Raw genomic sequence first — 114,194 nt, 5'->3', positions numbered from 1 at the left:
ACGTTCATGAAACCTTGCGACTGCACCAACGCAAACGGGCTGAACACCTGCCAGGTCTGCCCGCGTTGAAAGCGGCCGGTGACGAACGCCGAAATCGGCCCGTGCCCATTGTCTGCCGGCTCCAGACTGTCCTGGGCAAAGTGCTGGAGACCGAAGACTTCATCAACCATCAACCCGGCGAACACATCGCCATGCTCGACCACCAACACCCGCCGCTGCTTGCGCAGAGGCGACAGCTCATGACCGAAGAAGCCACACACATCCATGATCGGCAGCAATCGTCCGCGCAAGTTGGCGACGCCCTTGACCCAGGGTTTGACGCCCGGCAGCTGAGTGAACCGCGGCTCATGCAACACTTCGCTGACTTCGCCCATGGGTGCGACGTACCAGCGCTCGCCCAGGCGAAAACCGATACCGCTCCAGCGGTCCTGTCGGAACGGCTGGGACGGTAGATCCGCCGCCAGCAGACGACAACGCCGATCGATCTGCAGCAGCAGTTCGAAGGCGGTCAGCGACTCGGTCATGGCTGGATTATCAACCGGCCAGCACGTTGTTCAGGATCTTGATCAGGGTGTCTTCGTCGACCGGTTTGGTCAGGTAGTCCCTGGCCCCCTGGCGCGTGCCCCAGACCTTGTCGGTTTCCTGATCCTTGGTGGTGATGATGATCACCGGAATGTGTCCGGTTTCCGGGTCTTTGGTCAGCTGACGGGTCGCCTGAAAACCGTTGAGGCCGGGCATGACGATGTCCATCAGCACCGCGTCGGGTTTTTCCTGGCGGGCCAGGGCCACGCCGTCGGCGCCATTTTCGGCCTTCAACACTTCATGACCGTGCTTTTCCAGCATGCCGGTCAGTTTGTACATTTCGGTCGGCGAATCATCGACGATCAGAATACGTGCCATGGTCTTCCCCATTCTTGTCGACACCGGGCCCGCTGGCCGAGCGTCACTGTGGTGTCTTACTGCGGCAAAACGGCGGCGAAGCCCGGTACATGGGCCTGGATCGCGTTCAGCAGTTCTTCCTTGCTGAAAGGTTTGGTCAAAAACTGGTCGGAGCCGACGATGCGCCCCTTGGCCTTGTCGAACAGCCCGTCCTTGGACGACAGCATGATCACGGGTGTGGACTTGAACGCGCTGTTGTTCTTGATCAAGGCGCAGGTCTGATAACCATCCAGGCGCGGCATCATGATGTCGACAAAGATAATGCCGGGGTGATTATCGGCAATCTTGGCCAGGGCATCAAAACCATCGATGGCCGTGATGACCTCACAACCCACGTTCTTCAACAGCGTTTCGGCGGTGCGGCGAATCGTCTTCGAATCGTCGATCACCATGACCTTCAAGGCGCTGGAATGCTGTTCCATAAATGCTCTACCGTCGCCTTTGCGAATCAAATTGTCCATTTGCGCTAACCGCAGGCTTGAAACCCTTGATGTTCAAGGCCCAGCACGATATGGCAGCCTTTTTAGCACAGTCTCCAGATCCAATCTATCGGGGGACTGGCGTGGTGGTTTTTCCTTGACCCGGAACACACTCGGCGCCACTCTGACGCCACTTTTATACGGTCCTGTGGATTGATCTTTTGTGTAGGAGCGAGGCTTGCCCGCGAAGAACGATGACGCGGTGTGCCTGCAAAACCGTGCCGCCTGCTTCGCGGGCAAGCCTCGCTCCTACAAGAGGATCGGCATAGCCCCCCAAATCTTCGAGGAAACACCCATGAGCGTTCGCGTCGGGATTGTCATGGATCCCATTGCCAGCATCTCCTACAAGAAGGATAGCTCGCTGGCCATGCTGCTGGCCGCGCAGAAGCGCGGCTGGGAACTGTTCTATATGGAACAGCGGGATTTGTACCAGGCCGAAGGCGAAGCGCGGGCGCGGATGCGTCCGTTGAAAGTCTTCGCCAATCCGGAAAAATGGTTCGAACTGGACGCCGAGCAGGATGCGCTGCTGAGCGACCTGGACGTGATTCTGATGCGCAAGGACCCGCCGTTCGACATGGAGTTCGTCTACTCCACGTACCTGCTGGAGCAGGCCGAGCGCGCTGGCGTACTGGTGGTCAACAAGCCGCAAAGCCTGCGCGACTGCAACGAGAAACTATTCGCCACGCTGTTCCCGCAGTGCACACCGCCGACCATCGTCAGCCGTCGCCCGGACGTATTGCGTGAGTTCGCCGATCACCACGGTGATGTGATCCTCAAGCCGTTGGATGGCATGGGCGGTTCGTCGATCTTCCGTCACACCGTCGGCCACCCGAACCTGTCGGTGATCCTCGAAACCCTGACCCTGCATGGCAATCAGCAGATCATGATCCAGGGTTACCTGCCGGCCATCGTCGATGGCGACAAACGCATCCTGATGATCGATGGCGAACCGGTGGATTACTGCCTGGCGCGAATCCCGGCGGCGGGCGAAACCCGGGGCAACCTGGCCGCCGGTGGGCGTGGCGAAGCGCGTCCGCTGACCGAGAAAGATCGCTGGATCGCGGCACAAGTCGGCCCGACCCTGCGCGAGAAAGGCCTGCTGTTCGTCGGTCTGGATGTGATTGGCGAGCACCTGACGGAAATCAACGTCACCAGCCCGACCTGCATTCGCGAGATCGACAATGCGTTCGGCACCGACATCGGTGGCCTGTTGATGGATGCCATCGAGAAGAAGCTGCAAGCTGCAAGCCTCAAGCCGCAAGTTTGAAGCACGCGGCGGACAGCTTATCGCTTGCCGCTTGAAGCCTGAAGCTAAAAACCAACATTGCGTTATCATGCCCGGCCTGTGAAAAACGCTATGTTGGTTTTTATGACGCTTCCGTCCGATCTGCCCGCTGAACTCGCCCATCGTGGTGTGCGCCCGGTCGATCGCCTCGGTTTTACCCTGTTCCTCGCGGCGCTGATTCACCTGGCCTTGCTCTTGGGTGTCGGCTTTACGATGGTCGAACCCACGCAGATCAGCAAAACCCTGGAAATCACCCTCGCCACGTTCAAAAGCGAAAAAAAGCCCGAAAAAGCTGACTTCCTTGCCCAGGAAAACCAGCAAGGCAGCGGCACCCTGGATAAGAAGGCGATTCCCAAGACCACCGAGGTCGCGCCGTTCCAGGACAACAAGGTGCGCAAAGTCACCCCACCGCCGGCGGCCAAACCTGAAGTACAGCAAGCCCCGCCCAAGGCAGCCGTGACGACCGTCGCGCCCAAACCGAAAAAAGCCCCGGCCAAAACCGCAGAACCCAAGACCGACACCAAACCCAAGGTGGCGGCGCCGACGTTCGACAGTGAACAGCTGTCCAGCGACATCGCCAGCCTTGAAGCGGAACTGGCCAACGAACAACAGCTATACGCCAAGCGCCCGCGTATCCACCGCCTGAGCGCCGCCTCGACCATGCGCGACAAGGGCGCCTGGTACAAGGACGAATGGCGCAAGAAGGTCGAGCGCATCGGCAACCTCAATTACCCGGACGAGGCCCGACGCAAACAGATTTACGGCAATTTGCGCCTGATGGTCTCGATCAACCGCGACGGCTCACTGTATGAAGTGCTGGTGCTGGAGTCTTCCGGGCAACCGCTGCTGGATCAGGCGGCGCAGCGGATTGTGCGGCTGGCGGCGCCGTTCTCGCCGTTTACCGGGGATTTGTCGGACATCGACCGGCTGGAAATCATCCGCACCTGGAAATTCGCCCGCGGCGACCGACTCTCCAGCAACTGAACACCGCAGAACCCCTGTGGGAGCGGGCTTGCTCGCGAAGGCGGTGTGTCATTCAGCATTCATGTCGACTGACACGCAGCCTTCGCGAGCAAGCCCGCTCCCACAGTTGATCTTCGTCGGCTGGGAAATTGCGCCATCCCCGGCTTGTCAGTTCGCCCCTCCAACGCCACACTAGCGCTCATGAAGAACGTCAGCCCCAGCTACCTCAAGCATCACTTCCTGATCGCCATGCCACACATGGCCGACCCGAACTTTGCGCACACCTTGACCTACATCGTCGAGCACACGGCCAATGGTGCCATGGGGCTGGTGGTCAACCGTCCGCAAGACCTGAACCTGGCCGATATCCTCGAACAATTGCGCCCCGACATCGAACCGCCGGCCCTCTGCCAGCATGTGCCGATCTTTATCGGCGGGCCGGTGCAGACCGATCGCGGCTTTGTCCTGCATCCGTCGGGAAAAACCTTTCAGGCGACCGTTGATCTGGAAGGCGAGCTGTCTTTGTCGACCTCCCAGGACGTGCTGTTCGCCATCGCCGACGGCGTCGGCCCCGCGAAAAGCGTGATCATCCTGGGCTACGCCGGTTGGGAAGCCGGGCAACTGGAGGCCGAACTGGCCGACAATGCCTGGCTGACCTGCCCGTTCGACGCCGACATCCTGTTCAATACCAGCAGTGAATTGCGCCTGGAAGCGGCGGCCAAACACTTGGGCATCAATCTCAACCTGCTGACCAGCCAGGCGGGGCACGCCTGATGGCCCTGCGGTTGATTCTGGGTTTCGACTATGGCACCAAACAGATCGGCGTCGCGGTCGGCCAGGTGATTACCGGCCAGGCTCGCGAGCTGTGCACCTTGAAGGCACAGAACGGCATTCCCGACTGGAATCAGGTCGAAGCGCTGATCAAGGAGTGGAAACCCGATGCCGTGGTGGTCGGCCTGCCATTGAACATGGACGGCACACCGAGCGACATGTGCCTGCGGGCGGAAAAATTCGCCCGGCGCCTGAATGGCCGTTACAACCTGCCCTTCTATACCCACGACGAACGCCTGACCACCTTCGAAGCCAAGGGCGAGCGGCGTGATCGCGGCGGGCAAAAGGGCAGTTACCGCGACAATCCGGTCGACGCCATTGCCGCCGCCCTGCTGCTGCAAGGCTGGCTCGACGAAAACACCGCGCTGTTCGAATCCTGACCCCCACAGATCCTGATGAGCCGCTGCGCGTCTCTATTAGCTACAACCCGAGCCCCGCCCAAGCGCTATACCCCAAATGCTGGGCTCGGGCCGAAGAAGGAGCAAACCATGAGCCTGCCTAATCCCGGCGAACTGATCAGCCAGATGGCGATCCGCCTCAAGGACCATCTGGAACACCGTGGCATCAACGAACCGCGTTACATCGGCATTCGAACCGGCGGCATCTGGGTCGCCCAGGCGTTGCTCGACGAACTGGGCAGCGACTCGCCCTTGGGCACGCTGGACGTTTCCTTCTACCGTGACGACTTCAGCCAGAACGGCCTGCACCCGCAAGTGCGTCCGTCTGCCCTGCCCTTCGAGATCGAAGGCCAGCATTTGGTGCTGATCGACGACGTGCTGATGAGTGGCCGAACCATCCGCGCCGCCCTGAATGAACTCTTCGACTACGGCCGCCCGGCCAGCGTGACGTTGGTCTGCCTGCTGGATCTGGACGCCGGCGAGTTGCCGATTCGCCCGGATGTAGTGGGCGCGACCCTGTCTCTGGCAGCCCACGAGCGCGTGAAGCTGTCCGGTCCGGAGCTCAAGCTCGAACTGCAAGACCTCGCCTTTTAATTCGCCCTATTGAGAGTCCCCCTCGCGATGACGCCTCTAGAAACCAAGCGCCCGCTGCAGCTCAATGATCAGGGCCAGCTGCGCCACTTCCTCTCGCTCGACGGTCTGCGCCGCGAGTTGCTGACGGAAATCCTCGACACCGCGGATTCGTTCCTCGAAGTCGGCGCACGGGCGGTGAAGAAAGTCCCGTTGCTGCGTGGCAAGACCGTGTGCAACGTGTTCTTCGAGAACTCCACCCGCACCCGCACCACCTTCGAACTGGCGGCCCAGCGGCTGTCGGCCGACGTGATCACCCTCAACGTGTCCACATCGTCGGCGAGCAAGGGTGAAACCCTGCTCGATACCCTGCGCAACCTGGAAGCCATGGCCGCCGACATGTTCGTCGTGCGTCACGGTGATTCCGGCGCGGCCCACTTCATTGCCGAGCACGTCTGCCCGCAAGTGGCGATCATCAATGGTGGCGACGGCCGGCATGCCCACCCGACCCAGGGCATGCTCGACATGCTCACGATCCGTCGGCACAAGGGCGGCTTCGAAAACCTCTCGGTGGCCATCGTCGGCGACATCCTGCATTCGCGGGTAGCGCGCTCGAACATGCTGGCCCTGAAAACCCTCGGCTGCCCGGACATCCGCGTGATTGCGCCGAAAACCCTGCTGCCGATCGGCATCGAGCAATACGGGGTGAAGGTCTACACCGACATGACCGAAGGCCTGAAAGACGTCGACGTGGTGATCATGCTGCGCCTGCAGCGCGAACGCATGACCGGTGGCCTGCTGCCGAGCGAAGGCGAGTTCTACCGCCTGTTCGGCCTGACCACCGCCCGCCTGGCCGGCGCCAAACCGGATGCCATCGTCATGCATCCTGGACCGATCAACCGTGGGGTGGAGATTGAGTCCGCCGTGGCGGACGGCCCGCACTCGGTGATCCTCAACCAGGTGACCTACGGCATCGCGATTCGTATGGCCGTGCTGTCCATGGCCATGAGCGGGCAGACTGCCCAGCGCCAATTCGAGCAGGAGAACGCCCAGTGAAGCTCAGCATTCTCGGCGCCCGCGTTATCGATCCAAGCAGCGGCCTGGATCAAGTGACTGATATCCACGTTGAAGCCTGCAAGATCGTCGCCATTGGCGCCGCACCGGCCGGTTTTGTCGCCGTCGACACCATCGATGCCCAAGGCCTGGTGGCCGCGCCGGGCCTGGTTGACCTGAACGTCGCCCTGCGCGAACCGGGCTACAGCCGCAAAGGTTCGATCATCAGCGAAACCCGCGCCGCAGCGGCCGGTGGCGTGACCAGCCTGTGCTGCCCACCGAAGACCAAACCGGTGCTGGACACCTCGGCCGTGGCCGAACTGATCCTCGATCGCGCCCGCGAGGCCGGCAACGCCAAGGTTTATCCGATTGGCGCCTTGAGCAAAGGCCTGGACGGCGAACAGCTTGCAGAACTCGTGGCTTTGCGCGATGCCGGCTGCGTGGCTTTCGGCAATGGCCTGGAGAGTTTCCGCAGCACCCGTACTCTGTGCCGGGCGCTGGAATACGCGGCAACGTTCGACCTGACGGTGATGTTCAACTCCCAGGACCATGACCTGGCCGAAGGTGGCCTGGCCCATGAAGGCCCGACCGCCAGTTTCCTCGGTTTGCCGGGCATTCCGGAAACCGCCGAGACCGTGGCCCTGGCCCGGGATCTGTTGCTGGTCGAGCAAAGCGGCGTGCGCGCGCATTTCAGCCAGCTCACCAGCGCTCGCGGCGTGGCCCTGATCGCCCAGGCCCAGGCACGCGGGCTACCAGTGACCGCCGATGTCGCCCTGTACCAGTTGATTTTGACGGATGAAGCGCTGATCGGCTTCAGCAGCCTCTATCACGTCCAGCCGCCGCTGCGCACCCGCGCCGACCGCGATGGCCTGCGTGAGGCGGTGAAGTCTGGCGTGATCTCGGCCATCTCCAGCCATCACCAGCCACACGAGCGGGATGCGAAACTGGCGCCGTTCGGTGCCACCGAGCCGGGCATCAGCAGCGTTGAGTTGTTGCTGCCACTGGCGATGACGTTGGTGGAAGACGGCTTGCTCGACCTGCCGACCCTGCTTGCACGCTTGAGCGCCGGACCTGCCGAGGCATTACGCCTGCCGGCGGGCAAGTTGGCGGTGGGCGGTGCAGCGGATATTGTGCTGTTCGACCCTGCAGCCTCGACCGTGGCCGGCGAAACCTGGCTGTCCAAGGGTGAAAATTGCCCGTTCATGGGTCACAGCCTGCCGGGTGTGGTGCGTTACACCTTGGTAGACGGGCGTATCAGCCACCAGGCTTAAGACCGAGTCGCCTGCATTCGCGAGCAAGCCCGCTCCCACATTAAATTTGCGGTGAACACAGATGTTGTGAACACCCGAGTTCCAATGTGGGAGCGGGCTTGCCCGCGATGGCTTACTGGAAGGCGCCTCTGTCCTGCGCATTGCGAATCGACACCTGATCATTCAGCGTCCAGAAGTCATACAACACCCCCAGAAAGAACAACCCGCCCGTCACCAGGTACAGCAAGCCGCTGATCCATTTGCCCTGGTACATCCGGTGTACGCCGAATACCCCAAGAAACGTCAGCAGAATCCAGGCGACGTTGTACTCGATAGGCCCGGCGGTAAATCGCAAGTCCGCCTCACGGTCCATGGCCGGGATCAGAAACAAATCGATCAGCCAACCGATACCCAGCAAACCGAAGGTGAAAAACCAGATCGTACCGGTCACCGGCTTGCCGTAATAGAAGCGGTGGGCCCCGGTAAAACCGAAAATCCACAACAGGTATCCGATCACTTTGCTGTGGGTGTCCTGATGCGGAACGGGGTGTTGATAGGTGTTCATGGAGGACCTCGATTCACACGATAGATAAATATTCTTTAAAACTTTGTGACTTTTTTAAAGCTGGCCGACGCATGGCAACTGCCGACCTTACTTTTCGCCAAGGCCTTGTTCGCAAAAGAATTATTTCCGGCAGCCGCGTCCGTTTTTTGCGAATTTGGTTCCGTTGCGCCTCTTCCGAATCGACCAACGGACTCTAAAAAGACAAAAAAGCTGTTATAAAGTTGCGCGTTCACCCATACGAGCCCTGCCTAATGCGTCCATTTTTCAAGACATGGCTAACCATTTGCCTATTATTGCCCCTGGCCGCCCACGCCACCAACCGTGAGCAACGTCTTCCAAACGTTAATGGTTACACCCCGAAAACCCATTCATCCGTTCCATCGAGCAAGTACAAAAAAGCCGGACCACGCTCCCCTTACCTGAGCACCAGCAAGAACAAGAGCAGCCTGGTTCCGCCAATGGCGACCAAGGAAAGCAGCAATGTGCTGAGCCGTGCGGTAAACGTGCTCGGTACTCCGTACCGTTGGGGCGGCAGCAGCCCAAGCAAAGGTTTCGATTGCAGCGGCCTGGTGAAATACGCGTTCAATGACGCTACTTTTGACCTGCCGCGCACGTCGAACGCCATGGCCAGTGGTCATGGCGAGAAAGTCGATCGCAAGGATCTGAAGCCTGGCGACCTGATTTTCTTCAACATCAAGAGTCGCAGGGTCAATCATGTTGCCATCTACCTGGGCAACGACCGCTTTATCCACGCACCACGCCGTGGCAAGTCGGTAAGCATCGACACCCTGAAGAAACCGTATTGGGAAAAACACTACGTGGTTGCCAAGCGGGTCCTGCCGAAAGAGCAGAACGCCATACAGGTTGTTCAGCGCTGATCCGAGCTCCCGGGCATAACCCAAAAGTCGTGTCGAACATAACGCCCTCTTCGCGGGCAAGCCCGCTCCCACATTGGAATGCGTACCCCTGTGGGAGCGGCGGTGCGACGATTCGACTTGCTCGCGAAGGCGTCTTTGAAAGCGCTACAAATCCCCCTCAAAAACTATCCGGTGACCGCGCCTTCTCCCGCGCATGCTCACGGCTGATCAAGCCCTTGTTCACCAGATCCTTCAGGCACATGTCCAGCGTCTGCATCCCGATCGACCCCCCGGTCTGAATCGACGAGTACATTTGCGCCACCTTGTCTTCACGGATCAGGTTACGAATCGCCGATGTTCCCAGCATGATTTCGTGGGCGGCTATTCGCCCGCCACCGATCTTTTTCACCAAGGCCTGGGAAACCACCGCCAATAGTGACTCGGACAGCATCGAACGCACCATCGATTTCTCATCTCCCGGAAACACGTCCACTATCCGGTCGATGGTTTTCGCCGCCGAGGTGGTGTGCAACGTGCCGAACACCAGATGACCGGTCTCGGCAGCCGTCAGCGCGAGACGGATGGTCTCCAGATCGCGCATCTCCCCCACCAGAATCACGTCTGGATCTTCCCGTAGCGCCGAGCGCAGGGCTGTGGCGAAGCTGCGGGTATCGCGATGGACTTCACGCTGGTTGATCAGGCATTTGCGCGATTCGTGAACGAACTCGATCGGGTCTTCGACGGTAAGAATGTGATGATGGCGATGGTTGTTCAGGTAGTCGATCATTGCTGCCAGGGTGGTGGACTTGCCGGAACCGGTCGGACCGGTCACCAGAACCAGGCCACGGGAAGATTCTGTAATCTTGCGAAACACTTCCCCCATCCCCAGGTCCTCCATGCTCAGCACCTTGGACGGGATGGTCCGAAACACCGCGCCGGCGCCGCGGTTCTGATTGAACACATTGACGCGGAAACGTGCCACACCGGGCACTTCAAAGGAAAAGTCGGTTTCCAGGTGTTTTTCGAAATCCACCCGCTGGACATCGTTCATGACGTCGTAGATCAACTCATGGACCTGCTTAGGGTCCAGCGCCGGCAGATTGATGCGCCGCACATCGCCATCGACGCGAATCATCGGTGGCAGGCCCGCAGACAGGTGCAGGTCGGACGCACCTTGTTTGGCGCTGAAGGCCAGCAGCTCAGTGATATCCATAGCGCTCCTCAATTCCAGTAGAATGCCGCGACCCTCAGACCCGCTGGCGCCTTTTGAATGTCCACGATAGCAGACAACATCGCTCAGGTTAGTTCACGCATCCACGCCGCGGCTGTCGCCGCCCATCGTGATGAACACAGCGTCCAGCTGCTGGCTGTGAGCAAAACCAAGCCCGCTGAAGCGGTGCGCGAAGCCTATGCCGCCGGGATCCGCGACTTTGGCGAAAACTACCTGCAGGAGGCCCTGGGCAAACAGCTCGAATTGACCGACCTGTCCTTGATCTGGCACTTCATCGGCCCCATTCAATCGAACAAGACTCGCGCTATCGCCGAGCACTTCGCCTGGGTGCACTCCGTGGATCGTTTGAAAATCGCACAACGCCTGTCCGAACAACGTCCCGCCGATTTACCGCCACTGAACATCTGCATCCAGGTCAACGTCAGCGGTGAAGCGAGTAAATCCGGCTGCACCCCGGTCGATCTGCCAACCCTGGCCAACGCCATCAGTCAATTGCCACGCCTGAAGTTGCGCGGGTTGATGGCGATTCCCGAGCCGACTGAAGATCGCGCCGCCCAGGACGCTGCTTTTGCTGCCGTACAAAGCCTGCAAGCCGGTCTCAATCTGCCGCTCGACACACTTTCCATGGGCATGAGCCACGACCTTGAGTCGGCCATCGCCATGGGCGCCACCTGGGTCCGTATCGGTACGGCCCTGTTTGGCGCTCGCGGCTCTCAACAAATGCATGGCCAGCCCTGAACATGGCTGACACCTCTCTCTATAAGGACTTGACATGAGCAAGACTCGTATTGCCTTTATCGGTGCCGGCAACATGGCCGCCAGCCTGATCGGCGGCCTGCGCGCCAAGGGTCTGGACGCTGCGCAGATCCGCGCCAGCGATCCGGGCGCTGAAACCCGCGCTCGTGTGAGCGCCGAGCACGGCATCGAAGTATTCGCCGACAACGCCCAAGCCATTCAAGACGCCGACGTGGTCGTGCTGGCGGTCAAACCCCAGGCGATGAAAGCCGTCTGCGAAGCTATCCGCCCAAGTCTGCAACCGAATCAACTGATGGTCTCGATCGCTGCAGGCATCACCTGCGCCAGCATGAACAACTGGCTCGGCGCCCAGCCGATCGTGCGCTGCATGCCCAACACCCCGGCGCTGCTGCGTCAGGGCGTGAGCGGCTTGTTTGCCACCGCGCAAGTCACCGCCGAACAACGTCAGCAGGCCCAGGAACTGTTGTCGGCCGTCGGTATCGCGCTGTGGCTGAACGAAGAACAGCAACTGGACGCGGTGACGGCCGTTTCCGGCTCGGGCCCGGCGTACTTTTTCCTGCTGATCGAAGCCATGACCGCCGCCGGCGTGAAGCTCGGCCTGCCGGCGGACATCGCCGCGCAACTGACCCTGCAAACTGCCTTGGGCGCCGCACACATGGCGGTCGCCAGCGATGTCGACGCCGCTGAACTGCGTCGCCGCGTGACGTCCCCTGCGGGCACCACGGAAGCGGCCATCAAGTCGTTCCAGGCCGGGGGCTTCGAAGCCCTGGTAGAACAAGCACTCGGCGCCGCTGCGCACCGCTCGGCCGAGATGGCCGAACAATTGGGTCAATAAGGAGCCTTACATGATTGGATTGAACACCGCAGCGGTCTACGTGCTGCAAACCATCGGCAGCCTTTACTTGCTGATCGTGCTGCTGCGCTTCGTGCTGCAACTGGTACGCGCGAACTTCTACAACCCGCTCTGCCAGTTCGCCGTGAAAGCCACCCAGCCGCTGCTCAAGCCGCTGCGCCGGATCATCCCGAGCATGTTCGGCCTGGACATGTCCTCGCTGGTGTTGGCGATCCTCGTGCAACTGGCGCTGATGGCCCTGACCCTGCTGCTGACCTACGGCACCATCGGTAACCCCCTGCAATTGCTGATCTGGTCGCTGATTGGCGTGACTGCGCTGTTCCTGAAGATTTTCTTCTTCGCGCTGATCATCAGCGTGATCCTGTCCTGGGTCGCACCGGGCAGCCATAACCCTGGCGCCGAGCTGGTGAACCAGATCTGCGAGCCGGCCCTGGCGCCGTTCCGCAAAATCGTACCGAACCTGGGCGGCCTGGATATTTCGCCGATCCTGGCATTCGTGGCGCTCAAGCTGATCGACATGCTGGTGATCAACAACCTCGCTGCCATGACGATGATGCCGGAAATCCTGCGGGTGCTGATGTAACCCCGGTCTGCAGGCTCACCGCGTTATCGTTCTTCGCGAGCAAGCCCGCTCCCACAGGGGTACGCGTTCCAATGTGGGAGCGGGCTTGCTCGCGAAGAACGATGACGCGGTCTGACTGAATGAAATCAGGCCCGGCCTTTGCTTGCCGCTAACCCCACCGGTCTTTAGACTTACGCCTCATTTCAACGAGAGCAGGGTCGATGCCAGCTGCCTTTCCCCCCGATTCTGTTGGTCTGGTGACGCCGCAAGTGGCGCACTTCAGCGAACCCCTGGCCCTGGCCTGCGGCCGTTCGCTCCCGGCCTACGACCTGATTTACGAGACCTACGGCACGCTGAACGCCACGGCGAGCAACGCCGTGCTGATCTGCCACGCCTTGTCCGGCCACCATCATGCCGCCGGCTTCCACAGCCCCGACGACCGCAAACCCGGTTGGTGGGACAGCTGCATCGGCCCCGGCAAGCCGATCGACACCCATAAATTTTTCGTGGTCAGCCTGAACAACCTCGGCGGCTGCAACGGTTCCACCGGCCCGAGCAGCATCAACCCGGAAACCGGCAAGCCATTCGGCGCCGATTTCCCGGTGTTGACCGTGGAAGACTGGGTGCACAGCCAGGCACGCTTGTCCGACCTGCTCGGCATCCGCCAGTGGGCCGCCGTGATTGGCGGCAGCCTCGGCGGCATGCAGGCCCTGCAGTGGACCATCACTTATCCGGACCGCGTGCGGCACTGCCTGGCCATCGCCTCGGCGCCCAAGCTGTCGGCACAGAACATCGCGTTCAACGAAGTGGCGCGCCAGGCGATCCTCACCGACCCCGAGTTCCACGGCGGTTCGTTCCAGGAAGCAGGCGTGATCCCCAAGCGCGGGCTGATGCTGGCGCGGATGGTCGGGCACATCACCTACCTGTCCGACGATTCCATGGGCGAGAAATTCGGCCGCGGCCTGAAGAGCGAAAAGCTCAACTACGACTTCCACAGCGTCGAGTTCCAGGTCGAAAGCTACCTGCGCTATCAGGGCGAAGAGTTCTCCGGCCGTTTCGACGCCAACACTTACCTGCTGATGACCAAGGCGCTGGACTACTTCGATCCGGCAGCGAACTTCGACGATGACCTGGCGAAAACCTTCGCCGGCGCCACCGCCAGATTCTGCGTGATGTCGTTCACCACCGACTGGCGCTTCTCCCCGGCCCGCTCGCGGGAATTGGTGGATGCACTGATGGCCGCCAAAAAAGACGTCTGCTACCTGGAAATCGACGCTCCGCAAGGCCATGACGCCTTCCTGATTCCGATCCCGCGCTACTTGCAGGCGTTCAGCAATTACATGAACCGCATTACGTTGTGAGAAAGCCATGAGAGCTGATCTGGAAATCATCCAGGAATGGATCCCCGCCGGCAGCCGCGTGCTCGACCTAGGCTGCGGTGACGGCGAGTTGCTGACCTGGTTGCGGGACAACAAGCAGGTCACCGGCTATGGCCTGGAAAACGACCCGGACAACATCGCCGAGTGCGTGGCCAAGGGCATCAACGTCATCGAGCAGGACCTGGACAAGGGCTTGGGCAACTTCGCGAGCAACAGCTTCGACGTCGTGGTCATGACCCAGGCACTGCAAGCGGTGCACTACCCGGACAGGATCCTCGACGAAATGCTGCGCGTTGGGCGCCAGTGCATCATTACCTTCCCCAACTTCGGGCACTGGCGCTGCCGCTGGTACCTGGCGAGCAAGGGCCGGATGCCGGTTTCCGAGTTTCTGCCGTATACCTGGTACAACACGCCGAACATCCACTTCTGCACCTTTGCGGACTTTGAAGCGTTGTGCCTCGAACGTGAGGCCAGGGTCATTGATCGGCTGGCCGTGGATCAACAGCATCGCCACGGGTGGGCCAGTAAGCTATGGCCTAATCTGTTAGGTGAGATCGGTATTTACCGTGTCAGCAGCCCCGGGCTGCAAGATCACAAGGTCGCGGTCTGAGCCACGACATTCCAAGGAGAACGATCATGGGTCGTCTAGCGCTATTTGTACTCACTGCTTGCCTGAGCGTCACCGCCATGGCCGCCGACGCCATCAAGGGTGAGCGCAAGGAAACTTTTGGTGACGTGACGGTGCACTACAACACCTTCAACTCCACCTTCCTGACACCGGACATCGCCAAAGCGGCCGGGCTGACACGCAGCAAGAACCAGGGTGTGATCAACGTCTCCGTGCTCAAGGATGGCAAGCCTCTGACCGCTGAAGTCAACGGTACGGTCAAAGACCTCACCAGCCAAAGCGTCTCGTTGAAATTCAAACAGATCACCGAACAAGGCGCTGTCTACTACATCGCGCAATATCCGGTCGATCAGCAGGAAACCCGCACCTTCCAGATCAACGTGAAGAGCGGCGATAAAACCAACACCATCAATTTCAACCAAGAGCTTTTCCCCGGCGAATGATCAATTTCACGCAACTCGTACTGGCCAGCCACAACGCCGGCAAACTCAAGGAACTCCAGGCCATGCTCGGCGAATCGGTGCAACTGCGCTCGATCGGCGAGTTCAGCAGCGTCGAGCCTGAAGAAACCGGCCTGTCGTTCGTCGAAAACGCCATCCTCAAGGCACGCAATGCCGCGCGCATCTCCGGCTTGCCGGCTCTGGCCGACGATTCCGGGCTGGCGGTGGATTTCCTCGGCGGTGCGCCAGGGATCTATTCGGCCCGTTACGCTGACGGCCAGGGCGATGCGGCAAACAATGCCAAACTGGTCGATGCCTTGAAAGACGTGCCTGAAGCCGAGCGTGGCGCGCAGTTCGTTTGCGTGCTGGCGTTGGTGCGACATGCCGACGATCCGTTGCCGATCCTCTGCGAAGGCCTGTGGCACGGCCGCATTCTGCCGGCAGCCAGCGGTGAGCACGGTTTCGGCTACGACCCACTGTTCTGGGTGCCGGAGCGCGATTGTTCCAGCGCCGAGCTGAGTCCGAGCGAAAAGAACCTCATCAGCCACCGCGCCCGTGCAATGGATCTGCTGCGCCAGCGTCTGGGCTTGAAATGACCCTTGAATCGTCCGCGCCGCCGCTGATTTTCGGTGGCACCGCGCAATCGCCACGGGCTGCGCTCCCAACGCTGCCGCCCTTGGCGCTGTACATCCACATCCCGTGGTGTGTGCGCAAATGTCCTTATTGCGACTTCAACTCCCACACCGCCAGCCCGGTGCTGCCGGAAGAAGAGTATGTGGACGCATTGCTGGCCGACCTCGATCAGGACCTGCACGCAGTCTATGGCCGTGAACTGAGCTCGATCTTCTTTGGTGGCGGTACGCCCAGTCTGTTCAGCGCCGAGGCGTTGGGCCGCTTGCTCAAAGGCGTCGAGCAACGCATTGCGTTTGCCAGCGACATCGAAATCACCCTGGAAGCCAATCCGGGTACGTTCGAGCAGGAGAAGTTCGTCGCTTACCGAAAGCTGGGCATCAATCGCCTGTCGATCGGCATCCAGAGCTTTCAGGAAGAAAAACTCAAGGCTTTGGGGCGGATTCACAACGGCGATGAAGCCGTGCGTGCCGCCGGCATGGCCCGTCAGGCTGGCTTCGATAACTTCAACCTGGACCTGATGCACGGATTGCCCGATCAGTCCCTGGACGACGCCCTGGGCGACCTGCGCCAGGCCATCGCCCTGAAGCCGACCCACTTGTCCTGGTATCAGCTGACGCTGGAGCCGAACACCGTGTTCTGGAACCAGCCACCGACGCTGCCGGAAGACGACACCTTGTGGGACATCCAGGAAGCCGGCCAGGCCCTGCTGGCCGAGCACGGTTACGCGCAATACGAAGTCTCGGCCTATGCCCAGCCCGGCCGTGCGGCGCGGCACAACCTCAATTACTGGAGCTTCGGCGACTTCATCGGCATCGGCGCCGGGGCGCACGGCAAGCTCAGCCATCCGGACGGACGCATCGTACGCACCTGGAAGACGCGCCTGCCGAAGGACTACCTCAATCCGGCCAAAAGCTTCCAGGCAGGCGAGAAAGCCCTGACCAACGAAGAGCTGCCGTTTGAATTCCTGATGAACGCCTTGCGCCTCACCGAAGGCGTCGAGTCGCATTTGTATCCGCAACGCACCGGGCTGACTCTGGAAAGCCTCGCCGAAGGCCGTCGCGAGGCCGAACAAAGCGGCTTGTTGCAGGTCGAACCGTCACGTCTGGCGGCCACGATGCGCGGACAATTGTTTCTCAATGACTTGCTGCAGAAATTTCTGACATAAGGAAATCGAATGGATTTGGTACTCGACCTGCTCGCCACGGCTTCCCGCTGGAGTCGCAGCAATCTCTCGGAAATCGCCCTGGCATTGGTGGGCTGCCTGCTGGTGCTGTTTGGCGCGGATATCAAAGGCTGGGTCGACCAACGCCTGGGCAGCATCGCCGGCGCCTTGCGCGTGCCGCTGATGGCCCTGGTGTGCATGGTCGGCAGCGGCGTGGCGCTGATCTACGCCACCCCATGGATCATCAAAGGCCTGAGCCAGTTCAACAACTACAGCCTGGCGCCGGTGTTGTTGGTGGTGCTGGTGCTGATCGGCGTCGTCGCGGACCGCCGCTGATTTCAGACATCTCAAAAAACTGTAGGAGCGAGGCTTGCCCGCGAAGGGAACGCTGCGGTGTACCTGATACACCGCGTCATCGTTCTTCGCGGGCAAGCCTCGCTCCTACAGATGATCGTTCCCACGCTCTGCGTGGGAATGCAGCCAAGGACGCTCCGCGTCCCAAGAGCGGACGCAGAGCGTCCAATGAGGCATTCCCACGCGGAGCGTGGGAACGATCAGTGGCCGGTCAGGACTGTTTTTCGAATTTCAGGTCCCACACCCCATGCCCAAGACGCTCGCCGCGGCGTTCGAACTTGGTGATCGGGCGCTCGGCCGGACGCGGGACGCACTTGCCGTCTTCGGCCAGGTTGCGATAACCCGGCGCGACATTCATCACTTCCAGCATGTACTCGGCGTACGGTTCCCAGTCGGTGGCCATGTGCAGCACACCGCCGACCTTCAACTTGCTGCGCACCAGTTCCGCGAACGACGCCTGAACGATACGGCGCTTGTGGTGGCGGCTCTTGTGCCACGGGTCCGGGAAGAACAGCATCAGGCGATCGAGGCTGTTGTCAGCCACGCAACGGTTGAGCACTTCGATCGCATCGCAATCGTAGACCCGCAGATTGGTCAGCCCTTGGGTCAGCACGCCATTGAGCAGCGCGCCAACCCCCGGACGGTGCACTTCCACGCCAATGAAATCCTGCTCCGGCGAGGCTGCAGCCATTTCCAGCAGCGAATGGCCCATGCCAAAACCGATTTCCAGCGAGCGTGGCGCCGAACGGCCGAACACCTGATCGAAATCCACCGGCGCGTCGGCCAAAGGCAGCACGAACAGCGGCGTGCCCTGGTCCAGGCCGCGTTGCTGGCCTTCGGTCATGCGCCCGGCGCGCATCACGAAACTCTTGATGCGGCGGTGTTGGCGCTCGTCGCCTTCTTCCGTCTGGATTGGCGTGTCGTTTGATTCAGTCATCAATGGCTCTTACTTGATCAGACCATCCAGCGGCGAGGAGGCGCTGGCATAAAGTTTTTTCGGCATGCGCCCGGCGAGGTAGGCCAGGCGGCCCGCGACGATGGCGTGTTTCATGGCTTCAGCCATCATGATCGGCTGCTGGGCGTGGGCGATGGCCGAGTTCATCAGCACCGCTTCGCAACCCAGTTCCATGGCGATGGTGGCGTCGGAGGCGGTACCGACACCGGCATCCACCAGCACAGGGATCTTGGCTTCTTCGAGGATGATCTGCAGGTTGTACGGGTTGCAGATCCCCAGGCCCGTGCCAATCAGACCGGCCAGCGGCATGACCGCGATAACGCCGATTTCCGCCAGTTGACGGGCAATGATCGGGTCATCGCTGGTGTAGACCATCACGTCGAAACCTTCCTTGACCAGCACTTCGGCGGCCTTGAGGGTTTCGATCACGTTGGGGAACAGGGTTTTCTGGTCGGCCAACACTTCCAGTTTCACCAGGTTGTGGCCGCCGAGCAGCTCACGGGCCAGGCGGCAAGTGCGCACAGCCTCGGTAGCGTCGAAGCAACCGGCGGTGTTCGGCAGGAAGGTGTAGCGATCCGGCGACAGGACTTCGAGCAGGTTCGGTTCGCCCGGGTTCTGGCCGAGGTTGGTGCGGCGCACGGCGAAAGTGACGATCTCGGCACCCGAGGCTTCGATGGCCAGGCGGGTTTCTTCCATGTCGCGGTACTTGCCGGTGCCTACCAGCAAACGCGACTGGTAGGTACGACCGGCCAGGACGAAGGGCTTGTCGCTACGAACGATGCTCATGGGAAATCCTCTGTAGGGGTGAGGTTCTTGCAGAATTCTGTGCCCTTTAGGGCCGGACGACTAGCCGCCGCCGATGGCGTGGACCACTTCGACCGAATCACCGTCGTTCAGCGTGGTTTCACCATGCTGGCTGCGCGGGACGATATCCAGATTGAGTTCGACCGCCACCCGGCGTCCGGTCAGCTCCAGACGGGTCAGCAGGGCCGCAACGGTTTCACCGTCGGGCAGTTCAAGGGATTCGCCGTTCAATTGAATGCGCATACCGAAAGGCCGCCATCATTTTTAGGGGCTGGCATTCTAGCCCGATCAGTCTTGGCGACCCAAGCCATTCGTCTTGAAATACGATCCCTGTAGGAGCGAGGCTTGCCCGCGAAGGCGTCGTATCAGTCGATAAAGATGGTGGCTGATACAGCGCCTTCGCGGGCAAGCCTCGCTCCTACAACCGCCAGGCGGCGAGGCCCAGGCAGAACCAGCCGACCAGAAATGCCAGGCCGCCGAAGGGCGTGACGATGCCCAGCTTGCTGATACCGGTCATCGTCAACAGGTACAGGCTGCCGGAAAACAGCAGGATGCCGATGGCAAAGGACGCCCCGGCCCAGGTAATCAAACGCCCCGGAATCTGCGTGGCCAGCAGCGCCACACCCAGAAGCGCCAGGGTGTGCACCAGTTGATAGGTGACGCCGGTGTGGAAGATCGCCAGGTATTCGGGCGTCAGACGGCTTTTCAGTCCGTGGGCCGCGAACGCTCCAAGAGCAACGCCGGTGAAGCCGAAGAAAGCGGCCAGCATCAGAAAGCCACGCAGCATGTAGAACTCCAGTCAGACTCGATCAACAGGGTCTGTATAATGGCCCGCTCGACAGGTTCGGCCAAGCCATCTCTATGCTGCGTTTATTTTTGCGACGATTCACGAAGGCCCTGCTCTGGTTCGCGGGCGGCAGCGTAGTGCTGGTCCTGATTTTTCGCGTGGTACCACCGCCTGGGACCACGCTGATGGTCGAGCGCAAGATCGAATCTTGGATCGACGGCGAGCCGATTGACCTGCAACGCACCTGGAAACCCTGGGATGAAATCTCCGACGACCTGAAAGTCGCGGTGATCGCAGGCGAGGACCAGAAATTCCCGGAGCATTGGGGTTTTGACTTCGGTGCGATCCAGAAAGCATTGGCCCACAACGAGCTCGGCGGCACTATTCGTGGTGCCAGCACCCTGAGTCAGCAGGTCTCGAAAAACCTGTTTCTGTGGTCCGGCCGCAGCTGGCTGCGCAAAGGCCTGGAAGCCTGGTTTACCGGGTTGATCGAAGTCCTGTGGCCCAAGCAGCGGATTCTTGAGGTGTACCTCAATAGTGTCGAGTGGGATGAAGGGGTGTTTGGCGCCGAAGCGGCGGCCAGGCATCACTTTGGCGTAAGCGCCAAGGGTCTCAGCCGACAGCAATCGAGTTTGCTGGCGGCCGTATTGCCAAACCCGCGCGTGTGGAGCGCCAGCCATCCGACCAGCTACGTAGCTCGGCGGGCGGGGTGGATTCGGCAGCAGATGAGCCAGCTGGGTGGCGATAGTTACCTGGTGGGCATCAACGATTCACGCCGGGCGCCTTGGGCTCAGTGACCGATCACTATCTCCTGAACACCGAAGACCCCTGTGGGAGCGGGCTTGCTCGCGAATGCGGTGGGTAGTCAACATCATTGCTGAATGACACATCGCATTCGCGAGCAAGCCCGCTCCCACATTGGTTCTGTGGTGATTCAGGAATAGCGAACACAACCAAAAACGCCCCGATCATGATCGGGGCGTTTTTTATTGCCGGGCGTGCAGGTTATGCGGCGATCGACACCTTGAGCTTGTTCATCGCGCTCTTCTCGAGCTGACGAATACGCTCGGCCGACACGTTGTACTTCTGCGCCAGGTCGTGCAGCGTGGCTTTTTCTTCTGCCAGCCAGCGCTGGTAGAGGATGTCACGGCTGCGGTCGTCCAGCACTTCCAGCGCTTCGTGCAGGTTGTGGTTGGAATTGTCGCTCCAGTCGGCATCTTCCAGTTGACGGGCCGGGTCGTACCGGTGGTCTTCCAGGTAGTTGGCCGGCGACTGGAATGCACTGTCGTCGTCCGCTTCCGCGGCCGGGTCGAAGGCCATGTCATGGCCGGTCAGGCGACTTTCCATCTCGCGCACCTCCCGCGGCTCTACGCCAAGGCTTTCCGCCACACGGTGGACTTCCTCGTTGTTCAGCCATGCCAGACGTTTCTTCTGGCTGCGCAGGTTGAAGAACAGCTTGCGCTGGGCCTTGGTGGTCGCGACTTTCACGATGCGCCAGTTGCGCAGGATGAACTCGTGGATTTCCGCCTTGATCCAGTGCACCGCAAAGGACACCAGGCGCACACCCATTTCCGGGTTGAAGCGCTTCACGGCCTTCATCAGGCCGACGTTGCCTTCCTGGATCAGGTCAGCCTGAGCCAGACCGTAGCCGGAATAGCTACGGGCGATATGTACGACAAAACGCAGGTGGGCGAGCACCATCTGCCGAGCCGCCCCCAAATCCTGCTCATAATAGAGACTCTCGGCCAGTTCACGCTCCTGCTCCGGCGTCAGCAATGGAATGCTGTTCACCGTGTGCACATAGGCCTCCAGGTTTGCACCCGGGACCAGAGCATATGCAGGTTGCAAAGAATTGGTCATACGAAAAAACCTCCGACTTACATAACTCGTGCAGTTCAGCACTGCGAAAATTGACCGGAAACCGAAAGACAAGTTCCCATAAACGCTGAAAGGTCAATACGAGCAAAATGATATTACTTTGGCGCAAGCTCCCTCAGGTGGCGTGCGACTGCAATCCATGCACCGATATACCCCAACAGCACCGCGCCAAGCAAGAGCGACAGACCGTCGGCCACCGGCACTCCAGCCAGTGCGAAATCACTGCCGTACAATCCGGCCAGCCCGACTACCGCGTCGTTCAGCCAGTCCAGGCCGAACGCCAGTACGCCCCATGAAAGAATCCCCGCACCAAAGCCATAAAGCGCACCCATATACAGAAAGGGCCTGCGCACATAGCTGTCAGTGCCGCCCACGAGTTTAATCACTTCTATCTCTGTGCGGCGGTTTTCAATATGAAGACGAATGGTATTGCCTATCACCAAAAGTAATGCAGAAACCAGAAGCACGGTCAGACCGAAGACAAAACGGTCACCCAGCTTGAGGATTGCCGCCAAACGCTCGACCCAGACTAGATCAAGTTGCGCCTGTTGTACCTTCGGCAATTCGGAAAGTGTTTGTCTCAATGCTTCAAGGGCAGGCTTGTCGACTTCGTCCGGGGTCACCAGCACCACGCCTGGCAGCGGGTTTTCCGGCAATTCCTTGAGCGCTTCGCCCAGGCCGGACTGTTGCTGGAACTCTTCCAGCGCCTGATCGCGGCCGACATATTCGGCGTCCGTTACACCGGGCATGCCCTTGATCTGCTCGCGCAACGACTCGCCCTCGGTCGGGCTGGCATCGATTTGCAAGTAGAGGGAAATCTGCGCCGCACGCTGCCAGGAACCGCCGAGACGCTCGACGTTACTTAGCAGAAGTGACAGGCCCATGGGCAAGCTCAAGGCCACCGCCATCGCCATGCAGGTGAAAAAACTCCCGACTGGATGCTTGCCCAAGCGCCGCAAACTATCCACCAGGCTGGCACGATGGCTTTCGATCCAGGCGCGTAACAGCGTGGCGAAGTCCGGACCATCGTCATCGTCGCGTTTTTTCTTCTGCGGTTGCGGATCGGCACCCTTGGGCGCTACGCGCTCGGACACCTTGGGGCTGCGTGTCGCACTCATACGGCAGCCTCCCCGTCGCCGATCAATCGGCCGCGTTGCAGGGTCAGCATGCGGTGACGCATGCGAGCGATCAGCGCCAGGTCGTGACTGGCGATCAGCACGCTGGTGCCCAGGCGGTTGATGTCTTCGAAGACGCCCATGATTTCGGCTGCCAGGCGCGGGTCGAGGTTACCGGTCGGTTCGTCCGCCAGCAGCAGGGCCGGGCGGTGGACGATGGCACGGGCGATGCCGACGCGCTGTTGTTGACCGGTGGACAGGTCGCCCGGGTACAGATCGATTTTGTCCGACAGCGCCACGCGCTCCAGGGCCGAGTCCACACGCTTGATGATCTCGGCCTTGGACAGGCCAAGAATCTGCAACGGCAACGCGACGTTGTTGAATACCGTGCGATCGAACAGCAACTGGTGGTTCTGGAACACCACGCCGATCTGCCGACGCAGGAAAGGTATCTGCGCGTTGCTGATGGTCGCCAGGTCTTGCCCGGCCAGCAGCAATTTGCCAGTGGTCGGGCGCTCCATGGCCAACAGCAGCCGCAACAGGGTGCTTTTACCGGCGCCGGAATGGCCGGTGACAAACAAGAATTCGCCCCGACGGACTCGAAAGCTCAGCTCATGCAAGCCGACGTGACCGTTCGGATAGCGTTTACCGACCTGTTCGAAACGAATCATGAACGCTCCCGCTCGGCAAACAGTGCCTGGACAAAGGGTTCTGCTTCAAAAGTACGCAAATCATCGATGCCTTCACCGACACCGATGTAGCGAATCGGCAGGCCAAACTGCTTGGCCAGGGCGAAAATCACCCCACCCTTGGCGGTGCCGTCCAGTTTAGTCAATGCCAGGCCGGTCAGTTCGACGGTCTGGTGGAACTGCTTGGCCTGGTTGATGGCATTCTGGCCGGTGCCGGCATCCAGTACCAACAACACTTCGTGGGGCGCGTCGGCATCGAGCTTGCCGATCACCCGGCGCACCTTCTTCAGCTCTTCCATCAGGTTGTCTTTGGTGTGCAGGCGACCGGCGGTGTCAGCGATCAGGACATCGATGCCACGGGCCTTGGCGGCCTGCACGGCGTCGAAGATCACCGATGCCGAGTCGGCGCCGGTGTGCTGGGCAATCACCGGGATCTTGTTGCGCTCGCCCCAGACCTGCAATTGCTCGACCGCTGCGGCGCGGAAAGTGTCACCCGCCGCGAGCATGACTTTCTTGCCTTCGAGTTGCAGCTTCTTCGCCAGCTTGCCGATGGTAGTGGTCTTGCCGGCGCCATTGACGCCGACCACCAGAATCACGAAAGGCTTGTTCTGCGAGGTGATCTTCAGCGGCTGCTCGACGGGCTTGAGCATTGCCGCCAGCTCGGCTTGCAGGGACTTGTAGAGCGCATTCGCATCGGCCAGCTCTTTGCGTGCCACCTTTTGGGTCAGGCGCTGGATGATCACCGAAGTGGCTTCGACGCCCACATCGGCGGTCAACAGACGGGTTTCGATGTCCTCGAGCAGCTCATCATCGATGATCTTCTTGCCCAGGAACAGGCTCGCCATGCCTTCGCCGATGCTGGCGCTGGTCTTGGACAGGCCTTGCTTGAGGCGGGCGAAGAAGCCGGCCTTGGTTTCTTCGGTGCGCGCAGGCTCTGCGGGTGCTTCGACGGGCACGACAGATGCCGTGGCAACGGGAGCAACAACAGGAATGGGGGCTGGAACAACCGGAGCAGCAACAGGAACCGGGGCTGGAACAACCGGAGCAGCAACAGGAACCGGGGCTGGAGCAACCGGAGCAGCAACAGGAATCGGGGCTGGAGCAACCGGAGCAGCAACAGGAGTCGGGGCTGGAACAACCGGAGCAGCAACTACTGGAGCCACAGGCTCCGGGATCACCGGAACAGGCTCGGCCACCACAACGGGCGCGATAACTGGCAGCACCACCGGTGACTGGACCGGCTCGGGAGCAAAGGCTGTCGGGGCCGGAATCGGCGGTGCAATGTGCGGCGCCAACTCATCTTCGACCAATGCCACTGGCTCCTCCGCCACAGGCAATGTCAGCCAGGGCTCGGCAGCGGGGGTCAACGGATACTGGGGCACAGTGTCGGCCACGACACGGGGTTCAGGCTCGATGACCGGTTGCAGCACCGGCTCGGCGACCGGCAAGACCGGCGGCGCGGGCTTTTCATCGATGACCGGCGCAGGTGTTGGCTCAGGCTGCTCAGGGAGAGGCTGGGGCTGTGGCTGTTCGACGACGGGTTCCTGCGGCTTTTTGCGCAGCCATCCGAACAGGCTTTTCTTCTCGCCAGCCGCAGCTGGGGCTTTCTTGTCGTCGTTGGAACCAAACATGGAGGACGGCTATCTCACAGTAGCGACGCGCCAAAGGGCGCCTCGGCAAATGAATATTCGATGCTGAACAGACTGCGATTGATCCAGCTTGTTCACGCGCAACATTTTGTCGAGGTGCAAACGGCACCTTACAAAATCGGTTTCACGAAGGACTGCAGCGGAAAAATCGGCGAAAAAGCAGAGTCTAGTCGATAAACCACAACCTTTTGCCGCAAACCCATACAACCTGATCAAACGCAAAGGCCTGATAGGCGTGGCCGCCAGTAAAACGGATCACTATCCTAGCACCCTCTCGCCCGCTGACGCTAAGAACAAGCGGGCAGCCCCAAAGGTTTAAAAACGAATGAATGCTCTAGCCCGCCGCGCTGCAGGCCTGCTGCTCAGCACAGTTTGTCTGCCCCTCTCGGCCCTGGCTGCCGATCCACAACCCACCCACGAATTCACCCTCGATAACGGCCTGAAGGTCGTCGTGCGCGAAGACCATCGTGCGCCGGTGGTGGTATCCCAAGTCTGGTACAAGGTCGGCTCCAGCTACGAGACCCCGGGACAGACCGGCTTGTCCCATGCCCTGGAACACATGATGTTCAAGGGCAGCGAGAAAGTCGGCCCCGGCGAGGCTTCACTGATCCTGCGCGACCTCGGTGCCGAAGAGAACGCCTTTACCAGCGACGACTTCACCGCTTATTACCAGGTCCTGGCCCGCGACCGCCTGGGCGTGGCCTTCGAGCTGGAAGCCGACCGCATGGCCAGCCTGCGCCTGCCGGCAGACGAGTTCGCCCGCGAGATCGAGGTCATCAAAGAGGAACGCCGCCTGCGCACCGACGACAAGCCGATGTCCAAGGCCTACGAACGCTTCAAGGCCATGGCCTACCCGGCCAGCGGCTACCACACGCCGACCATCGGCTGGATGGCGGACCTGGACCGCATGAAGGTCGAAGAGCTGCGCCACTGGTACCAGTCCTGGTACGTGCCGAACAACGCCACCCTGGTGGTGGTGGGCGACGTGACGCCGGATGAAGTCAAAACCCTGGCCCAACGCTACTTCGGCCCGATCGCCAAGCGTGACGTGCCGTCGGCGAAAATCCCGCTGGAGTTGGCCGAACCCGGCGAACGCCAGATCACGTTGCACGTGCAGACCCAACTGCCGAGCCTGATGCTGGGCTTCAACGTGCCCAGCATCGCCACCGCCGAAGACAAACGCCCGGTGAATGCCTTGCGCCTGATTTCGGCCCTGCTCGATGGCGGCTACAGCGGTCGCATCCCGACGCAGCTGGAACGCGGCGAAGAACTGGTATCCGGCGGTTCGTCGAGCTACGACGCCTATACCCGTGGCGATAGCCTGTTCACCCTGTCGGCGACACCGAACACCCAGAAAAACAAAACCATGGCCCAGGTTGAAGCCGGCCTGTGGAAACTGCTCGAACAGCTGAAAACCACCGCGCCATCCACCGAAGAACTGGAACGCGTGCGCGCCCAGGTCATTGCCGGCCTGGTCTACGAGCGGGACTCGATCACCAGCCAGGCCACCGCCATCGGCCAACTGGAAACCGTGGGCCTGTCCTGGAAACTGATGGACACCGAACTGGCCGACCTGGAAAGTGTGACCCCGCAAGACATCCAGAACGCCGCCAAGCTGTATTTCACCCGCGAACGTCTCAGCGTCGCCCATGTACTGCCACAGGAGACGACTCATGAGTGAGCGTAAAAAAACGCGCCTGGCGCTAACCGGCCTGATCGTCGCCGCACTGATCGGGTCTGCCGCGTTTTACTTTGCAAAGACCGACGAATCAAAGGCCAGCGAAGCCCTGGACAAGGCCAAGGCCAGCCAGAAACTGCAATCGCTGGCAGAACTCGATGGCAAGGCACCCAGCCGCCGCAGTCTGGATGTGCAGACCTGGAACACCGCCGAAGGCGCCAAGGTGTTGTTCGTCGAGGCTCGCGAATTGCCGATGTTCGACATGCGCCTGATCTTTTCCGCCGGCAGCAGCCAGGACGGGGTTGCGCCGGGCCTGGCCGTACTGACCAACGCCATGCTCAACGAAGGCGTGGCCGGTAAGGATGTCGGCGCCATCGCCCAAGGCTTCGAAGGCCTGGGCGCGGACTTTGGCAACGGCGCATTCAAGGACATGGCACTGGCTTCCCTGCGCAGCCTCAGCGCCGCGGACAAACGCGAACCCGCGCTGCAGCTGTTCTCGGAAGTGGTCGGCAAACCGACCTTCCCTGCCGATTCGTTCGCGCGCATCAAGAACCAGATGCTCGCCGGCTTCGAATACCAGAAGCAGAACCCCGGCAAACTGGCCAGCCTGGAGCTGATGAACCGGCTCTACGGCGATCATCCGTACGCGCATTCCAGCGATGGCACCGCGAAAACCGTACCGGCGATCACGTTGGCTCAATTGAAGGCGTTCCATGAAAAAGCTTATACCTCGGGCAACGTAGTGATTGCGCTGGTCGGCGACCTGTCCCGTGCCGAGGCCGAGGCGATTGCCGCACAGGTTTCCAGTGCGCTGCCCAAAGGACCGGCCCTGGCGAAAATCCCGCAGCCGGCAGAACCCAAAGCCAGCATCGGCCATATCGAGTTTCCGTCCAAGCAGACCAACCTGATGCTCGCGCAACTGGGCATCGACCGTGACGATCCGGACTACGCGGCACTGTCCATGGGCAACCAGATCCTTGGCGGCGGTGGTTTTGGCACCCGGTTGATGAGCGAAGTGCGTGAGAAGCGCGGCCTGGCTTACGGCGTATATTCGGGTTTTACCCCGATGCAGGCGCGAGGTCCGTTCATGATCAACCTGCAAACCCGCGCCGAGATGAGCGAAGGCACGTTGAAACTGGTGCAGGATGTGCTCGCCGACTACCTCAAGACCGGCCCGACCGAAAAAGAACTCGACGACGCCAAGCGCGAACTGGCCGGCAGCTTCCCGCTGTCCACCGCCAGCAATGCCGATATCGTCGGTCAGCTCGGCGCCATGGGTTTCTACAACCTGCCGTTGAGCTATCTGGAAGACTTCATGCAGCAGTCCCAGAGCCTGACCGTCGAACAGGTCAAAACCGCACTGAACAAACACCTGAGCACGGATAAACTGGTCATCGTCAGCGCTGGCCCGACCGTGCCACAAAAGCCGTTACCGGCCCCTTCTGATAAACCTGCCGAGCAACCGCTCGGGGTTCCGGAGCATTGATGGCCACTTCCCGCCCAAAAAAACCCGTCCACAACGTCCATAACGGTGTGAATCAACTGCGCATCATCGGCGGCGAATGGGGCAGTCGAAAGCTGAGCTTCCCCGATGCGCCAGGCTTGCGTCCGACCCCGGACCGGGTGCGCGAAACCCTGTTTAACTGGCTCGCGCCCTATGTCGCCGGCGCAAAAGTATTGGATCCATTCGCCGGCAGCGGCGCGTTGTTTCTCGAGGCTTTATCCCGTGGCGCAGCGATGGGCCAGGCGCTGGATGCGAGCAACATCGCGGTAGCGAGCATCAAGGAGCATCTGGGTACCCTGCGCTGCACGACCGGCCAGATTCAGACGGCCGATGCCTTGCGCTACCTGGAAACCCAGCCAGCGGTTGCTTACGACCTGGTGTTCCTCGACCCGCCGTTCAACCAGAACCTGCTGCCGACCGTCTGCACGCTGCTGGAAGAGCGCAAATGGCTGGCTGACGAAGCCTGGATCTACACCGAAAGCGAAAACGCGCCATCGTCCCTTGGCTTGCCTGGCAATTGGCGCCTCCACCGGGAGCAAAAATCCGGGCGGGTGTACTACGCGCTGTGGCAGCGAAACCACGTCCAGGAGTCTTAATCCGCCGAAACACGCCGCGTCCACCAAGGGCGCGGCGAGCGTTGCAATAAGAAACGCTTAATCAATAGTTTCCAAAGCCAGTCCGTTAGTATCCTTTCCAGGCGAAATGACTCGCGCCCACTGAAAAGGATTTCAATACATGAGCCCACGGACATCACCGATAGAAATCACTTTGAAAAATGGTCTTAAGATCATTGTTTTAGAGATTCCTCAAGCAACGGGTGCTACCTGCGTACTGAATTACAACGTCAGTCGCCGCGACGAATCCGCTGACAATGCGGGCATCAATTCAGCGTTTCTCGAAACGCTTCGTATCGACAACTACGAAAATACGCTGAAGCAACGTTTCTCGTTAAGCACTTATAATACATTCACCACATTCAAATTCTCATTGACGCCTGATCAGCTGGGTCAATGTTTCGAACTGAACGCCAGGATGATGAGCGCTCCCGTTCTCACCGAAAATACCCTGAAGCGGGTGATTCGAGCTCACCACGACTATCGAGCGGAAAAACGACACTTCACATCAGATGATTCGATTCCTGTCGAATTTGACTCACTCTGCCACCCTATTGGCTATCTTTACAGTCCAATAGTCACCCCTGAAAGCGCTGCTCGCATCGACATCGAGCAATTGCAACAATGGCATCAACAGTATTACTCACCTGGCAATGCCTGTCTGGTCATCACTGGAAACGTGAAAGCAGCAGAAGTTGAGAAGCTGGCGCGACAGTACTTAGATACCGTGCCTTTCAGGCCTTTAGCAGCGGCTCAGGAGTTAAAACAACTCTGCGAACTGGACAAGCGTCATTTTGTGCTACATAAGGCAACGTGGAAGCCCAGGTTGTTAGTCGTGCTCAACGTACCAGGAATGAGCGACGCCATAGCCGATCATTCAGGCGGTGCACTGAAAATTCTGTCCGAATTACTCCGCCAAAAACTTACCGCCGACCTTAGCGTCTCTAGTGGAATATGTCTTTACGAGCAAGAAAAATACGCGAGCCTTTTCAGAGTGTCCATCACGGCACGTATGCGCGACCAATCCTTAGAGGAACTCGAGGCAGACCTGAATACATTGATTGACGAGTTCAAGTTCAACGCACCGCCCCCCCAGGAGCTGGAAATAGCCCGTGAACGAGCGCTTGCAAGCCTTGCTAAAAGTGAAGACCACAAGGCTCTGGCGCTTGACATCGGCCAGCTGGAAAACTATCAAATACCCTTCAGCCACCTTGATCAGAGGCACGACGATTTACTGAATGTCACGGCCGAAGACATTCAGCGCACAGCAAAAACTTTTTTTACGCCACAGAGAACAACCGTCGCGCATATTTTGCCTATGCAAACCGCAACACGAGCAACACCCGTAGAACTTATTCTGGACAATGGCCTGAAGATCATCATCTTGGAAAACCCTCGATCAGAGAGCGCTGCCTGCAGTCTGAGTTACAAAATCAGCTCCCGCGACGAATCCACTGATAATGCGGGTATCAACATTGTGCTTAACGGAACCTTGTCTAAAGACAAAAACTTTATAGACACAGAACGTTTCGATGTGTGGCATTTCGATGACTTCACGCTTTACTCTCATACCACCAGCCCTGACAACTTGAATCAGGACTTTAAAAGTCTCGCCAGGATGATGAGCGCTCCTGTCCTGACCGAGATTAGTATGAAACACGTGATTGAAACCAAGCTACGGCAGCGAGAAAAAAATCGCTACTTCACATCGGATTATTCCACTCCTGAAGCGTTTGACGCGCTGACTTACCCTATCAGTGGCTACGGGAACTCTTCAATAACCCCTCACAGTGCTGCCAGCCTTGACCTCAAGCAACTGCAACAATGGCATCAACATCACTACTCTCCAACCAATGCATGCCTGATCATTGTCGGAAACGTGAAAGCGCAAGAAGTCGAAACGTTGGCGAAGCAGCATTTCGGCGCCGTGCCTTTCAGGCCAACAGCGCTGGCCAAAGAGGTGACGGAGCTTTGCGAGCCGGGCAAACGCCATATTGAATTGAACATGGACACCGAAACGCCTAGATTGTTAGTAGCGTTCAATGTGCCTGGAATGGTCGACGCCGCAGCCGATCAATCGGCTGCGGCACTGCAGATCATTTCCTTCATATTCGAGCAAAACTACACGGCCTATCTTCCCGTTTCTAGCGGAATATGTGCCTTTACTCAAAAAAAGCACGCAAGTCTTTTCAGAATGTCAGTTACGGCAAATAATGTCGACCAATCCCTGGAGGAACTAGAGGCTGCGCTAATTGAATTAATAAACGAATTCAAGTTAAACGGGGTACTTCCAGAGGCACTGGAAATGGCTCGCGAGCAGGCGTTTACCAGTCTCGTCAAGAGAGAAAGTAATGACAGCTCTCTAGCCTATGACCTGGGCCAGCTTGAAAATAATAAAGCATCATTCACGCACCTCTATCAGAGACACATCGATTTGTTCAAGGTCACCGCCGAAGATATTCAGCATGCAGCCAATACTTATTTCACGCCCCAGCGAATGACAGTTGCGCACATATTGCCAATGCAAACCCCCAAAGCATTAATTTGACTCGTTGTGGCAACGTATGGCAGAAATTGCTGATTAAATGACCAGCCTGAAAAGGTGCGCACAGGTTGCGCACCGCTGCATCGAGAGCAATCGTGTCCCTTCCGCCAGAACGCTTCACGCCCGCCTTCGGCCTTGGCAACCCGCACTTGCAAACCTTGTGGGGACCCCTTTGGCGCAAAACCACCCATATCGAGCGCGAGCGCGAACGTCTGTGGCTCGAGGATGGTGACTTCCTCGACCTGGACTGGCACGGCCCGCACAGTGCCAATGCGCCACTGGTGCTGGTGTTGCACGGACTGACCGGTTCGTCGAACTCGCCTTACGTGGCCGGATTGCAAAAGACGCTGGCTATCCAGGGTTGGGCCAGCGTCGCGCTGAACTGGCGCGGTTGCTCGGGCGAACCCAATCTGCTCCCACGCAGCTACCATTCCGGCGCCAGCGAAGACCTGGCCGAAACCATCAAGCACTTGCGGGCCAAACGGCCGCTCGCCCCTCTGTATGCGGTCGGTTATTCCTTGGGTGGCAACGTCTTGCTCAAGCATCTGGGCGAGACCGGCAGTGTCAGTGGCGTGCTCGGTGCCGTGGCGGTGTCCGTGCCGTTTCGCCTCGATCAGTGCGCCGACCGTATCGGCCAGGGATTCTCCAAGGTCTATCAAGCGCACTTCATGCGCGAGATGCTGGCCTACATCAAGAATAAGCAGCGGCAGTTCCAGCACGACGGACGCGAGGACGGACTGGCGGCATTGGCGGCCCTCGGTTCGCTGGAAAACATGCGCACGTTCTGGGATTTCGATGGCAGGGTGACAGCGCCGCTGCATGGATTTGTCGATGCCGAAGATTACTATCGGCGCGCTTCGAGCCGTTATTACCTTGGAGAGGTTCGCACGCCGACCCTGATCATCCAGGCGGCTGACGATCCCTTTGTCTTTCCTCATAGCCTGCCACAGGCAGCAGAATTATCCGACTGTATTCAGTTCGAGCTAGAAGCCAAGGGTGGGCATGTCGGCTTCATCGATGGCTCGTTAAGGCAACCGGGCTACTACCTGGAGCGGCGCATTCCTCAGTGGCTGACCGCTGTGGGTCGCGAGTAAGCCGATGGATACCGATCAAGGCGAGTCAATTCATTTTTGGCAAACGGCACCGCTGGCCGGGGTCGAATTATTGTCCGCGCGCTACATCGAACACCGTTTCGCACCCCACGTGCATGACGGCTATGTGATCGGCATGATCATGGCTGGCGGGAAATGATGCTGTCGTTGCTGCAACGTCATGCGGCCGTTCCGATCGCAGGTAAACCCGGCAAGGAACACCGGGCGGTGACTCTGGCCAAGGAGTTGCTGCAAGCGCATTTGGCGGCGCCACCGTCCCTGGAAGAACTCGCTGCAGCGGTAAACCTCTCACCGTTCCACTTCGCCAGGGTGTTCCGCCGCGCCACCGGCATGCCGCCGCACACCTGGCTGATGCAGCAGCGCATCGCTCGGGCGCGGGCATTGCTACAGGGCGGTTGCTTGCCTTTGGAAGTGGCCACGCAGTTGGGCTTTGCCGACCAGAGTCACCTGAGTCGGCAGTTCAAGCAGGTGTACGGGGTCGGGCCGGGGGCGTATCGCAGTGCGCGACAACTGCCCGGAAGTTGAGATCGACACAGATCCAAATGTGGGAGCGGGCTTGCTCGCGAAAGCAGTGAGTCAGGCGACATTGATGTCGACTGACCCGCCGCTTTCGCGAGCAAGCCCGCTCCCACATTGGTGTTTATTCGCCGGTGGCGACGCCCCGCGCCGGATCGTTGATCCACTCGCTCCACGACCCCGCATACAACGACCCCAACGGATAACCCGCCAGGCACAAGGCGAACAGGTTGTGACAAGCCGTTACGCCGGAGCCGCAATACGCCACCAGATCAGTCGGCGAACGATTATCGAGTTTCGCGGCAAACCGCTGCTTGAGCTGATCGGCCGGCAGGAAACGCCCGTCGCTGCCCAGGTTGTCGGTGAACGCTGCACATTGCGCGCCCGGGATGTGCCCGGCGATCGGGTCGATCGGTTCCACTTCGCCCTTGAAGCGCGGCAGGGCCCGAGCGTCGAGCAAGGTCAGCGCAGGCTGGCCGAGACGTTGCTGCAGTGCTTCGGCATCCAGGATGAGCGCGTAGTCCGGCACCCCCGTGAAGGTCCCCCGTTCGATATCGGGCGCATCCAGACTCAGCGGTAAACCTGCGGCATGCCAGGCCTTGAGCCCGCCATCAAGAATAAACACGCCGTCGCGCTTGCCCAGCCAGGCCAGCAACCACCAGGCCCGCGCCGCGTAGGCACCCGGGCCGTCGTCGTACAAAACCACTTCACTATCAGCGTTGATGCCCCAAGCCTGCAGGCGTTCGACCAAATCCTCAGGCTCTGGCAACGGATGGCGACCCGTCACACCCTTGACCACCGTCCCGCTCAAATCACGCTCAAGATCGGCAAAGCTCGACCCGGCAATATGCCCTTCGGCATAGCTGCGCTGGCCGTAGTCCGGGTCTTCGAGGGCAAAACGACAATCCAGAATCACCAGCCCTGGCTGCTCCTTTTTCAGGTCCAACGCTTGCGGGCTGATCAGTTGCGCAATGGGCATAACGGGCTCCTGTGATGGCGGTAGTCGGTCCTGTTGCTCTTTCTATCCTGCTTCTTCTTCCAGTGCCTGGGCCAGTGGCACATAAAACTCTTCGAACAGCGCGTTGACCGCGTCGCGGGACTGATCCGTGACGAAGCCGGCTTCCAGCACCAGCACCTGATAAACACCCCGTTTAATAGCTTGTTCGCTCAAGTGGTTGGAGTTTTCCCGCGTGGTACACAGAAAACGCACCCAGGACGTGAGAATGATCCAGGCGTTGAGGGTCAGGGATTCGATTTGCACCCGGTCCATCTTCAAGATACCGGCCTCGACGAACCCTTTGTAGATGGCCGTTCCCTGAATCACGCAGCGCTGGGAAAAACGTAGGTAACGGGCGGCCAGTTCCGGATCGCTGTCGAGCAAATGCTCGAGGTCCCGATGCAGAAACCGATAGCGCCACATGGCTGCCAGCAATTCCTTGAGGTAGAAACGCTTGTCCTCGACCGTCGCGGCGCGGCCTTGCGGCGGGCGCAGGAAACTGTCCACCAGGCTTTCGTACTCGCTGAACAGCACGGCGATGATCGCCTGCTTGTTAGGGAAGTGGTAGTACAGGTTGCCGGGGGAAATTTCCATGTGGGCGGCAATGTGGTTGGTGCTGACACTGCGCTCGCCCTGCTGATTGAACAGCTCCAGGCTGTTCTGCACGATGCGCTCGCTGGTTTTGATCCTGGGGGCCATGGCTTGAGCTTAAATTCAGAGTGCGGTGACGGGCATCTTACGACCTATCCGGACGCGGATAAAACAAAGCGGCGTCAGATGCCATTTGACTTTCTAGAGCTTAGACTCTAAAAAGTTCCTCATAAAGAATAATCCGGAGCCGACAATGACTGCTGACATCGCCTACATGCAGAACCTACAGCAGCCACTGGAAGAACTCCAAGCCTTGTTCAACGCCCAACGTGCGGCGTATGCCGGCAACCCCATGCCGCCAGCGGCGCAACGCCAGCAATGGCTCAAGGCGTTGCGGGACCTGCTGAGCAATGAACGCCAGGCCTTGATCGACGCGATCGACCAGGATTTCAGCCATCGCAGCGCCGATGAAACCCTGCTTGCCGAACTGATGCCCAGCCTGCACGGCATCCATTACGCCAGCCAGCACCTCAAGCGCTGGATGAAAGCGTCACGGCGCAAGGTCGGCGTTGCCTTTCAACCTGCGTCGGCCAAAGTCGTTTATCAACCCTTGGGCGTGGTAGGCGTGATCGTGCCGTGGAATTACCCGCTGTACCTGGCTATCGGCCCGCTGGTGGGCGCGTTGTCGGCGGGCAATCGGGTGATGCTCAAGCTCAGCGAATCGACGCCTGCCACCGGTCTGCTGCTCAAGGAACTGCTGGGGCGAATTTTTCCCCAGGACCTGGTTTGCGTGGTATTGGGCGAAGCCGATATCGGCGTGGCCTTCTCCCGGCTGCGCTTCGATCACCTGCTGTTCACCGGCGCTACCAGTATCGGCAAACAAGTGATGCGCGCGGCTGCCGAGAACCTGACACCGGTGACCCTTGAGCTGGGCGGAAAGTCTCCGGCCATCGTCTCCCGCGATGTGCCCCTCAAGGATGCCGCCGAACGCATCGCTTTCGGCAAGACGCTCAACGCCGGGCAAACCTGCGTGGCCCCGGACTACGTGCTGGTGCCGGAAGATCGCGTGGGTGCCTTTGTCGAAGCCTATCGCCAGGCAGTTCGCGGGTTTTTTCCGACGCTGGCGGACAACCCGGACTACACCGCGATCATCAATGACCGACAACTGCAGCGGCTCGATGGATACCTGAGTGACGCCACCAGCAAAGGCGCGCTGCTGATTCCTTTGTTCGACCAGGGCCAGGGCCGGCGCATGAGCCACAGCCTGCTGCTCAACGTCACTGACGAAATGATAGTGATGCAGGACGAGATCTTCGGCCCGCTGCTGCCGATCGTGCCCTACAAGGATCTGGACGAAGCGTTTGCCTACATCAATCAACGACCGCGTCCGCTGGCCCTGTATTACTTTGGCTACGACAAGCGCGAGCAAAACCGCGTGCTCAGCGAGACCCATTCCGGTGGGGTCTGCCTGAATGACACCCTGCTGCATGTCGCTCAGGACGATATGCCGTTCGGCGGTATTGGCGCCTCCGGCATGGGTCATTACCACGGCCACGAAGGCTTCCTGACCTTCAGCAAGGCCAAAGGTGTGTTGGTCAAACAACGCTTCAACGCGGCGAAACTGATCTACCCGCCCTACGGCAAATCCATTCAGAAACTGATTCAGAAGCTGTTTATCCGCTAACGATCATCACCGTCGGCAATCACAATAATGAGCCTCAATCCGTCTGCTGCACCTGCGCTGCCACGGCCGAACGTTTGAAAATCCGATGAAAAGGGAGAATATTGCGATCCTATAGTGCTTTCTTACCCAACAGGCGACTTGGCCGACCGGGAAGGCTGCGATACCATCCGACTCCCCAACGGACTCTCGCCAGGACGACGCGATGAACCGAGTGTTGTACCCAGGTACCTTCGACCCTATAACCAAGGGCCATGGCGATCTGGTCGAACGCGCTGCGCGCCTGTTCGATCATGTGATCATCGCCGTTGCCGCCAGCCCGAAGAAAAACCCGTTGTTTCCTCTGGAACAGCGTGTAGCGATGGCCCGCGAGGTCACTAAACATTTGCCCAACGTAGAAGTCGTCGGCTTCTCGTCGTTGCTGGCGCATTTCGCCAAAGAGAAGAACGCCAACGTGTTCCTGCGTGGCTTGCGAGCGGTCTCGGACTTCGAATACGAGTTCCAGCTGGCCAACATGAACCGCCAGCTGGCACCGGATGTGGAAAGTATGTTTCTGACCCCGTCCGAGCGTTATTCGTATATTTCCTCGACACTGGTGCGTGAAATCGCAGCCTTGGGCGGTGATATCAACAAATTCGTCCACCCGACGGTGGCGGACGCGCTGGCCGAACGCTTCAAGAAGTAATACCGAATGCAGGAGCCGGCTTGCTGGCGATCTATGCGACGCGGTGTACCTGAAACACCGCTTTCGTCGGAACGCCGCCCGCAACAAGCTGGCTCCTACAGCGTTAATGCGGCACAATTGTGCGCATTGATTTATCGCGCCCGGGTATTCCGCCCTGGCTGGAGTTAGCATGTCCCTGATCATCACCGACGATTGCATCAACTGCGACGTCTGCGAACCCGAGTGCCCGAACGCCGCCATCTCCCAGGGCGAAGAGATCTACGTGATCGACCCAAACCTGTGCACACAGTGCGTCGGCCACTATGACGAACCTCAGTGCCAGCAGGTTTGCCCGGTGGATTGCATTCCGCTGGACGAAGCGCATCCGGAGACTGAAGAGCAGTTGATGGAGAAGTACCGCAAGATTACCGGCAAGGCGTGAGCCTGAGGTTTTTGTAGCGTTTATGCGGGCCTCTTCGCGAGCAAGCCCGCTCCCACATTGCATCTGTGTTGTTCATCAGGTGATGTAAACACAGCAGATCTAATGTGGGAGCGGGCTTGCTCGCGAAGAGGCCATCAGCCACTCCGAATATCTAACTGACTCACTCCCGCTGCTCAAACCCCTCCCCGACACACCCCAGGCACCGCACAAACGCCGCTTTCGCGGGGTCGACCACCAACGCCTGCCCTGCATCGCCCACGCCGCCACCCAGCACGGTGAACGGCAACGACACCACAAACACCCCGGCACCGATCACCGTCGCCACGACCAGCAAGGGTCGGGCAATCAGCAAATCGCCGATCATGGCGTACGCGGGGGGATTCTGGATGGTGTAAAGCGGGTCGCCGCTACCCGTGCTCGCCGCCAGCACGGGCGTACCGACACTCAGTAGTAAAACGACGACAAGGGCTCGAAACAGGTTCATGGCACGGTCCTTCGGGCTAGGCAGTGAGCACCGACTATAGCCCCAAGGGCCTGTCAGCTTTGACAACGCGGGCAAAACACGCTGGCACGCTGCCCGAGTTTTACTTCCCGCAATTGCGTTGCGCAGATCTTACAATGCTCATTACCGCGGCCGTAAACGAACAATTCCTGCTGGAAGTAACCGGGTTGACCGTCACCGCCGATAAAGTCGCGCAAGGTGGTGCCGCCGCGCTCGATGGCGTGAGCAAGGATGCGTTTGATTTCTATCGCCAATTTCAGATAGCGAGCCCGGGAAATGCTCCTCGCCTCCCGGCGCGGATCAATACCGGCAGCGAATAGCGCTTCGGTTGCATAGATATTGCCGACACCGACCACGACCGCGTTGTCCATGATGAACGGTTTGACCGCCATGGAGCGTGCACGCGACAGCTGAAACAAGCGCTCGCCGTCGAACAGGTCGGTCAACGGCTCCGGCCCCAGGTGAATCAGCAATGGGTGATTGAGCGGATCGAGACTCCAGAGCATCGCACCAAACCGGCGCGGGTCGGTATAGCGCAGGGCTAGCCCCGATTCCAGCTCGATGTCCACATGCTCATGCTTGGCGGCTGGCATGCCGACCTCCACCAGACGCAAATTTCCCGACATCCCCAAATGACTGATGAGTGTGCCGACTTCGGCATTGATCAGCAGGTACTTGGCCCGCCGTTCCACCAACACGATGCGCTGGCCGGACAGCCGCACATCGAGGTCTTCGGGGATCGGCCAGCGCAGACGGCGCTCCCGCACGATGACCCGACTGACGCGCTGGCCTTCAAGGTGCGGCGCAATCCCGCGGCGGGTGGTTTCGACTTCCGGCAGTTCAGGCATGGGGCTCTCGAATCAGGCTGTCGCTCAGCGGTGAGCCAGAGAGGCCCGGGTCTTGGGAGATCAACTTGGCGATCACTTCCAGATCAGGGTCCGGCATGTACTGCTCCATCTGCAAATCCACCATGATCTGCGGTTGGGTCGGCACGCTGATGCCTTGCAGGGACTGTCGGATCTGTTCGGTGGTCAGCTCTTGGAACATAAATACGCACTCAGGGTCAGGCGGCAATTCTAACCTTTATGAAGTTGGAGCCGACACAGCGGCGGGAAAATCGCTGTTGATATTGCTGCGTTTGATCGTCGGTTGATTGATGCGCTGACGGCGTGACATTCGAGATCGCTTTCGCGGGCAAGCCTCGCTCCTACAGCGGATCTGCAATGAACACATGATTGTGTGTGTGCGACGCAGATCCCACCGTGGGAGCGAGGCTTGCCCGCGAAGGGCGTCATCAGCGTTTCATCGCCCACCAAGCCCGTCACCAGCCGCAACACGCTATACTCCCGCTCTTTTTTCCGGAGCGACGTCATGTCCCTGCCTAGCCTGCGCCTCAAAGCCAACGCCGACCGTCGCCTGCGAAACGGCCACCTGTGGGTCTACAGCAACGAAATCGATGTCGCCGCCACCCCATTGCACGGTTTCAAGCCCGGTGATCAGGCGATCCTCGAAGCCGCCGGCGGCAAGCCGCTGGGCATCGTCGCCATGAGCCCGAACAACCTGATCTGCGCCCGCCTGCTGTCGCGCGACATCAAGGTGCCGCTGGACAAATCGCTGCTGGTGCACCGCCTGAATGTGGCCCTGTCCCTGCGCGAGCGCCTGTTCGACAAGCCGTTCTACCGCCTGGTCTACGGCGATTCCGACTTGCTGCCAGGCCTGGTGGTCGACCGTTTCGGCGACATTCTGGTGGTACAGATCGCCTCGGCGACCATGGAAGCCCATAAAGAAGACGTGATCGCGGCGCTGACCCAAGTCATCAAGCCAAGCGGCATTCTGTTCAAGAACGATTCTGCCGCGCGCGATGCCGAAGGTCTCAACCGCTACGTCGAAACCGTGTTCGGCCTGGTGCCGGAGTGGGTCGCGCTGGAAGAGAACGGCGTGAAATTCGAAGCGCCCGTCATCCAGGGCCAGAAAACCGGCTGGTTCTACGACCACCGCATGAACCGCGCACGCCTGGCACCCTATGCCAAAGGCAAGCGCGTGCTGGACCTGTACAGCTACATCGGCGGCTGGGGCGTGCAAGCGGCCGCGTTCGGCGCCAGTGAAGTGTTCTGCGTCGACGCTTCGGCCTTCGCCCTCGACGGCGTCGAGCGCAACGCCGCGCTGAACGGCTTCGCCGAGAAAATGACCTGCATCGAAGGCGACGTGTTCGAAGCCCTGAAAGAACTGAAAGCCAGCGAAGAACGCTTCGACGTGATCGTCGCCGACCCACCGGCGTTCATCAAACGCAAGAAAGACATGAAGAACGGCGAAGGCGCCTACCGCCGCCTGAACGAGCAAGCCATGCGCCTGCTCAGCAAGGACGGGATCCTGATCAGCGCTTCGTGCTCGATGCACCTGCCGGAAGACGATCTGCAGAACATCCTGCTGACCAGCGCCCGTCACCTGGACCGCAACATCCAGATGCTGGAACGCGGCGGCCAGGGGCCGGATCATCCGGTGCATCCGGCGATTGCCGAGACCCGTTACATCAAGAGCATCACCTGCCGGTTGCTGCCAAACAGCTAACAACACCGATTTGATAGGGGGCTAATCGGCTCCCCTTCTTACTTTTACTTCCCCCTATCCTAAATCGCCAATCCTGGTGAGACGCTCGTCCATAATTATTGAAGTCTTGTCGGAAAAAACTTACAAAATTTTTGCAGCGTAGGATTACTCCGACAAAACAACCAGAAAATTCTTACCTGATATTTCCTTGAAAAGTATCAATTAATATCTATGATTGAATTGTCACTACGAAGTGGCATTTACTTAAAACTACAAGGAGTTCAAAAAATGAAAGCAATTACTCTGGAAGTTACCACCATCGCCAACCTGGCTTTTCTGGTTGCCCCTAAGGCCTGTTGAGTAAATGAGGCGCTGGGGAGTGCCGGCTACCCAGCGTTTTCTATAGAAGGCCAGAGTGGATTGCCAATCATGCAAATAAACCCTTATATATTCATACTTCCTTGCACGCCAGGCCAAATAGTCTGGGATTACAAAAACCATAAGCAATTTGAACTAAATCTAGAATACTCGACCCGTCTCGCCCATCTTATCGAAGACCCAGAAAAGTTTGACGACAACAACACGATAGACATTCAACTTTTGAGCGCAGAAATACTAACGACATCAACACAAGGCACTATTGAATGGGGCTGGGATGAACTATCAAAGATATTTCATATTGGCACCAAGAACATCCCTTGTGAATATATCCCCCAAGATGTTACTGAATGGTCGAGGCACTACCTCAAACATTGCGCCGATGTATTGGCCACGCCTGCCCCAGGAGCCAGACTCACCGGGCGTCCGACAAGCGAGTGGATCTTCCTGCCTCAACCTTCCTGCCTGCCAGTAAACGCTCTTGTAAAGACGTTGATTGAGCGAAAGACCTGTCGCACCTTCACGGGTGAAGGGGTTTCCCTCGACGATGTGAGCACCCTCCTATATTTGTCACTTGGCTATTTGCGTGAACGCGAAAACGATATCGACGACACCATTGCCGAAGGTCTCGGCGCCCGACGTAGTAGCCCATCCGGAGGTGGATTGAATGCCTGCGAGGGTTTTCTACATGTTCAAAACGTCAGCGGACTAAATCCTGGGTTCTACGCCTACCACCCCACCGAACATGCGTTGAGCTTCGTCAACCCGGTGTCTGATGCGTCCTTGGGGCAGTTGTTGTGTGGGCAGCACTTCATCAACAACCTGCCCGTTGGACTTTTCATCACCGCTCGCTTCGACAAATTGTGGTGGAAATATGAACACTCGCGGGCGTACAGAATGGCTTACGTCGAGACAGGCCACATTTCCCAGACCTTCCAACTGGTGGCCACCGCACTTGGATTAAGCACCTGGCTGACCGGTGCATTGACGGACGATCAGGTCGAGAGGTTACTGGGGATTGAGGACAGTGCCGAACAACCGTTGTTTTTTGTTGGCTGCGGCCAGAGTGATGGACAAGTGATGTGCAAGGAGTTGAAAGCGCTGTTGAGCAGCCGAGGCTCACAACAATGATCGAGCCCCGCACAGACGATCTGTCCCAGCCCAACGCCTGGGACCAGCGCTTCACCCTCGGCGACTGGAACACCCGAGCCTCGGTACGAATCAGCGAGCACACCTATCAGTTGCCGTCAGATCTGGAGCGGCAACTGGAAACACGACACTGGTTCCCGCCTACCTTCCTGCCCTACCTGAAGCACCCGGCGATCGAAGCAGCAGGCAGCGAGACCGCCCATCGACTATCGGCCAATCATCTGGTGTATTTCCTCGATTACACCACCCGACTCGAACATCGGATCGTCAACCGCTCCGTGGAAACCATCGTCCATGACGAACTCGGTACGTGCATTCCCCAGCGAATGAAAACAGCCGCCCTTCAGCTCTATACCGACGAGGGTTATCACGCTCTGTTTTCCAATAGTCTCGCCGAGCAGATAGCCGACCTCTACGGCATGACGCAACGCCCCGTAATGCCGCACCGCATTACCCGACTGAACGTCCTGATCAACCACGCCCCAGACAAGCATAAGGCGCTGACATGGTTTCTTCTCGGCTTCGTGTCCGAGACCATAATCGCCAAGGAACTGCTTGAAGTTTGCCGCAACGGGCTGGTGTCAAGCGTCCAGGAAATGCTCAGGGACCACCTCACCGACGAGGCTCGACACAGTCGTTATTTCTCCGAAGTTTTCCATTATCTGTGGCTGACCTTAAATGGCAGCCAACGCACTTTCGCTGCAAAGATACTGATGGAGATCATCCTGATTTTCTTTGAGGTCGATGAGAGATGGTTGCAGGAAAGTCTGGACAGCGTGGGACTCAGGGAGAGTTGCGTCGCGGAAATTCTCTGTGCCCTAACCAGCCCGCAAGCCCGCCTTGACCGCGCTCGATCGGGAGCAGGCGCGACGCTTCAGGCAATGGAAAAGGCTGGCTTTTTCGACCTGTCTTCCAATCAGCAGATCTTCACCAATGCAGGACTTGTCGATGGATGAAGGGAAACCTGCAACCAGTGTCAAACACCGCCGCTCCGTGATCACCTTATTGTTGACTATGGTGATGCTTGGGGTTTTTCCTCTCGATGTTCTACTGCCATCGTTCCCGGCGCTGGCCGAACACTTCCGTACTACGCCAGGCGACATCGCGTTTTCCATCAGTCTGTTTGCCGTCGGAGTCGCACTCTCCCAGCTACTGGTTGGGCCGCTCTCGGATGTCATCGGGCGCAAAAGCCTGCTGTTGGTGGGAATAGCGGTCTCGATGATAGGTGCGATAGGTTGCGTGCTCTCAACCGACTACGCCTGGTTCCTGATGTTTCGGGTAATACAGGCCGCTGGCTGCGGATGCTTCGTACTCTCCCAGGCGCTGGTCCAGGACCTGTTCGACGGCATAGAACGGGATAAGCTACGGATTCTGATGATAACCGCCAGCGGCATCTTCATTTCCGTCTCGCCACTGGCAGGCACCCTGTTGCAACAGGCGTTGGACTGGCCCGCAAGCTTTATTGTCTTTATTGCCCTTGCCGCTGCCGTGTTCCTGAGGGCCTGCTTCCTTCTTGAAAGCGAGCCCCCCGCAACAACCCAGCGTCGAAGTATTCTTCAGTCCTACCGACGCGCTTGTTGCGATGCGGGTTTCCTCGGCTATTGGCTGATTGCAGCGATCGCATTCGCCAGCCACTTTTCCTTTATTGTCATCTCGCCCCTGATCTTCATGGAGCAGTTGCAGCTTTCGGCCTACGAGTTTTCCCTGACACTCCTGCTGTATGGTGCCGCCTACATCATTGGAGGCATCGTCGCTCGAGCCCTGACGGGGCGGATCGCATCCAACAGCCAAATCATCGTGGGTCTCAGCCTGATCTTCTATTCGGGGTTGGTGATGCTCGTGCTCTCAAGCGTGGTGGGACTGACGGTCCTGACGGTGTTGATTCCGATGATTGTCTGCACAGCCGGAACCACCATCGCCCGCCCGGTCGCCACCTCCAAGGCGATGGAGATATTTCCGGACATGGCCGGCACCTCGGCTTCGGTCGGCAACACGCTGATATTCATCGTCGGTGGTCTGATAAGCGCACTGATTATCCTTAGTCCCATCGAACTGCAACTGACGCTGGCCTTCGGCTTCATCATCTTGAGCAGTGGCGGGTTATTCGTGAACCGTCGCATCCGCCTGCGCAATCCGGCTTTGAGCGAAGCCTGATGCGATGGGGCCGGTGTCGTTGCCTCCTCGAATTCGGGATTTGAATGTGATTTTCAACGCGGATCAGCGAGCACCAGCGTCAGGATTGCCGCCCCCCCCTTACACCAGCGTCTTGAGTTTGACGAACTGCTGGAACACTAACCCTTGGCACAGGAAAAACCACAAACAACGCTTCAACAGCGACATTCCAATTCCTTTTGGTGGCACTACGCGAGGGCAGGCTGTTTAGCCAAGCGTCCCATGCGGTTATGCACCTGCGAGACGCTCGTGTACCTTACAGATGGTCATCCCGCACGCCCCACCGGTATTGGATCAGCCTCTTCCGGCATTCCCTCCAGCCGCCAGCCGTGTAGAATCGCCACATTCATCGCCAGTCATCCCCCGGCGGGTTTATGAGCTCAAGCTGAAGCGCGCGGCGATCCCGCAAAGTTATCGGCAAACATCAGGACACACGGCCATTTCCGGTGTTCCAGACGTCAATAGAAGCTCACTTCCCTTTTGATACCTGATTAGCCGCCCGGAGTGCTTCATGCCTGATTACCGCTCGAAAACATCCACCCACGGCCGCAACATGGCCGGCGCCCGCGCACTGTGGCGCGCCACGGGGATGAAAGATGACGACTTCAAGAAGCCGATCATCGCCATTGCCAACTCCTTCACCCAGTTCGTACCGGGTCATGTGCACCTCAAGGACCTGGGCCAACTGGTCGCCCGCGAGATCGAACGCGCCGGCGGTGTGGCTAAAGAATTCAACACCATCGCCGTGGATGACGGCATCGCCATGGGTCACGATGGCATGCTGTATTCGCTGCCGAGTCGCGAGATCATCGCCGACTCAGTCGAATACATGGTCAACGCCCATTGCGCCGACGCCATCGTCTGCATCTCCAACTGCGACAAGATCACCCCTGGCATGCTGATGGCGTCCCTGCGCCTGAACATCCCGGTGATCTTCGTCTCCGGCGGCCCGATGGAAGCCGGTAAGACCAAACTGGCCAGCCACGGTCTCGACCTGGTCGACGCCATGGTGATCGCCGCCGACTCCAGCGCTTCTGACGAGAAAGTCGCTGAGTACGAGCGCAGCGCCTGCCCGACCTGCGGTTCGTGCTCCGGCATGTTCACCGCCAACTCGATGAATTGCCTGGTCGAAGCCCTGGGCCTGGCGTTGCCGGGCAACGGTTCGACCCTGGCCACCCACAGCGACCGCGAGCAACTGTTCCTGCAGGCCGGCCGCACCATCGTCGAGCTGTGCAAGCGTTACTACAACGACAACGATGAGTCGGTGTTGCCGCGCAATATCGCCAACTTCAAGGCGTTCGAAAACGCCATGACCCTGGACATCGCCATGGGCGGTTCCACCAACACCATCCTGCACTTGCTGGCCGCCGCCCAGGAAGCCGAGATCGATTTCGACCTGCGCGACATCGACCGTCTCTCCCGTCACGTACCGCAGCTGTGCAAAGTTGCGCCGAACATCCAGAAGTACCACATGGAAGACGTGCACCGTGCCGGCGGCATCTTCAGCATCCTCGGTTCCCTGGCCCGTGGCGGCCTGCTGCACACCGACCTGCCGACCGTGCACAGCAAGACCTTGGCCGAAGGCATCGCCAAGTGGGACATCACCCAGACCGACGACGAAGCGGTGCATCACTTCTTCAAGGCCGGCCCGGCGGGTATCCCGACGCAAACCGCTTTCAGCCAGTCGACCCGTTGGGACACTCTGGACGACGACCGTGAAAACGGCTGCATCCGCAGTGTCGAACACGCCTATTCGAAAGAAGGCGGCCTGGCCGTTCTGTACGGCAACATCGCGCTCGACGGTTGCGTGGTGAAAACCGCCGGCGTCGACGAGTCGATCCATGTCTTCGAAGGCAACGCCAAGATTTTCGAAAGCCAGGACAGCGCCGTACGCGGCATCCTCGCTGATGAAGTGAAGGCCGGCGACATCGTAATCATCCGTTACGAAGGCCCGAAAGGCGGCCCGGGCATGCAGGAAATGCTGTACCCGACGTCCTACCTGAAATCCAAAGGTCTGGGCAAGGCTTGCGCATTGCTCACCGATGGTCGTTTCTCCGGCGGCACATCGGGCCTGTCCATCGGCCACGCTTCGCCGGAAGCGGCTGCCGGTGGTGCGATCGGTCTGGTGCAGGACGGCGACAAGGTGCTGATCGACATTCCGAACCGTTCGATCAACCTGTTGATCAGCGATGAAGAGATGGCCGGTCGCCGGGCTGAGCAGGATCAGAAAGGCTGGAAGCCGGTGGAGAAGCGTCCACGTAAGGTGACTACCGCGTTGAAGGCCTATGCCTTGCTGGCGACCAGTGCCGACAAGGGTGCGGTGCGTAACAAGGCGATGCTTGACGGGCTGTAAGGCTTAAGCGTTGGACATAAACTGCCCCGCCAATTGCGGGGCATTTTTTTGCGATCCATTATCAGCTGACTAATCCGCTCTCGGCACTTCTAACTTGCCAACACAAAACCAGACTACAGAGGGAAAACATCAAGAGTGAGTCAAAGGCGGGACTTCGTCAGGCGTCGAAGCAGGAGATCCGCGCAACTTGCCACAGATAGTGAAGCGCCAATAATGTGGGTCCCAGCATTACCCCACTAAACCACATATTGCTGCTGGAGTGGGTTAGTGAACCTTCCAGCATAGGAGATATAACTATCAGCCCCATTATTAACATCACTGATATAACTAGCCTGCGTCGTGAACCGGTAGTATTTGGTCTGTTTAGTGTCGCCAAAACAAGCCCGCAGGTTCCTAGCCATGCGAGTGCGCTGAGCAATATGCCACAGACGTCACCAAACATCGTATAAAACAGGCTTAGCAGGGCCAAACCAAATGCAGGCAGGACACCTACAGTTATATATATAACTGACCGAAAAATACGCATAACCATGTATATAAGCTCCACTAAAAAGCTCTCGTACTGCATAAACTCTCGGCCTGACATGGGCTTCATAATGTAAACTTGCCTCACATAGGTCTTTGATACCTAAAGTCAAGGATTTACCCACGGCCTAGCAACTTGTAGCTTGATGAGATAACGCTCCTCTTTGGGGCGCTTGTCGTCTCTGAAGCGATTGACCACCAGCATTACTTGATACTGATTACCTGCTTGCCAGGTAGACGTGCCTCCTTTGTTCACGTCTCGCAATCGGGCCCGCCATTCGGGAGTGTCAGCAAATGGTGGATCGTCGTTAACCCGAATAGGTATCCAGCCGCCCTGGCGCCATTGCTCCTGCAAATCCAGCACGACCTTGAGTGTATCGTCGAGTAACAGCGGCTCGATTTGCGGGGACATGCGGAGACTTCTGACTAACCCATCACGATCGAAACTAACCGTGAAAAAGCGAGCCAGCGGGGTCAAGAACCCAAATTGATCGTCGACAAAACGTAGGCGCGCGTCAGACTTGGGTATATTGAACCAGGAGTACCCAGGAAAAGCCGGCTCGATGGCCGCGCTGGAGCGCAGACGCATGGCTTCCCAAGGTTCGCCGATCACTAGCGCAATTTCCGGCTCATCCGATAGCGCTCGCATCACCGCCACTGTCAGCAGAGCCGCGGCAGCAGTGGCCAAAACCCTCCATCGCCACTTCATGCGTCGCACCAGATTCATCGCACACCGCGTCCAGCGGCAATATCCAGAATCGCCTGTTCGATCAGATGACGATCAGAGCGTCGTAGCAGCTCATCAAATTGCGCCGCGGCCTTGAGTACAAAAGGCATGCGTTGATGGATATCGGCCAGGTTGGCAAAGTAATCATTGCTGAAGCCCACGGTGCGCCCGTCTTCACTGGGATGGCACTGGCTGGCCAGAGTCAGCTCAACCGCTGCCGCAGCACCGGGGAGGAGGTTCGTGACATAGGAGAAATGGTTGCCACGTAGCAAACGTACCAATTGCACGTTGCTGTACATCGCTGGTTGCAAGATGTTCTTCTGTTCATGTTCGGCAAGAAACACAACACTTTCGGCAATGTTTCCAGCCTCAATCGCCGCGAACGCTTGCTGTATTTCCTCATGGAAAGTGCCAAAGTCCAGTATTTCCTGCTCGATCGGCCACAACACTGGTTGTTGTACATGCCCAAATATGTTTTTTCGTGAAGCGAGGCAAGTCTTGAGCGCCTGCAACCCACGCTCCTTGTAAAAAGCATGCAACGGAAACACATCCAAAAACAGCGTGGTGTTCCCCATCGCCAGCATATCGTGAACGTACTGAAGTTGCCTCTGCACGAGTGATAACGGTTCGTTCGGGCTCCGCACGTCGAGCCACCATGTCGGATTGTTGCGGCGGGCTTGCTCGTAATCCCGTTCAGCCTGCTCAAGTTCCCGTGCCTTCGCCTGCCGCTCACTCTTGCTGACCCAGCCGAACAAGCCAGCGGGCTTTCTCCTAAGCGCTTCTACCCGGCGTAGTTTCGCTTCCTGTTCCGCATCGATCTTGTCGATCGAATCAGCCGCATGCAGCAAACCACAACCCACCTGCTTGGAGGCGAAAGCCGCGAGGCCGGCCCACTGGAATCGCTGATCCTCCAACCATAGCCGGGCGTACGCCGCATTAATCGCTCGATTACGCGCCTTTGGGTCGGCAATCAAGATGCCACCCGGTGCCACGATGGCCTCGGCTCTTTGCTGGTAGCCGCGCCACAAATTCTCGCAAACCAGCCCCGGCAAATCGCCGAAAGACGGTGTCGCGGGACTAGCGGCAGGTGCAAAACCGGAGGGACGCGGTGCCGCTCGCGCGGGACTGGTTGCAGACGGAGCGGCAGATTGGGCGGCGGCTCTGGTCCCCGAGGCGACCTTGACATCGTCGAACTGTTGAGACCTGAGGGTTTGATTAGCAATCAACCGGGGAGGTGGCTCGCACTTGCATCTGCAGAGGTCGTCGCCCAAGGCAGCCTGGCGGCCGTCCATCTCATCCACCAAGTGCGGGCCGTCGAGGACGATCACACCGATGCTGTCGCACTTCGGGCAATAGACTTCATCACCTTCGCGGGCCATGGCCTGGTTTTCGATGGTGCTGTACTGATAGCCCGTACGCACGGTGCCGCCGACGGTGGTTCTGGCACCGACAGTGATGTGATAGCGCTTCATGCGAAATGTGTCCTTGTCAGATCGAAAGGACGCACGCTAGAAGAGGCGAAGCGGGAGATAAATCGGACGTTTCTTTGATTGATGTAGGTCAATTCTGAAATGAAACTGGATATGGACGTCGGTGTGCTCGCGTTAACCGTCGAACATGAAAATACCCCGCCAAGTGCGGGGCATTTTTTTGTCCGCGCTATTCCTGCGGGTCGAGGTTATCCAGCGCCTGGTTCACTGCCAGCTCGCCCAGCATGATGACCTGAGCAATCCCCAGCATCGTGCTGCGTTGAGAGCCCTCCAGCTGTCCGGCGAAATCGCTGGCCATGACATTGGCCGAGGCGAGGGATTCGCAGGCGTGGGCCAAGAGGGTTTCGGTATCGAGACCCGGTGCGATGACGAATGTTCGGCTGGGTTTGCGCGCAGTGGCGTTGATGTGGGCTGACAGGTTGTCGGTGCCCGGCGGATCAGGGGTAATTTTCAGCATTGATGGAACTCCGGTGAGAAAAAAGGAGCCATCACCCTCGCTACCAAACGAAGGGTGGCGGCCATACTCAGGTTGGTAGACCGGTCACCAGGAACCCGGCGCGTCCGAAGATGCCCTGCGCATGGCCACCATATGAGCAGAGACTGAAACGAACCCTGCAACGGGTGGCGCAATGCGCCGAGGTGAACACGGGCTACCAAACCCGATCACTGATGTTCAGCGACGCGGAAACGATAGAACCCTGGCACCCAGGCGCACAAGCCGGCGGATTCTGGCGTAGTTGTAGGCAGATACGCAAGGATGTGTAGTCTGCCAGAGTATCTGGAAATGACTATTAAACAGGGTTTTTAATTGCTCATTCACAAGCAAGCTACCAATGATTTCTATAACGACATGGAGCATCGCATAGTCAAACCGCAAGCCCTTACGACCAACACCAGATCGGAAAGTAAGTTCGTTGCAGACTCATATCAAAACCCGTCGAGGCAAGAATCATCCTACAGACACGAAGCCAAGTTCCTAATACTAAAACAGGCGGAGACCACACAAAACTTGGATTCCGCTCGCACTATAAGCCCTCTCAAAAAAAGTATGACTCACCATCTAGCCATGAAGTCCGTATAGAGCTATCTTGATAAATTGGCATTCAAGGCTATGGTGGCCCTGACGGCCCATTAAAAGTTTTTTGAAAAGGACTTAGCATGCGCTTTGACGGAAGCTTCGATGAGCTAAAGAAAAAATTAGAACCGATCTCATCTGCAGGCGAATGGAGGGAAATAAATAAAAACCAATATCAATTTAAAACAAAAAGCAAAGGAATATTAAACTGGTACCCAACAACAGGGGGAATTCACTTTCAAGGAAAACCCCACTCCTCTCAAAAGCTTAAATTATCAGTAGAACCACTTTTAAACACCGAATCCCACAGCGAAGCGGATGCGCGTGATTTCTCAGGAAGCACCAAAGATATCATCGACGAGCTCTCAATTGAGGACACTTCAGAAAACGCTTACTTCATCAACGACACCTACTCCGACTCAGAACTTATCATAGGGCTTGTTGGAACAATTGGGACAGACCTTCCTGAGGTTTCAAAACTAATAACAGACAGACTGAAAACATTCAAATACGAAACACAAAACATAAAAATATCTACCGATATAATTGCAAACATTGGAAACCCGTCAAAAAACACTCATGAATTTGAGAGAATCAGTTCATACATGGAGGAAGGTAATAGACTACGAAAAGAAAGCCAGGACAATTCAATTTTAGCATTAGGCGCAGCTGCCCAAATAAATAAATCCAGGGGCAAACAGGAACCACTGCGGCGAAATGCGTTCATTGTAAACTCGTTAAAAAGCCCCGCAGAAGTTCAGAAACTGAGAAAAATTTATTCAGACGGGTTTTTCCTCATTGGTGTTCATGCTGACCATACGCGCAGACATGAATATTTGACAAAAGATAAATCCATGTCACAGGAGCAAGCATCGCGACTTATTGAACGAGACGCTGACGAAAGGGAAGAGTATGGTCAACACACGCGCGACACCTATCACCTTTCGGATTTTTTTATTGACTACAATGGTAATTCGGACTCTTTAAAAAAACAAATATGGAGAATATTGGATCTACTTTTTGGCAAACCATACATAACGCCAACATTTGACGAATATGCGATGTTCATGGCTTTCTCTGCCTCACTGAGATCTGCAGATTTATCTCGCCAAGTTGGTGCTGTACTTACAAAAAACCGCTGTATTATCTCAACTGGAGCTAATGATGTCCCTAAAGCGCATGGAGGATTGTACTGGCCAGATATCGATGACAAAACACAAGAAATAGTGGACATCGCCGATGGTCGCGACTACATGAAAGGAGAAGATTCTAACGCAATACAAAAAAGATTAATCATCGAAGGCATAATAGAGGCTGTGCCCGAACAATATCGAGAAGAATTAGCCCCACTTATAAAAAACAGTAAAATCAAAGACATTACGGAGTATGGACGAGTTGTTCACGCTGAAATGGAGGCTCTTCTCTCAAGCGCAAGATCTGGGACCAGTACGGCGGGTAGTCATTTATACTGCACAACTTTCCCTTGCCATAATTGCGCAAAACACATAGTTGCAGCTGGAATCCAAAGAGTCGTATATGTAGAACCCTACCCAAAGAGCAAAGCTCTGGAGTTTCACTCAGACTCAATATCTCTGGACAAGGGCAGTAACAATGTAATTTTTGAGCCTTTTATAGGAGTTGGACCTAGGAGCTTTTTTAACCTATTCTCAACGAATCTCGGTAGCGGGTATCCGGTAATTCGGAAAACTAACCAAGGTGAAATCATTGACTGGAAAGAATCAGATGCTAAATTGCGGACCCAGATGTTGCCTTGTTCGTACATGGAACGTGAAACCATAGCTGCAGCTCTGCTATCAAGGTACATAGAGGAAAACTAACATGAATAGCAACAAGCAAGATTTTATTAATTATCTCAATGAGTCTCGCCGGGTTGTGGAGCAGTGGCCTACCTGGAAGCAAGAGTCTTTGAAAGCTGCGCAAGGGAGCTCACGTTCGCCGTCCTCCCCTCCTCGAGAGCGCGAAAAAAGCTGATTGTAAACTCAAATTTTGGCTGCTCCGCTACGTTCTCAAGAATCGTGCATTCATCGACTTCAGAGAGTCGTTCAGGGAGCGCGCAAGCTAGCAGAAGATGCAATTGATTCGCGATTGATATCTTCAGAGAACTGTCTTGAGAATGGTGTGATGACCTTCCCGGGCAATCTTCGCTCTCACGGGCGGTGTGCCAGGCGACATTAATGCTGGATGTGATGGCCTCTTCGCGAGCAGGCTCGATCCCACAAGGATCTCGGGTGAAACACAGATTACCTGCACCCTCAAGAATCATTGTGGGAGCTTGCTCGCGATGGCAGCGCCTCGGTCTTACTGAATTTCTGCCGGCGTCACGATCACCCAGTTCTTGTCCGCCGTCACCGGCAACCCTTCCTTGGCCTGGGCTGCGGCGTTCTTGGCCATCATGCCTTGGATCTGGGTCATGTACTTGTCCTTGCGGTTGACCCACAGGTGGATGCCACCCTTGGCCACGTCGACGCCGTGAAACAGCATGTAACCGTCGCTCGTCGGTGTATCGCCGCCCACCAGGATTGGTTTTTTCCACTCATCAATGTAGGTCAGGATCGCCGCCTGCTTGCCAGCCATCCAGGTGGCCGGGGTCCACAGATACGGGGTCAGCTCCAGTCCGAGGTTGGCTTTTTCGTCATACTTGCCGGCGGTGATCTGCTTGCGTGCCGTGGTCAGCTCGCCGGACTGGGGGTCCTTGAGCAGCAGGCTCACGCCGATCACGTTCTGCGGCTTGACGTTGTAGCCGTACTGCGGATCAGACGCGACCATGCGCACCAGTTCTTCGGAGGCGGCGGTCATCACGTAGACCTCGATGCCGTTCTCCATCAGCTTGGCGTAGAGCTCTTTCTGACCGGTGAAGATCTTCGGCGGGTTGACGTCGATGGTCTTGACCACGTCGCCTTCGTAATAGGTGCTTGGCACCGGTTTGCCGGACGCCATCAGCTCGTCGACATAACCCTTGAGCTCCTTGAGCGTAAAGCCGGAGAACACTTGGGCGACCCATGGATAGCACACCATGTCGTCAAGCTCGCAGAGGCGATAGTAGTAGCTGAACAGACTTTCCTTGTGATCGGCGGTGTCCTTGAACGGAATCAGTTTCAGGGAGGGGTCGAGTTTGTCGCGGGTGATCAGGCCTTTGTTTTCCATGAACGGCAGCAACGACTCTTCAAGGTCGTAGCGGTAACTGGTGTTGTCCATGTCGAACACCGCGTAGTTGCCCTTGTTGGCATTGGCCGCAATCATCGCGTCCAGCGCCTTGGCCTGATCGGCCGGCCAGTGTTTCAAATCCGTGGCGAGTGCCTGGCCGGCAAGGCCCAGGCAAAGTGCTGCAACCAGAAATTTCGGTGCAAATCTCATCGTCAAATCTCCCTGATTCAAAGAGATCGACGCTAACAAATAAGTGGGACATTCCTCGCCTATCAGCGACCGCCAACGTGCCTATCGCGCCAGCCGCATTCCTGAAAGCGACATCCGCTTATTCCAAAAACGACAGCATTCAGACTTTTTTGATATTAAATCATTAGATATCAAGCTGTTAGGCTTGCCGGTTCGCAGCTGCCCCGGAAGGTGGCTGGCACAAGTCTTTATCGGAGTTCTCATGAATCTGCCGCTGATTCTCAATCTGTTGGTGTTCCTCGCGTTGCTTTTGGGTCTGGCACAAACCCGCCACACCACTTGGAGCCTGGCGAAAAAAGTCCTGCTGGCGCTGACGCTGGGTGTGGGTTTCGGCGTCGCTCTGCACACGATTTACGGTGCCGGCAACCCGGTGCTGAAGGCCTCGATCAGCTGGTTCGACCTGGTGGGCAACGGTTATGTGCAGTTGCTGCAAATGATCGTGATCCCGCTGGTGTTCGCCTCGATCCTCAGCGCCGTGGCTCGCCTGCACAACGCTTCGTCGCTGGGCAAGATCAGTTTCCTGACCATCGGCACGCTGTTGTTCACCACGGCCATCGCCGCGCTGATCGGTATCGGCTTGACCAACCTCTTTGGCCTGACCGCCGAGGGCCTGGTGGCCGGCACTCAGGAAATGGCCCGGCTGCAAACGATCCAGACCGACTATGCCGGCAAGGTCGCGGACCTGAATGTGCCGCAGCTGTTGCTGTCGTTCATCCCGCAAAACCCGTTCGCCGACCTGGCGCGGGCCAAGCCGACTTCGATCATCAGCGTGGTGATCTTCGCTGCGTTCCTCGGGGTCGCGGCGCTGCAACTGCTCAAAGATGACGTTGAGAAAGGTCAGAAAGTGATCAACGCCATCGACACCCTGCAAGCCTGGGTGATGCGTCTGGTGCGCCTGGTGATGAAATTGACGCCGTACGGTGTATTGGCGCTGATGACCAAGGTGGTCGCCGGTTCCAACCTGCAGGACATCATCAAGCTCGGCAGTTTCGTGTTGGTTTCCTACATCGGCCTGGGGCTGATGTTTGTGGTGCATGGTCTGCTGGTCTCGGCGGCCGGGATCAACCCGCTGCGCTTCTTCCGCAAGATCTGGCCGGTGCTGACGTTTGCCTTCACCAGCCGTTCGAGTGCCGCGACCATTCCGCTGAGCATCGAAGCGCAGACCAGCCGTTTGGGCATTCCACAGTCCATCGCCAGTTTCGCCGCCTCGTTCGGCGCGACCATTGGGCAGAATGGCTGTGCTGGTCTGTACCCGGCGATGTTGGCGGTGATGGTGGCGCCCACCGTGGGCATTAACCCGCTGGATCCGCTGTGGATCGCGACCCTGGTGGCGATTGTGACGCTGAGCTCGGCCGGGGTGGCCGGGGTGGGTGGCGGCGCGACGTTTGCCGCGTTGATCGTGTTGCCGGCGATGGGGTTGCCGGTGTCATTGGTGGCGTTGCTGATTTCGGTCGAGCCGCTGATTGATATGGGGCGTACGGCGTTGAATGTCAGCGGGTCGATTGCGGCGGGGGCGATTACCAGCCAGGTGATGCAGCAGACGGATAGAGAGTTGCTGGGTGCGGATGAGCATAGGGCGTTAGCTCAGGCTTAAGATTTTCATTGCCTGAGCGGGCCTCTTCGCGGGCAAGCCTCGCTCCTACGGGTATTGAGCCGTTCGCGATTTGGCGTACGACACAACCCCCGTAGGAGCGAGGCTTGCCCGCGAAGCTTTTAGGCTTTTTCCCAGACTTCGAAGTTGTAGGCCGGTTTGTCATCCACCGCCGGATTTTCGATGTTGGAAACCAACTTCCACTGCTTCAAATCAACCTCCGGAAACCACGCATCCCCTTCCGGGCTCAACGCCACACGCGTCAAATACAGCCGATCCGCCTGCGCCATCCCCTGCGCATACAACTGCGCCCCACCAATCAACATCACCTCATCGACGCCCTGCTCGTTCGCCCATGCTTGCGCGCGAACAATGGCGGCCTCCAGGGACGGATAAACCTCGGCACCGTCCAACACCAGATCCGCCTGACGGCTGACCACGATGTTCAACCGGCCCGGCAGCGGGCGACCGAGGGAATCCCAGGTCTTGCGCCCCATGATGATCGGCTTGCCGAGGGTGGTGGCCTTGAAGTATTTGAAATCCCCCGGCAAGTGCCAGGGCATGCTGTTGTCGACGCCGATCACACGGTTTTCACCGAGGGCTGCAATCAGGCTGAGGGGAAGTGATTTAGTCATGCCGGCGAGGATACCAGAGCCTCCCGTACCCCGATAAGCGTCACAGCGGTTATGCTCACGACTCAATTGAGCGACGGGATGCCGCGTGACTGAACTGAATAATCTCTGGCTGACGGAAACCATTCGCCTGCGCGAAGAACACGCCGGCCCCCTGGATGATCTGGAAGCCAATCGACTGGCCCGCAGCGCAGGCGGCGACCTGCCGACCCGGATTCAACACCGGGCCCTGTGGCTGGCCGAGCGCGACGGACTGAGCAATGCCCTCCAGCACTGGCTGCAAGGTGCACGACTGGCGCTGATCGTCATGGCGGTGCTGGCCGCGGTCAGCGGCGCCGGCCTGGCATTTGCCGCGCTGGGTGACGGGCATACCCCGGTGAATGTGTTCTGGGCCCTGGGCAGTCTGCTCGGGCTGAACCTGATTCTGTTGCTGAGCTGGGCGCTGGGCCTGGTGTTTGCCGGTGAACACGGTGCAACGCTGGGCCGCTTGTGGCTGTGGCTGAGTGAAAAACTCGCCCGCGATGCCAAGGCGGCGCAACTGGCGCCGGCCCTGCTGCTGTTACTGCAACGACACAAACTCAATCGCTGGGCGCTCGGTGTGCTGGTCAACGGCTTGTGGCTGCTGGCGATGCTCAGCGCCTTGGTGATTTTGCTGATGCTGATGGCGACCCGGCGTTACGGCTTCGTCTGGGAAACCACTATCCTCGGTGGCGAGACCTTCGTCGCCATGACCCAGGCCCTGGGAGCACTGCCGGCGCTGCTCGGGTTCAGCGTGCCCACCGTGGAGATGATCCGCGCCAGTGGCGATGCCGCGCTGAATATCGACAGCGCCCGCCAGGCCTGGGCGGCGTGGCTGGTGGGGGTGCTGCTGGTCTACGGTGTACTGCCGCGCTTGCTGCTGGCGTTGTTCTGCCGGTGGCGCTGGAAAACCGGCCAGGCCACCTTGCATCTGGATTTGAACCTGTCCGGCTATACCCAACTGCGCGAACGGCTGATGCCCACCAGCGAACGCCTGGGCATCAGCGATGCCGCCCCGGAACACCTGCATCAGATTGAAAACGGCACCAGTGACCTGCCAAGCGATGGCGCGCTGCTGGTGGCCATCGAGCTGGACGATCAACGCCAGTGGCCGCCACAACTGCCGAAAACCGTGAGCAATGCCGGCATCCTCGACAGCCGCGAATCCCGTCACAAACTGCTCGAACAGCTGAGTCGATTTCCCCCTGCTCGCTTGGCTATCGCTTGCGATCCACGCCGCTCGCCGGATCGCGGCAGCCTGGCACTGATCGCCGAACTGGCTCGCGGCGCCAGCGCCACCCGCGTCTGGCTGCTGCCAGCGCCGCCCGGCGAAGCGCTGGATGCCGAGCGCCTCGGCGACTGGCACGTGGCGTTGCAACAGCTGGAACTGCCGTTCGCCGACAGTGCGCCGTTGAACTGGCTGGAGACCGGTCATGACTAAGCCCTGGAAACCGCCGTTGAAGCTCGCCGTGGTTGGCCACACCAACGTCGGCAAAACTTCACTGCTACGCACCCTGACCCGGGATGTCGGTTTCGGCGAGGTCTCCCATCGACCCAGTACCACGCGTCACGTTGAAGGCGCACGGTTGTCGGTGGACGGCGAGCCCTTGCTCGACCTGTTCGATACACCGGGCCTGGAAGACGCCATCGCCCTGCTCGACTACCTCGAACGCCTGGAGCGCCCCGGCGAACGCCTCGACGGCCCGGCACGGCTGGCACGATTCCTTGAAGGCAGCGAAGCCCGGCAACGCTTCGAACAGGAAGCCAAGGTGCTGCGGCAACTGCTGACCTGCGACGCCGGCCTCTATGTGATCGACGCCCGCGAGCCGGTGCTGTCCAAGTACCGCGATGAACTGGCCGTGCTGGCCAGTTGCGGCAAACCGTTGCTGCCGGTGCTCAACTTCGTCAGCAGCGCCAACCATCGCGAGCCGGACTGGCGCGAGGCGTTGGCGCGTCTGGGCTTGCACGCACTGGTGCGTTTCGACAGCGTCGCGCCGCCGGAGGATGGCGAACGTCGACTCTATGAAAGCCTGGCGCTGCTGCTGGAAAACTCTCGTGAACAGCTTGAGCGACTGATCGCCGATCAACAAGCACAACGCCGGGCTCGTGAGCAGAGCGCTGCGCAGTTGATCGCCGATTTATTGATCGATTGCGCCGCCTGCCGCCGCAGCGTGCTGAGCAATGCCGAGCAGGAACAGCGCGCCATGGACGAGCTGCGCAAAGCCGTTCGCCAACGGGAACAGCGTTGTGTCGAAGCACTGCTCAAGCTCTACGCCTTTCGCCCGCAGGACGCGTCGGCCACTGATCTGCCGCTGCTCGACGGCCGCTGGGGTGATGATCTGTTCAACCCGGAAACCCTCAAGCAACTGGGCGTGCGGGTCGGTGGCGGTGTCGCGGCCGGCGCGGCAGCCGGGGCCGGGGTCGACTTATTGGTAGGCGGGCTGACCCTCGGCGCAGCAGCGCTGGCCGGGGCGATTGCTGGCGGAGCGCTGCAAACCGCTCGCAGTTATGGCAGCCGGTTGCTGGGCAAGATCAAAGGCCAGCGGGAACTGACCGTCGATGACAGCGTGCTACGGCTGTTGGCATTGCGCCAGCGACAACTGCTGCTAGCGTTGAATGCACGTGGGCATGCGGCGATGGACAGCATTCAGGTCGCCACACCGCAGGACAAGACCTGGCGCGAAGGCAAATTACCCGAAGCCTTGATCAAGGCCCGGGCGCATCCGCAGTGGTCGTCGCTCAATCCGCATGCGAAGTTGAATCAGGCGCAGAGGCAGGAGCAGGTTGAGGTGTTGGCGCGGCAGCTGTAGACACTTGAGCAATTTGTGTTGTTGGCGCTGGCCTCTTCGCGAGCAAGCCCGCTCCCACATTCGACCGAGTTTTTCCTGAAGAAATGCGATCAAATGTGGGAGCGGGCTTGCTCGCGAAGGCAGCACCTCGATCCATCGATCCTAAGCCACCAACAAACGCAACGCCTTCTCCTTCAAGAGACCAAGATCCATCACCGACACCCGCATCTCCTTTGCCTGCTCATCCCACTGACGCATCCGCAGACTGACTTCGCACAAAGGATCCCGCTCGAACGCCTCGGCCTCTTCAGCCGTCATCACCCCGCCCTGATATGCCAGGGTCCGGCGACTGGCTTCGCTCAAGCGCTCGTAGTACCCGGGCTCTTTGAGCGTCAGATAACGCTTGGCCTGGACGTGGTATTCCACCAGCCGCGCCATGCGCTCGCTGAAGCCTGCGCGTCGCAAATAGTCCGCACCGAGGCGCTCATGGCTGACGACGCCGAAACCACCCATGTTCTCGGCACTCTCGGCGGCGCAGATATGGCCAATGTCATGAAAGAACGCCGCCAGCACCACTTCGTCATCGAAGCCTTCGGCCATGGCCCGTTCGGCCGCCTGGGACATGTGCTCGATCTGCGACACCGGTTCGCCGATGTAATCGCTGTCGCCAAAGCGTTCATACAGACCGAACACCTCGGCGATCACTTGCTCATTGCGGTCCATCAAGATGCTCCCAGCAAAGTCGCGACATTGCGTTCGGCCATGGCTGGCCCGACGCTCATGCCAACACCGGAGTGCATTAACGCCACATTCACTCCCGGAAAGGGTCGCAGGAACGAGAACGGCCCCGGCCCCCTTGAACCATAGACACCCTGCCAGCGTTCGACCACTTGCACCTTGCAGCCCAGCGTCTGCTCAGCCAGTTCGATCATCCAGTTGTCCACCTGTTCAGCATTGAACGGCGACGGGTCGCTGCCGTAATGATGGGAATCGCCGATGATCAGCTCGCCATGAGGTGTCGGACTGATCAGCAAGTGAATGCCGTTTTCATGCAGATGCGGCGTCTCCTGCAGAATCTGCGCCTGCACCGCAGCGGCCTCCGGCAGGTCGGCAAACGCGCCGTAGTGCACGCAGCTCAGCCCGGTGAGCAACGCGTGTTGCAGATTCAGGTTGATCTGCGGTCGGGCGCGGAGCATTTGCAGGCGGCAGATTTGCGGATTGAGTTCGGCGATCTGCTCGGCCAGCAACGTCTGATAATCGTGACCGGAGCAGACGATGATGTGCCCGGCGCTGAATGTGCCCGCGGTGCTGTGCAAGCGTCCCTGTTCGATGTCGCGGACCAGGGTCGAGAAGTGAAACTTGACGCCGAGTTCGCGACGCAGGTAGTCGATCAGCACCGGAATCGCTTCGCGGGAATACAGCTGTTGATCGTCCATACCGTGCAACGCGGCGCGGTGATGGCGGAACTGGCCGCCGTACAGGTCGCGTAATGCAGCGCCGCGCAACAGGTCGACGCGGTAACCGTGCTCCACGGCGCGGCCAGCGCAAAAGGCCTCCAACAAGTGTTCTTCGGCTTCGGTACGGGCGAACAGGTAGGAGCCGTTGCGCTTGAGTTGCAGGCCGGCCAGTTGTGCCCATTGGCCCCAGATATCGCGGCTGGCCCGGGCCAGTTCGAGCATCGGGCCTGGTGGTTGGCCGGTGACCAGTGCCTGGCCGAAGTTGCGGATCGATGCGCCTAGCGGCGTCTGGCTGCGTTCGAAAACCGTGACCTTCAGGCCGCGTCTGGCGGCGGCGTAGGCGTGGGACAGGCCGAGGATGCCGGCGCCTACGATCAGCATGTCGTTGTGTTGAGTCATGGAATTTTGTCCCTGAATTCGAGACCGCTATCGCGGGCAAGCCCGCTCCCACAGGGTCCGTGGCGTTCACAAAACCTGTGTTCATCACAAAACCTGTGGGAGCGGCGGTGCGGCGATCCGACTTGCCCGCGAAGAGGCCCTATCAGCCAATAAAGATCTTACTTGGCAGCCACTTTCTCGGACTTGCCGTCATAGCGCTTGCGCCACTCACTCAGGATTTCATCGCGATTCTTCGACGCCCAGGCAAAGTCGTTCTTGATCAGACGCTGCTCATAATCCGCCGGCAATTCAGTCTGCGGCTTGGCGATACCCGGCTGGGCGAGGACCGCGAAGTTTTCTTTATAGAGCTCCATCGCCGCCGGGCTCGCAGAGAAGTCCGCCAGTTTTTTCGCCGCCTCTTCGTGCGGTGTGCCTTTGATCACGGCGGTGGCTTCGATCTCCCAGCCCAGACCCTCTTTCGGCAGGATGATGTCCAGCGGCGCGCCCTGGCGTTTCAACTGAACAGCCGGGTATTCAAAGGAAATACCAATCGGGAATTCACCCGACGCCGCCAGCTTGCAAGGCTTGGAGCCGGAGTGAACGTACTGGCCGATGTTCTGGTGCAGGTCGTCCATGTACTGCCAGCCCTGCTTCTCGCCGAAGGTTTGCAGCCAGGCACTGACGTCGAGGAAACCGGTGCCGGACGAAGCAGGGTTCGGCATGACGATCTTGCCTTTGTACTCAGGCTTGGTCAGGTCCTGCCAGCTGACCGGTTTGCTCAAACCCTGCTTTTCCGCTTCGATCGTGTTGAAGCAAATAGTCGCCGCCCACACGTCCATGCCGACCCAGGCCGGCGGATTGGCGGCATCGCGGTAGTTGACGCCGATCTTGTCCAGATCCTGCGGTGCATAGCTTTGCAGCATGCCTTGCTGATCAAGGATCGCCAGGCTCGACGCCGCCAAGCCCCAGACCGCGTCAGCTTGCGGGCGGGCTTTTTCAGCCAGCAGCTTGGCGGTGATGATGCCGGTGGAATCGCGCACCCATTTGATCTCGACGTCCGGGTTGGCCTTTTCGAAGGCTTGCTTGTAGGTCTTCAGTTGTTCGGCTTCGAGGGCGGTGTACACCGTCAACTCGGTTTTCGCCGCGAAAGCGTTCAGGCTGAAAGCGGTGAGGACAGCAGCGGCCAGGGCCAAAGGCTTGAACATGGTGCAATTCCTGTATGAGTTGAAGGTATGAATCAATGACCAGGCGCGGTCTGCCGCCAGGCCTGGGAGCGGCGCAACAATCCGCGCGAAGCCCAGGCCAGCAGCAAGGACACGCCCGCCGAAGTGAACAGAATCAGGGTCGACATCGCCGCCGCGCCGCCGACGTTGCCGGCGTCATCCATGTTCAGCACCGCCACCGCCGCGAGGATGGTGTCCGGGCTGTAGAGGAAGATCGCTGCCGAAACGGTGGTCATGGCCGAGACGAACAGGTAGCGCACGATGTCCAGCAGCGCCGGCAGGCAAATCGGTACCGTCACACGCAGGTAGTGCCGATACAGCGGTGCCTTGAGCGACAGCGCGGCGGCTTCGAACTCGGCATCGAGCTGGCGCAGCGCGGTGGTGGCGGTCATTTGCGCGGTGGTCAGATAGTGAGCAATGGTGCAGACCACCAGCAGGGTCATGGTCCCGTAGAGCACATGCAACGGGTTACCGGTGAGGTTGAAGAAGAAGACATAACCCAAGCCAAGCACCAGGCCTGGCACTGCCATCGGTACGAAACTGAGCATGCGCAGTGTCAGATTCAGTCCGCGCTGGCCCTTGGTTTTTTCCATCAGGTAAGCGCCGGTGAAGATCAGCACGCTGCCGATCAACGCCGTGCACAACGCCATTTTCACGCTGTTGCCATAGGCCAGCCAGCCGCCGCCCGCCGTGTCGTTGAACTGGTAATGGTTGAGCGACAGCGACAGGTTGTACGGCCAGAATTTGACCAGCGACGAGAACACCGCCATGCCGAACACCAGCAGCAAGACTGCGCAGATCAGGACCACGATGACCAGGTAGCAGCCATCACGCAGTTTGGATGGCGCCGGTTGAAAGACTTGCGCCCGACCGCTCATGGAGTCGCCGTGACGTCGACGCAACCACGCATCGACACCGAAGCTGAACAGCGCTGGCAACAGCAGGACCATACCGATCAAGGCACCTCGACCGAATTGTTGCTGGCCGACCACGGCTTTGTAGGCTTCCAGCGCCAGCACCTGATAGTCGCCACCGACTACCACGGGCACGCCGAAGTCGGTGATGGTCAGGGTGAACACCAGACAGAACGCGGCGAACACCGCCTGACGCGTCGCCGGCCAGGTGATACTGCGGAAAGCTTTTGCAGGACTGGCGCCCATGCTGGAAGCGGCATCGAACAGTCGCGCATCCGCCAGGGACAGCGCCGACAGCAAAATCATCAAGGCGTGGGGAAAGGTGTAGATGACCTCGCCCAGCACTATGCCCCAGAAGCCGTAGATGTTGTCCGAGAGCAAACCGCGCAGCATGCCCTGGTTGCCGAACAGATAAACCAGTGCAATGCCCGGCAGCATCGACGGCGCCATCAATGGCAACAGTGACATGCCACGCCAGATGCCCTTGCCGGGAATCAATGTGCGTTGCAAGGCGTAGGCAAACAGGTAAGCCAGGGGTACGACAATCGCCGCGACGCTGAGGGAAACCTTCAAGCTATTGCCCAGCAGCCAGTGGAAATTGGCACTGGTCACCAACTCACGGGCGGCGACCAGACCACCGCCCTGCCCGGCTTCCGAACTGAAGCCGCGCCAGAAGATCGCCAGCAATGGCATCAGTACCGCAATGCCGAGCAACACCAGCAAAAGGAGTTTGCCGCCGACCACGAACACCCGGTCGCCAATTTCGGCACGGGAAGCCTGCCGAACCTGCTTGTGCGGCATCGGCAGCGCGATGTTCGCGCTCATCAAGTAAACACCTGCAGGCTGCGTGGAGGCAGGGCCACCATGATCTGCTGCGCACCCAGACGCGGCATGGCTTCCGGCGCCAGCTCCGCCAGCAACGCATGGCCTGGCAGTTGATCGAGCTCAAAACTCATGCGGCAACGGTTGCCGAGGAAGGTGATCTCGCGGACCTTGGCCGGGAACAGGTTTTCTTCATGCACCGGCGGGTTGACGTTGATTGCTTCCGGGCGGCAGAACAGACGACCCGAGGCGGCTTTTGCGCTGCCTTCGGCCAGGCGCATGTTCATCCCGCCGACCTGCGCATGGCTGTCGCTGCTGCGGCTGAATGGCAGCCAGTTGCCCTGGCCGACAAACTCCGCCACAAACGGCGTCGCCGGGCGATCGTAGATTTCCTGCGGCGTGGCGTACTGCTCGACCTTGCCGTTGTTCATCACGGCGATGCGGTCGGCCATCAGCATGGCTTCGTCCTGGTTGTGGGTAACCATCAGGGTGGTGATGCCGAGGTTGCGTTGCAGTTGGCGCAGTTCGGTGCACAGATGCTCACGGACCCGGGCATCCAGTGCGGACATCGGCTCGTCCAGCAGCAGCAAGGACGGCGCCGGAGCCAAGGCCCGGGCCAATGCGACCCGTTGCTGCTGGCCGCCGGACAACTGGCCGGGGTACTTTTTCTCACTGCCGATCAGGCCGACCAGTTCCAGCATCTGAGCGACACGCTGGCGCACTTCATCGCGACCGCTACCGGCGAGGCCGTAGGCAATATTCGCCTCGACGGTGAGATTGGGGAATAACGCGTAGGACTGAAACAGAATGCCGTAGTCCCGAGCCTGAGGCGCCAGATGGGAAACGTCGCGATCGCCGAGGTACAGCTCGCCGCTGTCCTGTTTCTCCAGACCCGCGATGCAGCGCAGCAAAGTGGTCTTGCCGCACCCCGACGGGCCGAGCAAGCACACCAGCTCACCCGCCGCCACGTCGAGGGACACGTTATCCAGCGCGGTGAAGGCGCCGAAGCGTTTCTGCACGCCGCGCACTTTCATCGGGGCGCCGGGGTTGGTCAGGGCAGTTGCGATCGAGTGGTTCATGGACAGGCCTCATCAAGCAGATGAAGGCCATCCTAGGGGTGTAATGCGAACGTCATGTGGCAGTGAGGCAAAAATGGCTGATAGTGGTATTCAGGGATTTTGGTTAGACACGTGGGTGTACCGACGGACGCCTTCGCGGGCAAGCCTCGCTCCTACAGTTTTGTATCGTTCACGCGTCTGCGAATAACGCGCATCTGTAGGAGCGAGCGGTGCGGCGATCCGACTTGCCCGCGAAGAGGCCCGACATTCACCACAATCGTCAGGCCGGAGCCATTTCCTGCGCCAACCCCAAAAACGCCGCTGGCAACCGCGCGCCCTTGCGCTCCTTGAGGCAATACAAATACTCAGGAATCTGCGGCGCATTCTCGATGGTCAACACCCGCAATTGCGGATCATGGGGCACTTCCTGCCGGGCAATGATGCTGATCCCGATGTTGCGCAGTACCGCCTCGCGAATCGACTCACGGCTGCCAATCTCCAGCAGCGGCCCGAAACTCACTCCGGCGCTGGTCAGCAACGCCTCGGTCAATCGCCGGGTGGTCGAGCCCGATTCCCGCATCAACAGGGTATGCCCGGCCAACGCCGTCAGCGGCACATGATCGTGAACCGCCAGCGGATGATTGCGATGCACCGCCAGCACCAGCGGATCGCTACCGAGCACCCGGCGAATCAGCCGCGCATCGTCGAGCAATTGCGATGACGCCGCGACATCCACCCGATAATCCTCCAGCGCCTCAAGCACCTGTTGGGAATTGCCGATTTCCACCGACACTTCCACCTGCGGCAAGCGCTCGCGAAAGGTCTTCACCAGATCGAGGATGTAATACGGTGCCGTGGCGGCGATGCGCAGCGTGCCCTGAACCTGGCCACTGTTGCGCAGGAAGAACTCGATGTCGGCTTCTTGCTGCAACAGCGCCTTGACCAGCGGCAGCAACCGGGCGCCTTCATCGCTGAGGCTGAGGCGACGGCCGCCGCGGTAGAACAGTTCTACCGAGTACTGACTTTCCAGATTGCGGATCTGGGTCGTCACTGTAGGTTGGCTAAGGCCAAGCTTTTTCGCCGCCAGGGTTATGCTGCCCAGACGGGCAACCATGTAAAACGCCTTCAGCTCGGCACTCAGCACCGCCTTCCCTCATTGTTTATTTGCGCAACAGGCGCAAACCGTTGAACACCACCAACAGGCTCACGCCCATGTCGGCGAACACCGCCATCCACATGGTAGCGACCCCGGCGAAGGTTACCCCAAGAAAGATCGCCTTGGTCACCAATGCCAGGGCAATGTTCTGCTTCAGGATGCGCGAAGTCTGACGGGACAAACGGATGAAGGCCGGGATCTTGCGCAGATCGTCGTCCATCAAGGCGACATCGGCGGTCTCGATGGCGGTATCGGTGCCCGCTGCGGCCATGGCGAAACCAATCTCGGCCCGGGCCAGTGCCGGAGCGTCATTGATGCCGTCGCCGACCATGCCGACTCTATGCCCCTGTGCATAAAGCGCTTCGATGGCTTGCAGCTTGTCGGTTGGCAGCAGATCGCCTTGCGCCTGATCGATACCGACTTGCGCGGCAATGGCCTGGGCGGTGTGCACGTTGTCGCCGGTGAGCATCAGGGTTTTGACACCCAGGTCATGCAGTTGCCGGATGGCCTCGCGGCTGGATGCTTTCACCGTGTCCGCCACGGCGAACAGTGCCAGCGGGCCGGATTTGTCGAGCAACAGCACCACGGATTTACCCTGTTTTTCCAGCGCGAACAACTGCTCTTCCAGCGCAGGCGAGCACAGGCCCAGATCTTCCACCAGGCGGTGGTTGCCCAAGTGGTAGGTCTGACCGTTGATCTCGCCGCGCACACCCCGACCGCCGAGCGCCTCGAAGTTATCCACAATCAGTGGCGAAGGGTGTTTATCCACAGCCGCATTGGCGATGGCCATCGACACCGGGTGATCCGAGCGGCCGGCCAGCGCCGCGGCAATGGCCGGGGCCGATTCATCGGCGGTCGGATCGAGGGACACATAATCGGTCTGCACCGGTTTGCCGTGAGTGAGGGTGCCGGTCTTGTCCAGCGCCAGGTAATCAAGCTTGTAACCGCCCTCCAGATACACGCCGCCCTTGACCAGGATCCCTTTGCGCGCCGCCGCCGCAAGGCCGCTGACGATGGTCACCGGGGTGGAAATCACCAGTGCACAGGGGCAAGCGACCACCAGCAACACCAGCGCGCGGTAGATCCAGTCGAACCACAACGCTTCCATGAACAGCGGAGGAATCACTGCCACCGCGATGGCCAGGACGAACACTGCCGGCGTGTAGATCTTCGAGAAACTGTCGACGAAACGCTGGGTGGGCGCCCGCGCGCCCTGGGCCTGTTCGACGGCGTGGATGATGCGTGCCAGGGTCGAATGGTTGGCCGCGGCGGTCACTGCGTATTCCAGAGAACCCGACTGATTGATGGTGCCGGCGAACACCTTGTCGCCAATGGCCTTCTCGACCGGCAGGCTTTCGCCGGTGATCGGCGCCTGGTCGATGGTCGAACTGCCCGAAACCACTTCGCCGTCCAGACCGATTCGCTCGCCGGGACGCACTCGCACTCGCGCACCCAGCTCGATGGTTTTGACGTCCTGCGTGACCCAGCTGCCATCGGCCTGCTGCACCGTGGCCTGCTCCGGGGTCATCTGCATCAGACCGCTGATAGCATTGCGCGCCCGATCCAGCGACCTGGCTTCGATCAACTCGGCCACAGTGAAGAGGAACATCACCATCGCCGCTTCCGGCCACTGGCCAATCAGGATAGCGCCAGTCACCGCGATGCTCATCAGTGCATTGATGTTCAGGTTGAGGTTCTTGAGCGCAATCCAGCCCTTCTTATAGGTAGCGAGGCCGCCGCTGAGAATCGAGACCAGTGCAATAACGGCCACTACCCAGTTGGGTGCAGCGCTGGTGAAGTGGATCACCTCGGCAGCCACCGCACTGACACCGGACAGCGCCAGCGGCCACCAGGGCTTTTTCCCGGCAGTTGGCGCCGGCGTTTCAGCGCCCTGCTCCAGCGGCTCGGCCTGCATCCCCAGCGACTTGATCGCGTCGATGATCGGCGCGGTGCTCGCCAGGTTGTGGGTCACCCCCAGCACGCGGTTGATCAAGTTGAACTCCAGCTGTTGCACACCCGCCAGCTTGCCCAGTTTGTTCTGGATCAGCGTCTGTTCGGTCGGGCAGTCCATTGCGTCGATACGAAAATTGCTCAGCCGCGCATCGGCGCTCGGCGCTTCGCTCAACTGGATCAGCGCGGGTGCCGCTGCCTTCGGCGAACAGCAGGTATCACCAGGACCGCCATGTACATGTTGGGGGACGGGCTTGAGTTTGCTGCAGCAATCGTCTGCGGCTTCAGGTTTGTGGGTGTGCAGGGAATCGCTCATCGTGTGCGTCCATAAGAGTGCCTGTTGCCAAGTAAAGACCCTGTAGCCACTATAGGGTCAAGCACCCTTTTGGAGATTGTCGCGATGAAAATCGGAGAACTGGCGAAACTCACCGACTGCGCAGTGGAAACCATCCGCTACTACGAGCGCGAAAACCTGCTGCCGGAACCGGCCCGCAGCGACGGCAACTACCGCGTCTACACCCAGGCCCACGCCGAGCGCCTGACCTTCATCCGCAACTGCCGCACCCTCGACATGACCCTCGAGGAGATCCGCAGCCTGCTGGCGCTGCGCGACAGCCCGCAGGATCAATGCGAAAGCGTGAATGCGCTGATCGACGAGCACATCCATCACGTCAAGGCGCGGATCGATGGGTTGTTGGCGTTGCAGACACAATTGATCGACCTGCGCCAACGCTGCGGCGAAGGGCCGGATATCGATCAGTGCGGGATTTTGCAGCAGTTGGAGGTGAGTGGCGGGGTTGTGGCGACGGAGACGGAGCATTCCCATGTGGGCCGTAGCCACGGCCACTAAACACACTGCAAAACCCAATGTGGGAGCGGGCTTGCTCGCGAAAGCGGTGTGTCAGACAACATTTCTGTCGACTGACACTCCCTCTCGCGAGCAAGCCCGCTCCCACACTTGGTTCGGCGTTAAGGCTTAAACCGCCATCGGCGCCGTCATCGGCGCGTGGTGTTCGTAGCCTTCCAGCGAGAAATCGCTCGGCTCGATCAGCTCCAGCCATTGCGGTTGATACACACCCGTCTTGGCAAACTCCGGCACACGATCGGCAATCACCAGTTTCGGCATCGGGAACGGCTCGCGCTTGAGCTGTTCATTGAGCATCTCCAAATGGTTTTCGTAGACGTGGGCGTCGCCGATGAAATAGGTGAACCAGCGCGGCGTGTAACCGGTCAGGCGACCGATCAGGCTCAGCAGTGCGGCACCTTCGGTGAGGTTGAACGGCGTGCCCAGGCCCAGGTCGTTCGAGCGAATGTAGAGGGTCAGGGAGATCTCTCTGGTCTCGACATTCGGATGGAACTGATACAGCAAATGGCACGGCGGCAGGGCCATCTCATCGAGCTGGGCGACGTTCCAGCCGTGGAACAGGATGCGGCGGCTGCCCGGGTCCTTGATGATGGTGTCGACGCATTGGCGAATCTGGTCGATCGCCTTGTACAGCACCACGTACGCCTGGCCATCTTCTTCGCCTTCGGCGATCTGGCGATAGCCTTGGCTCAGGGTCTGCTCGATAGCGGCCTGGTTGCTGACCGGAATTTGCTTGTACGCCGGCCATTTGCGCCATTGCACACCGTAGATCTCGCCGAGGTCGTCTTCACCCTGACGGAACGGGTTGGCCAGCCACTGGGCGTTTTCGTTGGCGTTCTGGTCCCAGACCTTGCAGCCCAAGGCACGAAATTCGGCGGCGTTGTTCACCCCACGCAGAAAGCCGCACATCTCGCCAATGGCCGACTTGAAGGCCATCTTGCGGGTAGTGATCGCCGGGAAACCTTCCTTCAGGTCATAACGCAGCATCGCGCCCGGAAAGCTGATGGTGTTCACGCCGGTACGGTTGGCCTGTTTGGTGCCGTTCTTGATGACGTGGGCGACCAGATCGAGATATTGCTTCATGAGTTACCTGTGTCCTTGAACCCGGGGTCGTCACCCCGGGGTTCGAATTTATACAGCTGCCGCGGGAGCCGCCGGCGCGCGATGATAGGCCAGCCAGATCAGGAACAGACCGCCGACGATCATCGGGATGCACAGTACCTGACCCATGGTCAGCCAGTTCCAGGCCAGATAGCCCAGCTGCGCGTCCGGCACCCGAACGAATTCCACGATGAAACGGAAGATGCCATAGAACAGCGCGAACATCCCGGACACCGCCATGGTCGGCCGCGGCTTGCGCGAGAACAACCAGAGGATGGCAAACAGCGCCACGCCTTCGAGCGCGAACTGATACAGCTGCGACGGGTGACGCGCCAGTTGCGCCGGGTCGGTCGGGAAGACCATCGCCCACGGCACGTCGGTTGCCTTGCCCCATAATTCGGCGTTGATGAAATTGCCGATACGCCCGGCACCCAGGCCGATCGGCACCATCGGTGCGACAAAATCCATCAGCTGGAAGAACGACTTGCCGTTCTTTTTACCGAACCACAACGCCGCCAGCATCACGCCGATGAAACCGCCGTGGAACGACATGCCGCCCTTCCACACCTCGAAGATCAGCGTCGGATTGGCCAGGTACGCGTTCAGATCATAGAACAGCACATAGCCCAGGCGGCCGCCGACAATGACGCCCATCGACATCCAGAACACCATGTCGGAGAGTTTCTCCTTGCTCCAGGTCGGGTCGAAGCGGTTCAGCCGGCGGGACGCCAGCCACCACGCGCCGCCGATGCCGATCAGGTACATCAGGCCGTACCAGTGGATTTTCAGCGGACCGATGGCCAGGGCCACCGGGTCGATCTGCGGGTAAGGCAGCATTGCGACTCCTCGTTAGAGTTGAAACCTTCAAAATTCCCGGGGACGCTGTCACGCCAGGATTAAGCCAGCATTGCGACGCGCGTCAGAGCAGGAAGCTCAGCCCTACGCAGCACAGCAAAGCGGCGAACAGTCTTTTCAGCAAGCGCGGCGACAGGCTGTGGGCCAGTCGTGCACCGAGGCGGGCGAACACCATGCTGGTCAGGGCGATCCCCAGCAGCGCCGGCAAATAAATAAAACCGAGACTATGGGCCGGCAACAAGGGATCGTGCCACCCCAGAATCATGAAAAATAATGCACTGGACAAGGCAATTGGCAGGCCGCAGGCGGATGAAGTCGCCACGGCTTGCTGCATCGGTACGCTGCGCCAGGTCAAAAACGGCACAGTCAACGAACCGCCGCCAATCCCGAAAATCGCCGAAGCCCAGCCAATCACACTACCGGCCACGGTCAGACCGACTTTGCCGGGCACGGTGCGGCTGGCTTTCGGCTTGACATCCAAGGCGAGCTGAACCGCGATGATCAGCGCAAATACGCCAATGATTTTCTGCAGGTTTGGCCCGGAGATCGATTCGGCGGTCAGCGCACCGAAACCGGCGCCGATGAGTATACCGACGGTCATCCAGGCAAAAACCGGCCAACGCACGGCACCGCGGCGATGGTGCTCGCGGATGGCATTGATCGAGGTAAAGATGATCGTCGCCAGTGAAGTGCCGACCGCCAGGTGGGTCAAAATTGACGCATCGAAGCCCTGCAAGGTGAAACTGAACACCAGTACCGGGACGATGATGATTCCGCCACCCACCCCGAACAGCCCGGCCAGCACGCCTGCACAGGCGCCCAGCGCCAGGTACAGTAGAAATTCCATGGCCGTCCCCGCCCGCGTCCCGAAAATAGGAGCGGCATGGTAACGGATGCATGGCCTCAAGCTCCACTGGATGGCGATGGATACCCGCTCGATGACTGCGTAGAGTGGGCAAAAAACACACATGGATCACCTTATGTGCCTGATTGTCTTTGCCTGGCGCCCCGGTCACACCCAGCCGCTGGTCGTCGCCGCCAACCGTGACGAATTCTACGCCCGCCCCAGCCTGCCGCTGGCGCAATGGCCCGAATCGCCGCAGGTTTATGCCGGTCGCGACCTGGAGGCCGGCGGCACCTGGCTGGGTATCGGTGCCAATGGACGCTTCGCTGCGCTGACCAATATTCGCGACCCTCATCAACCGCCCGCGCGAAAATCGCGAGGGGAACTGGTGGCGCGGTTTCTCGCCGGGGATAGGCCGATTGATGACTATTTGAGCGACGTTGTTGCACGTTCGATCGAATACGCCGGGTTTAACTTACTGATCGGCAATGCCAACGAGCTGTGGCACTTCAATGCCCGGGAGGCTGAGGCGGTGATGCTGCCACCGGGGGTTTATGGATTGTCGAACGCCGGGCTGGATACGCCGTGGCCCAAGTTGCTGAAGGCGCGGGCGGCGCTGGAGGAAGTGCTGGACGATCCGCAGCCTCAGTCGCTATTGGCGCTGCTGAACGATCCGCAGACGGCGCCCTTTGCGGAGTTACCGGATACCGGGGTGGGGTTGGCTACCGAGACGTTGCTGTCGAGTGTGTTTATTGCCAGCCCGACTTATGGGACACGGGCGAGCACGGCGTTGATCGTGCATGCGGATGGGACGCGGCATATGGTCGAGCGGAGTTTCGGGCCGTATGGCGGGCATCTTGGGGAAGTGGAGATCAGGGTTTAGATCTCTATTGTCAGGACTGACGCCTTCGCGGGCAAGTCGGATCGCCGCACCGCTCGCCCCTACGGGTCCGCGTCGTTCGCAAAGCGCGGGAACGACACAAATCTGTAGGAGCGAGCGGTGCGGCGATCCGACTTGCCCGCGAAAGGGCCATCAGCCTTTTTAAAGGGTTTTGGCCGAAGCCGGATTGATCATCCGCGCCAACCCAAGGTTCTTCAGCGCCAGCTGCAGCGAACTGTGAATCACTTGCGGGTTGTCGATGGTCATCAACTCCGCCAGCAATTCCTTGGCCTTGCTCAGGTTGATCTGGCGCAGCATCCATTTCACTTTCGGCAGGTTGGTGGCGTTCATCGACAGGCTATCGAAACCCATCGCCATCAACAGCACCGCCGCTGCCGGGTCACCGGCCATTTCACCGCAGATGCTCACCGGTTTGCCTTCGGCATGGGCATCGCGCACCACGTTCTGCAGCGCTTGCAGTACCGCCGGGTGCAGGTAGTCGTAGAGGTCGGCTACTCGCGGGTTGTTTCGATCCACGGCCAACAGGTACTGGGTCAGGTCGTTGGAACCGACCGACAGGAAGTCCACTTGCCGTGCCAGTTCCTTGGTCTGATAAACCGCCGCCGGAATTTCGATCATCACGCCGATCGGTGGCATCGGCACATCGCAGCCTTCGTCGCGGATTTCACCCCAGGCCCGGTGGATCAGGTGCAGGGCTTCTTCCAGTTCGTGGATGCCGGAGATCATCGGCAGCAGAATCCGCAGGTTGTTCAGGCCTTCGCTGGCCTTGAGCATCGCGCGGGTCTGGACCAGGAAGATTTCCGGGTGATCGAGGGTGACGCGAATGCCGCGCCAGCCGAGAAATGGGTTGTCTTCCTTGATGGGGAAGTACGACAGCGATTTGTCGCCACCGATGTCCAGGCTGCGCATGGTCACCGGTTGTGGATGGAACGCAGCGAGCTGCTCGCGATAGATCGCCAGTTGCTCTTTTTCGCTCGGAAAACGCTGGTTGATCATGAACGGCACTTCGGTGCGGTACAGACCGACACCTTCAGCGCCACGCTTCTGCGCCCGAGCCACGTCCGCCAGCAGGCCGGTGTTGACCCACAGCGGCATGCGGTGGCCATCGAGGGTAATGCACGGCAAATCCCGCAGCGCATCCAGCCCGAGGGCCAGCTGCTTCTCTTCCTCGACCACTTCGGCGAATTGCTTGCGCAGCACTTCGCTGGGGTTGGTGTAGACCTCGCCGTGATAGCCGTCGACGATCATCTGGATGCCGTCGACCTTGGAGTACGGCAGGTCGACCAGGCCCATCACCGTCGGAATGCCCATGGCGCGCGCCAGGATCGCCACATGGGAGTTGCCGGAACCGAGTACCGAGACCAGACCGACCAGCTTGCCTTCCGGCACCTCGCCGAGCATCGCCGGCGTCAATTCTTCGCTGATCAGGATGCTGTTGTCGGGATAGACCAGGGTCTGCTGACGCTCTTCCTGCAGATAAGCGAGCAAGCGCCGACCGAGGTCCTTGACGTCGGAGGCTCGTTCACGCAGGTAGGCGTCGTCCATCAATTCGAAGCGGTTGACGTGCTCAGTGACCACTTGGCGCAACGCGCCCTGGGCCCATTGGCCGGTCTTGATCACGGTGGTAATTTCGCTGCCGAGCGAGGCATCGTCGAGCATCATCAGGTAGACATCGAACAGCGCGCGCTCTTCCGGGCGCAACTGGTTCGCGAGCTTGGCCGACAAGGCGCGCATGTCGGCGCGCACGCCTTCGATGGCAGTCTTGAACAGCCCGAGTTCGGCAGCGATGTCAGTGATGGTCTTGTCGGGCACCACGTCCAGATCGGCCGGCGGCAACATGACCACCGCGGTACCGACCGCTGCACCCGGCGAACCCGGCACGCCGACGAACTTTGCTTCCTGGATGCCTTTGCCCTGGCGCCCCAGGCCACGGATCGACCCGGTGGCCTCGGCATGGGCGATAACGCCGGCGAGCTGGGCGCTCATGGTCACGAGGAAGGCTTCTTCACCTTCATCGAACTGGCGGCGTTCTTTTTGCTGGATGACCAACACGCCGACGACGCGGCGGTGGTGAATGATCGGTGCCCCGAGGAACGAGGCGTAGCGTTCTTCGCCGGTTTCGGCGAAGTAGCGATAGCGCGGGTGATCCGCGGCGTTTTCGAGGTTCAGGGGTTCTTCACGCGTACCGACCAGGCCGACCAGACCTTCATTGGGGGCCATGCTGACCTTGCCGATCGAGCGCTTGTTCAAACCCTCGGTGGCCATCAGCACGAAACGGTTGGTCTCGGGATCAAGCAGGTAGACCGAGCAGACCTGGCTGCCCATGGCCTCTTTGACGCGCAACACAATAATCCCCAACGCCGTCTTGAGATCCTTGGCGGAGTTAACTTCCTGGACGATCTTGCGCAGCGTATTGAGCATGGCTCGGGGTCGAACTCCGTCGTCAGTCGCGCGATAAAAGGCGCGGGGCAAGCTCTTTGAGAGCGCGTCGATACACCTCGCGCTTGAATGTCACCACCTGGCCCAACGGATACCAATAACTGACCCAGCGCCAGCCATCGAATTCCGGTTTACCGGTCAAGTCCATCCGCACCCGCTGCTCGTTGGAGATCAGGCGCAGGAGAAACCATTTCTGTTTCTGGCCGATGCACAGCGGTTGGCTGTGGGTCCTGACCAGACGTTGCGGCAAACGATAGCGCAACCAGCCCCGGGTGCAGGCGAGTATTTCAACATCTTCGCGTTCCAGGCCCACTTCTTCGTTCAACTCGCGGTACAAGGCGTCTTCCGGCGTCTCCTGGGGGTTGATTCCTCCCTGCGGAAACTGCCAGGCATCTTGATTGATACGGCGAGCCCATAGCACCTGGCCGGCATCATTCGTCAGAATGATCCCGACATTGGGGCGAAAACCATCGGGGTCGATCACGGCAACAACCTCGCAAACGCATGTCGCCGCATTGTTCCACAAAGGTTGTGAAGGCAGCAACGAGCCGGCCTACCTTATGTGCACTCTTGTGAAAAGTCCGTATTCTGGACGCCTTTCTACAGACTTTTCAGCGAGTAACTGCAATGCGCCTGGCTTTATTCGACTTGGACAACACGCTTCTGGGCGGTGACAGTGACCACGCCTGGGGCGATTACCTGTGCGAGCGCGGCTTCCTCGACGCCGTCGCCTACAAGGCACGCAACGACGAGTTTTATCAGGACTACCTGGCCGGCAAGCTGGATAACGATGCGTACCTGAACTTCTGCCTCGAAGTCCTCGGTCGCACCGAGATGACCACGCTTGACGAATGGCACCTGGATTATATGCGCGACTGCATCGAACCGATCGTGCTACCCAAGGCCATCGAACTGTTGGCAAAGCACCGCGAGGCCGGCGATAAACTGGTGATCATCACCGCCACCAACCGCTTCGTCACCGGGCCGATTGCCCAGCGACTCGGTGTCGAAACCTTGATCGCCACGGAGTGTGAAATGGTTGATGGCCGTTACACCGGGCGCAGCACCGACGTCCCATGCTTCCGGGAAGGTAAGGTGACGCGGCTGAATCGCTGGCTGGAAGAGACCGGGTATTCGTTGGAGGACAGTTATTTCTACAGCGACTCGATGAATGATTTGTCGTTGTTGGAGCAGGTGGCGAATCCGGTGGCGGTTGATCCGGATCCGAACTTGCGGGCCGAGGCCGAGAAGCGTGGCTGGCCGGTGATTTCGTTGCGCGATTGAAATCGGTTTCGCGGGCAAGCCCGCTCCCACATTAGATCTTCAGTGAACACAGAATTTGTGTACGACGCAGATCAAATGTGGGAGCGGGCTTGCTCGCGAAGGGGGCGACTCGGTCTAACGTCTTAAACAGGCTTGGCGCCCATCAACCCCGCAATAGCGATAAAACAGACGAAGCTGAACAGTGCCAGGGCAAAGGTGAACTTGCCATTGCCTCCTGGCCCCTTGCGCAACTTGTTAAGCCGCACCACCAACCAGAACCACCCCAGCGCCGCCACGGTGTAAAGCACACTCGAAGCCAGCAACCAGGTCTGCCCCAACGGCCAGCCCACCAGATGCACCATCCACCACCCGGTGAACGGCATGCTCAGCAAAGCCAGCCCCATCAACACCCAGATGAACACCCCCGGTCGCTGCAACGTGCGAGTGTGGGCCGTCGCATCACCGTTGCGCCGCGCACGCCAGACCCAGACCGCCAGCCCCGGCGCGCTGATCAACAGCAGCACCGTTGCCACGATGTGCGCCAATTTCAGGGCGGTTAGCGTTTCCATTGTTCGATTCCTTATTGACTGCCCATCAGCGTAGCCCCTCAGCCGAGAAACAGCTGATAGGCCGGATTGTCGCTTTCATCCCAGTACGGGTAGCCGATTTCTTCCAGTGCCGCCGGCACCAGATGACGTTCGTCATGGGGTACTTGCAGCCCGGCGACCACACGGCCATCGGCCGCTCCGTGGTTGCGGTAGTGGAACATCGAGATGTTCCAGCGCCCGCCGAGTTTGTTGAGGAAGTTGAACAGCGCACCGGGGCGCTCCGGGAATTCAAAACGCAACACCACTTCATCGACGACATGGGCCGCACGCCCGCCGACCATGTGGCGGATATGCAACTTGGCCAGTTCGTTGTCGGTCAGGTCGAGCACCGGGAAACCCTGCTCGGTCAGACTGGCAAGCAGCGCACTGCGCGGATCGTTTTCCGGGTGCGTCTGCACGCCGACGAAGATATGGGCTTCGCTGCCGGTGTTGTAGCGGTAGTTGAATTCGGTGATCTGGCGTTTGCCGATGGCTTCGCAGAATGCCTTGAAGCTGCCTGGCTTCTCGGGGATGGTCACGGCGATGATGGCCTCGCGGCCCTCGCCCAGTTCGGCACGTTCGGCAACGTGACGCAGGCGGTCAAAATTGACGTTGGCCCCGGAGTCGATGGCGACGAAGGTATGCCCGGTGATGCCATGTTGCTCGACGTACTTCTTGATCCCGGCAACGCCCAAGGCGCCGGCAGGTTCGGTGATCGAGCGAGTATCGTCGTAGATATCCTTGATCGCCGCACAGATCTCGTCGGTACTGACGGTGATCACTTCATCCACATGGTCCTTGCAGATATCGAAGGTGTGCTGGCCGATTTGCGCCACTGCGACACCGTCGGCGAAGAGGCCCACGGTCGGCAGCACCACGCGCTCACCGGCCGCCATGGCAGCTTGCAGGCAGTTGGAATCGTCGGGCTCGACGCCGATGATCTTGATTTCCGGACGCAGGTATTTCACATACGCGGCGATCCCGGCAATCAGCCCGCCACCGCCCACCGGGACGAAAATCGCATCCAGACGCCCCGGGTGCTGGCGCAGAATCTCCATCGCCACCGTGCCCTGCCCGGCAATGGTATGGGGATCGTCGTAGGGGTGAATGTAGACGTAGCCTTTTTCGTCGACCAGTTTCAGCGAGTAGGCCAGGGCTTCTGGAAACGAATCGCCGTGCAGCACCACTTTACCGCCACGGGAGCGCACGCCTTCCACTTTGATTTCCGGCGTGGTCTTGGGCATGACGATGGTGGCTTTCACACCCAGCACCTTGGCCGCCAGGGCCAGGCCTTGCGCGTGGTTGCCCGCCGAAGCGGTCACGACGCCGCGCGCACGTTCTTCATCGGAAAGCTGGGTGAGCTTGTTATAAGCGCCGCGAATCTTGAACGAGAACACCGGCTGCAAGTCTTCGCGCTTGAGCCAGATATCGTTGCCCAACCGCTCGGAAAGCTGGCGGGCAGTCTGCAAAGGGGTTTCTACGGCAACGTCATAAACGCGCGAGGTGAGGATCTTTTTGACGTACTGTTCGAGCATCGGAAAGCATCACTGGGCGAGTTGGGCAGGGTCAAGGAGTCTAACCCGGCTTTCGGGCGCACGACCACACTTGTAGGAGCGAGGCTTGCCCGCGAAAGCGATCTAACTGCCAACATTTATGCTGCATGTGACGGCCTCTTCGCTGGCAAGCCTCGCTCCTACAGTTAATGGTCACAGTTAGGGTCACGGGTGCAGGTAACCGTCGCGGCCCGCCAATCGGGCAATGACCTTCCCCGCCCCGAGGCCTATAATGCCGGCCTTTCGTCCCTCCTTCGGCACCTCGGAGCCCGCATGAACCAGGATCAACTCAAACAGGCAGTGGCTCAGGCCGCCGTCGACTTCATCCTCCCGAAACTCGACGACAAGAGCATTGTCGGGGTCGGCACCGGCTCCACCGCCAACTGCTTCATCGACGCCCTGGCCCGGCACAAAGGCGCGTTCGACGGCGCAGTCGCCAGCTCCGAAGCCACCGCCGCGCGCCTCAAGGGTCATGGCATCCCGGTGTATGAATTGAATACGGTCAGCGACCTGGAGTTCTACGTCGACGGCGCCGATGAAAGTGATGAGCACCTGAACCTGATCAAGGGCGGCGGTGCAGCCCTGACCCGCGAGAAGATCGTCGCGGCCGTGGCCAAGACCTTCATCTGCATCGCCGACGCGAGCAAGCTGGTGCCGGTCCTCGGCGCGTTCCCGCTGCCGGTGGAAGTGATCCCGATGGCCCGCAGCCACGTGGCCCGCGAGCTGGTGAAGCTCGGTGGCGACCCGGTTTACCGTGAAGGCGTGCTGACCGACAACGGCAACATCATCCTCGACGTGTTCAACATGCAGATCACTAACCCGGTGGAGCTGGAGACGCAGATCAATGCCATCGTTGGTGTGGTCACAAATGGGTTGTTCGCGGCACGTCCGGCGGATTTGCTGTTGCTGGGTACCAGCGAAGGCGTAAAAACCCTGCGCGCCAAGTAAGCCGAACACAAAACCCTTGTGGGAGCGGGCTTGCTCGCGAATGCGGTCTGTCAGTCGAGATCTCTATTGACTGACACACCGCATTCGCGAGCAAGCCCGCTCCCACATTCGTCCTGGGTGTTTGTCAGGGTTGTGCTGGTTTCTTGAAGACGTAGAACAGGTTCGGCTCGCTCACCAGGTACATGGTGCCATCGTCATCCATCGCAATCCCTTCCGCTTGCGGCACAGTTTTGCGTAACCCCTGGCGCCCCTTGCTCAATGACATGGTGCTCAGCGGTCGCCCGTCCACGTCCAGCTCCAGAATCAACCGCGACTCATCGGACAACGCCAGCAAGTGTCCGCTGCGCTCGTCGTATTGCAGGCTCGACAGGTCCCGCACGAACATCCCGGCATCGCGCTTGGGATTGTTGACCACGTGTACCGCATAGGACTTTTCCGGGTTGTAATGCGGGAAGCCCTGCACTTCGTAGATCAGCATCGGGTCGCGCTCCTTGGCCACGAACAGGCGCTTGCCCACCGAGTCATAAGCCAACCCTTCAAAGCCCTTGTTGCCGCTCATGTGCACGCCGAGGGTTATCTGTTCGGCATCTTGCGCGTCGAGGAAGGTCGTGTCCTTTTCCAGGTGAATCTTGATCAGCCGCTGCGAACGCTCGTCAGTGATCACGTAAGTGTCGGCACTGATGAACTCCACCGCCTCCGGATCGCCGAAGCCGACCAGCGCCACGCGTCGAATGATCCGGCCGTCCAGAGACAATTCAATCAGTTCGGAGTTTTGGTTGGTGACCGTGAACAGGCTCTTGCGCACCGGATCGAAGGTCAGTGCGGATACATCGTCGTCCAGGCCTTCGATGACTCGCGCCTCGAGCGTGACCTGATAACGATCCAGGCCGATGGATCGAGCACTCTCCGGTTGCCAAAGCGTGTACATATTGAACCAGGCGCGCTCGAACAGGCGCAGGTACTGGCCGAACGCCACCAGCACGATCAGCGCAATCGCCAGGAACATGAGAATCAGGGGTTTGGGACGGGCAAGTCGGCGCATTCAGGTGGACTCGGATTCAAGACAGGCGGATGAGATACCATGACAGTCTGAATTGAAGCTTAATGGCCATTAGCCCAGCCCTACAACCAGGCGCCGCAATTCCTACGACCTCGGGGCTTACTGCTGCTTTTCGAAGCGGTAGAACAGGTTCGGTTCGCTCACCATGTACAACGTGCCAGCCTCGTCCATGGTCACACCTTCAGCGCGCGGAATGGTCTTGCGCAAGCCATTGAAGCCGCCCAGCAGGGTCATGAAGCTGACCTGCTCGCCCTTCTCGTCCAGCTCCAGCAACAGGTGAGAATCGGCGGACAACACCAGGGTGTGGCCGGTGCGCGGGTCGATGGCCAGGGCCGACAGGTTGCGGATGTCCAGTTCATCACTGGCGAGTTTCTGCTTGTCGCCCTTGAGGTTCTGGCTGCCGCCGCTTTTCCAGCTGAACAACGCCGGCGGACGTTCTTCCCCCAGCAGCAATTGCTGGTTGCGCGAATCCCAGGCGATGGCCTCGAAGGCCTTGTTCTGGTTTTTCGAAGGGCCGAGGTCGTATTTCGGGAAGTTGGCGATATTCAGCTCACGGGTGTCGGCATCGACCTTGACGATGGAGAGCAGGTGTTCGCGCTCGTCGACGATGGCCAGCAGACCATTGCCCATCGCAGTCACCCCTTCCGGATTGCTCCAGCCCACCAAGGGCATTTTGCGCAGGACATCGCCCTGCAATGTCAGCTCCACCAGGAACGGTTTATTGCCCATCACGGAGAACAGGGTTTTGGTCTGGGGATCGTAGGTCAGGTCGGATGCCTCGTCCTTCTCCATGCCCGGCAGCAGTTTGGCGTCGATCACCGCCCGGTAATCCGGCAGCCAGATGCTCTCCTGGCGCTCAGTCGGGCTTTTAAAACGTTCCAGCACCCAGAGCACGCCCCGGTCATCCCAATGCATCGCGAATGCGAGGCCATACGCGGCGGCGGCCACGAGTAACAGCCAGGAATACCAACGCATGAAAAAGCGCGGACGGCGGGCAGGTTTGAGCGTGGGCAGCGATTGTGTCGGCATCAAGGCAGCGTTCCAGGATTTCAGGCCAAGGGTAATAGCACAAATGGGCTCGACTCAGACGCCGCAAGCCCCGGAATTATCCAGACAAGATGTGAAAAAAACGGGAAATGGCGGGAAAGCCCTGCGTGGGCACGATCCCCTATAGGAGCTGGCTTGCCTGCGAAGAGGCCATCACATTCAGCATTGATGTCGCCTGACACGCCGCCTTCGCCAGCAAGCCGGCTCCTACAGGGGATGCGTCGGTTTAGCGAACGCTGCTGGTGAAGCGGCTGGCGCCCGGCAGTTCCAGCACCAGTTCGTCACCGACATTCAGCGGGCCAACGCCCACCGGGGTGCCGGTGAGGATCACGTCACCGGCCTGCAACGAGAAGCAGCCAGCCATGTACTGGAGCATCGGCACGATCGGATTGAGCATGTCCTTGCTGTTGCCATCCTGGCGCACTTCGCCATTGATGGTCAGGCGAATGCCAATGTCGGTCAGGTCGGCAAAGGTGCCGCCGGACACGAACGGTGCAATCACCGCCGCCCCGTCGAACGACTTGGCGATTTCCCAGGGCAGGCCCTTGGCTTTCAGTTCGGCCTGCTTGTCGCGCAGGGTCAAGTCCAGGGCAGGGGCGAAACCGGAGATGGCGTCGAGCACTTCTTCACGGCTCGGTCTGGTCGACAAAGGCTTGCCGATCAACACCGCGATTTCCGCTTCGTAATGCACCGAGCCACGCTCGGTCGGAATGCTGAAACCGCCTTCCAGCGACACGACGCAACTGCCCGGCTTGATGAACAGCAAGGGCTCTGTAGGCACCGGGTTGTCCAGTTCCTTGGCGTGTTCGGCGTAGTTGCGGCCGATGCAGACCACCTTCCCCAATGGGAAGTGAATGCGCGTACCGTCGACATACTGGTGCTGATAGCTCATTACCGACTCCTGGTTCGTGCTCTTAAAGTTCGAAGAATCAAACAGCGAAAATCTTGCCCGGGTTCATGATCCCGTTCGGGTCGAACACCGCTTTGACGGCTTTCATGTACTCGATCTCAACCGGCGAACGGCTATAGGTCAAGTAATCACGCTTGGTCATGCCCACGCCATGCTCGGCGGAAATCGAGCCGTTGTACTTCTCGACGGTTTCGAACACCCACTTGTTGACGGTCGCGCACTTGGCGAAGAACTCATCCTTGCTCAGGTTTTCCGGCTTGAGGATGTTCAAGTGCAGGTTACCGTCGCCGATATGGCCGAACCAGACGATCTCGAAGTCCGGGTAGTGTTCGCCGACGATCGCGTCGATTTCCTTCAGGAACGCCGGGACTTTCGATACGGTGACCGAAATGTCGTTCTTGTACGGCGTCCAGTGGGAGATGGTTTCGGAGATGTATTCGCGCAACTTCCACAGGTTCTGCAGCTGGGTCTCGCTCTGGCTCATCACCCCATCGAGCACCCAACCCTGCTCGACGCAGTGCTCGAAGGTTTCCAGGGCCAGGTTGGCCACCTCTTCGGTGGTCGCTTCGAATTCCAGCAGTGCGTAGAACGGGCAATCGGACTCGAACGGCGCCGGCACGTCACCCCGGGCCATGACTTTTGCCAGGGCTTTGTCGGAGAAGAATTCGAACGCGGTCAGGTCGAGCTTGCTCTGGAAGGCGTGCAGCACCGGCATGATCGAATCGAAATCGGCGGTGCCCAGGACCATGGCGGTGAGGTTTTTCGGCGCACGGTCCAGGCGCATGGTCGCCTCGACCACAAAACCGAGGGTGCCTTCAGCGCCGATGAACAGCTGACGCAGGTCGTAACCGGTGGCGTTCTTGATCAGGTCCTTGTTCAGCTCCAGAAGGTCCCCTTTGCCGGTGACGACTTTCATGCCCGCGACCCAGTTACGGGTCATGCCATAGCGAATGACCTTGATCCCGCCGGCATTGGTGCCGATATTGCCGCCAATCTGGCTGGAACCTGCAGATGCGAAGTCCACTGGATAATACAGGCCTTTTTCTTCGGCCACGTTCTGCAAATGCTCGGTGACCACGCCCGGCTGGCAGACGGCGGTGCGGTCGGTCAGGTTCACGTCGAGAATCTGGTTCATATAGTCGAAGGACACGACCACTTCGCCATTGGCTGCCACGGCAGCGGCAGACAGCCCGGTGCGTCCGCCGGACGGCACCAGCGCCACTTTGTGCTCATTGGCCCAACGGACAACGGCCTGGACCTGTTCGGTGGTCTTGGGAAATACGATGGCCGTTGGAGCCGGGGCGAAATGCTTGGTCCAATCCTTGCCGTAAGCATTCAGGGAGTCGGCGTCGGTCAGCACCTTGCCAGGCTCAACCAGGGTCTTCAGCTCATCAATCAGGGCAGGATTGGTCATCGACAGAACTCTCGAACAATTCATGGTCATCCTGAGAACGCTTCACGTCGCAGGAATGGGTGTTTAGCGGGGCGCTTATGCTAGCATAACGACCCCGCAGGATAGTGCCCAACGGCTGTTCTGCGGCGACGGCTTTTTTGCCGCTCGGGTCAGCGTCTGCTGGCTACTTCCCTGCCAATTTTCTCCGGGATACAGGTTTACGCAGATGAGCAAGACTTCTCTCGATAAGAGCAAGATCAAGTTCCTTCTTCTCGAAGGCGTCCACCAATCGGCTGTCGACGTCCTCAAGGCGGCGGGCTACACCAGCATCGAGTACCTCACAGGTTCTCTGCCGGAAGCCCAGCTCAAGGAAAAGATCGCTGATGCTCACTTCATCGGCATTCGCTCTCGCACTCAACTGACCGAAGAGATCTTCGATCAGGCGAAGAAGCTCGTCGCTGTAGGTTGTTTCTGCATCGGCACCAACCAGGTTGACCTGAACGCGGCTCGCGAACGCGGGATCGCGGTGTTCAACGCGCCGTACTCCAACACGCGTTCCGTCGCCGAGCTGGTGCTGGCCGAAGCGATCCTGTTGCTGCGCGGTATCCCCGAGAAGAACGCTTCCTGCCACCGTGGCGGCTGGATCAAGAGCGCAGCCAACTCCTTCGAAATCCGCGGCAAGAAGCTGGGCATCGTCGGTTACGGCTCGATCGGTACTCAACTGTCGGTCCTGGCGGAAGGCTTGGGCATGCAGGTGTACTTCTACGACACCGTGACCAAGCTGCCACTGGGCAACGCAACCCAGGTGGCCAGCCTGACCGAACTGCTGGGCATGTCCGACATCGTCACCCTGCACGTTCCGGAAACCGCGGCGACCCAGTGGATGATCGGCGAGAAGGAAATCCGCGCCATCAAGAAAGGCGGGATCCTGATCAACGCGGCTCGCGGCACCGTGGTCGAACTGCAAGCCCTGGCGGACGCGATCAAGGACAAGCACCTGATCGGCGCGGCCATCGACGTCTTCCCGGTGGAGCCACGCTCCAACGACGAAGAGTTCGAAAGCCCGCTGCGTGGCCTGGACAATGTGATCCTGACCCCGCACATCGGTGGTTCCACGGCTGAAGCACAAGCCAACATCGGTCTGGAAGTGGCAGAAAAACTGGTCAAGTACAGCGACAACGGTACCTCGGTATCGTCGGTGAACTTCCCGGAAGTGGCCCTGCCGGCTCACCCTGGCAAGCACCGCCTGCTGCACATCCACGAAAACATTCCGGGTGTGATGAGCGAGATCAACAAGGTCTTCGCCGAAAACGGCATCAACATTTCCGGTCAGTTCCTGCAGACCAACGAGAAAGTCGGCTACGTCGTGATCGACGTCGATGCCGACTACTCGGAAATGGCCCAAGAGAAGCTGCAGCACATCAACGGCACCATTCGTTGCCGGGTATTGTTCTGATAGTGACTTGAGTGACAAAAAAAGGAGCCCCGAGGGGCTAATGTCAGTCAGTTAAGCTGCAGAACCTGTGGGAGCGGGCTTGCTCGCGAAAGCGGTGGATCAGGCGACATCAATGTTGACTGTGCCGCCGTCTTCGCGAGCAAGCCCGCTCCCACAGGGATTTCGCTTAACTGACTGGCATTGGCCCCGAGGGGCTCCTTTTTCATGTCCGCGAAAGTTATTTCACGTTGACGGTAATCTTCTCCGACACGACTGGAGGATCGAAGGCCATATGGTTCATGTCGCCCAACTCCAGCTGCAAGGTGTGCTTGCCTGGCGTCAGCGTCACCTCGGTTTCTGTCTGCGCCTTGCCGAAATGAACGTGATTGGCATCTGCCGGGATGACTGCCCCTGCGGCAACCACATCCTTGGCATCGATTAGCAGATGGTGGTGGCCGGTGTTCTTGGTGGTATCGCCCGCTGGCGCCAACGCAACGTTCTCGACAGCAAATTTGATTTTGAACGTTTGCGGGACAGTCCCACCATCTTTAGGAGAAACGATGGACACTTCGGCACCTTTCGGCGCTGGCGTAGCAGCACTGGCCAGCACCGAAACGCCCATCAACAGGCCAGCCAATGCTGCTCGTGACATAAAGGTTTTCATTCTCTTCTCCGGTTTTTCCATAAAATGGGCACGGCCATGACAACTTCACGGCCATTCGTTGTCGAAGGCTCTCGACAACCATAGCAAAGCGAGCCTGACCCAGAGCATCGCGATAATGAATTCAAAGGAGTGACCATGCGTTTTTTGCCTGGCCTGATCTGCCTGCTACCCCTTTTGAGCCCTTTGGCTCATGCCGAACTGATTGACGACGTAAACGATCGTGGCGAATTGCGCATTGCCCTTGAGGCTAATACACCGCCCTTCAATTTCAAGGACGACGGCAAACTGACGGGCTTTGAAGTCGAATTGGGTCAGTTGTTGGCCAATGAACTGGATGTGCGGTCCGACTTCGTCATTACCGATTCCGGCGACATGCTGGCCGGTGTCGAAAGCGGCAAGTACGACGTCGCCATCAACCACATAACAATGACCCCGGATCTCAAGGATCGTTTCGACTTCAGTGCACCTTACAGCTACACCAACGCACAATTGATCGCGCAGAAAGAAGAACAACCGCGTTCAATTCTGTTGGTGCAGTCGCTGACGGAAGAAAAACCGAAGGCCGCCCCGGCTGTGGGCCTGGCGATTCCGTTCCAGAAAGGCAACCCGGCGTTTCACGCCAGCCTGGAGAATGCGCTGCAGCGGATCAAGGCAGATGGGCGGCTGGAGGCGTTGTCGCAGAAGTGGTTGGGGACGGATACGAGTGTGGCGCCCAAGCCTTGATTCGTGGATGACGAGTAACCCTGTGGGAGCGGGCTTGCTCGCGAAGGCGGCGGCCCAGTCAATATTGATGTCGCCTGACACACCGCTTTCGCGAGCAAGCCCGCTCCCACAGTGGTTTTGTGCAGGTTGTTAGTCGAGTGTTGTCAGGGCCGCCGCTGCTTCAGCCAACTCCAGCTCACTGAAAACTTGCACACCATGGCGCTTGAGCAACGCCGCCGTCACCCCCTCACCACTGACCTTCACCCCACTGAACGTCCCGTCATAGGTCAACAGATTCCCGCATGACGGGCTGTTGGCCTTGAGCACCGCAATGCGGATGCCGTGCTTTTGCACCAGCTCCAGCGCCTGCCAGGCCCCCGAGAGAAACTCGGCACTGACATCCGCACCCTCGGTGGTGATCACCGACGCATGACCATCGAGCACCTCACCACCCTGCCCACCCGGAATCTCCGCCGCCGCCCTGGGCGTCGGCAACCCACCGGCCACCTCCGGACACAATGGCACGACCCGACCTTCGTCGAGCCACTGCTGGAGCTGATCGAACGGCCCGCTGGTCCCGCCGTCGTAACGTACGCGGTGACCCAGCAGGCAACGGCTTACCAGAATTTTCTGCATGATCAGAACGGCTCGTTGCCGCGACGCCGGAACCAGCCCGTCAACGACAGGCGCTCTCGCATCGCGGGCAGGACTTCGTGTGGCACCTCACCCGACAGGAACACCACCAGGCATCCGCCGACAGGCACCACATCGTATTCGACCCCCTCATCCAGGTACATGCGCAACTGACCGCCGTGCTCGGGCAACCAGGCCTCATTGAGATAAACCACCGCCGAGACCATGCGCCGGTCATCGTCGCGGAAGCGGTCGAGATGCTTGAGGTAGAAAGCACCGGGCGGATACAGGGCGAAATGGCTTTCGAACTCTTCCAGGCCCAGGTACAAACCGCGATTCATCGCCTCGCGCAGGCTGTCCATCAGCACCAGATAACTGTCGCAAGCCAGCGCCTGCCCTGGCTCGATCCACTGGATGTGGTCGCCGCGAATGCCCTCGCGAACCTCCGATGTCGGCCTGCGGCCCACGGCGGCCGGGGCCAGTTCACCCTCGGCAGCACGTTTACGGCACTCGGCCGCCAGTTCCCGGGTCAGACCCAGAGGCAGGAAAATATTCTGCTGCGACCAGCCGTGCTCAGCCAGGTCGTCGACGATACGTAACAGCAGCGGATGATCAGAGGGTATTTGCATGGCGCGCATAGTATTCCTGTGCCTGAAAATCCGACAGAGCCGCGCAGCGGGTTGATACGAATTCTCGACAAGTACCCATGCCCCACGGAGAATAGTCGCCTGCCGACAGGAGCCCCTATGCGTCGTTTGTTTTTCTCACTGCTGATGTTCTGCGTTATGCCCGCCTGGGCAGACGGCCACGACCAGTTGTACAAGGTCGCCGGCTGGCCAGAACAACGCGCGCATTTCAACGACGCTCTTTCGGCCGCTCAACAACGCTATCAGAACAGCCTGCCGCCAGCGGTGTTCCAGGCGCTGGTCAACAACAGCAATCAACGCTTTGCCCCCAAGGCCGTGGATCAGCGCGCCGAAGCGCAACTGCGCAAGACCCTCGCCGATCCGAAACCGGCGCTGACGTTTTTCCAGTCACCCCTGGGCAAAAAAATCGTTGCCGCCGAACTGCTGGCGACCCGTCGCGACCAACTGGCAAAAAACGCCAAGGGTTTACCGAAGATGCAGGCCAGTGACACCCGCCTGCTGATCATCGGCCACCTGGCCCAGGCCCTGCCCGCTCGCGAGGCCGGCGCCGAAGTCAGCCTGGCGATTGCCGGTGTCGCGGCCGACAGCCTGAGCTCGATGATCCCCGGCCTGCTCGGCGGTGGTCAGGCGCAAAGCATGTTGAACGGTCAGCGCCAGCGCTTGATGGACCAGATCGGCAGCGATTTGAACAACACGCTGTTGTATGTCTATCGTGATCTGTCGGATAACGAGCTGGAGGAGTTCGCTACCTTTGCCGAATCGGCTGAAGGCCAGGCTTATTACAAGGCGGCATTGGCGGCGATTCGGGCGGGGTTGGCGGTGGGGCAGGATACTTCCACGCTTCGCCAGTAATCTCTGGCGCCTGCAAGGGCCCCATCGCGGGCAAGCCCGCTCCCACAGTGATAGGTGTTAGCTCACCATTTTGTGGTTGACACAAAAACCTGTGGGAGCGGGCTTGCCCGCGAAGGGGCCGTCATGAACGCTAAAGGTTCCGCCCCTTGACCCGCTTGCTCAAAAACCCGAAATACTCCCCCCGCAACGCCAGCGTCTCATTCGCCAGATGATGCCGCGCCTGCGGCAGCATCAACACCTGCGGCCGATCAAACTTGGCCTTCAACACTGCCAGGTTATGCTGCCAATCCACCGTCATATCCGCCTGCCCCTGCACAATCAGCGGTCGCCGCGTGCTGCCCGGCGCGGCCTCGATACGCTTGATCCATCGCGCCAGCGCACCGACCCAGGCAGTCGGCAAACGTAGCGGCTGTAACGGATCAGCCTGCAAAAACGGCAAGAAATCCGGGTCGTTGGAGTTCTCGCTGAAACGTCGGGCGATGGCTTTGACAAAAGGCTTGAGCAGGTAATAGCTCAGTTGCGACCAGCCCCAGGCCCGCGGCCTTACCAACGGCGACAGCAGGATCACCTGGCCCTGTGCCGGACTGCTCGCACCCGCGTTGAGCACATGATCGATCACGATCGCACCACCAGTGCTTTGCCCGCACAGGTGCCATGGCTGGGGCAGGTCAATGGATTGCGCCTCGGTGAACAACCCTTGCAGCGTGTCCTGATACTCGGCGAAATCCTTGATGCTGGCGCGCTCACCGCTGGACAGACCATGCCCCGGCAAATCACAGGCAATCACGGCAAACCCCTGGTCCAGCGCCCACTCGATCACATGCCGATAGAGCCCGGTGTGGTCATAAAAGCCGTGGAACAACAACAGCGTCGCCCTGGCCTTGAGTGGCCACCAGAACTGGCAGACCACGTCATAACCATCCACCTCGAAACGACCCAAGCCGCTGCGCAAATGTCGTCCCGGAAAATCGAGCCCGTAGAAACGCTGGTAGGCCAACGCTTCCACCGACAGCGGCCGCGCCTCAGCCAGTGGCTGCAGACTGGCACGCAGATGATCGGGGTCGAATGTGGCAGACATGGACGATTCCAAAGCATGAAACGCAGTTTATGGGCCTGCGATATTCATCTGTCGCGGCAAGCATGGCAAGCTGGGCGACCTTCGAGGATTGAAACCCATGCGTTCGCCCTACCGCGCCACACTGCTCGCCTGCCTGCTCGCCCTGGTGTGTGGCGGTATGCTTTGGGCTGCTTATGACTGGTTTCAAGGACGCTACCTGCGCGCGTTCAGTTCGCACACCGCCGTGTTTTCCGGCGACCCGTTGCGCCTGCCCGACAACCTCGCCGGCCCCGGCGCCATCCGCCTGGTGCACTTCTGGGACCCGGCCTGCCCATGCAATGTCGGCAATCAACAACACCTGAGCGAACTGGTCGAACAGTATGGACCGCAGGGCGTGGAGTTTTACGCGGTACAAAAGCCCGGCAGCCATGGACAGTTGCCGAGCACCTTGAGCAGCCTGAAAACCATCACCCTCCTCCCTGGCTCGGAACAGATCCCCGCTAGCCCGGCCGTGGCGATCTGGGATCGCAGCGGCAAGCTGGCGTACTTCGGCCCGTACAGCGAAGGCCTGACCTGCAATTCCAGTAACAGTTTTATCGAGCCGATCCTGCAGGCGTTGAATCAGGGCCGAACCGTGAATGCCACGCACACACTGGCAGTGGGGTGTTACTGCCCGTGGCCTGTCGATACCACGAAGTAGGGAAAAACGCTGCAATACGAATCCCTCCTAAGGGCGATGGGCCGATTCGGCGAGCCGTGTTAAATAGTGGCGCCTGGGAACTGCTGCCACTCATAACAACAAGGAATCACCATGAAACGTAGCCTGAGCGTCCTCGCCCTGCTGACTGTCGCGCTCGCCGCGGGCGCTGGCTGGTACGTCTACAGCAAGCAGCCGACACGCCAGGGTATGGTCGAACTGCAACACCTGAAAGGTTCGGTCACCGTGCGCTACGACGAGCGCGGCATCCCGCACATCCGCGCGGAAAACGAACCGGACCTGTACCGCGCCCTCGGGTACGTGCACGCCCAGGATCGGCTGTTTCAAATGGAAGTCCTGCGCCGCCTCGCTCGCGGGGAACTGGCCGAGGTGCTGGGCCCGAAACTACTCGATACCGACAAGCTGATGCGCAGCCTGCGCATACGCGAGCGGGCCGAAACCTACCTGGCGAACCTGGACAAACAGTCGCCGACCTTCATCGCCATGCAGGCCTATCTGGACGGCATCAACCAGTATCAGGACAGCCATCCGGCACCCGTGGAGTACGATGTACTGGGCATTGCCAAGCGCCCGTTCACCGCCCAGGACACCATCAGCATCGCCGGGTACATGGCCTACAGTTTTGCCGCGGCGTTTCGCACCGAGCCCTTGCTGACTTACGTACGCGATCAGTTGGGTGCCAACTACCTCAACGTATTCGATCTCGACTGGCAACCCAAAGGCGTGCTGGCGAAGACTCCCGGCGGCACCGTACCGCCTCTCGCCAGCGCCGACTGGAAAGATCTCAACGCCCTCGCCCGCCTCAGCGAACAGGCACTGGCCGACAACGGCCTGCCGCAGTTCGAGGGCAGCAACGCCTGGGTCGTTTCCGGTAGTCGTACCCAAAGCGGCAAGCCGCTGTTGGCCGGTGATCCGCACATCCGCTTTTCTGCGCCGTCGGTGTGGTACGAAGCGCAGCTTTCGGCACCCGGTTTCGAGCTCTACGGTCACTACCAGGCGTTGATGCCGTTCGCCTCCCTCGGGATGAACCGCGACTTCGGCTGGAGCATCACCATGTTCCAGAACGACGACCTGGATTTGATCGCCGAGAAGGTCAATCCGCAGAATTCGAATCAGGTGTGGTATCGCGGCAAGTGGGTCGACATGGTAAGCAGCGAACAGCAGATCGCGGTCAAAGGCCAGGCGCCGGTGACGCTGGTGCTGCGTCAGTCGCCCCACGGTCCGATCGTCAACGATGCACTGGGCAACAGCGTCGGCAAAACACCGATCGCCATGTGGTGGGGCTTTCTCGAAAGCCAGAATCCGATCCTCGAGGGCTTCTACCAGCTCAACCGCGCCGACACCCTGGCCAAGGCACGCAGTGCCGCCGCCAAGGTCCAGGCGCCGGGCCTGAACATCGTCTGGGCCAATGCCAAGGGCGATATCGGTTGGTGGGCGGCCGCGCAATTGCCCAAACGACCGGCGGGTGTGCGCCCGTGGTTCATTCTCGACGGCAGCACCGCCGAAGCGGACAAGGAAGGCTTCCACCCGTTCAGCGCCAACCCGCAGGAAGAGAACCCCGCGCGGGGTTATATCGTCTCGGCCAACTTCCAGCCGCTATCGCCGACCGGCATTGAGATTCCCGGCTACTACAACCTGGCCGATCGCGGTCAGCAGCTCAATCGCCAGCTCAGCGACAAAAGCATCAAGTGGGACCTGGACGCCAGCCGGAAGCTGCAGCTGGGAACCACCACCGCCTACGGACCGCGCTTGCTGGCGCCGTTGTTGCCGGTACTGCGCGAAGTGGTGAGCGATCCGGCCGAACTCAAGCTGGTGGAGCAACTGGCGAAGTGGCAAGGCGATTACCCGCTCGATTCCACCAGCGCCACGCTGTTCAACCAGTTCCTGTTCAATCTGGCTGACGCGTCGATGCACGATGAACTGGGGAATGATTTCTTCGAAACGCTGCTCTCGACCCGGGTGATCGACGCTGCACTGCCGCGCCTGGCTGCGAACGCCGACTCGCCGTGGTGGGATAACCGCAACACCCTCGGCAAGGAAACCCGCGCCGATACGGTCAAGGTTGCCTGGCAAGCGAGCCTCGCTCACCTCAAGGCCACCTTGGGTGCGGATGTCGCGCAATGGCAATGGGGCAAGGCGCACACCCTGACCCATGGCCATCCACTGGGGCAGCAAAAGCCGCTGGATCGGGTCTTCAACGTCGGCCCGTTCGCCGCTCCCGGCGCCCACGAAGTGCCAAACAACCTCTCCTCCAAAATCGGCCCGGCCCCGTGGCCGGTGACCTACGGGCCGTCGACCCGGCGCCTGATCGACTTCGCCGACCCCGGCCACAGCCTGACCGTCAACCCGGTCGGCCAGAGTGGTGTGCCATTTGACAGGCACTTTGACGACCAGGCGGAGGCGTATATCGAAGGGGTGTATTTTCAGGCGTATCTGAATGAGGAGGAAGTCACCGCCAATACGCGCAGCACGTTGAAGCTGTTGCCAGCGCGTTCGGGCCAATAGATTTTTGTTGCCTGGGCTGACGTCATCGCGAGCAAGCTCGCTCCCACAGGGATTTGTGGTGTGAATACAATCTTGATCATCCAGCTAAACCCTGTGGGAGCAAGCTCGCTCCCACAGGGTGCTGGGTTGACCACAGATTTGTGATCAACCCGTCAGGCTCAAACCGCTTCCGGTGCCTGCTGTGCGCGACGTGCGTCCGGTTGTCTCCAGGAATCGGCAGCGCTTTCTTCGATCGCCTGCTGGATCGCACGCTTGCGACTTTCTTCGGCACGACGGCTGAAGAACCAGACCAGGAACGTCATCAGCGATACCGCCAGCAGAATCAGGCTGGCCACGGCGTTGATCTCCGGTTTGACCCCCAGGCGCACCGCCGAGAACACTTCCATCGGCAAGGTGGTCGAACCGGGGCCCGAGACGAAACTGGCCAATACCAGGTCATCCAGCGACAGGGCGAAGGACATCATGCCGCCCGCCCCCAGTGATGGCGCAATCATCGGGATAGTGATCAGGAAGAACACCTTCCACGGCCGTGCACCGAGATCCATCGCCGCCTCTTCGATGGACAGGTCCAGCTCACGCAAGCGCGCCGACACCACCACCGCCACATACGCCGCACAGAACGTGGTGTGGGCGATCCAGATGGTGACGATGCCGCGCTCCTGTGGCCAACCGATCATCTGCGCCATGGCTACGAACAGCAGCAACAACGACAGGCCGGTGATCACTTCCGGCATCACCAAAGGCGCGGTGACCAGGCCACCGAACAGCGTACGCCCCTTGAAATGGGTGATACGGGTCAGCACGAACGCCGCCAACGTACCCAGTGCCACCGCCGCCACCGCCGTGTAGCAGGCGATTTCCAGCGAGCGCACCACCGAGCCCATCAGTTGGGTGTTGTCCATCAATCCGACGTACCACTTGATCGACCAGCCACCCCAGACTGTCACCAGTTTGGAGGCGTTGAACGAGTAGATCACCAGGATCAGCATCGGCGCGTAGATGAACAGCAAACCCGCTACCAGCATGAAACTTGAGAAACGGAAGCGCTTCATTCCTTGCCCTCCATTTCTTTGGCCTGGCTACGGTTGAACAGGATGATGGGCACAATCAGGATCGCCAGCATGACCACCGCCAAGGCAGACGCTACCGGCCAGTCACGGTTGTTGAAGAACTCTTGCCACAGCACTTTACCGATCATCAGGGTTTCCGGGCCACCGAGCAGCTCCGGGATCACGAACTCGCCCACGACCGGGATGAACACCAGCATGCAGCCCGCGATGATGCCGTTCTTGGACAGCGGAATGGTGATTTTCCAGAAGCTGTTGAAGGTGCTCGAACCCAGGTCGGACGCGGCCTCCAGCAGGCTGTTGTCGTGTTTCACCAGGTTGGCGTACAGCGGCAGGATCATGAAGGGCAGGTACGAATACACCACACCGATATACACGGCGAGGTTGGTATTGAGTATTTGCAGCGGTTCGTCGATCCAGCCCATGGTCATCAGGAAGCCATTGAGCAGACCGTTGTTACTGAGGATGCCCATCCATGCGTAAACGCGGATCAGGATCGCGGTCCAGGTCGGCATCATGATCAGCAGCACCAGCACCGTTTGCATCTCTTTGCGGGCACTGGCAATGGCGTAGGCCATCGGGTAACCGATCAGCAGACAGAGGATGGTACTGATCAGCGCCATCTTCAACGAGCCGAGGTAAGCGGCGATGTACAACTCGTCGTCGGCCAGCATCGCGTAGTTGCCGAGGTTAAGCAGCAACTGCACCTTTTGGTCGAGGTAGCTGTAGATCTCGGTGTACGGCGGAATGGCCACGTCGGCTTCGGCAAAGCTGATCTTCAACACGATGAAGAACGGCAGCATGAAGAACAGGAACAGCCAGATGAAAGGAACCCCGATGACCAACTGGCGGCCACCGGGAATTATTCGGTTGAGACGGCGTTTGAATTTGCGCAGGTTCATGAGCGAAGTACCACGCCGCTGTCGTCTTCCCAATACACGTAAACCTGGTCACCCCAGGTTGGACGTTGACCGCGGCGCTCGGCGTTGGCGACGAAAGACTGGACGATCTTGCCGCTCGGCAACTCGACGTGGAACACCGAGTGACCGCCCAGGTAGGCGATGTCGTGCACCTTGCCGCTGGACCAGTTGTATTCACAGGTCGGCATGGTCGGTGTCACCAGCAGTTTTTCCGGACGGATCGCGTAGGTGACCGACTTGTCCTGCACCGAAGTGCTGATGCCGTGACCGACGTAGATGTTGCGGTCCAGATCCTTGCAGGTGATCAGCGCATGGCCTTCGGCGTCGTCCACCACCTCACCATCGAAGATGTTAACGTTGCCGATGAACTCGCAGACCAGGCGGCTGGTCGGGGTTTCGTAGATGTCGATCGGACTGCCGATCTGGGCGATCCAGCCCAGGTGCATGATCGCGATGCGCTCGGCCATGGTCATGGCCTCTTCCTGGTCGTGGGTCACCATGACGCAGGTGACGCCGACCCGCTCGATGATCTCCACCAGCTCCAGTTGCATCTGCGAACGCAGTTTTTTATCCAGCGCACCCATCGGTTCATCGAGCAGCAGCAGCTTCGGTCGCTTGGCCAGGGATCGCGCCAGGGCCACACGTTGACGCTGGCCACCGGACAACTGATGCGGCTTGCGCTTGGCGTACTGGCTCATCTGCACCAGCTTGAGCATATCGGCCACCCGCGCATCGACTTCAGCGGCGGGAAGCTTGTCCTGCTTGAGGCCGAAGGCGATGTTCTGCGCCACGGTCATGTGCGGGAACAAGGCGTAGGACTGGAACATCATGTTGATCGGCCGCTCGTAGGGCGGCATGTCGGTGATGTCTACGCCATCGAGGAAAATGCGCCCCTCCGTGGGCCGCTCGAAACCTGCGAGCATGCGCAACAAGGTCGATTTGCCCGATCCCGAACCGCCGAGCAGGGCGAAAATTTCGCCTTTCTTGATTTCCAGGGACACATCGTCCACGGCAATCGTCTCGTCGAACTTCTTCGTGACCCGGTCGATTTTGACCAGCACCTGTTTAGGTGACTGGTCGCCCTCGAGGGCTTTCTTATAGGCGCCGGAGGCAACTGCCATTTACGAAACTCCCAGAAAAAAAGAGTGCAGTTCGCTCAAGGTGAGCCAACCTTGGATAGTTTGAGCCTTGCAGCTATTTACCCGACTTGACCTTGGTCCAGCTGCGGGTCATCAAACGTTGAATATTCGGTGGTAACTCGATGGACACGTAAGTCTTGTCGAGGACTGCCTGCGGTGGATAAACCGACTCGTCGGTGCGAATGGACTGCTCCATCAATGTGTCCGATCCGGGGTTCGGGTTGGCGTAGCCGACATAATCACTGACCTGGGCGATCACCTCCGGTTTCAGCAAATAGTTGATGAACGCGTGGGCTTCCTTGGCATTGGCCGAATCCTTGGGGATCGCCAGCATGTCGAACCAGAGCGCGCCGCCCTCTTTCGGAATCGAGTAGGCGATGTTCATGCCCTTGCCCGCTTCAGCCGCCCGGGCCTTGGCCTGGAACATGTCGCCGGAGAAACCGATGGCAACGCAGATGTCGCCGTTGGCCAGGTCGGCGATGTATTTGGAGGAGTGGAAGTAAGTCACATAAGGGCGCACCGCCAGCAACTTGGCTTCGGCCTTTTTGTAGTCTTCAGGGTTGGTGCTGTTGGCGTCGAGGCCCATGTAGTTGAGGACGGTGGGCATCATCTCATCGGCGGAGTCGAGGAACGCCACGCCGCAGCTGTGCAGCTTCTTGATGTTCTGCGGCTCGAACACCACATCCCAGGAGTCGATCTTGTCCAGGCCCAGCACCGCCTTGACCTTGTCGACGTTGTAGCCGATGCCATTGGTGCCCCACAGATACGGCACGGCGTACTGGTTACCCGGATCGTTCTGCTCCAGGCGCTTGAGCAGCACCGGGTCGAGGTTCGAATAGTTCGGCAGTTGGGACTTGTCGAGTTTCTGGAAAGCACCGGCCTTGATCTGCTTGCCAAGGAAGTGGTTGGACGGCACGACCACGTCATACCCGGTACGCCCGGCCAGCAACTTGCCTTCCAGGGTTTCGTTGGAATCGAACACGTCATACACCGGCTTGATCCCGGTCTCTTTCTGGAAGTCGACCAGGGTGGTCTCGCCGATGTAGTCCGACCAGTTATAAATATGCACGGTACCGGCCGCCTGGACACCGACGGCAATCGTCAGTCCGGCACCCACCAGCAGTGCATTGCGCAACAAAGAAAAAACAGGCACGTGGAGGTCCTCTAAAATGAGTTGGGCCCAAGTTGCCCCGCGTTACATGACAGCCATGGCTGCCCGGCAACAAAACCGGCGCGCAACTTACCCTCGAAAAACCGTTCCAGCAAAACTTTTATGCCACGACCCTTGTGGGAGCGAGCCTGCTCGCGATGGTCTTCAACGATAACGAGGGGTGCCTGACACGCCGCGGTGTTGCAGCTTTTTTCGCGAGCATGCTCGCTCCCACAAGGTTTATGGCTTATTTACCGGATTTGATCTTGGTCCAGCTGCGAGTCAGGATCCGCTGGGTCGCGGCCGGCAAGTCGGCAATCGCGTACAGCTTGGCCAGCACGTCGGCCGGCGGGTAGATGCCTGGGTCGGCAGTGATGTCTTTATCAACCAACGGGGTGGCGGCCGCGTTACCATTCGGGAAGCGCACCGCGTTGGTGATTTCAGCCATGATTTCCGGCTTCTGCAGGAAGGTCATGAACTTGTAGGCGCCTTCGACGTTTTCGGCATCTTTAGGGATGGCGACCATGTCGTAGAAGCTGCCTGCACCTTCTTTCGGAATGTTGTAGCTGACTTTCACCTTGTCACCGGCTTCTGCCGCGCGGGACTTGGCCTGGTAGATGTCACCCGAGTAACCCACGGCCACGCAGATGTTGCCGTTGGCCAGGTCGGAGATGTACTTGGACGAGTGGAAGTAGCCCACCGAAGGACGAATCTTCAGGAACAGAGCTTCGGCTTCGGCCAGTTGTTTTTTGTCCTGGCTGTCGGTTGGATAGCCCAGGTAGTGCAACGCCACCGGAATCATCTCGGTTGGCGAATCGAGGAAACTGATACCGCAGGACTTCAACTTGGCAGCGTTTTCAGGTTTGAACAGCAGGTCCCAGGAATTGGTGGGTGCATCGGCGCCCAGTGCCGCCTTGACCTTCTCGGCATTGAAACCGATACCGATCGAACCCCACATGTAAGGGAACGCGTGTTCGTTGCCCGGGTCGCTCACCGAAACCGCTTTAAGCAGGTCAGGGTTCAGGTTCTTCCAGTTGGGCAACTTGGACTTGTCCAGCTTCTGGTAAACGCCAGCCTTGATCTGCTTGGCCAGGAAGTTGTTCGACGGCACGACGATGTCATAGCCGGACTTGCCTGCCAGCAACTTGGCTTCCAGGGTTTCGTTACTGTCGAATACGTCGTAGACAACCTTGATCCCCGACTCGGCTTCGAACTTCTTGACGGTTTCCGGCGCGATGTAATCGGACCAGTTGTACACGTGCAGCACCTTGTCATCCGCCTGAACTACGCTCGCCATCACGCCCATCAGGGACATGGCGAGGAGGGTCTTGCCAGCGATCTTCATTCCTAATGCCTTCATGGGTAATGCTCCAATTTTTCTTTTTAACCACTTGTTCAGCGGCCTTTCCCGGGCATCCGAACGACCGGTAGTCTGGCAAGATCCAAGGCAGGCTTTCAAGGAAAGACCCATCCTTTGTTTGCACTGAGCGAAGTGCACACGTCACACCCCGCTCAGAGCCTAGCACTTAGCCCTGCAACGCACTCAGGGTCAGGTCCAGACACTTGCGTGCCTTTGTTACCAACTCATCGATTTCAGCCGGGGTAATCACCAGTGGCGGAGCAATGATCATGGTGTCGCCCACGGCGCGCATGATCAGGCCGTTTTCGAAGCAGAACGTGCGGCAGATCATGCCAACGCCCTTGCCCTCGTAACGTTTGCGCGTGGCCTTGTCCTGAACCAGTTCGATGGCCCCCAACAGACCGACACCGCGCACTTCCCCCACCAACGGGTGATCGTTCAGTTCCCGCAGACGTTTCTGCAAATAGGGTGCCGTTTCGGCATGAACGCGCTCGACAATTTTTTCTTCGCGCAGGATGCGGATGTTTTCCAGGGCCACCGCAGCAGCCACCGGATGCCCGGAATAGGTGAAGCCGTGGTTGAAATCGCCGCCTTCGTTGAGCACCTCGACCACTTCGTCGCGCACGATCAGGCCACCCATCGGGATGTAGCCGGACGTCAGGCCTTTGGCGATGGTCATCATGTCGGGCCTGAGGCCGTAGAAATCAGTACCGAACCACTCACCGGTGCGGCCGAAACCACAGATCACCTCGTCGGCCACAAACAAAATGTCGTACTTGGCGAGGATTTCCTTGATGCGCGGCCAGTAGGAGTCTGGCGGAATGATCACGCCGCCGGCACCCTGGATCGGCTCGGCAATGAAGGCCCCGACGTTGTCGACGCCCACTTCCAGAATCTTCTCTTCCAGCTGATTGGCGGCCCAGATACCGAACTCATCCGGGGTCATGTCGCCACCTTCACCGAACCAGTAAGGCTGGGCGATGTGGACGATGCCCGGGATCGGCAAGTCGCCCTGTTCGTGCATGTACGTCATGCCACCCAGGCTCGCGCCGGCCACGGTGGAACCGTGATAGCCGTTCTTGCGGCTGATGATGACTTTCTTCTTCGGTTGGCCCTTGATCGCCCAATAGTGACGAACCATACGCAACATGGTGTCGTTGCCTTCGGAACCGGAACCGGTGAAGAACACATGGTTCATGCCTTCAGGCGCGATGTCGGCGATGGCCTTGGCCAGTTCCAGCACCGGCGGGTGAGCGGTCTGGAAGAACAGGTTGTAATAAGGCAGTTCGCGCATCTGCTTGCTGGCGGCATCGGCCAGTTCATCGCGACCGTAGCCGATCGCTACGCACCACAGGCCGGCCATGCCGTCGAGGATCTTGTTGCCTTCGCTGTCCCAGAGGTAGACGCCCTTGGCGCTGGTGATGATCCGCGGGCCCTTCTCTTTCAGCTGTTTGAAATCGCTGAACGGGGCCAGGTGGTGATCGTTGCTCAGGGTTTGCCATTCACGGGTTTGCGGGTTGTTGCTGGTCATGCGAATTCTCCTAAGATTTGCTGTGAAGGGCGCGGCAATTTCCCGCCGCGCCCGGCGCATCAGACGGCAAAGAGCAGGAATTCCCGCTCCCACGAACTGATCACGCGCTTGAAGTTTTCATGCTCGGCCCGCTTGACCGCGACGTAGCCAGTGATGAATTTCTTGCCCAAGTATTTCTCGACGGTCGCGCTGTTTTCCATACGCTCCAGCGCGTCCTCGATAGTCAGTGGCAGGCGCAGGTTGCGGCGCTCATAGCCCCGCCCCACTACCGGCGCACTCGGGTTCAGGCCTTCGACCATGCCGATGTAACCGCACAGCAGGCTCGCGGCGATGGCCAGGTACGGGTTGGCGTCGGCACCCGGCAGGCGGTTTTCCACCCGACGGTTTTGCGGCCCCGCATCCGGAACCCGCAGGCCCACGGTGCGGTTCTCTTCGCCCCACTCCACGTTCACCGGTGCCGAGGTGTCCGGCAGGAAGCGGCGGAACGAGTTGACGTTCGGGGCGAACAGCGGCAACAGTTCGGGAATCAGCTTCTGCAAGCCACCGATGTGGTTCAGGAACAGCTGGCTCATGGTCCCGTCGGCATTGGAGAAGACGTTCTTGCCGGTCTCGATGTCGATGATGCTCTGGTGCAAGTGCATCGCGCTGCCCGGCTCGCCGGTCATCGGCTTGGCCATGAAGGTGGCCGCCACGTCGTGCTTGAGTGCGGCCTCGCGCATGGTGCGCTTGAACACCAGGATCTGGTCGGCCAGGGACAGGGCATCGCCGTGACGGAAGTTGATTTCCATCTGTGCGGTGCCGTCCTCGTGGATCAAGGTGTCGAGGTCCAACTCTTGCAATTCACACCAGTCGTAGACGTCTTCGAACAGCGGATCGAACTCGTTCGCCGCCTCGATGGAGAAGGACTGGCGACCGGTTTCCGGGCGGCCGGAACGGCCAATCGGCGGTTGCAGCGGATAGTCCGGGTCCTCACTGCGCTTGGTCAGGTAGAACTCCATTTCCGGCGCCACGATCGGCTGCCAGCCGTGGTCGGCATAGAGTTTCAGGACCTTCTTGAGCACGTTGCGCGGCGACAGCTCGATCGGGTTGCCTTGCTTGTCGTAGGTGTCGTGGATCACCTGGGCGGTCGGCTCGATGGCCCAGGGCACCAGAAACACCGCATTCGCGTCCGGCCGACAGATCATGTCGATGTCGGCCGGGTCGAGCAGTTCGTAATAGATGTCGTCTTCGACATAGTCGCCGGTCACGGTCTGCAACAGAACGCTCTCGGGCAGGCGCATGCCTTTTTCGGCAATGAACTTGTTGGTCGGCGAAATCTTGCCCCGGGTGATCCCGGTCAAGTCGGCGATCATGCATTCGACTTCTGTGATCTTGTGGTCTTTCAACCAATCGGTGAGCTGGTCGAGGTTGTGACTCATAAATGCCTCTTAGGCTGAGTTTCCTGACTCTTATAAGTCAGGCGTCGTTTGACGCATCGGCGTCGCTTGGTACAGATTGCCACTGCAATGGCCGCGCACAAAGGCCCGCCTCGACAATGTCGTGGATCAACGAGAGCGTAGATGGGCGTGCAGAATCATGAGCAGGACCCGACACATTCGCCGGGCCGCTCGCGTGAAAGGGTTCTATATTAGAAAGAGAGCCGGTAAAGAGAATGTCGTCCAGGCCGTCCAGAATATCGGACGGGGACGGCCAATCCAGCAGGGATGGAATAATCGCCGGCACGCTCTTGGCGGTTTGGTCGTACTTGTCGCCACTGATGTGATAAGCATGCAGACCGATCTGCCCGGAGCAGAGGGTGACGTCGATTGACGGCAGGCGAGACATGAAGCACCCCGGTATTATTGCTGTTATGGGTTTGAATCGAGCTTAGCCTTGTTCATTTTTTTACACAACACCCCCGTAAAAAATACAACACGGCCCGCTCAAGCCCGCGGCCGGTAAAGTGTTCAAAGGCATAAAAACGCCCAAAACTGCCGCAAAAAAGCCTTACGAGCGCTTTTTTAGGGCAAAAAAGGCCTCACTTGACTTCGGCATGCCGTTCGGGTTGACTGGAAACCGAAGAGATCAATGATTGATATTTTTAACAACAAAGGTGTTGCATCATGTCGGTACCCCCGCGTGCCGTTCAGCTTAACGAAGCGAACGCGTTCCTTAAGGAACATCCTGAGGTTCTGTACGTTGACCTTCTGATTGCGGATATGAATGGTGTGGTGCGCGGCAAGCGCATTGAACGCACCAGTCTCCACAAGGTTTACGAGAAAGGCATCAACCTGCCGGCCTCTCTATTTGCTCTGGATATCAATGGCTCGACGGTGGAAAGCACCGGCCTGGGCCTGGACATCGGCGATGCTGACCGAATCTGCTATCCAATCCCTGACACCCTGTGCAACGAGCCCTGGCAGAAGCGCCCTACCGCGCAACTGTTAATGACCATGCACGAACTCGAAGGTGAACCTTTCTTCGCGGATCCCCGTGAAGTCCTGCGTCAAGTTGTTACCAAGTTTGACGAGATGGGCCTGACCATCTGCGCCGCGTTCGAACTGGAGTTCTACCTGATCGACCAGGAAAATGTGAACGGCCGTCCACAGCCGCCGCGCTCGCCGATCTCCGGCAAACGTCCGCATTCGACTCAGGTGTACCTGATCGACGACCTCGACGAATACGTCGACTGCCTCCAGGACATTCTGGAAGGTGCGAAGGAGCAAGGTATCCCGGCCGACGCGATCGTCAAGGAAAGTGCCCCGGCGCAGTTCGAAGTGAACCTGCACCACGTGGCCGACCCGATCAAGGCCTGCGACTACGCGGTTCTGCTCAAGCGTCTGATCAAGAACATCGCCTACGACCATGAAATGGACACCACCTTCATGGCCAAGCCTTACCCGGGCCAGGCGGGCAACGGTCTGCACGTCCACATCTCGATTCTTGATAGAGACGGCAAGAATATTTTTGCCAGCGAGGATCCCGAGCAGAACGCCGCACTGCGTCACGCGATCGGCGGTGTGCTCGAGACCCTACCGGCGCAGATGGCGTTCCTCTGCCCGAACGTCAACTCCTACCGTCGTTTCGGCGCACAGTTCTACGTGCCGAACTCGCCATGCTGGGGCCTGGACAACCGCACCGTGGCGATTCGCGTCCCGACCGGTTCTTCCGATGCCGTGCGCATCGAACACCGTGTGGCCGGCGCCGATGCCAACCCGTATCTGTTGATGGCTTCGGTTTTGGCGGGCGTGCACCATGGTCTGACCAACAAGATCGAACCGGGCGCACCGGTCGAAGGCAACAGCTACGAGCAGAACGAGCAAAGCCTGCCGAACAACCTGCGCGATGCACTGCGCGAGCTGGACGACAGCGAAGTCATGGCCAAGTACATCGATCCGAAATACATCGATATCTTTGTCGCCTGTAAAGAGAGTGAGCTGGAGGAATTCGAACATTCCATCTCCGACCTCGAGTACAACTGGTACCTGCATACCGTTTAAGCGGTTGCTATAAACGAGAACGCCGCAGGCTGATAAGGCTTGCGGCGTTTTTTTATGGCCGCCTTCGGCGGTTCGCGGGCAAGCCTCGCTCCTACAGGGATATACGTTTAATGATCGACTGTAGGAGCGAGGCTTGCCCGCGAAGGCGTCCCGGCAGACAACACACAACTCGGCTCGTACAATGCCCGCTGCCCCGCAGGAGACTTCAATGACCCGACTCGCCACCCCACGCAAACCCCGCGCCCGCAGCCAGGCCCGGATCGATTCGATACTCGATGCCGCCCGCACGCTGCTGGCGGCCGAGGGCGTGGCCAGCCTGTCGATCTATAGCGTCGCTGAACGCGCGGAGATCCCGCCCTCCTCGGTCTACCACTTCTTCGCCAGCGTCCCGGCCCTGCTCGAAGCCCTGACCGCCGACGTCCATGCCGCCTTCCGCGCTTGCCTGCAAGCGCCCATCGACCATGACGCCCTCAGCGGCTGGCGCGACCTGTCGCGACTGGTGGAACAACGCATGCTCGACATCTACGACGAAGATGCTGCCGCCCGGCAACTGATCCTCGCCCAGCACGGCCTGACCGAAGTCACCCAGGCCGACCGCCAGCACGACATCGAGCTCGGAGACCTGATGCACAAGTTGTTCGATCATCACTTCGAACTGCCAAAGTTGCCGACCGATGTCGATGTGTTTGCGCTGGCCATGGAGTTGGGGGATCGGGTGTATGCACGCTCGGTGCAACAGCACGAACAGATCACGCCGCGCATGGCGGAGGAAGGGATGCGGGTGTTTGATGCGTATCTGGGGCTGTATCTACCGCCGTATTTGCCCAAGCGCGCTCATCCGGCCTGATTTTTTTGTTGACCGTGCGGGCCTCTTCGCGAGCAAGCCCGCTCCCACATTTCGACCGAGTCGGCGGGAAAGTACGCGGTCAAATGTGGGAGCGGGCTTGCTCGCGAAGGCCACACCACCGAACCCACTGATTCACGCACATACAAAACCCCGAAGGGCTCATACCCTCCGGGGTTGTGCGCAATGCACGTCGCTTACAACTTGGCGATCGACACCTCGGTGGATTTCACAAACGCGATCACTTCGCTGCCAACCACCAGCTCCAGCTCTTTCACCGAGCGCGTAGTGATCACCGAAGTCACGATGCCCGAAGCGGTCTGCACGTCGATTTCCGAAAGGACATCACCCAGCACGATTTCCTTGATCGAGCCCTTGAACTGGTTGCGAACGTTGATGGCTTTGATAGTCATACGATTTCTCCTGAGGTCGAAATGAACGGCAAGCTGCAAGTAACATCACTGCGCTTCTACATTGCAGCTTGAAGCTTGCAACTTGCCGCTGCTTCTATTGCGCCCAGCGCAATTGCGTGGGCAATGGTGAAACAGGTTCCGGCTGCGGCGGCTGGCCAGGCAGCGCCAGCACGCGGTTGAGGACTTCGGTTTCCAGTGCCGCCAGCCGATGGGAGCCGCGAACCCGAGGACGTGGCAATTCCACGTGCAGATCGAGACCGACTTCACCGTCTTCGATCAGGATCACCCGATCGGCAATCGCCACCGCTTCACTGACGTCGTGGGTCACCAGCAACACGGTGAAGCCGTGCTTCTGCCAGAGACGTTCGATCAGCTGCTGCATTTCAATGCGAGTCAGGGCATCCAGGGCGCCCAGGGGCTCGTCCAGCAACAGCAAGCGCGGTTGGTGAATCAGCGCGCGCGCCAGGGCCACACGTTGCTTCTGCCCCCCGGACAAGGCCGCTGGCCACTCGTTGGCGCGATCCGCCAGGCCCACCGCTTCCAACGCGTCCAGGGCTTGCGGCCGCCAGTTGCCCTTGAGCCCGAGACCGACGTTGTCGATCACCTTCTTCCAGGGCAATAGACGCGCTTCCTGGAACATCAGCCGGGTGTCTTCCCGCGCCTCGCTCAGCGACGCGGAACCGGCCAGCAATTCACCGCCCGTGGGTTTGTCGAGACCGGCCAGCAAGCGCAGCAAGGTACTTTTGCCACAGCCGCTGCGACCGACGACCGCGACGAATTGACCGGCCGGGATGTGCAGATCGATCTCGCGCAACACTTGCCGCGAACCAAAGGTCTTTTGCAGCTTGCGCACCGCCAGCGCAATACCGCGCAGCAGGCGTGGAGGTTGTTGAGCGGTCATGCGGCACCTCCCTTGGAGACCTGATAGGCCGGATGCCAGCGCAACCACACACGTTCAAGCCCACGGGCCGCGAGGTCGGCGAGTTTGCCGAGCACCGCGTACAAAAGAATCGCCAACACCACCACGTCGGTCTGCAGGAACTCCCGGGCATTCATCGCCAGGTAGCCGATGCCGGAGCTGGCGGAAATGGTTTCCGCGACGATCAGGGTCAGCCACATAAAGCCCAGGGCGAAGCGCACACCGACCAGAATCGAAGGCAATGCACCTGGCAGGATCACCTGACGGAACAGGCTGAAACCGGACAAGCCATAACTGCGGGACATCTCCACCAGCGCCGGGTCGACGTTGCGGATGCCGTGATAGGTGTTCAGGTAGATCGGGAACAGCGTGCCCAGTGCGACCAGGAAAATCTTCGCCGACTCATCGATCCCGAACCACAGGATCACCAGCGGAATCAACGCCAGGTGCGGTACGTTGCGGATCATTTGCACCGAGCTGTCGAGCAGGCGCTCACCCCATTTCGACAGGCCGGTGATGAAGCCCAGGGTCAGGCCGATGCCGCCACCGATGGCGAAGCCCAGTGCCGCACGCCAGCCGCTGATGGCCAGGTGAGTCCAGATTTCACCGCTGCGGACCAGGCTCACGCCGGCTTCGATGACGGCAATGGGTGCCGGCAGGATTCGCGTCGACAACCAGCCCGCCGACACTGACAACTGCCATACCGCCAGCAGCAACACCGGCAACGCCCAGGGCGCGAGGCTATGGGTAATTTTCTTCATGGCGCGCCTCAGCTCTGGGACGCGGCTTTGGGAAGAATGTCGTTGGCGACCATCTCACCGAAGGGGCTGACGTAACCGGCGCTTTTCGGCAACTCCGGACGCTCGACGTCCAGGTGCGGAAACAGCAATTCGGCGACGCGGTAGGATTCTTCCAGGTGTGGATAACCGGAGAAGATGAAGGTATCGATGCCCAGGTCCGCGTATTCCTTCACGCGAGCAGCCACGGTTGGACCGTCGCCCACCAGCGCCGTACCGGCACCACCGCGCACCAGGCCAACGCCGGCCCACAGGTTGGGGCTGACTTCCAGGTTATCGCGACTGCCGCCATGCAGCGCCGCCATGCGTTGCTGGCCGACGGAATCGAAGCGGGCCAGAGAAGCCTGGGCACGGGCGATGGTTTCGTCGTCCAAGTGTGAGATCAAGCGATCGGCCGCTTGCCACGCCTCGGCATTGGTTTCCCGCACGATCACATGCAAGCGAATACCGAAGCGCACCGTGCGCCCGAGCTTCGCGGCCTTGGCGCGTACTTGTGCGATCTTCTCGGCCACGGCTGCGGGCGGCTCACCCCAGGTCAGGACCATTTCGACCTGTTCTGCCGCGAGATCCTGCGCCGCTTCCGAAGAACCGCCGAAGTACAGCGGCGGACGCGGTTGCTGGATCGGCGGATAGAGCAGCTTGGCGCCCTTGACGCTGATGTGCTGACCGTCGTAATCGACGGTTTCTCCTTCCAGCACCCGGCGCCAGATGCGGGTGAATTCCACCGAAGCCTGATAGCGCTCTTCGTGGGTCAGGAACAAACCGTCGCCGGCCAATTCTTCCGGATCGCCGCCGGTGACCAGGTTGAACAGTGCACGACCGCCGGACAGGCGATCCAGGGTCGCGGCCTGACGCGCCGCCACCGTCGGGGAAATGATCCCGGGGCGCAGGGCGACGAGGAATTTCAGGCGTTGGGTCACCGGAATCAGCGACGCAGCCACCAGCCACGAGTCTTCGCAAGAGCGACCGGTAGGGATCAACACCCCGCCGAAGCCCAGGCGATCCGCCGCTTGCGCGACTTGCTGCAGGTAACCGTGGTCGACGGCGCGAGCGCCTTCGGCGGTGCCAAGGTAATGGCCATCGCCGTGGGTAGGCAGGAACCAGAAAATATTGAGGCTCATGGAGTGGTCTCCTTGGGAAATCGAAATTACTGTGCTTTGGCAACGGCCGCCGGTGGCGTCCAGATCACGTCTTTGATGCTCAGCGGCTTCGGTATCAGCTTGAGCTGGTAGAAGCTGTCGGCGATTTTCTGTTGGGCGGCGACCACTTCAGGGGTCAGGAACAGTGCGCCGTAACCCTGGCGTTTCACCGAGGTCAGGGTGATGTCCGCCTGCAGGCCGAGCAGTGGCGAGACCTGTTTGGTCACCTCGATGGGGTTGGCTCTGGACCATTCCCCGACCGCGCGCACTTCTTCCACCAGGGTCTTGATCACCTCGGGATTTTTCTGCGCGTAGGGTTTGGTCGCCAGGTAGAACTGATGGTTGTCGACGATGCCCTGGCCATCACGCAGGGTGCGGGCGTGCAGCTGCTGTTCGGCAGCCGCCTGGTACGGGTCCCAGATCACCCAGGCATCGACACTGCCACGCTCGAACGCGGCGCGGGCATCGGCCGGCGGCAGGAACACGGTCTGGATGTCGGTGTATTTGAGGCCGGCGTCTTCCAGCGCACGGACCAGCAGGTAGTGCACGTTGGAGCCTTTGTTGAGGACGACTTTCTTGCCCTTGAGCTCCTGCACCGATTTGATCGGCGAGTCCTTCGGCACCAGGATCGCTTCGCTGTGAGGCGCCGGTGGTTCATAGGCGACGTAGAGCAGATCGGCACCGGCCGCCTGGGCAAATACCGGCGGCGTTTCGCCGGTGACGCCGAAGTCGATGGAGCCGACGTTCAAGCCTTCCAGCAGCTGCGGGCCGCCGGGGAATTCCGTCCATTGCACGTCCACGCCTTGGGTGGCGAGGCGTTTTTCCAGGGTGCCTTTGGCTTTGAGCAGCACCAGGGTGCCGTACTTCTGATAACCGATACGAAGAACGCTTTCCTGGGTAGAAAGCGCCTGAGCTTGAGTAATGACGCCGAAGGCGGCCGCAGCAAACAGAGCGACCAGACCACGACGCAAAATGACAGTGCGCATAGCGCTCTCCTTTTTGCAGTTGGGTTTTGGCTGCACCTGCTTGCCCGTTGGCGGGCCAGTAAGGTGAGTACTTCAAATTCAGGTGTGGCTTGAGTGCAGGCTTAAATGCTCCAGCGAGCACTCAACAAACGTTCATTCAACAGGTTTGGGTCGATCGGCTTTGGCCGTCGGGCCATGGCGCTGAAAAACAGCTCCAGCGACTCGTTCAATCGTTGTTCCAGCTCGGGCGCCAACTGCGCCTGGGCGCTGCCTACGCCATAAGCGATCTGGCTGTCGACGGCGAAAATCCCATGGAGCATTTCCTGTGCCTTCAACGCCGACAGCACCGGCTTGAGCGCGTAATCCACCGCCAGCATGTGGGCGATGCTGCCACCGGTGGCCATTGGCAAAACCACTTTATGGGCCAGGGCGCGCTCGGGCAGCAGGTCCAGCACGGTTTTCAGTGCGCCGGAGAACGATGCCTTGTAGACCGGGGTAGCGATCAGCAGCCCATCAGCGTTTTCAATCTGTTGCAGCAGGTCGATCACCTTCGGGCTGTCGAACTGTGCGTGCAGCAAGTCTTCGGCCGGGAAGTCCCGTACCTGATAACTCACCACCTCCACACCTTGCTCCTGCAACCAACGTTGAGAGCGTTCCAGCAGCACCCCGGAACGGGAGCGCTGGCTGGGACTGCCACCGAGTGAGACAACCAGCATTCAGACGATTCCTTGGGCGGTGTTGGCGATTCGCGGTGTGCGGTCTCGCTTTGATGGAAGTGACCTTAACAGGTGATTGTTATATCCATAAATCATATTTATTCATTTGGTTATTCGTTTTAGAGATAAGTGATTTTGCGTTTTCGAGCCGTAAAAAAAGGCCGTCGAAACGGCCCGAAAACCCCTGCATTGTGAATGCACGCTACCCCCTGTAGGAGCGAGGCTTGCCCGCGAAGAGGCCATCACATCCGACATTGATGGTGGCTATGACGACGCCTTCGCGGGCAAGCCTCGCTCCTACAGGATTGGTAGCTTAGCGATTAGGCTGCGGCGTCAGGCGCAGGTACGGCTTCACCGCGCGATAACCCTGGGGAAAGCGTTTGCTGATTTCATCTTCATCCTTGAGCGACGGCACGATTACTACTTCATCACCGTCCTGCCAGTTGGCCGGGGTCGCCACCTTGTAGTTATCCGTGAGTTGCAGCGAATCGATCACCCGCAGGATTTCATTGAAATTACGGCCGGTGCTCGCCGGATAGGTGATGGTCAACCGGACCTTTTTGTTCGGGTCGATGACGAACAATGAACGTACGGTCAAGGTGTCATTGGCGTTGGGGTGGATCAGGTCGTAGAGGTCCGAAACCTTGCGATCGGCATCGGCCAGGATCGGGAAATTGACGATCGTGTCCTGGGTTTCGTTGATGTCTTCAATCCACCGGTGGTGTGAATCCACCGGGTCTACGGACAGCGCGATGGCCTTGACCCCACGCTGGGCGAATTGGTCTTTCAACCTGGCCGTGAAGCCCAGCTCGGTCGTGCACACTGGCGTGAAGTCCGCCGGGTGGGAAAACAGCACGCCCCAGCTATCGCCAAGCCACTCGTGGAAACGGAGGGTGCCGACGCTGGAATCCTGTTCGAAATCGGGGGCGATATCGCCCAGTCTGAGGCTCATGGTGCTGCTCCTTGTGAGTGCTTGTTGAGCCCAACTGTGCCTGTATTTTTTGTCTATTAAAAAGAATAAATATCGATTTATCTAGATCTAAAACGAATATTAAAAATCTGTTCACTGGACTAGATCCAGCCTCAGGACGACTATCCGCGCCAAGGTTCGAGAAGGCCTTGAGTCGCTGCAAAAAAGAGGGATTTCGAGGAGGGTTTACGGGGTGAGCCTGACTTGAAAACGTAAAAGCCCCGCCCGGCGTGATGCCGGGCGGGGCTTTTTTACTTCAGTTACGCGAGCGCTGTTACAACAGCGGGATCGAGTAGCTGACGATCAGGCGGTTTTCGTCCTGGTCGCGCTGGCCCGGGATGTTGGTACGCCATGTAGCGTTTTTCCACATCAGGCCGACGTTTTTCAACGGGCCTTCCGGTACGACATAACCAACAGTCAGATCGCGTTCCCATTCGGAGCTATTAGTGCTCGCTGGGGACCGGGTATCGATGTCGTCACCACGCAAGTAAACCATACCGGCGGTCAAGCCAGGCACGCCAACCTTGGCGAAGTCATACGAGTAGCGTGCCTGCCAGGTACGTTCGCCGGCACGGGCGAACTTGGCGATCTGGCTGTCGGTAGTCAGGTAAGCCGACGAGCCGTCACCCTGGTTCAGCCAAGGGAAGTCGCTGCTGCCGTTGCTGACCTGATAGCCGCCGCCAAAGGTGTGGCCGGCAACGGTATACAGGAACAGGCCGCTATACAGGTTGTTGTCGACCTTACCTTTACCGTTGGCGGTGCTGTTGTAGTTACCGTTGCTGTAATAGGCCGCAGTGTTGCCATTCAGACCGTCATCGGAGCTGTTGAAATAACGCAGGTCAGACTTCAACACGCCCGGACCGATTGACCAGTTGTGCACCAGACCCAGGAAGTGTTGCTTGTAGAAGTCTTCCAGATTGCCGTAGTAGTACTGGGCAGTCAGGTCTTTGGTGATCTTGTAGTCGCCACCGGCATAGATGAACTTGTTGCTGTTGGCGGTACGCGCGGAAGCGCCCCCGATAGACAGTTGTTCATTGCTGCTGGAGTTACGGCCTTTGACGTGCTCGATTTGACCGCCGACCAGTGTCAGGTCTTTGATTTCGTTCGAGGTGATCTGACCACCCTGGAAGGTTTGCGGTAACAGACGACCGTCGTTGGTCACGATAACCGGCAGTTTTGGCTGCAGGGTCCCCAGTTTCAGCTCGGTCTGGGAGATCTTGGCCTTGGCCGTCAGGCCCAGGCTGGAAAAGTTATCCACCGCTTCGCCGTTGGATTCGCTAGGGAAAACAGTGCCACCGTAGGCCGCGCCGTTGGCTGCACCGTTAGTGCCGCCGCCCGAGTCCAGACGCACGCCCAACAGGCCGATGGCGTCGACGCCGAAACCTACGGTGCCTTGGGTATAACCGGAGATGAACCGCAGATCGAAGCCTTGGCCCCATTCTTCGTTTCTGCTTGGATTGGCGGCACCGCTACGGTTATCCGTGTTGATGTAGAAGTTGCGCAGCCCCAATGTTGCCTTGCTGTCTTCGATGAAACCGGCGGCGCCTGCCTGCTGCGTCAAAACCCCTGCGGCCACAGCCAGGGCCAACGTGGACTTGTTCATGTTTCGCTCCTCTCATTTCTAATCTTTTAGGCTCCTGGTCCTGGTTCGAATGCCCGGATCCTGGAGGCGCAATCAGCGCCATACTGCGGTTTGCCCACCGCGATTTGCGGCCGGCATGATAAAGCCAAAATAATTTATTTCATTCTTTTTCATTCCATTTAGGAATATAGCTTCGCAGTCTTCGTCCGGGCCGGGATACGGGGTATCGGCCAGTAAGCCCATTTGCCGGGCAATGAAATCGGGTCGTTGCTGCTGTCTGAGGCGGGTGTTTGCTGCGCCTGATGAGTGTCTGATGGCTGCACTTTAAGGGGCGGAAACAAAAACTAAAAAGAATAAAAAATTAGCATCGTTGACTATTTTGGAATAACAAAAAAATCCAAAAAAAAGCCTCGCCCCAGCTGGGCAAGGCTTTTCGGAAAATCAGTTACATGAAGCTGTAGGTGTAGTTGAAGATCAGACGGGTCTGGTCCTGGCTGGCGATACCGGTATCGCTGCCACGGTAGGTGCCATGGCGCAGCGTAGTGCCGAAACCTTTGAGGGCGCCCTGCTGGATAACGTAGTCCACTCGCAAGTCACGTTCCCACTCGGATTGATCGCCGCCAGTGCCATTGGCAGCCTTGATGTTATCGCCATGCAGGTAGGCGACCGAAGTTTTCAGGCCTGGAACACCCAGAGAGGCGAAGTCGAGGGTGTACTGGCCGAAGGTGGTGTTTTCACCGGCCCGGACAAAGCCATTGATCATCGAATCGGTAAACGAATAGAAGCTCGAGCCGCCGGCCCCTTCGTTGCGACCGTTGCCATCGACCACGTTGCCCTGGTTCAGATAAACGAAGCCGCCGTCATCGCTGACACGTTGATGGCCGACCAGGAAAGCGTTAGGACCCAGGGTGTAGGTGAACATGGCGCTCCAGGTCTTGTTATCGACCTCGCCCGGGGTCTTGGCGAAACCACCGTTGTTATTGAACCGGTAGCCCACATCGCCGTTCTTGCCGTCGGAGCTGCTGTCGAAATAGCGCAGGTCTGACTTGAAGGACTGGTTGGCGCTGATCGGGAGGACGTGCACCAGGCCGAGGAAGTTCTGCTTGTAGTAGTCTTCCAGGTTCGCATAGTAGTACTGCAGGGTGAGGTCTTTGGTGACCTTCCAGTCCGCACCGGCATAACGGAATTGGTTGCTTTCCTCGGTACCGCCAGCCACTGCCAGACCGGTGGTGTTGGACGAGGCACGACCCGCCGCGTGTTCGAGCTGCCCGACGTTGAAGGTCACGTTGTCGATTTCCTTCGAGGTGATGGTGCCACCTTCAAAGGTCTGGGGCAGCAGACGGCTGTCGTTCGCTACCAGAATCGGCATGTTGGGTTGCAGAGCACCACCATAGTGGGCCTCGGTCTTCGAGAAGCGCGCCTTGACGTTACCTGCCACGCGACTGTACGTGTCCGATGCCGAACCGTCGGTGTCGCTCGGGAAGAATGAGTTGTTATCCGGGTGATGACCCCGGCCACCCTCGAGGTGAATACCGAGGAGCGCCTGGGCATCAAAACCAAAACCGACAGGGCCTTGGGTGAAGCCGGACAGGTAATCGAACTTCAGGCCTTCAGCGGTCTCGCGCTGATCTGCGCCGCCATCGCGATTATCGTTGTTGTAGTACATGGTCCGGGAACTGACGGAAGCCTTGCTGTCTTCGATGAAACCCGCGGCGCCTGCCTGCTGCGCCAAAACCCCTACGGCCACGGCCAGGGCCAAGGTGGACTTGTTCATTGTGTCGCTCCTCTCTTTTCTAATTCTTGTAGTCCTGGCCCTGGATCGTTTGCCCAGAATCCTAAGATGCGCGATTAGCGCCAGACGGTGACCCACAAGTCAATCGTAACTTTGTGTGTCTACGACCATGGTCTAATCCCAGATTTTTTGGTCATTGCGGGGTCATGAATTAGTCACAATCCAAAAAAGAATTGTTAAATCCTTTTTTTATACCTTTCAGGAATACAGCTCACCCCCGAAATAGAGCGGTCGCCCCACGATCTAATTCCTGAAAGGTATTTTTTCGATCATTTTTAGATCGATTGGCCTTGACGCAATTCGGAAACATTTCTATTTCGAAAGTCGATGCCATGCCGACCAAACGCGCACTATCCGGCCCATTTGTTACAGTTTGTGTATCGCTTGTATTTTTTCTGAGTGGCCATGCAACGAACCTCGCCATCGGCTAATAACCAGGCAAGGTCGAGACGGTGTTACCGGATTATTCGCCGTATGTCAGCGCAGGTTTGTGCAGGAACGACACGCCCCCTGTAATTGGATGGACTCGCCCACGCCGAGGCGTCAATGCGCCACGGTGGCAGTCTAAACAGCCATCGACAGCGAGGGCGAGTCCATGAAAAAGCATACTTCGATTGATCAATCATTGTCTTCTGCCGATTTGTCGGCCTGCACTACCGTGGCGGTCGACCTGGCCAAGCATGTTTTCCAGCTGGCCGGCGAA

General features: G+C 59.2%; 107 protein-coding genes and 3 pseudogenes (1 of these 110 running past the window's edge). 48 read left to right on the top strand and 62 right to left on the bottom strand.

What is annotated here, in order from left to right; genetic code table 11:
* The 3 genes in view from F8N80_RS18530 to pilG are tightly spaced (at most 56 nt apart) and all read right to left on the bottom strand, a layout consistent with a single transcriptional unit that may run on beyond the window.
* Nucleotides 1-524, bottom strand: partial view of a chemotaxis protein CheW gene (locus F8N80_RS18530; protein ID WP_150784413.1) — the 5' portion only. It extends 16 nt beyond the left edge of the window; the window shows 524 of its 540 coding nt (coding positions 1-524); its start codon is at nt 522-524; its stop codon lies beyond the left edge, outside the window.
* 10 nt (nt 525-534) lie between these two features.
* Nucleotides 535-900, bottom strand: a complete 366-nt coding sequence (pilH, locus tag F8N80_RS18525; RefSeq protein ID WP_150746670.1) for a twitching motility response regulator PilH — start codon at nt 898-900, stop codon at nt 535-537.
* 56 nt (nt 901-956) lie between these two features.
* A complete protein-coding gene (pilG, locus tag F8N80_RS18520) occupies nt 957-1,361 on the bottom strand; it encodes a twitching motility response regulator PilG (RefSeq protein WP_008152601.1) in 405 nt (134 codons plus the stop codon).
* Nucleotides 1,362-1,713: 352 nt separating this feature from the next.
* Between pilG and gshB the strand changes: the two genes are divergently transcribed.
* From gshB to F8N80_RS18475, 7 genes are all read left to right on the top strand, one after another.
* Nucleotides 1,714-2,685, top strand: coding sequence for a glutathione synthase (gene gshB / locus F8N80_RS18510; RefSeq protein ID WP_150746669.1), 972 nt, complete (start codon nt 1,714-1,716; stop codon nt 2,683-2,685).
* Between the two features lie 102 nt (nt 2,686-2,787).
* A complete protein-coding gene (locus F8N80_RS18505) occupies nt 2,788-3,687 on the top strand; it encodes an energy transducer TonB (RefSeq protein ID WP_150784412.1) in 900 nt (299 codons plus the stop codon).
* A gap of 180 nt (nt 3,688-3,867) precedes the next feature.
* Nucleotides 3,868-4,440, top strand: a complete 573-nt coding sequence (locus tag F8N80_RS18495; RefSeq protein ID WP_150784411.1) for a YqgE/AlgH family protein — start codon at nt 3,868-3,870, stop codon at nt 4,438-4,440.
* On the top strand, nt 4,440-4,877 hold the full coding sequence (ruvX, locus tag F8N80_RS18490) for a Holliday junction resolvase RuvX (RefSeq protein ID WP_005792259.1): 438 nt from the start codon (nt 4,440-4,442) through the stop codon (nt 4,875-4,877). Before F8N80_RS18495 ends, ruvX begins: the two co-directional genes overlap by 1 nt.
* A 108-nt stretch (nt 4,878-4,985) precedes the next feature.
* Nucleotides 4,986-5,489: a bifunctional pyr operon transcriptional regulator/uracil phosphoribosyltransferase PyrR gene (gene pyrR, locus F8N80_RS18485; RefSeq protein WP_150746666.1), complete on the top strand. Its 504-nt coding sequence runs from the start codon at nt 4,986-4,988 to the stop codon at nt 5,487-5,489.
* Between the two features lie 27 nt (nt 5,490-5,516).
* Nucleotides 5,517-6,521 carry an aspartate carbamoyltransferase catalytic subunit gene (locus tag F8N80_RS18480; RefSeq protein ID WP_007939362.1) on the top strand — a complete coding sequence of 335 codons (1,005 nt, stop codon included), beginning with the start codon at nt 5,517-5,519 and terminating at the stop codon, nt 6,519-6,521.
* Complete coding sequence (locus tag F8N80_RS18475) at nt 6,518-7,789, top strand: dihydroorotase (protein WP_150746665.1); 1,272 nt, start codon at nt 6,518-6,520, stop codon at nt 7,787-7,789. Before F8N80_RS18480 ends, F8N80_RS18475 begins: the two co-directional genes overlap by 4 nt.
* A gap of 112 nt (nt 7,790-7,901) precedes the next feature.
* On the opposite strand, the gene F8N80_RS18470 is transcribed toward F8N80_RS18475, so the two are convergent.
* Nucleotides 7,902-8,333, bottom strand: coding sequence for an NINE protein (locus tag F8N80_RS18470; RefSeq protein ID WP_150746664.1), 432 nt, complete (start codon nt 8,331-8,333; stop codon nt 7,902-7,904).
* 251 nt (nt 8,334-8,584) lie between these two features.
* Here F8N80_RS18470 and F8N80_RS18465 point away from each other — a divergent pair, with 251 nt between their 5' ends.
* The gene (locus tag F8N80_RS18465) at nt 8,585-9,211 is read left to right on the top strand and encodes a C40 family peptidase (RefSeq protein ID WP_150784410.1); all 627 of its coding nucleotides are present in this window, start codon (nt 8,585-8,587) and stop codon (nt 9,209-9,211) included.
* 157 nt (nt 9,212-9,368) lie between these two features.
* Here F8N80_RS18465 and F8N80_RS18460 read toward each other — a convergent pair whose 3' ends face one another.
* Nucleotides 9,369-10,403: a type IV pilus twitching motility protein PilT gene (locus F8N80_RS18460; protein ID WP_150746662.1), complete on the bottom strand. Its 1,035-nt coding sequence runs from the start codon at nt 10,401-10,403 to the stop codon at nt 9,369-9,371.
* A 57-nt stretch (nt 10,404-10,460) separates the two neighbouring features.
* Between F8N80_RS18460 and F8N80_RS18455 the strand changes: the two genes are divergently transcribed.
* The 9 genes from F8N80_RS18455 (at nt 10,461) to F8N80_RS18415 (ending at nt 17,170) form a co-directional block, all read left to right on the top strand.
* Complete coding sequence (locus F8N80_RS18455; protein ID WP_150784409.1) at nt 10,461-11,159, top strand: YggS family pyridoxal phosphate-dependent enzyme; 699 nt, start codon at nt 10,461-10,463, stop codon at nt 11,157-11,159.
* Nucleotides 11,160-11,193: 34 nt separating this feature from the next.
* Nucleotides 11,194-12,012: a pyrroline-5-carboxylate reductase gene (proC, locus tag F8N80_RS18450; protein WP_150784408.1), complete on the top strand. Its 819-nt coding sequence runs from the start codon at nt 11,194-11,196 to the stop codon at nt 12,010-12,012.
* A 10-nt stretch (nt 12,013-12,022) separates the two neighbouring features.
* Nucleotides 12,023-12,613: a YggT family protein gene (locus tag F8N80_RS18445; RefSeq protein WP_150746659.1), complete on the top strand. Its 591-nt coding sequence runs from the start codon at nt 12,023-12,025 to the stop codon at nt 12,611-12,613.
* 200 nt (nt 12,614-12,813) lie between these two features.
* Entirely contained in the window at nt 12,814-13,953 is a 1,140-nt protein-coding gene (gene metX / locus F8N80_RS18440) for a homoserine O-succinyltransferase MetX (RefSeq protein ID WP_150784407.1), read from the top strand.
* Between the two features lie 7 nt (nt 13,954-13,960).
* Nucleotides 13,961-14,581, top strand: a complete 621-nt coding sequence (gene metW / locus F8N80_RS18435; protein ID WP_150746657.1) for a methionine biosynthesis protein MetW — start codon at nt 13,961-13,963, stop codon at nt 14,579-14,581.
* 26 nt (nt 14,582-14,607) lie between these two features.
* Nucleotides 14,608-15,042, top strand: coding sequence for a DUF4426 domain-containing protein (locus F8N80_RS18430; protein WP_150746656.1), 435 nt, complete (start codon nt 14,608-14,610; stop codon nt 15,040-15,042).
* Nucleotides 15,039-15,635, top strand: coding sequence for an RdgB/HAM1 family non-canonical purine NTP pyrophosphatase (rdgB, locus tag F8N80_RS18425; RefSeq protein ID WP_150784406.1), 597 nt, complete (start codon nt 15,039-15,041; stop codon nt 15,633-15,635). The genes F8N80_RS18430 and rdgB overlap by 4 nt, the downstream gene beginning before the upstream one ends.
* Nucleotides 15,632-16,837, top strand: a complete 1,206-nt coding sequence (gene hemW, locus F8N80_RS18420) for a radical SAM family heme chaperone HemW (RefSeq protein WP_150784405.1) — start codon at nt 15,632-15,634, stop codon at nt 16,835-16,837. The genes rdgB and hemW overlap by 4 nt, the downstream gene beginning before the upstream one ends.
* Nucleotides 16,838-16,846: 9 nt before the next feature.
* Entirely contained in the window at nt 16,847-17,170 is a 324-nt protein-coding gene (locus tag F8N80_RS18415) for a DUF3392 domain-containing protein (protein ID WP_128873530.1), read from the top strand.
* A 229-nt stretch (nt 17,171-17,399) separates the two neighbouring features.
* Here the strand turns inward: F8N80_RS18415 and trmB are convergent, their stop codons facing one another.
* The 4 genes from trmB to F8N80_RS18390 all read right to left on the bottom strand — a co-directional run bounded on the left by trmB (nt 17,400) and on the right by F8N80_RS18390 (nt 19,734).
* Nucleotides 17,400-18,125, bottom strand: a complete 726-nt coding sequence (gene trmB / locus F8N80_RS18405) for a tRNA (guanosine(46)-N7)-methyltransferase TrmB (RefSeq protein WP_149416361.1) — start codon at nt 18,123-18,125, stop codon at nt 17,400-17,402.
* Between the two features lie 9 nt (nt 18,126-18,134).
* Nucleotides 18,135-18,929 (bottom strand): thiazole synthase, encoded by a 795-nt coding sequence (locus F8N80_RS18400; protein ID WP_008068101.1) that lies wholly within the window; start codon nt 18,927-18,929, stop codon nt 18,135-18,137.
* Nucleotides 18,930-18,989: 60 nt separating this feature from the next.
* Nucleotides 18,990-19,190, bottom strand: a complete 201-nt coding sequence (thiS, locus tag F8N80_RS18395) for a sulfur carrier protein ThiS (RefSeq protein ID WP_150746653.1) — start codon at nt 19,188-19,190, stop codon at nt 18,990-18,992.
* Nucleotides 19,191-19,365: 175 nt separating this feature from the next.
* A complete protein-coding gene (locus F8N80_RS18390; protein ID WP_150746652.1) occupies nt 19,366-19,734 on the bottom strand; it encodes a DUF423 domain-containing protein in 369 nt (122 codons plus the stop codon).
* 74 nt (nt 19,735-19,808) lie between these two features.
* Here F8N80_RS18390 and mtgA point away from each other — a divergent pair, with 74 nt between their 5' ends.
* Nucleotides 19,809-20,531, top strand: coding sequence for a monofunctional biosynthetic peptidoglycan transglycosylase (mtgA, locus tag F8N80_RS18385; protein WP_150784404.1), 723 nt, complete (start codon nt 19,809-19,811; stop codon nt 20,529-20,531).
* A 208-nt stretch (nt 20,532-20,739) separates the two neighbouring features.
* Here the strand turns inward: mtgA and rpoH are convergent, their stop codons facing one another.
* The 4 genes from rpoH to ftsY form a co-directional block, all read right to left on the bottom strand.
* Complete coding sequence (rpoH, locus tag F8N80_RS18380; RefSeq protein WP_150746650.1) at nt 20,740-21,594, bottom strand: RNA polymerase sigma factor RpoH; 855 nt, start codon at nt 21,592-21,594, stop codon at nt 20,740-20,742.
* Between the two features lie 113 nt (nt 21,595-21,707).
* The gene (gene ftsX, locus F8N80_RS18375) at nt 21,708-22,730 is read right to left on the bottom strand and encodes a permease-like cell division protein FtsX (protein ID WP_150746649.1); all 1,023 of its coding nucleotides are present in this window, start codon (nt 22,728-22,730) and stop codon (nt 21,708-21,710) included.
* Complete coding sequence (ftsE, locus tag F8N80_RS18370; protein WP_150746648.1) at nt 22,727-23,398, bottom strand: cell division ATP-binding protein FtsE; 672 nt, start codon at nt 23,396-23,398, stop codon at nt 22,727-22,729. Before ftsE ends, ftsX begins: the two co-directional genes overlap by 4 nt.
* Nucleotides 23,395-24,732, bottom strand: coding sequence for a signal recognition particle-docking protein FtsY (gene ftsY, locus F8N80_RS18365; RefSeq protein ID WP_440131190.1), 1,338 nt, complete (start codon nt 24,730-24,732; stop codon nt 23,395-23,397). The genes ftsE and ftsY overlap by 4 nt, the downstream gene beginning before the upstream one ends.
* A 105-nt stretch (nt 24,733-24,837) precedes the next feature.
* On the opposite strand from ftsY, the gene F8N80_RS32210 reads away from it, so the two are divergent.
* From F8N80_RS32210 to F8N80_RS18330, 7 genes and pseudogenes are all read left to right on the top strand, one after another.
* Nucleotides 24,838-25,242 carry a hypothetical protein gene (locus F8N80_RS32210; RefSeq protein WP_440131191.1) on the top strand — a complete coding sequence of 135 codons (405 nt, stop codon included), beginning with the start codon at nt 24,838-24,840 and terminating at the stop codon, nt 25,240-25,242.
* Nucleotides 25,243-25,390: 148 nt separating this feature from the next.
* Nucleotides 25,391-26,746, top strand: a complete 1,356-nt coding sequence (locus F8N80_RS18355; RefSeq protein WP_150746646.1) for a M16 family metallopeptidase — start codon at nt 25,391-25,393, stop codon at nt 26,744-26,746.
* The gene (locus tag F8N80_RS18350; RefSeq protein ID WP_150784402.1) at nt 26,739-28,229 is read left to right on the top strand and encodes a M16 family metallopeptidase; all 1,491 of its coding nucleotides are present in this window, start codon (nt 26,739-26,741) and stop codon (nt 28,227-28,229) included. The genes F8N80_RS18355 and F8N80_RS18350 overlap by 8 nt, the downstream gene beginning before the upstream one ends.
* Nucleotides 28,229-28,843, top strand: coding sequence for a 16S rRNA (guanine(966)-N(2))-methyltransferase RsmD (gene rsmD, locus F8N80_RS18345; protein ID WP_150746644.1), 615 nt, complete (start codon nt 28,229-28,231; stop codon nt 28,841-28,843). Before F8N80_RS18350 ends, rsmD begins: the two co-directional genes overlap by 1 nt.
* Before the next feature lie 139 nt (nt 28,844-28,982).
* The gene (locus tag F8N80_RS18340) at nt 28,983-31,409 is read left to right on the top strand and encodes a M16 family metallopeptidase (RefSeq protein ID WP_150784401.1); all 2,427 of its coding nucleotides are present in this window, start codon (nt 28,983-28,985) and stop codon (nt 31,407-31,409) included.
* A 92-nt stretch (nt 31,410-31,501) separates the two neighbouring features.
* The gene (locus tag F8N80_RS18335; protein WP_150784400.1) at nt 31,502-32,500 is read left to right on the top strand and encodes a hydrolase; all 999 of its coding nucleotides are present in this window, start codon (nt 31,502-31,504) and stop codon (nt 32,498-32,500) included.
* A gap of 4 nt (nt 32,501-32,504) precedes the next feature.
* Nucleotides 32,505-33,043: pseudogene (locus F8N80_RS18330) on the top strand (helix-turn-helix domain-containing protein).
* Nucleotides 33,044-33,158: 115 nt separating this feature from the next.
* On the opposite strand, the gene F8N80_RS18325 reads toward F8N80_RS18330, so the two are convergent.
* Nucleotides 33,159-34,013, bottom strand: a complete 855-nt coding sequence (locus F8N80_RS18325) for a sulfurtransferase (RefSeq protein WP_150746641.1) — start codon at nt 34,011-34,013, stop codon at nt 33,159-33,161.
* A gap of 42 nt (nt 34,014-34,055) precedes the next feature.
* A complete protein-coding gene (locus F8N80_RS18320) occupies nt 34,056-34,730 on the bottom strand; it encodes a TetR/AcrR family transcriptional regulator (protein WP_150784399.1) in 675 nt (224 codons plus the stop codon).
* 145 nt (nt 34,731-34,875) lie between these two features.
* Between F8N80_RS18320 and F8N80_RS18315 the strand changes: the two genes are divergently transcribed.
* From F8N80_RS18315 to F8N80_RS18305, 3 genes are all read left to right on the top strand, one after another.
* Nucleotides 34,876-36,306 carry a coniferyl aldehyde dehydrogenase gene (locus F8N80_RS18315; RefSeq protein WP_150784398.1) on the top strand — a complete coding sequence of 477 codons (1,431 nt, stop codon included), beginning with the start codon at nt 34,876-34,878 and terminating at the stop codon, nt 36,304-36,306.
* Between the two features lie 202 nt (nt 36,307-36,508).
* Complete coding sequence (gene coaD / locus F8N80_RS18310) at nt 36,509-36,988, top strand: pantetheine-phosphate adenylyltransferase (RefSeq protein ID WP_150748900.1); 480 nt, start codon at nt 36,509-36,511, stop codon at nt 36,986-36,988.
* A 169-nt stretch (nt 36,989-37,157) separates the two neighbouring features.
* Nucleotides 37,158-37,409: a YfhL family 4Fe-4S dicluster ferredoxin gene (locus F8N80_RS18305; protein WP_003195146.1), complete on the top strand. Its 252-nt coding sequence runs from the start codon at nt 37,158-37,160 to the stop codon at nt 37,407-37,409.
* A gap of 160 nt (nt 37,410-37,569) precedes the next feature.
* On the opposite strand, the gene F8N80_RS18300 is transcribed toward F8N80_RS18305, so the two are convergent.
* From F8N80_RS18300 to F8N80_RS18290, 3 genes and pseudogenes are all read right to left on the bottom strand, one after another.
* Nucleotides 37,570-37,893 carry a multidrug transporter gene (locus tag F8N80_RS18300; protein WP_150748901.1) on the bottom strand — a complete coding sequence of 108 codons (324 nt, stop codon included), beginning with the start codon at nt 37,891-37,893 and terminating at the stop codon, nt 37,570-37,572.
* 53 nt (nt 37,894-37,946) lie between these two features.
* A complete protein-coding gene (mutM, locus tag F8N80_RS18295; protein ID WP_150748902.1) occupies nt 37,947-38,759 on the bottom strand; it encodes a bifunctional DNA-formamidopyrimidine glycosylase/DNA-(apurinic or apyrimidinic site) lyase in 813 nt (270 codons plus the stop codon).
* A pseudogene (locus F8N80_RS18290) lies at nt 38,758-38,958 on the bottom strand (HDOD domain-containing protein); the annotation flags it as partial. The pseudogene F8N80_RS18290 and the gene mutM, both read right to left, overlap by 2 nt.
* 324 nt (nt 38,959-39,282) lie before the next feature.
* Here F8N80_RS18290 and F8N80_RS18285 point away from each other — a divergent pair.
* The 5 genes from F8N80_RS18285 to ilvD all read left to right on the top strand — a co-directional run bounded on the left by F8N80_RS18285 (nt 39,283) and on the right by ilvD (nt 46,510).
* On the top strand, nt 39,283-40,479 hold the full coding sequence (locus tag F8N80_RS18285; protein ID WP_150748903.1) for a class I SAM-dependent rRNA methyltransferase: 1,197 nt from the start codon (nt 39,283-39,285) through the stop codon (nt 40,477-40,479).
* Between the two features lie 408 nt (nt 40,480-40,887).
* Nucleotides 40,888-41,967, top strand: coding sequence for a SagB family peptide dehydrogenase (locus tag F8N80_RS18280; protein ID WP_150748904.1), 1,080 nt, complete (start codon nt 40,888-40,890; stop codon nt 41,965-41,967).
* Nucleotides 41,964-42,941, top strand: coding sequence for a diiron oxygenase (locus F8N80_RS18275; RefSeq protein ID WP_150748905.1), 978 nt, complete (start codon nt 41,964-41,966; stop codon nt 42,939-42,941). The genes F8N80_RS18280 and F8N80_RS18275 overlap by 4 nt, the downstream gene beginning before the upstream one ends.
* Nucleotides 42,934-44,139, top strand: coding sequence for a multidrug effflux MFS transporter (locus F8N80_RS18270; RefSeq protein ID WP_150748906.1), 1,206 nt, complete (start codon nt 42,934-42,936; stop codon nt 44,137-44,139). Before F8N80_RS18275 ends, F8N80_RS18270 begins: the two co-directional genes overlap by 8 nt.
* A gap of 529 nt (nt 44,140-44,668) precedes the next feature.
* The gene (gene ilvD, locus F8N80_RS18265) at nt 44,669-46,510 is read left to right on the top strand and encodes a dihydroxy-acid dehydratase (RefSeq protein WP_150784397.1); all 1,842 of its coding nucleotides are present in this window, start codon (nt 44,669-44,671) and stop codon (nt 46,508-46,510) included.
* A 634-nt stretch (nt 46,511-47,144) separates the two neighbouring features.
* On the opposite strand, the gene F8N80_RS18260 is transcribed toward ilvD, so the two are convergent.
* The 3 genes from F8N80_RS18260 to F8N80_RS18245 all read right to left on the bottom strand — a co-directional run bounded on the left by F8N80_RS18260 (nt 47,145) and on the right by F8N80_RS18245 (nt 49,709).
* Complete coding sequence (locus tag F8N80_RS18260) at nt 47,145-47,762, bottom strand: hypothetical protein (protein ID WP_150784396.1); 618 nt, start codon at nt 47,760-47,762, stop codon at nt 47,145-47,147.
* Nucleotides 47,759-49,234, bottom strand: coding sequence for a PAAR domain-containing protein (locus F8N80_RS18255; RefSeq protein ID WP_224790712.1), 1,476 nt, complete (start codon nt 49,232-49,234; stop codon nt 47,759-47,761). The genes F8N80_RS18260 and F8N80_RS18255 overlap by 4 nt, the downstream gene beginning before the upstream one ends.
* A gap of 187 nt (nt 49,235-49,421) precedes the next feature.
* Nucleotides 49,422-49,709 (bottom strand): DUF6124 family protein, encoded by a 288-nt coding sequence (locus tag F8N80_RS18245; RefSeq protein ID WP_150784395.1) that lies wholly within the window; start codon nt 49,707-49,709, stop codon nt 49,422-49,424.
* 701 nt (nt 49,710-50,410) lie between these two features.
* Here F8N80_RS18245 and F8N80_RS18240 point away from each other — a divergent pair.
* On the top strand, nt 50,411-52,165 hold the full coding sequence (locus tag F8N80_RS18240) for an anti-phage dCTP deaminase (protein ID WP_224790711.1): 1,755 nt from the start codon (nt 50,411-50,413) through the stop codon (nt 52,163-52,165).
* 481 nt (nt 52,166-52,646) lie between these two features.
* On the opposite strand, the gene F8N80_RS18235 is transcribed toward F8N80_RS18240, so the two are convergent.
* Nucleotides 52,647-53,702, bottom strand: a complete 1,056-nt coding sequence (locus tag F8N80_RS18235; protein WP_150784394.1) for a haloacid dehalogenase-like hydrolase — start codon at nt 53,700-53,702, stop codon at nt 52,647-52,649.
* Nucleotides 53,703-53,943: 241 nt separating this feature from the next.
* Between F8N80_RS18235 and F8N80_RS18230 the strand changes: the two genes are divergently transcribed.
* Nucleotides 53,944-55,335 carry an L-cystine transporter gene (locus F8N80_RS18230; protein WP_150784393.1) on the top strand — a complete coding sequence of 464 codons (1,392 nt, stop codon included), beginning with the start codon at nt 53,944-53,946 and terminating at the stop codon, nt 55,333-55,335.
* A gap of 119 nt (nt 55,336-55,454) precedes the next feature.
* On the opposite strand, the gene F8N80_RS18225 is transcribed toward F8N80_RS18230, so the two are convergent.
* On the bottom strand, nt 55,455-55,967 hold the full coding sequence (locus F8N80_RS18225; RefSeq protein ID WP_150748912.1) for a dihydrofolate reductase: 513 nt from the start codon (nt 55,965-55,967) through the stop codon (nt 55,455-55,457).
* An 85-nt stretch (nt 55,968-56,052) separates the two neighbouring features.
* Here F8N80_RS18225 and F8N80_RS18220 point away from each other — a divergent pair, with 85 nt between their 5' ends.
* Together F8N80_RS18220 and F8N80_RS18215 are read left to right on the top strand one after the other, a co-directional pair.
* Nucleotides 56,053-57,423 carry a DUF2868 domain-containing protein gene (locus F8N80_RS18220; protein WP_150784392.1) on the top strand — a complete coding sequence of 457 codons (1,371 nt, stop codon included), beginning with the start codon at nt 56,053-56,055 and terminating at the stop codon, nt 57,421-57,423.
* Nucleotides 57,416-58,792, top strand: coding sequence for a GTPase/DUF3482 domain-containing protein (locus F8N80_RS18215; protein ID WP_150784391.1), 1,377 nt, complete (start codon nt 57,416-57,418; stop codon nt 58,790-58,792). Before F8N80_RS18220 ends, F8N80_RS18215 begins: the two co-directional genes overlap by 8 nt.
* A gap of 141 nt (nt 58,793-58,933) precedes the next feature.
* Here the strand turns inward: F8N80_RS18215 and F8N80_RS18205 are convergent, their stop codons facing one another.
* The 7 genes from F8N80_RS18205 to F8N80_RS18175 all read right to left on the bottom strand — a co-directional run bounded on the left by F8N80_RS18205 (nt 58,934) and on the right by F8N80_RS18175 (nt 68,045).
* Nucleotides 58,934-59,494 carry a phosphonate degradation HD-domain oxygenase gene (locus F8N80_RS18205; RefSeq protein ID WP_150784389.1) on the bottom strand — a complete coding sequence of 187 codons (561 nt, stop codon included), beginning with the start codon at nt 59,492-59,494 and terminating at the stop codon, nt 58,934-58,936.
* On the bottom strand, nt 59,494-60,627 hold the full coding sequence (locus tag F8N80_RS18200; protein ID WP_150784388.1) for a TIGR03364 family FAD-dependent oxidoreductase: 1,134 nt from the start codon (nt 60,625-60,627) through the stop codon (nt 59,494-59,496). The genes F8N80_RS18205 and F8N80_RS18200 overlap by 1 nt, the downstream gene beginning before the upstream one ends.
* A 158-nt stretch (nt 60,628-60,785) precedes the next feature.
* Nucleotides 60,786-61,811: a putative 2-aminoethylphosphonate ABC transporter substrate-binding protein gene (locus F8N80_RS18195; protein ID WP_150784387.1), complete on the bottom strand. Its 1,026-nt coding sequence runs from the start codon at nt 61,809-61,811 to the stop codon at nt 60,786-60,788.
* 32 nt (nt 61,812-61,843) lie between these two features.
* Nucleotides 61,844-63,568 (bottom strand): putative 2-aminoethylphosphonate ABC transporter permease subunit, encoded by a 1,725-nt coding sequence (locus F8N80_RS18190; RefSeq protein ID WP_150784386.1) that lies wholly within the window; start codon nt 63,566-63,568, stop codon nt 61,844-61,846.
* Nucleotides 63,568-64,644 (bottom strand): putative 2-aminoethylphosphonate ABC transporter ATP-binding protein, encoded by a 1,077-nt coding sequence (locus F8N80_RS18185; protein WP_150784385.1) that lies wholly within the window; start codon nt 64,642-64,644, stop codon nt 63,568-63,570. The genes F8N80_RS18190 and F8N80_RS18185 overlap by 1 nt, the downstream gene beginning before the upstream one ends.
* A gap of 259 nt (nt 64,645-64,903) precedes the next feature.
* A complete protein-coding gene (locus F8N80_RS18180; protein WP_150784384.1) occupies nt 64,904-65,767 on the bottom strand; it encodes a LysR family transcriptional regulator in 864 nt (287 codons plus the stop codon).
* Nucleotides 65,768-65,783: 16 nt separating this feature from the next.
* Nucleotides 65,784-68,045 carry a heavy metal translocating P-type ATPase gene (locus tag F8N80_RS18175; protein WP_150784383.1) on the bottom strand — a complete coding sequence of 754 codons (2,262 nt, stop codon included), beginning with the start codon at nt 68,043-68,045 and terminating at the stop codon, nt 65,784-65,786.
* An 84-nt stretch (nt 68,046-68,129) separates the two neighbouring features.
* Between F8N80_RS18175 and cadR the strand changes: the two genes are divergently transcribed.
* Nucleotides 68,130-68,579, top strand: coding sequence for a Cd(II)/Pb(II)-responsive transcriptional regulator (cadR, locus tag F8N80_RS18170; RefSeq protein WP_150747105.1), 450 nt, complete (start codon nt 68,130-68,132; stop codon nt 68,577-68,579).
* A 126-nt stretch (nt 68,580-68,705) separates the two neighbouring features.
* Here the strand turns inward: cadR and F8N80_RS18165 are convergent, their stop codons facing one another.
* The 3 genes from F8N80_RS18165 to F8N80_RS18155 form a co-directional block, all read right to left on the bottom strand.
* Entirely contained in the window at nt 68,706-69,677 is a 972-nt protein-coding gene (locus F8N80_RS18165) for a thymidylate synthase (RefSeq protein WP_150747106.1), read from the bottom strand.
* A 48-nt stretch (nt 69,678-69,725) separates the two neighbouring features.
* Complete coding sequence (lgt, locus tag F8N80_RS18160; protein ID WP_128873645.1) at nt 69,726-70,532, bottom strand: prolipoprotein diacylglyceryl transferase; 807 nt, start codon at nt 70,530-70,532, stop codon at nt 69,726-69,728.
* A gap of 82 nt (nt 70,533-70,614) precedes the next feature.
* Nucleotides 70,615-71,397, bottom strand: a complete 783-nt coding sequence (locus tag F8N80_RS18155) for a sulfite exporter TauE/SafE family protein (protein ID WP_150747107.1) — start codon at nt 71,395-71,397, stop codon at nt 70,615-70,617.
* Nucleotides 71,398-71,530: 133 nt separating this feature from the next.
* Between F8N80_RS18155 and F8N80_RS18150 the strand changes: the two genes are divergently transcribed.
* Nucleotides 71,531-72,277, top strand: coding sequence for an NRDE family protein (locus F8N80_RS18150; RefSeq protein ID WP_150747108.1), 747 nt, complete (start codon nt 71,531-71,533; stop codon nt 72,275-72,277).
* A gap of 159 nt (nt 72,278-72,436) precedes the next feature.
* On the opposite strand, the gene ptsP is transcribed toward F8N80_RS18150, so the two are convergent.
* Nucleotides 72,437-74,716 (bottom strand): phosphoenolpyruvate--protein phosphotransferase, encoded by a 2,280-nt coding sequence (gene ptsP, locus F8N80_RS18145; protein ID WP_150747109.1) that lies wholly within the window; start codon nt 74,714-74,716, stop codon nt 72,437-72,439.
* 22 nt (nt 74,717-74,738) lie between these two features.
* Nucleotides 74,739-75,218 (bottom strand): RNA pyrophosphohydrolase, encoded by a 480-nt coding sequence (locus F8N80_RS18140; RefSeq protein ID WP_028623697.1) that lies wholly within the window; start codon nt 75,216-75,218, stop codon nt 74,739-74,741.
* 143 nt (nt 75,219-75,361) lie between these two features.
* Between F8N80_RS18140 and F8N80_RS18135 the strand changes: the two genes are divergently transcribed.
* Nucleotides 75,362-76,018 (top strand): HAD family hydrolase, encoded by a 657-nt coding sequence (locus F8N80_RS18135; RefSeq protein ID WP_150784382.1) that lies wholly within the window; start codon nt 75,362-75,364, stop codon nt 76,016-76,018.
* Nucleotides 76,019-76,140: 122 nt separating this feature from the next.
* On the opposite strand, the gene F8N80_RS18130 is transcribed toward F8N80_RS18135, so the two are convergent.
* Together F8N80_RS18130 and ilvA are read right to left on the bottom strand one after the other, a co-directional pair.
* Complete coding sequence (locus tag F8N80_RS18130) at nt 76,141-76,566, bottom strand: DUF2269 domain-containing protein (protein ID WP_150747111.1); 426 nt, start codon at nt 76,564-76,566, stop codon at nt 76,141-76,143.
* Nucleotides 76,567-76,604: 38 nt separating this feature from the next.
* Complete coding sequence (ilvA, locus tag F8N80_RS18125; RefSeq protein ID WP_150747112.1) at nt 76,605-78,119, bottom strand: threonine ammonia-lyase, biosynthetic; 1,515 nt, start codon at nt 78,117-78,119, stop codon at nt 76,605-76,607.
* Nucleotides 78,120-78,410: 291 nt separating this feature from the next.
* Here ilvA and rpiA point away from each other — a divergent pair, with 291 nt between their 5' ends.
* On the top strand, nt 78,411-79,085 hold the full coding sequence (rpiA, locus tag F8N80_RS18120; RefSeq protein ID WP_150747113.1) for a ribose-5-phosphate isomerase RpiA: 675 nt from the start codon (nt 78,411-78,413) through the stop codon (nt 79,083-79,085).
* Nucleotides 79,086-79,209: 124 nt separating this feature from the next.
* On the opposite strand, the gene F8N80_RS18110 is transcribed toward rpiA, so the two are convergent.
* From F8N80_RS18110 to F8N80_RS18095, 4 genes are all read right to left on the bottom strand, one after another.
* Nucleotides 79,210-80,127, bottom strand: a complete 918-nt coding sequence (locus tag F8N80_RS18110) for an SdiA-regulated domain-containing protein (RefSeq protein ID WP_150784381.1) — start codon at nt 80,125-80,127, stop codon at nt 79,210-79,212.
* Between the two features lie 117 nt (nt 80,128-80,244).
* The gene (locus F8N80_RS18105) at nt 80,245-81,174 is read right to left on the bottom strand and encodes an SdiA-regulated domain-containing protein (protein WP_150784380.1); all 930 of its coding nucleotides are present in this window, start codon (nt 81,172-81,174) and stop codon (nt 80,245-80,247) included.
* A 244-nt stretch (nt 81,175-81,418) separates the two neighbouring features.
* On the bottom strand, nt 81,419-82,084 hold the full coding sequence (locus tag F8N80_RS18100) for a fumarylacetoacetate hydrolase family protein (RefSeq protein ID WP_150784379.1): 666 nt from the start codon (nt 82,082-82,084) through the stop codon (nt 81,419-81,421).
* Nucleotides 82,085-82,121: 37 nt separating this feature from the next.
* Complete coding sequence (locus F8N80_RS18095; RefSeq protein ID WP_150747117.1) at nt 82,122-83,516, bottom strand: FAD-binding oxidoreductase; 1,395 nt, start codon at nt 83,514-83,516, stop codon at nt 82,122-82,124.
* A 205-nt stretch (nt 83,517-83,721) separates the two neighbouring features.
* Here F8N80_RS18095 and serA point away from each other — a divergent pair, with 205 nt between their 5' ends.
* Nucleotides 83,722-84,951: a phosphoglycerate dehydrogenase gene (serA, locus tag F8N80_RS18085; protein WP_064680314.1), complete on the top strand. Its 1,230-nt coding sequence runs from the start codon at nt 83,722-83,724 to the stop codon at nt 84,949-84,951.
* A 217-nt stretch (nt 84,952-85,168) separates the two neighbouring features.
* Here the strand turns inward: serA and F8N80_RS18075 are convergent, their stop codons facing one another.
* Nucleotides 85,169-85,594: a DUF4399 domain-containing protein gene (locus tag F8N80_RS18075; RefSeq protein WP_150747118.1), complete on the bottom strand. Its 426-nt coding sequence runs from the start codon at nt 85,592-85,594 to the stop codon at nt 85,169-85,171.
* 135 nt (nt 85,595-85,729) lie between these two features.
* Here F8N80_RS18075 and F8N80_RS18070 point away from each other — a divergent pair, with 135 nt between their 5' ends.
* The gene (locus F8N80_RS18070) at nt 85,730-86,317 is read left to right on the top strand and encodes a transporter substrate-binding domain-containing protein (protein ID WP_150784378.1); all 588 of its coding nucleotides are present in this window, start codon (nt 85,730-85,732) and stop codon (nt 86,315-86,317) included.
* Between the two features lie 129 nt (nt 86,318-86,446).
* Here F8N80_RS18070 and F8N80_RS18065 read toward each other — a convergent pair whose 3' ends face one another.
* Complete coding sequence (locus F8N80_RS18065; protein WP_150784377.1) at nt 86,447-86,932, bottom strand: DUF523 domain-containing protein; 486 nt, start codon at nt 86,930-86,932, stop codon at nt 86,447-86,449.
* Between the two features lie 2 nt (nt 86,933-86,934).
* On the bottom strand, nt 86,935-87,567 hold the full coding sequence (locus F8N80_RS18060) for a 2OG-Fe(II) oxygenase (RefSeq protein WP_150784376.1): 633 nt from the start codon (nt 87,565-87,567) through the stop codon (nt 86,935-86,937).
* A gap of 108 nt (nt 87,568-87,675) precedes the next feature.
* Between F8N80_RS18060 and F8N80_RS18055 the strand changes: the two genes are divergently transcribed.
* Nucleotides 87,676-88,428, top strand: coding sequence for a DUF2059 domain-containing protein (locus tag F8N80_RS18055; protein WP_150784375.1), 753 nt, complete (start codon nt 87,676-87,678; stop codon nt 88,426-88,428).
* Between the two features lie 130 nt (nt 88,429-88,558).
* On the opposite strand, the gene F8N80_RS18050 is transcribed toward F8N80_RS18055, so the two are convergent.
* Nucleotides 88,559-89,506 carry an alpha/beta hydrolase gene (locus F8N80_RS18050; protein WP_150784374.1) on the bottom strand — a complete coding sequence of 316 codons (948 nt, stop codon included), beginning with the start codon at nt 89,504-89,506 and terminating at the stop codon, nt 88,559-88,561.
* A 97-nt stretch (nt 89,507-89,603) separates the two neighbouring features.
* Here F8N80_RS18050 and F8N80_RS18045 point away from each other — a divergent pair, with 97 nt between their 5' ends.
* A complete protein-coding gene (locus F8N80_RS18045; protein ID WP_150784373.1) occupies nt 89,604-90,185 on the top strand; it encodes a DUF6436 domain-containing protein in 582 nt (193 codons plus the stop codon).
* Between the two features lie 111 nt (nt 90,186-90,296).
* Nucleotides 90,297-92,708, top strand: a complete 2,412-nt coding sequence (locus tag F8N80_RS18040; protein ID WP_150784372.1) for a penicillin acylase family protein — start codon at nt 90,297-90,299, stop codon at nt 92,706-92,708.
* Nucleotides 92,709-92,866: 158 nt separating this feature from the next.
* Here the strand turns inward: F8N80_RS18040 and F8N80_RS18035 are convergent, their stop codons facing one another.
* The 8 genes and pseudogenes from F8N80_RS18035 to F8N80_RS17995 form a co-directional block, all read right to left on the bottom strand.
* Nucleotides 92,867-93,760 (bottom strand): ABC transporter permease subunit, encoded by an 894-nt coding sequence (locus F8N80_RS18035; RefSeq protein ID WP_150784371.1) that lies wholly within the window; start codon nt 93,758-93,760, stop codon nt 92,867-92,869.
* Nucleotides 93,757-94,638 carry an ABC transporter permease subunit gene (locus F8N80_RS18030; protein ID WP_191632946.1) on the bottom strand — a complete coding sequence of 294 codons (882 nt, stop codon included), beginning with the start codon at nt 94,636-94,638 and terminating at the stop codon, nt 93,757-93,759. Before F8N80_RS18030 ends, F8N80_RS18035 begins: the two co-directional genes overlap by 4 nt.
* 35 nt (nt 94,639-94,673) lie before the next feature.
* On the bottom strand, nt 94,674-95,816 hold the full coding sequence (locus F8N80_RS18025) for an ABC transporter ATP-binding protein (RefSeq protein ID WP_150784370.1): 1,143 nt from the start codon (nt 95,814-95,816) through the stop codon (nt 94,674-94,676).
* Between the two features lie 73 nt (nt 95,817-95,889).
* Nucleotides 95,890-96,987 (bottom strand): polyamine ABC transporter substrate-binding protein, encoded by a 1,098-nt coding sequence (locus F8N80_RS18020; protein WP_150747129.1) that lies wholly within the window; start codon nt 96,985-96,987, stop codon nt 95,890-95,892.
* A 244-nt stretch (nt 96,988-97,231) separates the two neighbouring features.
* On the bottom strand, nt 97,232-98,329 hold the full coding sequence (locus F8N80_RS18010; protein WP_150784431.1) for a polyamine ABC transporter substrate-binding protein: 1,098 nt from the start codon (nt 98,327-98,329) through the stop codon (nt 97,232-97,234).
* A 181-nt stretch (nt 98,330-98,510) separates the two neighbouring features.
* The gene (locus F8N80_RS18005; protein WP_150747131.1) at nt 98,511-99,875 is read right to left on the bottom strand and encodes an aspartate aminotransferase family protein; all 1,365 of its coding nucleotides are present in this window, start codon (nt 99,873-99,875) and stop codon (nt 98,511-98,513) included.
* Between the two features lie 59 nt (nt 99,876-99,934).
* A complete protein-coding gene (locus F8N80_RS18000; protein WP_150747132.1) occupies nt 99,935-101,293 on the bottom strand; it encodes a glutamine synthetase family protein in 1,359 nt (452 codons plus the stop codon).
* Nucleotides 101,294-101,393: 100 nt separating this feature from the next.
* A pseudogene (locus F8N80_RS17995) lies at nt 101,394-101,699 on the bottom strand (gamma-glutamyl-gamma-aminobutyrate hydrolase family protein); the annotation flags it as partial.
* Between the two features lie 278 nt (nt 101,700-101,977).
* Between F8N80_RS17995 and F8N80_RS17990 the strand changes: the two are divergent.
* The gene (locus F8N80_RS17990) at nt 101,978-103,354 is read left to right on the top strand and encodes a glutamine synthetase family protein (protein ID WP_054616983.1); all 1,377 of its coding nucleotides are present in this window, start codon (nt 101,978-101,980) and stop codon (nt 103,352-103,354) included.
* 208 nt (nt 103,355-103,562) lie between these two features.
* Nucleotides 103,563-104,201: a TetR/AcrR family transcriptional regulator gene (locus tag F8N80_RS17985; protein WP_150747134.1), complete on the top strand. Its 639-nt coding sequence runs from the start codon at nt 103,563-103,565 to the stop codon at nt 104,199-104,201.
* Between the two features lie 194 nt (nt 104,202-104,395).
* On the opposite strand, the gene F8N80_RS17980 is transcribed toward F8N80_RS17985, so the two are convergent.
* The 9 genes from F8N80_RS17980 to F8N80_RS17940 form a co-directional block, all read right to left on the bottom strand.
* Nucleotides 104,396-104,611 (bottom strand): TOBE domain-containing protein, encoded by a 216-nt coding sequence (locus F8N80_RS17980; RefSeq protein ID WP_003229256.1) that lies wholly within the window; start codon nt 104,609-104,611, stop codon nt 104,396-104,398.
* A 94-nt stretch (nt 104,612-104,705) separates the two neighbouring features.
* A complete protein-coding gene (gene ssuB, locus F8N80_RS17975) occupies nt 104,706-105,512 on the bottom strand; it encodes an aliphatic sulfonates ABC transporter ATP-binding protein (protein WP_150784368.1) in 807 nt (268 codons plus the stop codon).
* A complete protein-coding gene (gene ssuC / locus F8N80_RS17970) occupies nt 105,509-106,291 on the bottom strand; it encodes an aliphatic sulfonate ABC transporter permease SsuC (RefSeq protein ID WP_150784367.1) in 783 nt (260 codons plus the stop codon). Before ssuC ends, ssuB begins: the two co-directional genes overlap by 4 nt.
* Nucleotides 106,292-106,299: 8 nt before the next feature.
* Nucleotides 106,300-107,448 carry an FMNH2-dependent alkanesulfonate monooxygenase gene (gene ssuD / locus F8N80_RS17965; RefSeq protein WP_150784366.1) on the bottom strand — a complete coding sequence of 383 codons (1,149 nt, stop codon included), beginning with the start codon at nt 107,446-107,448 and terminating at the stop codon, nt 106,300-106,302.
* 26 nt (nt 107,449-107,474) lie between these two features.
* On the bottom strand, nt 107,475-108,452 hold the full coding sequence (locus F8N80_RS17960) for a sulfonate ABC transporter substrate-binding protein (protein ID WP_150784365.1): 978 nt from the start codon (nt 108,450-108,452) through the stop codon (nt 107,475-107,477).
* 101 nt (nt 108,453-108,553) lie between these two features.
* Nucleotides 108,554-109,147, bottom strand: coding sequence for an NADPH-dependent FMN reductase (ssuE, locus tag F8N80_RS17955; protein WP_150784364.1), 594 nt, complete (start codon nt 109,145-109,147; stop codon nt 108,554-108,556).
* A gap of 313 nt (nt 109,148-109,460) precedes the next feature.
* Nucleotides 109,461-110,099, bottom strand: a complete 639-nt coding sequence (locus tag F8N80_RS17950) for a peroxiredoxin (RefSeq protein WP_150747140.1) — start codon at nt 110,097-110,099, stop codon at nt 109,461-109,463.
* Between the two features lie 292 nt (nt 110,100-110,391).
* Nucleotides 110,392-111,720, bottom strand: coding sequence for an OprD family porin (locus tag F8N80_RS17945; protein WP_150784363.1), 1,329 nt, complete (start codon nt 111,718-111,720; stop codon nt 110,392-110,394).
* A gap of 424 nt (nt 111,721-112,144) precedes the next feature.
* Complete coding sequence (locus F8N80_RS17940; RefSeq protein ID WP_150747142.1) at nt 112,145-113,473, bottom strand: OprD family porin; 1,329 nt, start codon at nt 113,471-113,473, stop codon at nt 112,145-112,147.
* Between the last annotated feature and the right edge of the window lie 721 nt (nt 113,474-114,194).

This window comes from Pseudomonas fluorescens, assembly GCF_902497995.1.
Classification (GTDB): Bacteria; Pseudomonadota; Gammaproteobacteria; order Pseudomonadales; family Pseudomonadaceae; genus Aquipseudomonas; species Aquipseudomonas fluorescens_BK.
This window is presented reverse-complemented; position numbering and strand designations above follow the sequence as displayed.

Coding starts and splice junctions, on each gene's coding strand:
- F8N80_RS18270 (WP_150748906.1), top strand. CDS start 42,934: ATGGATGAAGGGAAACCTGCAACCAGTGTCAAACACCGCCGCTCCGTG.
- ssuC (WP_150784367.1), bottom strand. CDS start 106,291: ATGAAGAAAATTACCCATAGCCTCGCGCCCTGGGCGTTGCCGGTGTTG.
- thiS (WP_150746653.1), bottom strand. CDS start 19,190: ATGCGCATTCAATTGAACGGCGAATCCCTTGAACTGCCCGACGGTGAA.
- ilvA (WP_150747112.1), bottom strand. CDS start 78,119: ATGCTCGAACAGTACGTCAAAAAGATCCTCACCTCGCGCGTTTATGAC.
- F8N80_RS17980 (WP_003229256.1), bottom strand. CDS start 104,611: ATGACTATCAAAGCCATCAACGTTCGCAACCAGTTCAAGGGCTCGATC.
- F8N80_RS18455 (WP_150784409.1), top strand. CDS start 10,461: ATGTCCACGATAGCAGACAACATCGCTCAGGTTAGTTCACGCATCCAC.
- F8N80_RS18255 (WP_224790712.1), bottom strand. CDS start 49,234: ATGAAGCGCTATCACATCACTGTCGGTGCCAGAACCACCGTCGGCGGC.
- pilG (WP_008152601.1), bottom strand. CDS start 1,361: ATGGAACAGCATTCCAGCGCCTTGAAGGTCATGGTGATCGACGATTCG.
- F8N80_RS18460 (WP_150746662.1), bottom strand. CDS start 10,403: ATGGATATCACTGAGCTGCTGGCCTTCAGCGCCAAACAAGGTGCGTCC.
- F8N80_RS18480 (WP_007939362.1), top strand. CDS start 5,517: ATGACGCCTCTAGAAACCAAGCGCCCGCTGCAGCTCAATGATCAGGGC.
- F8N80_RS18400 (WP_008068101.1), bottom strand. CDS start 18,929: ATGAGCATCGTTCGTAGCGACAAGCCCTTCGTCCTGGCCGGTCGTACC.
- rpiA (WP_150747113.1), top strand. CDS start 78,411: ATGAACCAGGATCAACTCAAACAGGCAGTGGCTCAGGCCGCCGTCGAC.
- F8N80_RS17945 (WP_150784363.1), bottom strand. CDS start 111,720: ATGAACAAGTCCACGTTGGCCCTGGCTGTGGCCGCAGGGGTTTTGACG.
- pyrR (WP_150746666.1), top strand. CDS start 4,986: ATGAGCCTGCCTAATCCCGGCGAACTGATCAGCCAGATGGCGATCCGC.
- F8N80_RS18050 (WP_150784374.1), bottom strand. CDS start 89,506: ATGTCTGCCACATTCGACCCCGATCATCTGCGTGCCAGTCTGCAGCCA.
- F8N80_RS18350 (WP_150784402.1), top strand. CDS start 26,739: ATGAGTGAGCGTAAAAAAACGCGCCTGGCGCTAACCGGCCTGATCGTC.
- ilvD (WP_150784397.1), top strand. CDS start 44,669: ATGCCTGATTACCGCTCGAAAACATCCACCCACGGCCGCAACATGGCC.
- F8N80_RS18075 (WP_150747118.1), bottom strand. CDS start 85,594: ATGAAAACCTTTATGTCACGAGCAGCATTGGCTGGCCTGTTGATGGGC.
- F8N80_RS18505 (WP_150784412.1), top strand. CDS start 2,788: ATGACGCTTCCGTCCGATCTGCCCGCTGAACTCGCCCATCGTGGTGTG.
- F8N80_RS18205 (WP_150784389.1), bottom strand. CDS start 59,494: ATGGACCGCAATGAGCAAGTGATCGCCGAGGTGTTCGGTCTGTATGAA.
- F8N80_RS18095 (WP_150747117.1), bottom strand. CDS start 83,516: ATGACCAATCCTGCCCTGATTGATGAGCTGAAGACCCTGGTTGAGCCT.
- F8N80_RS18415 (WP_128873530.1), top strand. CDS start 16,847: ATGGATTTGGTACTCGACCTGCTCGCCACGGCTTCCCGCTGGAGTCGC.
- F8N80_RS17990 (WP_054616983.1), top strand. CDS start 101,978: ATGTCGGTACCCCCGCGTGCCGTTCAGCTTAACGAAGCGAACGCGTTC.
- F8N80_RS18150 (WP_150747108.1), top strand. CDS start 71,531: ATGTGCCTGATTGTCTTTGCCTGGCGCCCCGGTCACACCCAGCCGCTG.
- F8N80_RS18185 (WP_150784385.1), bottom strand. CDS start 64,644: ATGAACCACTCGATCGCAACTGCCCTGACCAACCCCGGCGCCCCGATG.
- F8N80_RS18100 (WP_150784379.1), bottom strand. CDS start 82,084: ATGAGCTATCAGCACCAGTATGTCGACGGTACGCGCATTCACTTCCCA.
- F8N80_RS18175 (WP_150784383.1), bottom strand. CDS start 68,045: ATGAGCGATTCCCTGCACACCCACAAACCTGAAGCCGCAGACGATTGC.
- trmB (WP_149416361.1), bottom strand. CDS start 18,125: ATGACTGAATCAAACGACACGCCAATCCAGACGGAAGAAGGCGACGAG.
- ssuD (WP_150784366.1), bottom strand. CDS start 107,448: ATGAGCCTCAATATTTTCTGGTTCCTGCCTACCCACGGCGATGGCCAT.
- F8N80_RS18005 (WP_150747131.1), bottom strand. CDS start 99,875: ATGACCAGCAACAACCCGCAAACCCGTGAATGGCAAACCCTGAGCAAC.
- ssuE (WP_150784364.1), bottom strand. CDS start 109,147: ATGCTGGTTGTCTCACTCGGTGGCAGTCCCAGCCAGCGCTCCCGTTCC.
- F8N80_RS18355 (WP_150746646.1), top strand. CDS start 25,391: ATGAATGCTCTAGCCCGCCGCGCTGCAGGCCTGCTGCTCAGCACAGTT.
- metW (WP_150746657.1), top strand. CDS start 13,961: ATGAGAGCTGATCTGGAAATCATCCAGGAATGGATCCCCGCCGGCAGC.
- F8N80_RS18280 (WP_150748904.1), top strand. CDS start 40,888: ATGCAAATAAACCCTTATATATTCATACTTCCTTGCACGCCAGGCCAA.
- F8N80_RS18445 (WP_150746659.1), top strand. CDS start 12,023: ATGATTGGATTGAACACCGCAGCGGTCTACGTGCTGCAAACCATCGGC.
- proC (WP_150784408.1), top strand. CDS start 11,194: ATGAGCAAGACTCGTATTGCCTTTATCGGTGCCGGCAACATGGCCGCC.
- lgt (WP_128873645.1), bottom strand. CDS start 70,532: ATGCTGCCTTACCCGCAGATCGACCCGGTGGCCCTGGCCATCGGTCCG.
- F8N80_RS18240 (WP_224790711.1), top strand. CDS start 50,411: ATGCGCTTTGACGGAAGCTTCGATGAGCTAAAGAAAAAATTAGAACCG.
- metX (WP_150784407.1), top strand. CDS start 12,814: ATGCCAGCTGCCTTTCCCCCCGATTCTGTTGGTCTGGTGACGCCGCAA.
- pilH (WP_150746670.1), bottom strand. CDS start 900: ATGGCACGTATTCTGATCGTCGATGATTCGCCGACCGAAATGTACAAA.
- ftsE (WP_150746648.1), bottom strand. CDS start 23,398: ATGATTCGTTTCGAACAGGTCGGTAAACGCTATCCGAACGGTCACGTC.
- F8N80_RS17950 (WP_150747140.1), bottom strand. CDS start 110,099: ATGAGCCTCAGACTGGGCGATATCGCCCCCGATTTCGAACAGGATTCC.
- F8N80_RS18110 (WP_150784381.1), bottom strand. CDS start 80,127: ATGCGCCGACTTGCCCGTCCCAAACCCCTGATTCTCATGTTCCTGGCG.
- F8N80_RS18340 (WP_150784401.1), top strand. CDS start 28,983: ATGAGCCCACGGACATCACCGATAGAAATCACTTTGAAAAATGGTCTT.
- cadR (WP_150747105.1), top strand. CDS start 68,130: ATGAAAATCGGAGAACTGGCGAAACTCACCGACTGCGCAGTGGAAACC.
- F8N80_RS18040 (WP_150784372.1), top strand. CDS start 90,297: ATGAAACGTAGCCTGAGCGTCCTCGCCCTGCTGACTGTCGCGCTCGCC.
- F8N80_RS18225 (WP_150748912.1), bottom strand. CDS start 55,967: ATGACTAAATCACTTCCCCTCAGCCTGATTGCAGCCCTCGGTGAAAAC.
- coaD (WP_150748900.1), top strand. CDS start 36,509: ATGAACCGAGTGTTGTACCCAGGTACCTTCGACCCTATAACCAAGGGC.
- F8N80_RS18165 (WP_150747106.1), bottom strand. CDS start 69,677: ATGAAGCAATATCTCGATCTGGTCGCCCACGTCATCAAGAACGGCACC.
- F8N80_RS18025 (WP_150784370.1), bottom strand. CDS start 95,816: ATGGCAGTTGCCTCCGGCGCCTATAAGAAAGCCCTCGAGGGCGACCAG.
- mtgA (WP_150784404.1), top strand. CDS start 19,809: ATGCTGCGTTTATTTTTGCGACGATTCACGAAGGCCCTGCTCTGGTTC.
- mutM (WP_150748902.1), bottom strand. CDS start 38,759: ATGCCTGAACTGCCGGAAGTCGAAACCACCCGCCGCGGGATTGCGCCG.
- F8N80_RS18060 (WP_150784376.1), bottom strand. CDS start 87,567: ATGCGCGCCATGCAAATACCCTCTGATCATCCGCTGCTGTTACGTATC.
- gshB (WP_150746669.1), top strand. CDS start 1,714: ATGAGCGTTCGCGTCGGGATTGTCATGGATCCCATTGCCAGCATCTCC.
- hemW (WP_150784405.1), top strand. CDS start 15,632: ATGACCCTTGAATCGTCCGCGCCGCCGCTGATTTTCGGTGGCACCGCG.
- F8N80_RS18235 (WP_150784394.1), bottom strand. CDS start 53,702: ATGAGATTTGCACCGAAATTTCTGGTTGCAGCACTTTGCCTGGGCCTT.
- F8N80_RS17960 (WP_150784365.1), bottom strand. CDS start 108,452: ATGCGCACTGTCATTTTGCGTCGTGGTCTGGTCGCTCTGTTTGCTGCG.
- ptsP (WP_150747109.1), bottom strand. CDS start 74,716: ATGCTCAATACGCTGCGCAAGATCGTCCAGGAAGTTAACTCCGCCAAG.
- F8N80_RS18315 (WP_150784398.1), top strand. CDS start 34,876: ATGACTGCTGACATCGCCTACATGCAGAACCTACAGCAGCCACTGGAA.
- F8N80_RS18190 (WP_150784386.1), bottom strand. CDS start 63,568: ATGAGCGCGAACATCGCGCTGCCGATGCCGCACAAGCAGGTTCGGCAG.
- F8N80_RS18070 (WP_150784378.1), top strand. CDS start 85,730: ATGCGTTTTTTGCCTGGCCTGATCTGCCTGCTACCCCTTTTGAGCCCT.
- F8N80_RS18105 (WP_150784380.1), bottom strand. CDS start 81,174: ATGCCGACACAATCGCTGCCCACGCTCAAACCTGCCCGCCGTCCGCGC.
- F8N80_RS18495 (WP_150784411.1), top strand. CDS start 3,868: ATGAAGAACGTCAGCCCCAGCTACCTCAAGCATCACTTCCTGATCGCC.
- F8N80_RS18325 (WP_150746641.1), bottom strand. CDS start 34,013: ATGCCCATTGCGCAACTGATCAGCCCGCAAGCGTTGGACCTGAAAAAG.
- F8N80_RS18195 (WP_150784387.1), bottom strand. CDS start 61,811: ATGTTCAAGCCTTTGGCCCTGGCCGCTGCTGTCCTCACCGCTTTCAGC.
- F8N80_RS17985 (WP_150747134.1), top strand. CDS start 103,563: ATGACCCGACTCGCCACCCCACGCAAACCCCGCGCCCGCAGCCAGGCC.
- serA (WP_064680314.1), top strand. CDS start 83,722: ATGAGCAAGACTTCTCTCGATAAGAGCAAGATCAAGTTCCTTCTTCTC.
- F8N80_RS18260 (WP_150784396.1), bottom strand. CDS start 47,762: ATGAATCTGGTGCGACGCATGAAGTGGCGATGGAGGGTTTTGGCCACT.
- rpoH (WP_150746650.1), bottom strand. CDS start 21,594: ATGACCAATTCTTTGCAACCTGCATATGCTCTGGTCCCGGGTGCAAAC.
- F8N80_RS18245 (WP_150784395.1), bottom strand. CDS start 49,709: ATGCTGAAAATTACCCCTGATCCGCCGGGCACCGACAACCTGTCAGCC.
- F8N80_RS18215 (WP_150784391.1), top strand. CDS start 57,416: ATGACTAAGCCCTGGAAACCGCCGTTGAAGCTCGCCGTGGTTGGCCAC.
- rdgB (WP_150784406.1), top strand. CDS start 15,039: ATGATCAATTTCACGCAACTCGTACTGGCCAGCCACAACGCCGGCAAA.
- F8N80_RS18065 (WP_150784377.1), bottom strand. CDS start 86,932: ATGCAGAAAATTCTGGTAAGCCGTTGCCTGCTGGGTCACCGCGTACGT.
- F8N80_RS18305 (WP_003195146.1), top strand. CDS start 37,158: ATGTCCCTGATCATCACCGACGATTGCATCAACTGCGACGTCTGCGAA.
- F8N80_RS18470 (WP_150746664.1), bottom strand. CDS start 8,333: ATGAACACCTATCAACACCCCGTTCCGCATCAGGACACCCACAGCAAA.
- F8N80_RS17940 (WP_150747142.1), bottom strand. CDS start 113,473: ATGAACAAGTCCACCTTGGCCCTGGCCGTGGCCGTAGGGGTTTTGGCG.
- F8N80_RS18430 (WP_150746656.1), top strand. CDS start 14,608: ATGGGTCGTCTAGCGCTATTTGTACTCACTGCTTGCCTGAGCGTCACC.
- F8N80_RS18390 (WP_150746652.1), bottom strand. CDS start 19,734: ATGCTGCGTGGCTTTCTGATGCTGGCCGCTTTCTTCGGCTTCACCGGC.
- F8N80_RS18275 (WP_150748905.1), top strand. CDS start 41,964: ATGATCGAGCCCCGCACAGACGATCTGTCCCAGCCCAACGCCTGGGAC.
- F8N80_RS18465 (WP_150784410.1), top strand. CDS start 8,585: ATGCGTCCATTTTTCAAGACATGGCTAACCATTTGCCTATTATTGCCC.
- F8N80_RS18300 (WP_150748901.1), bottom strand. CDS start 37,893: ATGAACCTGTTTCGAGCCCTTGTCGTCGTTTTACTACTGAGTGTCGGT.
- ssuB (WP_150784368.1), bottom strand. CDS start 105,512: ATGACCGCTCAACAACCTCCACGCCTGCTGCGCGGTATTGCGCTGGCG.
- F8N80_RS18010 (WP_150784431.1), bottom strand. CDS start 98,329: ATGAAGATCGCTGGCAAGACCCTCCTCGCCATGTCCCTGATGGGCGTG.
- F8N80_RS18045 (WP_150784373.1), top strand. CDS start 89,604: ATGCGTTCGCCCTACCGCGCCACACTGCTCGCCTGCCTGCTCGCCCTG.
- rsmD (WP_150746644.1), top strand. CDS start 28,229: ATGGCCACTTCCCGCCCAAAAAAACCCGTCCACAACGTCCATAACGGT.
- F8N80_RS18320 (WP_150784399.1), bottom strand. CDS start 34,730: ATGGCCCCCAGGATCAAAACCAGCGAGCGCATCGTGCAGAACAGCCTG.
- ftsX (WP_150746649.1), bottom strand. CDS start 22,730: ATGAGTGCGACACGCAGCCCCAAGGTGTCCGAGCGCGTAGCGCCCAAG.
- F8N80_RS18200 (WP_150784388.1), bottom strand. CDS start 60,627: ATGACTCAACACAACGACATGCTGATCGTAGGCGCCGGCATCCTCGGC.
- F8N80_RS18230 (WP_150784393.1), top strand. CDS start 53,944: ATGAATCTGCCGCTGATTCTCAATCTGTTGGTGTTCCTCGCGTTGCTT.
- F8N80_RS18155 (WP_150747107.1), bottom strand. CDS start 71,397: ATGGAATTTCTACTGTACCTGGCGCTGGGCGCCTGTGCAGGCGTGCTG.
- F8N80_RS18130 (WP_150747111.1), bottom strand. CDS start 76,566: ATGGAAACGCTAACCGCCCTGAAATTGGCGCACATCGTGGCAACGGTG.
- F8N80_RS18055 (WP_150784375.1), top strand. CDS start 87,676: ATGCGTCGTTTGTTTTTCTCACTGCTGATGTTCTGCGTTATGCCCGCC.
- F8N80_RS18035 (WP_150784371.1), bottom strand. CDS start 93,760: ATGAAGCGCTTCCGTTTCTCAAGTTTCATGCTGGTAGCGGGTTTGCTG.
- ruvX (WP_005792259.1), top strand. CDS start 4,440: ATGGCCCTGCGGTTGATTCTGGGTTTCGACTATGGCACCAAACAGATC.
- F8N80_RS18135 (WP_150784382.1), top strand. CDS start 75,362: ATGCGCCTGGCTTTATTCGACTTGGACAACACGCTTCTGGGCGGTGAC.
- F8N80_RS18000 (WP_150747132.1), bottom strand. CDS start 101,293: ATGAGTCACAACCTCGACCAGCTCACCGATTGGTTGAAAGACCACAAG.
- F8N80_RS18285 (WP_150748903.1), top strand. CDS start 39,283: ATGTCCCTGCCTAGCCTGCGCCTCAAAGCCAACGCCGACCGTCGCCTG.